The organism is Streptomyces lothianensis (assembly GCF_047779955.1).
In the GTDB taxonomy this organism is placed as follows: Bacteria; Actinomycetota; Actinomycetes; order Streptomycetales; family Streptomycetaceae; genus Streptomyces.
In genome coordinates this window covers 173,015-288,357 of sequence record NZ_JBLMKT010000037.1, presented here as the reverse complement: position 1 = coordinate 288,357, position 115,343 = coordinate 173,015, and the positions used below count along the sequence as shown (strand labels likewise).

Annotated in this window: 88 protein-coding genes, 1 tRNA gene and 2 pseudogenes (2 of these 91 running past the window's edge); 43 read left to right on the top strand and 48 right to left on the bottom strand. The window is 71.9% G+C overall.

The annotated features are described in order from the left end of the window. The 3 genes from ACLF6P_RS13675 to ACLF6P_RS13665 all read right to left on the bottom strand — a co-directional run. Positions 1–888, bottom strand: the start of a protein-coding gene (locus ACLF6P_RS13675) for a glycoside hydrolase family 3 protein (RefSeq protein ID WP_415950480.1). Its footprint begins 1,008 nt before the window's first position; 888 of the gene's 1,896 nt are visible here — the first part of the coding sequence; the start codon lies at positions 886–888; its stop codon lies beyond the left edge, outside the window. A 174-nt stretch (positions 889–1,062) separates the two neighbouring features. Further along, entirely contained in the window at positions 1,063–1,863 is an 801-nt protein-coding gene (locus ACLF6P_RS13670) for a sugar phosphate isomerase/epimerase family protein (RefSeq protein WP_415950479.1), read from the bottom strand. A 32-nt stretch (positions 1,864–1,895) separates the two neighbouring features. Further along, a complete protein-coding gene (locus tag ACLF6P_RS13665) occupies positions 1,896–2,936 on the bottom strand; it encodes a LacI family DNA-binding transcriptional regulator (RefSeq protein WP_415950509.1) in 1,041 nt (346 codons plus the stop codon). Between the two features lie 337 nt (positions 2,937–3,273). On the opposite strand from ACLF6P_RS13665, the gene ACLF6P_RS13660 reads away from it, so the two are divergent. The 3 genes from ACLF6P_RS13660 (at position 3,274) to ACLF6P_RS13650 (ending at position 6,636) form a co-directional block, all read left to right on the top strand. Then, positions 3,274–4,425 (top strand): Gfo/Idh/MocA family protein, encoded by a 1,152-nt coding sequence (locus tag ACLF6P_RS13660; RefSeq protein WP_415950478.1) that lies wholly within the window; start codon positions 3,274–3,276, stop codon positions 4,423–4,425. Positions 4,426–4,570: 145 nt separating this feature from the next. Beyond that, on the top strand, positions 4,571–5,746 hold the full coding sequence (locus tag ACLF6P_RS13655) for a dihydrodipicolinate synthase family protein (RefSeq protein ID WP_415950477.1): 1,176 nt from the start codon (positions 4,571–4,573) through the stop codon (positions 5,744–5,746). A gap of 77 nt (positions 5,747–5,823) precedes the next feature. Next, on the top strand, positions 5,824–6,636 hold the full coding sequence (locus tag ACLF6P_RS13650) for a sugar phosphate isomerase/epimerase family protein (protein ID WP_415950476.1): 813 nt from the start codon (positions 5,824–5,826) through the stop codon (positions 6,634–6,636). Between the two features lie 29 nt (positions 6,637–6,665). Here ACLF6P_RS13650 and ACLF6P_RS13645 read toward each other — a convergent pair whose 3' ends face one another. Then, positions 6,666–7,181 (bottom strand): DUF937 domain-containing protein, encoded by a 516-nt coding sequence (locus ACLF6P_RS13645; RefSeq protein WP_415950475.1) that lies wholly within the window; start codon positions 7,179–7,181, stop codon positions 6,666–6,668. Positions 7,182–7,468: 287 nt separating this feature from the next. Here ACLF6P_RS13645 and recD2 point away from each other — a divergent pair, with 287 nt between their 5' ends. Beyond that, positions 7,469–9,712 (top strand): SF1B family DNA helicase RecD2, encoded by a 2,244-nt coding sequence (recD2, locus tag ACLF6P_RS13640; protein ID WP_415950474.1) that lies wholly within the window; start codon positions 7,469–7,471, stop codon positions 9,710–9,712. A gap of 208 nt (positions 9,713–9,920) precedes the next feature. Then, entirely contained in the window at positions 9,921–11,231 is a 1,311-nt protein-coding gene (locus ACLF6P_RS13635) for a citrate synthase (RefSeq protein ID WP_415950473.1), read from the top strand. 643 nt (positions 11,232–11,874) lie between these two features. Here the strand turns inward: ACLF6P_RS13635 and ACLF6P_RS13630 are convergent. From ACLF6P_RS13630 to ACLF6P_RS13620, 3 genes are all read right to left on the bottom strand, one after another. Next, entirely contained in the window at positions 11,875–14,322 is a 2,448-nt protein-coding gene (locus ACLF6P_RS13630) for a heavy metal translocating P-type ATPase (protein ID WP_415950472.1), read from the bottom strand. Positions 14,323–14,517: 195 nt separating this feature from the next. Beyond that, entirely contained in the window at positions 14,518–14,826 is a 309-nt protein-coding gene (locus ACLF6P_RS13625; RefSeq protein WP_415950471.1) for a heavy-metal-associated domain-containing protein, read from the bottom strand. A gap of 120 nt (positions 14,827–14,946) precedes the next feature. After that, positions 14,947–15,837, bottom strand: coding sequence for a PrsW family intramembrane metalloprotease (locus tag ACLF6P_RS13620; protein ID WP_415950470.1), 891 nt, complete (start codon positions 15,835–15,837; stop codon positions 14,947–14,949). Between the two features lie 128 nt (positions 15,838–15,965). Between ACLF6P_RS13620 and ACLF6P_RS13615 the strand changes: the two genes are divergently transcribed. After that, entirely contained in the window at positions 15,966–17,180 is a 1,215-nt protein-coding gene (locus tag ACLF6P_RS13615; protein WP_415950469.1) for a cation:proton antiporter, read from the top strand. A gap of 102 nt (positions 17,181–17,282) precedes the next feature. On the opposite strand, the gene ACLF6P_RS13610 is transcribed toward ACLF6P_RS13615, so the two are convergent. Further along, entirely contained in the window at positions 17,283–17,936 is a 654-nt protein-coding gene (locus tag ACLF6P_RS13610; protein ID WP_415950468.1) for a TetR/AcrR family transcriptional regulator, read from the bottom strand. 217 nt (positions 17,937–18,153) lie between these two features. Between ACLF6P_RS13610 and ACLF6P_RS13605 the strand changes: the two genes are divergently transcribed. Further along, the gene (locus ACLF6P_RS13605) at positions 18,154–20,382 is read left to right on the top strand and encodes an MMPL family transporter (protein ID WP_415950467.1); all 2,229 of its coding nucleotides are present in this window, start codon (positions 18,154–18,156) and stop codon (positions 20,380–20,382) included. Positions 20,383–20,488: 106 nt separating this feature from the next. On the opposite strand, the gene ACLF6P_RS13600 is transcribed toward ACLF6P_RS13605, so the two are convergent. Beyond that, a complete protein-coding gene (locus ACLF6P_RS13600; protein ID WP_415950466.1) occupies positions 20,489–20,686 on the bottom strand; it encodes a helix-turn-helix transcriptional regulator in 198 nt (65 codons plus the stop codon). A 271-nt stretch (positions 20,687–20,957) separates the two neighbouring features. Further along, positions 20,958–21,866: a sugar phosphate isomerase/epimerase family protein gene (locus ACLF6P_RS13595; protein WP_415950465.1), complete on the bottom strand. Its 909-nt coding sequence runs from the start codon at positions 21,864–21,866 to the stop codon at positions 20,958–20,960. Positions 21,867–22,038: 172 nt separating this feature from the next. Between ACLF6P_RS13595 and iolC the strand changes: the two genes are divergently transcribed. From iolC to mmsA, 4 genes are all read left to right on the top strand, one after another. Continuing rightward, positions 22,039–22,995 (top strand): 5-dehydro-2-deoxygluconokinase, encoded by a 957-nt coding sequence (gene iolC, locus ACLF6P_RS13590; RefSeq protein WP_415950464.1) that lies wholly within the window; start codon positions 22,039–22,041, stop codon positions 22,993–22,995. 151 nt (positions 22,996–23,146) lie between these two features. After that, the gene (gene iolB / locus ACLF6P_RS13585; RefSeq protein ID WP_415950463.1) at positions 23,147–24,040 is read left to right on the top strand and encodes a 5-deoxy-glucuronate isomerase; all 894 of its coding nucleotides are present in this window, start codon (positions 23,147–23,149) and stop codon (positions 24,038–24,040) included. Then, the gene (iolD, locus tag ACLF6P_RS13580) at positions 24,037–25,914 is read left to right on the top strand and encodes a 3D-(3,5/4)-trihydroxycyclohexane-1,2-dione acylhydrolase (decyclizing) (RefSeq protein ID WP_415950462.1); all 1,878 of its coding nucleotides are present in this window, start codon (positions 24,037–24,039) and stop codon (positions 25,912–25,914) included. Before iolB ends, iolD begins: the two co-directional genes overlap by 4 nt. Before the next feature lie 65 nt (positions 25,915–25,979). Then, on the top strand, positions 25,980–27,482 hold the full coding sequence (mmsA, locus tag ACLF6P_RS13575) for a CoA-acylating methylmalonate-semialdehyde dehydrogenase (protein WP_415950508.1): 1,503 nt from the start codon (positions 25,980–25,982) through the stop codon (positions 27,480–27,482). An 11-nt stretch (positions 27,483–27,493) separates the two neighbouring features. Here the strand turns inward: mmsA and ACLF6P_RS13570 are convergent, their stop codons facing one another. Then, positions 27,494–28,426, bottom strand: a complete 933-nt coding sequence (locus ACLF6P_RS13570; protein ID WP_415950461.1) for a LysR family transcriptional regulator ArgP — start codon at positions 28,424–28,426, stop codon at positions 27,494–27,496. A 106-nt stretch (positions 28,427–28,532) separates the two neighbouring features. Between ACLF6P_RS13570 and ACLF6P_RS13565 the strand changes: the two genes are divergently transcribed. Next, complete coding sequence (locus ACLF6P_RS13565) at positions 28,533–29,180, top strand: LysE/ArgO family amino acid transporter (protein ID WP_415950460.1); 648 nt, start codon at positions 28,533–28,535, stop codon at positions 29,178–29,180. Positions 29,181–29,297: 117 nt separating this feature from the next. On the opposite strand, the gene ACLF6P_RS13560 is transcribed toward ACLF6P_RS13565, so the two are convergent. The 3 genes from ACLF6P_RS13560 to ACLF6P_RS13550 form a co-directional block, all read right to left on the bottom strand. Beyond that, positions 29,298–29,690 (bottom strand): GNAT family N-acetyltransferase, encoded by a 393-nt coding sequence (locus ACLF6P_RS13560; protein ID WP_415950459.1) that lies wholly within the window; start codon positions 29,688–29,690, stop codon positions 29,298–29,300. Beyond that, positions 29,687–30,802 carry a WxL protein peptidoglycan domain-containing protein gene (locus tag ACLF6P_RS13555; RefSeq protein ID WP_415950458.1) on the bottom strand — a complete coding sequence of 372 codons (1,116 nt, stop codon included), beginning with the start codon at positions 30,800–30,802 and terminating at the stop codon, positions 29,687–29,689. Before ACLF6P_RS13555 ends, ACLF6P_RS13560 begins: the two co-directional genes overlap by 4 nt. Positions 30,803–30,989: 187 nt before the next feature. Continuing rightward, positions 30,990–32,318 (bottom strand): hypothetical protein, encoded by a 1,329-nt coding sequence (locus tag ACLF6P_RS13550; RefSeq protein ID WP_415950456.1) that lies wholly within the window; start codon positions 32,316–32,318, stop codon positions 30,990–30,992. A gap of 497 nt (positions 32,319–32,815) precedes the next feature. Between ACLF6P_RS13550 and ACLF6P_RS13545 the strand changes: the two genes are divergently transcribed. The 4 genes from ACLF6P_RS13545 to ACLF6P_RS13530 all read left to right on the top strand — a co-directional run bounded on the left by ACLF6P_RS13545 (position 32,816) and on the right by ACLF6P_RS13530 (position 40,500). Beyond that, positions 32,816–35,512: an alpha/beta fold hydrolase gene (locus tag ACLF6P_RS13545; RefSeq protein ID WP_415950454.1), complete on the top strand. Its 2,697-nt coding sequence runs from the start codon at positions 32,816–32,818 to the stop codon at positions 35,510–35,512. Further along, positions 35,509–36,441: an ABC transporter permease gene (locus ACLF6P_RS13540; protein WP_415950453.1), complete on the top strand. Its 933-nt coding sequence runs from the start codon at positions 35,509–35,511 to the stop codon at positions 36,439–36,441. Before ACLF6P_RS13545 ends, ACLF6P_RS13540 begins: the two co-directional genes overlap by 4 nt. Before the next feature lie 248 nt (positions 36,442–36,689). After that, positions 36,690–38,348: a vWA domain-containing protein gene (locus ACLF6P_RS13535; protein WP_415950451.1), complete on the top strand. Its 1,659-nt coding sequence runs from the start codon at positions 36,690–36,692 to the stop codon at positions 38,346–38,348. A gap of 238 nt (positions 38,349–38,586) precedes the next feature. Continuing rightward, the gene (locus ACLF6P_RS13530) at positions 38,587–40,500 is read left to right on the top strand and encodes an AMP-dependent synthetase/ligase (RefSeq protein WP_415950449.1); all 1,914 of its coding nucleotides are present in this window, start codon (positions 38,587–38,589) and stop codon (positions 40,498–40,500) included. Here ACLF6P_RS13530 and ACLF6P_RS13525 read toward each other — a convergent pair. Together ACLF6P_RS13525 and ACLF6P_RS13520 are read right to left on the bottom strand one after the other, a co-directional pair. Next, a complete protein-coding gene (locus ACLF6P_RS13525) occupies positions 40,418–41,167 on the bottom strand; it encodes a class F sortase (protein WP_415950447.1) in 750 nt (249 codons plus the stop codon). The two genes, ACLF6P_RS13530 and ACLF6P_RS13525, sit on opposite strands and share 83 nt — an antisense overlap. A 246-nt stretch (positions 41,168–41,413) precedes the next feature. Further along, the gene (locus tag ACLF6P_RS13520) at positions 41,414–42,076 is read right to left on the bottom strand and encodes a hypothetical protein (RefSeq protein ID WP_415950446.1); all 663 of its coding nucleotides are present in this window, start codon (positions 42,074–42,076) and stop codon (positions 41,414–41,416) included. A 392-nt stretch (positions 42,077–42,468) separates the two neighbouring features. Here ACLF6P_RS13520 and ACLF6P_RS13515 point away from each other — a divergent pair, with 392 nt between their 5' ends. The 3 genes from ACLF6P_RS13515 to ACLF6P_RS13505 all read left to right on the top strand — a co-directional run bounded on the left by ACLF6P_RS13515 (position 42,469) and on the right by ACLF6P_RS13505 (position 45,769). After that, positions 42,469–43,830, top strand: coding sequence for a hypothetical protein (locus tag ACLF6P_RS13515; RefSeq protein ID WP_415950445.1), 1,362 nt, complete (start codon positions 42,469–42,471; stop codon positions 43,828–43,830). Continuing rightward, positions 43,827–44,237, top strand: coding sequence for an SHOCT domain-containing protein (locus ACLF6P_RS13510; protein ID WP_415950444.1), 411 nt, complete (start codon positions 43,827–43,829; stop codon positions 44,235–44,237). The genes ACLF6P_RS13515 and ACLF6P_RS13510 overlap by 4 nt, the downstream gene beginning before the upstream one ends. Before the next feature lie 233 nt (positions 44,238–44,470). Then, positions 44,471–45,769 carry a chloride channel protein gene (locus ACLF6P_RS13505; RefSeq protein WP_415950507.1) on the top strand — a complete coding sequence of 433 codons (1,299 nt, stop codon included), beginning with the start codon at positions 44,471–44,473 and terminating at the stop codon, positions 45,767–45,769. A gap of 72 nt (positions 45,770–45,841) precedes the next feature. On the opposite strand, the gene ACLF6P_RS13500 is transcribed toward ACLF6P_RS13505, so the two are convergent. The 3 genes from ACLF6P_RS13500 to ACLF6P_RS13490 form a co-directional block, all read right to left on the bottom strand. Beyond that, positions 45,842–47,920, bottom strand: a complete 2,079-nt coding sequence (locus tag ACLF6P_RS13500) for an ABC transporter permease (protein WP_415950506.1) — start codon at positions 47,918–47,920, stop codon at positions 45,842–45,844. Between the two features lie 73 nt (positions 47,921–47,993). Then, on the bottom strand, positions 47,994–48,785 hold the full coding sequence (gene modA / locus ACLF6P_RS13495; RefSeq protein WP_415950443.1) for a molybdate ABC transporter substrate-binding protein: 792 nt from the start codon (positions 48,783–48,785) through the stop codon (positions 47,994–47,996). Positions 48,786–48,808: 23 nt separating this feature from the next. After that, the gene (locus ACLF6P_RS13490; RefSeq protein ID WP_415950442.1) at positions 48,809–49,294 is read right to left on the bottom strand and encodes a TOBE domain-containing protein; all 486 of its coding nucleotides are present in this window, start codon (positions 49,292–49,294) and stop codon (positions 48,809–48,811) included. Positions 49,295–49,420: 126 nt separating this feature from the next. On the opposite strand from ACLF6P_RS13490, the gene crcB (ACLF6P_RS13485) reads away from it, so the two are divergent. From crcB (ACLF6P_RS13485) to crcB (ACLF6P_RS13475), 3 genes are read left to right on the top strand one after another with little or no spacing between them, the layout of a single operon-like run. Then, complete coding sequence (gene crcB, locus ACLF6P_RS13485; protein WP_415950441.1) at positions 49,421–49,828, top strand: fluoride efflux transporter CrcB; 408 nt, start codon at positions 49,421–49,423, stop codon at positions 49,826–49,828. 6 nt (positions 49,829–49,834) lie between these two features. Continuing rightward, positions 49,835–50,182, top strand: coding sequence for a DUF190 domain-containing protein (locus tag ACLF6P_RS13480; protein WP_415950439.1), 348 nt, complete (start codon positions 49,835–49,837; stop codon positions 50,180–50,182). After that, positions 50,179–50,553, top strand: a complete 375-nt coding sequence (gene crcB / locus ACLF6P_RS13475) for a fluoride efflux transporter CrcB (RefSeq protein WP_415950437.1) — start codon at positions 50,179–50,181, stop codon at positions 50,551–50,553. Before ACLF6P_RS13480 ends, crcB (ACLF6P_RS13475) begins: the two co-directional genes overlap by 4 nt. Positions 50,554–50,608: 55 nt before the next feature. Here the strand turns inward: crcB (ACLF6P_RS13475) and ACLF6P_RS13470 are convergent. The 3 genes and pseudogenes from ACLF6P_RS13470 to ACLF6P_RS13460 form a co-directional block, all read right to left on the bottom strand. After that, a pseudogene (locus ACLF6P_RS13470) lies at positions 50,609–50,962 on the bottom strand (Rossmann-fold NAD(P)-binding domain-containing protein); the annotation flags it as partial. A gap of 304 nt (positions 50,963–51,266) precedes the next feature. Then, a pseudogene (locus ACLF6P_RS13465) lies at positions 51,267–51,422 on the bottom strand (TerD family protein); the annotation flags it as partial. Between the two features lie 269 nt (positions 51,423–51,691). Beyond that, positions 51,692–51,764 (bottom strand) — tRNA-Arg (locus ACLF6P_RS13460). Between the two features lie 389 nt (positions 51,765–52,153). Between ACLF6P_RS13460 and ACLF6P_RS13455 the strand changes: the two genes are divergently transcribed. The 4 genes from ACLF6P_RS13455 (at position 52,154) to ACLF6P_RS13440 (ending at position 58,166) form a co-directional block, all read left to right on the top strand. Continuing rightward, positions 52,154–53,779, top strand: coding sequence for a dynamin family protein (locus tag ACLF6P_RS13455; protein WP_415950435.1), 1,626 nt, complete (start codon positions 52,154–52,156; stop codon positions 53,777–53,779). 176 nt (positions 53,780–53,955) lie between these two features. After that, entirely contained in the window at positions 53,956–55,821 is a 1,866-nt protein-coding gene (locus ACLF6P_RS13450) for a YfjP family GTPase (RefSeq protein WP_415950505.1), read from the top strand. A gap of 138 nt (positions 55,822–55,959) precedes the next feature. Further along, on the top strand, positions 55,960–56,433 hold the full coding sequence (gene ssb / locus ACLF6P_RS13445; protein WP_415950434.1) for a single-stranded DNA-binding protein: 474 nt from the start codon (positions 55,960–55,962) through the stop codon (positions 56,431–56,433). A gap of 353 nt (positions 56,434–56,786) precedes the next feature. Next, positions 56,787–58,166, top strand: a complete 1,380-nt coding sequence (locus ACLF6P_RS13440) for a Cys-Gln thioester bond-forming surface protein (protein WP_415950432.1) — start codon at positions 56,787–56,789, stop codon at positions 58,164–58,166. A 240-nt stretch (positions 58,167–58,406) separates the two neighbouring features. Here the strand turns inward: ACLF6P_RS13440 and ACLF6P_RS13435 are convergent, their stop codons facing one another. Beyond that, positions 58,407–58,655 (bottom strand): SCO4226 family nickel-binding protein, encoded by a 249-nt coding sequence (locus ACLF6P_RS13435; protein ID WP_415950431.1) that lies wholly within the window; start codon positions 58,653–58,655, stop codon positions 58,407–58,409. Positions 58,656–58,911: 256 nt separating this feature from the next. Between ACLF6P_RS13435 and ettA the strand changes: the two genes are divergently transcribed. Genes ettA through ACLF6P_RS13420 form a run of 3 tightly spaced genes read left to right on the top strand, consistent with a single transcriptional unit; the run spans position 58,912 to position 61,666 of the window. Next, positions 58,912–60,576 (top strand): energy-dependent translational throttle protein EttA, encoded by a 1,665-nt coding sequence (gene ettA, locus ACLF6P_RS13430; protein ID WP_415950429.1) that lies wholly within the window; start codon positions 58,912–58,914, stop codon positions 60,574–60,576. After that, positions 60,576–61,022, top strand: a complete 447-nt coding sequence (locus ACLF6P_RS13425) for an acyl-CoA thioesterase (protein WP_415950428.1) — start codon at positions 60,576–60,578, stop codon at positions 61,020–61,022. The genes ettA and ACLF6P_RS13425 overlap by 1 nt, the downstream gene beginning before the upstream one ends. Further along, positions 61,019–61,666 (top strand): hypothetical protein, encoded by a 648-nt coding sequence (locus ACLF6P_RS13420; RefSeq protein ID WP_415950426.1) that lies wholly within the window; start codon positions 61,019–61,021, stop codon positions 61,664–61,666. Before ACLF6P_RS13425 ends, ACLF6P_RS13420 begins: the two co-directional genes overlap by 4 nt. 143 nt (positions 61,667–61,809) lie before the next feature. Here the strand turns inward: ACLF6P_RS13420 and ACLF6P_RS13415 are convergent, their stop codons facing one another. The 4 genes from ACLF6P_RS13415 to ACLF6P_RS13400 all read right to left on the bottom strand — a co-directional run bounded on the left by ACLF6P_RS13415 (position 61,810) and on the right by ACLF6P_RS13400 (position 69,384). After that, a complete protein-coding gene (locus ACLF6P_RS13415; protein WP_415950504.1) occupies positions 61,810–62,841 on the bottom strand; it encodes an ABC transporter ATP-binding protein in 1,032 nt (343 codons plus the stop codon). Positions 62,842–62,867: 26 nt separating this feature from the next. Continuing rightward, complete coding sequence (locus ACLF6P_RS13410) at positions 62,868–65,573, bottom strand: ABC transporter permease (RefSeq protein WP_415950424.1); 2,706 nt, start codon at positions 65,571–65,573, stop codon at positions 62,868–62,870. Position 65,574: 1 nt separating this feature from the next. Beyond that, positions 65,575–68,787, bottom strand: a complete 3,213-nt coding sequence (locus tag ACLF6P_RS13405) for an ABC transporter permease (protein ID WP_415950422.1) — start codon at positions 68,785–68,787, stop codon at positions 65,575–65,577. Positions 68,788–68,979: 192 nt separating this feature from the next. Beyond that, positions 68,980–69,384: a globin gene (locus tag ACLF6P_RS13400; protein ID WP_415950421.1), complete on the bottom strand. Its 405-nt coding sequence runs from the start codon at positions 69,382–69,384 to the stop codon at positions 68,980–68,982. 114 nt (positions 69,385–69,498) lie between these two features. On the opposite strand from ACLF6P_RS13400, the gene ACLF6P_RS13395 reads away from it, so the two are divergent. Continuing rightward, positions 69,499–70,476: a methyltransferase domain-containing protein gene (locus ACLF6P_RS13395; RefSeq protein WP_415950420.1), complete on the top strand. Its 978-nt coding sequence runs from the start codon at positions 69,499–69,501 to the stop codon at positions 70,474–70,476. 52 nt (positions 70,477–70,528) lie between these two features. On the opposite strand, the gene ACLF6P_RS13390 is transcribed toward ACLF6P_RS13395, so the two are convergent. The 4 genes from ACLF6P_RS13390 to ACLF6P_RS13375 all read right to left on the bottom strand — a co-directional run bounded on the left by ACLF6P_RS13390 (position 70,529) and on the right by ACLF6P_RS13375 (position 77,169). Further along, positions 70,529–71,722, bottom strand: coding sequence for an FHA domain-containing protein (locus tag ACLF6P_RS13390; RefSeq protein WP_415950419.1), 1,194 nt, complete (start codon positions 71,720–71,722; stop codon positions 70,529–70,531). 123 nt (positions 71,723–71,845) lie between these two features. Then, positions 71,846–73,183, bottom strand: a complete 1,338-nt coding sequence (locus tag ACLF6P_RS13385; protein WP_415950418.1) for a vWA domain-containing protein — start codon at positions 73,181–73,183, stop codon at positions 71,846–71,848. A gap of 142 nt (positions 73,184–73,325) precedes the next feature. Then, positions 73,326–74,780, bottom strand: a complete 1,455-nt coding sequence (locus tag ACLF6P_RS13380) for a PP2C family serine/threonine-protein phosphatase (RefSeq protein WP_415950503.1) — start codon at positions 74,778–74,780, stop codon at positions 73,326–73,328. A gap of 13 nt (positions 74,781–74,793) precedes the next feature. After that, the gene (locus tag ACLF6P_RS13375; protein WP_463315317.1) at positions 74,794–77,169 is read right to left on the bottom strand and encodes a serine/threonine-protein kinase; all 2,376 of its coding nucleotides are present in this window, start codon (positions 77,167–77,169) and stop codon (positions 74,794–74,796) included. 31 nt (positions 77,170–77,200) lie between these two features. Between ACLF6P_RS13375 and ACLF6P_RS30210 the strand changes: the two genes are divergently transcribed. After that, positions 77,201–77,479, top strand: a complete 279-nt coding sequence (locus ACLF6P_RS30210; protein WP_463315316.1) for a hypothetical protein — start codon at positions 77,201–77,203, stop codon at positions 77,477–77,479. Between the two features lie 47 nt (positions 77,480–77,526). Here the strand turns inward: ACLF6P_RS30210 and ACLF6P_RS13370 are convergent, their stop codons facing one another. From ACLF6P_RS13370 to ACLF6P_RS13345, 6 genes are all read right to left on the bottom strand, one after another. After that, positions 77,527–78,846, bottom strand: a complete 1,320-nt coding sequence (locus tag ACLF6P_RS13370; RefSeq protein ID WP_415950416.1) for a coiled-coil domain-containing protein — start codon at positions 78,844–78,846, stop codon at positions 77,527–77,529. Between the two features lie 191 nt (positions 78,847–79,037). Further along, positions 79,038–80,069 carry a glutamate ABC transporter substrate-binding protein gene (locus tag ACLF6P_RS13365; protein WP_415950501.1) on the bottom strand — a complete coding sequence of 344 codons (1,032 nt, stop codon included), beginning with the start codon at positions 80,067–80,069 and terminating at the stop codon, positions 79,038–79,040. Positions 80,070–80,149: 80 nt separating this feature from the next. After that, positions 80,150–81,610: a hypothetical protein gene (locus tag ACLF6P_RS13360; RefSeq protein ID WP_415950414.1), complete on the bottom strand. Its 1,461-nt coding sequence runs from the start codon at positions 81,608–81,610 to the stop codon at positions 80,150–80,152. A gap of 310 nt (positions 81,611–81,920) precedes the next feature. Then, a complete protein-coding gene (locus tag ACLF6P_RS13355; RefSeq protein WP_415950413.1) occupies positions 81,921–82,901 on the bottom strand; it encodes an N-acetylglucosamine kinase in 981 nt (326 codons plus the stop codon). Continuing rightward, positions 82,892–84,157 carry a 6-phospho-beta-glucosidase gene (locus tag ACLF6P_RS13350; RefSeq protein ID WP_415950411.1) on the bottom strand — a complete coding sequence of 422 codons (1,266 nt, stop codon included), beginning with the start codon at positions 84,155–84,157 and terminating at the stop codon, positions 82,892–82,894. The genes ACLF6P_RS13355 and ACLF6P_RS13350 overlap by 10 nt, the downstream gene beginning before the upstream one ends. 227 nt (positions 84,158–84,384) lie before the next feature. Then, positions 84,385–85,611 carry an ROK family transcriptional regulator gene (locus ACLF6P_RS13345; protein WP_415950410.1) on the bottom strand — a complete coding sequence of 409 codons (1,227 nt, stop codon included), beginning with the start codon at positions 85,609–85,611 and terminating at the stop codon, positions 84,385–84,387. A gap of 270 nt (positions 85,612–85,881) precedes the next feature. On the opposite strand from ACLF6P_RS13345, the gene ACLF6P_RS13340 reads away from it, so the two are divergent. Genes ACLF6P_RS13340 through ACLF6P_RS13330 form a run of 3 tightly spaced genes read left to right on the top strand, consistent with a single transcriptional unit; the run spans position 85,882 to position 88,698 of the window. Next, the gene (locus ACLF6P_RS13340) at positions 85,882–86,430 is read left to right on the top strand and encodes a PadR family transcriptional regulator (RefSeq protein WP_415950409.1); all 549 of its coding nucleotides are present in this window, start codon (positions 85,882–85,884) and stop codon (positions 86,428–86,430) included. Beyond that, entirely contained in the window at positions 86,427–87,155 is a 729-nt protein-coding gene (locus tag ACLF6P_RS13335) for an ABC transporter ATP-binding protein (RefSeq protein WP_415950407.1), read from the top strand. The genes ACLF6P_RS13340 and ACLF6P_RS13335 overlap by 4 nt, the downstream gene beginning before the upstream one ends. Beyond that, positions 87,148–88,698: an ABC transporter permease gene (locus ACLF6P_RS13330; protein ID WP_415950406.1), complete on the top strand. Its 1,551-nt coding sequence runs from the start codon at positions 87,148–87,150 to the stop codon at positions 88,696–88,698. The genes ACLF6P_RS13335 and ACLF6P_RS13330 overlap by 8 nt, the downstream gene beginning before the upstream one ends. An 85-nt stretch (positions 88,699–88,783) precedes the next feature. Here the strand turns inward: ACLF6P_RS13330 and ACLF6P_RS13325 are convergent, their stop codons facing one another. Then, positions 88,784–89,320 carry an HNH endonuclease gene (locus ACLF6P_RS13325; RefSeq protein WP_415950404.1) on the bottom strand — a complete coding sequence of 179 codons (537 nt, stop codon included), beginning with the start codon at positions 89,318–89,320 and terminating at the stop codon, positions 88,784–88,786. Between the two features lie 269 nt (positions 89,321–89,589). Between ACLF6P_RS13325 and ACLF6P_RS13320 the strand changes: the two genes are divergently transcribed. Next, entirely contained in the window at positions 89,590–90,765 is a 1,176-nt protein-coding gene (locus tag ACLF6P_RS13320; RefSeq protein ID WP_415950403.1) for a mechanosensitive ion channel family protein, read from the top strand. A 90-nt stretch (positions 90,766–90,855) separates the two neighbouring features. Here the strand turns inward: ACLF6P_RS13320 and ACLF6P_RS13315 are convergent, their stop codons facing one another. Beyond that, positions 90,856–93,882 (bottom strand): beta-N-acetylglucosaminidase domain-containing protein, encoded by a 3,027-nt coding sequence (locus tag ACLF6P_RS13315; protein ID WP_415950401.1) that lies wholly within the window; start codon positions 93,880–93,882, stop codon positions 90,856–90,858. 399 nt (positions 93,883–94,281) lie between these two features. Between ACLF6P_RS13315 and ACLF6P_RS13310 the strand changes: the two genes are divergently transcribed. The 4 genes from ACLF6P_RS13310 to ACLF6P_RS13295 all read left to right on the top strand — a co-directional run bounded on the left by ACLF6P_RS13310 (position 94,282) and on the right by ACLF6P_RS13295 (position 97,024). Beyond that, positions 94,282–94,524 carry a hypothetical protein gene (locus ACLF6P_RS13310; RefSeq protein ID WP_415950399.1) on the top strand — a complete coding sequence of 81 codons (243 nt, stop codon included), beginning with the start codon at positions 94,282–94,284 and terminating at the stop codon, positions 94,522–94,524. 81 nt (positions 94,525–94,605) lie between these two features. Next, entirely contained in the window at positions 94,606–94,839 is a 234-nt protein-coding gene (locus tag ACLF6P_RS13305) for a hypothetical protein (RefSeq protein WP_415950398.1), read from the top strand. A 237-nt stretch (positions 94,840–95,076) separates the two neighbouring features. Further along, positions 95,077–96,072: a DMT family transporter gene (locus tag ACLF6P_RS13300; protein WP_415950397.1), complete on the top strand. Its 996-nt coding sequence runs from the start codon at positions 95,077–95,079 to the stop codon at positions 96,070–96,072. 52 nt (positions 96,073–96,124) lie between these two features. After that, positions 96,125–97,024, top strand: a complete 900-nt coding sequence (locus ACLF6P_RS13295; protein WP_415950396.1) for a LysR family transcriptional regulator — start codon at positions 96,125–96,127, stop codon at positions 97,022–97,024. A gap of 185 nt (positions 97,025–97,209) precedes the next feature. On the opposite strand, the gene pepN (ACLF6P_RS13290) is transcribed toward ACLF6P_RS13295, so the two are convergent. From pepN (ACLF6P_RS13290) to ACLF6P_RS13280, 3 genes are all read right to left on the bottom strand, one after another. Next, positions 97,210–99,783 (bottom strand): aminopeptidase N, encoded by a 2,574-nt coding sequence (pepN, locus tag ACLF6P_RS13290; protein ID WP_415950395.1) that lies wholly within the window; start codon positions 99,781–99,783, stop codon positions 97,210–97,212. A gap of 157 nt (positions 99,784–99,940) precedes the next feature. Then, positions 99,941–100,960 (bottom strand): aspartate-semialdehyde dehydrogenase, encoded by a 1,020-nt coding sequence (locus ACLF6P_RS13285; RefSeq protein ID WP_415950394.1) that lies wholly within the window; start codon positions 100,958–100,960, stop codon positions 99,941–99,943. Positions 100,961–101,094: 134 nt separating this feature from the next. Then, entirely contained in the window at positions 101,095–103,209 is a 2,115-nt protein-coding gene (locus ACLF6P_RS13280) for a TerD family protein (protein WP_415950393.1), read from the bottom strand. 171 nt (positions 103,210–103,380) lie between these two features. Here ACLF6P_RS13280 and ACLF6P_RS13275 point away from each other — a divergent pair, with 171 nt between their 5' ends. Both ACLF6P_RS13275 and ACLF6P_RS13270 read left to right on the top strand, forming a co-directional pair. Further along, the gene (locus ACLF6P_RS13275) at positions 103,381–103,965 is read left to right on the top strand and encodes an RNA polymerase sigma factor (RefSeq protein WP_415950500.1); all 585 of its coding nucleotides are present in this window, start codon (positions 103,381–103,383) and stop codon (positions 103,963–103,965) included. Position 103,966: 1 nt separating this feature from the next. After that, a complete protein-coding gene (locus ACLF6P_RS13270; RefSeq protein ID WP_415950392.1) occupies positions 103,967–104,848 on the top strand; it encodes a hypothetical protein in 882 nt (293 codons plus the stop codon). A 106-nt stretch (positions 104,849–104,954) separates the two neighbouring features. On the opposite strand, the gene ACLF6P_RS13265 is transcribed toward ACLF6P_RS13270, so the two are convergent. Then, on the bottom strand, positions 104,955–105,404 hold the full coding sequence (locus ACLF6P_RS13265) for an NUDIX hydrolase (protein WP_415950391.1): 450 nt from the start codon (positions 105,402–105,404) through the stop codon (positions 104,955–104,957). Between the two features lie 82 nt (positions 105,405–105,486). Next, a complete protein-coding gene (locus tag ACLF6P_RS13260; protein ID WP_415950390.1) occupies positions 105,487–106,821 on the bottom strand; it encodes a hypothetical protein in 1,335 nt (444 codons plus the stop codon). Positions 106,822–107,409: 588 nt separating this feature from the next. Between ACLF6P_RS13260 and ACLF6P_RS13255 the strand changes: the two genes are divergently transcribed. Next, positions 107,410–108,291 (top strand): hypothetical protein, encoded by an 882-nt coding sequence (locus ACLF6P_RS13255; RefSeq protein WP_415950388.1) that lies wholly within the window; start codon positions 107,410–107,412, stop codon positions 108,289–108,291. Between the two features lie 95 nt (positions 108,292–108,386). On the opposite strand, the gene pepN (ACLF6P_RS13250) is transcribed toward ACLF6P_RS13255, so the two are convergent. Then, a complete protein-coding gene (pepN, locus tag ACLF6P_RS13250) occupies positions 108,387–110,963 on the bottom strand; it encodes an aminopeptidase N (protein ID WP_415950387.1) in 2,577 nt (858 codons plus the stop codon). Between the two features lie 216 nt (positions 110,964–111,179). Between pepN (ACLF6P_RS13250) and ACLF6P_RS13245 the strand changes: the two genes are divergently transcribed. Beyond that, positions 111,180–111,851: a mycothiol-dependent nitroreductase Rv2466c family protein gene (locus tag ACLF6P_RS13245; RefSeq protein WP_415950385.1), complete on the top strand. Its 672-nt coding sequence runs from the start codon at positions 111,180–111,182 to the stop codon at positions 111,849–111,851. A gap of 116 nt (positions 111,852–111,967) precedes the next feature. Here ACLF6P_RS13245 and ACLF6P_RS13240 read toward each other — a convergent pair whose 3' ends face one another. The 3 genes from ACLF6P_RS13240 to ACLF6P_RS13230 all read right to left on the bottom strand — a co-directional run. Beyond that, positions 111,968–112,609, bottom strand: a complete 642-nt coding sequence (locus tag ACLF6P_RS13240) for a superoxide dismutase (RefSeq protein WP_415950384.1) — start codon at positions 112,607–112,609, stop codon at positions 111,968–111,970. A 154-nt stretch (positions 112,610–112,763) separates the two neighbouring features. Beyond that, positions 112,764–114,125: an amino acid permease gene (locus ACLF6P_RS13235; RefSeq protein WP_415950499.1), complete on the bottom strand. Its 1,362-nt coding sequence runs from the start codon at positions 114,123–114,125 to the stop codon at positions 112,764–112,766. Between the two features lie 268 nt (positions 114,126–114,393). Further along, positions 114,394–115,343, bottom strand: partial view of an amino acid permease gene (locus ACLF6P_RS13230; protein ID WP_415950382.1) — the 3' portion only. The gene runs 421 nt beyond the window's last position; 950 of the gene's 1,371 nt are visible here — the last part of the coding sequence; its start codon lies beyond the right edge, outside the window; the stop codon is at positions 114,394–114,396.

Genomic DNA, 115,343 nt, shown 5'->3' with positions numbered 1-115,343 from the left:
CAGGTCGAATCGCTCGAACTCCTCGACGGTGTGGTGGATGTACGGGAGTTCGTAGTGGCTGTCGGCCTCGGTGTCGCCGTGGCCGGGGAAGTGCTTGGCCGTGGCGGCGACATGCGCGCTTCGGTAGCCGTCGACCTGTGCGGCGACCATCCGGGCCACGGCCTGCGGATCGGCGCCGAAGGAGCGTACGCCGATGACGATGTTGCCCGGGTTGACGTTGACGTCGGCGACCGGGGCGTAGTTCTGGCGGATGCCGAGCGCGGCCAGTTCACGGCCGGCGATCCGGGCCGAGCGGCCGGCATCGGCTCGCGAACCGCTCGCGCCGAGCGCCATCGCGCCCGGCAGCAGGGTGGCGGGCTTGCCGACGCGGCAGACGATGCCGTGCTCCTGGTCGGTGGAGATCAGCAGGGGGAGAGGGGAGTCCTGCCGGAGGGCTGCCTCCTGGATCCCATTGGACAGGCCGGCGATCTGGTGCGGCGCGCGGACGTTGTGTGCCCAGCCGAAGTAGATGATTCCGCCGACGTGGTACCGCGCGATGAGCTCGGCGGCGTCGCGGACGCCCAACTGGGCTAGATTGGCGTCGATATCGGCCTGGGCGGGGTCGGTGGCGGTCTCGCCGTAGACCCGGGAGACGAAGACCTGGCCGACCTTCTCCTCGAGGGACATCCGGGCGATGAGGCGGCGCAGGGCGAGGTCGCGGCCGGTCTGTGCGGTGCTGTCCGGGCTGCTGCCGTCCGGTGTGCTGCCGTCCGGTGTGCTGCTGTCCGGGTGGGTGGTGTTCCCGGCGGCGTGGGCGGCGGAGGTGGTGCCGAGCGCGGCCGCTGCGGCGGCGGTCGCGCCGGCGGTCAGAAGCGTACGTCTGGAGGTGCGGAGCGGGCCTTGCTGCACGAGCACTCCCAACTGTCCGTGGGAGTCCGGGGCGGATGGGCCGCGAACTCCCTGGCATGTCCTGGGTGAAGGAAACTTCCAGGGATCACGGATAGTCGGAAAATTTCTGCCGGTCAAGTCTGCCGGGCGGCCACGGAACAGGCGCCGGGCAGGATGCGGCCACCCTCGTCGGGGCTACGCGGCCTCGTCCAGAAGCCGGCACAGATGCTCGCGACCGGCTCCCAGGAGACCGGACAGCTCGGCGGCCTGCGGGTACCAGCGCTTCTCGTACTCCCAGCACAGCCAGCCGTCCCACCCCCGCCGACTGAGCACCTCCACGCACTCGGTGAGCGGCAGCACCCCCGCGCCGAGCGCGAGCGGGGCGGTGTCCTCGGCGGTGGCGATGTCCTTCACCTGGACGTATCCGAGATACGGGGACAGCGCCCCGAACGAAACATCCGGCTGCTCCCCGCCCAGCCACGTGTGCATCACGTCCCAGAGCGCACCCGTGCCTTGATGGCCGACGGCTTCGAGCACGCGGCCCACGGCGGCACCCTCGCGGTGCGAGTCATGCGTCTCGAGCAGAATCCGCACACCGAGCTCCGCGGCCTGGGGCGCGGCGCACGCGAGCCGCCGCACGGCCGCGGCATCGGCCTCACCGGCGCTCTGACCGCTACCGCCCCCGGGGAAGACCCGGACGAACGGCGCCCCGAGATCGCGCGCGAGCCCGAGCAGCTCCCGGATCTCGTCGAGTACGGGACCGTCGGCGCCGGGCGCGGCCACGCGCGGGTAGCCGGCGATCCCCACCACCTCGACCCCGGCCTCCTCGAACTGCCCGGCCGCGCGGGCCCGTTCTGCGCCGCTGAGCCCGGGGTGAACTGGCTCCTCGGGATGCGCCCGGAGCTCGATGCCGTGATAGCCGTGGGTGCGGGCCAGGCGGAGGGCGTCGGGCAGCGGGAGGCCCGGGGTGCCGAGGGTGGAGAACGCGAGCTTCATGGGTGCTCCTCAGGGGTACGGCCCGGGCCGACTCAGATCCGCGGCGCGGCCGTCGAACCACGCACCACCAACTCGCCGGGGATCACCGACATCCGCTCCGGCGGCTCCGCCTCCCGCCGCATCGCGATGCGCCCCGCCCGCGCGCCCGCCTCGTGCAGCGGCAGCCGCACGGTGGTGAGCGCGGGCGCCACATCCACACAGAACGGCAGATCGTCGAAGCCCGCCACCGACACATCCTCGGGTATCCGCTTCCCCGCCTCGCGCAGCGCGGCACAGACTCCGAGCGCCACGGTGTCGTTCGCGGCCACGATCGCTGTCAGATCCGGCTCGCGCCGCAGGAGTTCCCGGGCCGCCTCGTATCCCGCCTGCCGGTCGTACGGCGCGTGCACGGTCTCGCCCTCCGCCACCCCCGCCGCCCTGAGTGCATCCCGGTGACCTTCGAGCCGGTGCCGTGTGGTGGTGCGCTCCTCGGGGCCCGCGATGTAGCCGATGCGACGGTGGCCCAGGCCGAGCAGATGCTCGGTGAGCCGCTGCCCGCCGCCCCGGTTCTCGAAGGGCAGGGCGATCGCGCCGGTGTCGGGCACGGGCGGGCGGCCGCACAGGACGATCCGGGTGCCCGCCTCGCCGAGCCGTCGCAGCTTCGCGGCCATCGCCGCGGCGTGCTCGGGATCCTCGACCGCGCCACCGGTGATCACCACGGCCGCGGCGCGCTGGCGCTGGAGCAGCGTGAGGTAGGTGAGCTCACGCTCGGGGGAGCCGCCGGTGTTGCAGACCACCGCGAGCCGCTCACCCCCGGCCCGCCCGCCGGGGCCGCAGATCTCCGCCTGCACGGCGCCGGCCATGATGCCGAAGAACGGGTCCGCGATGTCGTTGACCAGAATTCCCACCAGGTCCGAGGTGGAAGCGGCGAGCGCGCTCGCGGGGCCGTTGAGCACATAGTCCAGCTCGTCCACGGCACGGAGCACCCGCTCACGGGTGGCCGCGGCGACCGGGTAGTTCCCGTTCAGGACGCGGGAGACGGTCGCGGGGGAGACCTGGGCACGCGCTGCCACATCCGCCAAGGTCACGGTCATCTGGTCCTCCGGGGGCGCCGGGAGCTGGTTGGTCACGTCACCGCCCGCCAGGGGGTGTCCGGGCGCAGTCACCTGCGTGGACTGTGCCGTTGCAGTAAGTGATACCGGCTGTGCGCTCGTCGTGGTGCCGATTTCCGGCCACGAGATGGCAACGACCTGGGTGGCGGCCGTCACACCGGGGCGTCTCCCCGAACCTGCGCAGGGATTCGCGCTGCCCCCTTGTCCGGGTCTCGCCCACCAGGCTAGCTTTCCGGCAGACATTGATAGAAAGCGCTTGCTATCGAGGATGCCCGCTCCCCGGGCCGACCGGCGCGCGCCTGCCATACGGAGGGACCACGTGACACGCAAAACGGTGCGCATCGCCATGAACGGCGTGACCGGGCGCATGGGCTACCGCCAGCACCTGCTCCGCTCGATCCTCGCGCTCCGCGAACAGGGCGGCCTGGACCTCGGCGGAGGCACGGTCCTGTGGCCGGAACCCGTCCTGGTCGGCCGCCGCGAGCACGCCCTGCGCGACCTCGCCGAACGCCACGGCCTGGAGTCCTGGACCACCGACCTGGAAGCCGTCCTCGCCGACGACTCGGTCGACATCTACTTCGACGCCCAGGTCACCTCGGCGCGCGAGGAAGCAGTGAAGAAGGCAATCGAGGCCGGTAAGCACCTTTACATCGAGAAGCCCAGCGCCACCTCCCTCGAGGGCGCCCTCGAACTGGCCCGCCTCGCCCGGAACGCGGGCATCAAGCACGGCGTCGTCCAGGACAAGATCTTCCTGCCCGGCCTGCTCAAGCTGAAGCGCCTCATCGACGGCGGCTTCTTCGGCCGGATCCTGTCCGTGCGCGGCGAGTTCGGCTACTGGGTCTTCGAAGGCGACTGGCAGGAGGCGCAGCGCCCCAGCTGGAACTACCGCGCCGAGGACGGCGGCGGCATCGTCGTCGACATGTTCCCGCACTGGGAGTACGTGCTCCACGAGCTGTTCGGCCGGGTGAGGTCCGTGACCGCACTCGCCTCCACCCATGTCCCGCAGCGCTGGGACGAGCGGTCCAAGCCCTACGCCGCCACCGCGGACGACTCCGCGTACGGCATCTTCGAGCTGGAGAGCGGCGCGATCGCCCAGATCAACTCCTCCTGGGCGGTCCGCGTCAACCGCGACGAACTCGTCGAGTTCCAGATCGACGGCACCGAGGGCTCGGCCGTCGCCGGACTGCGCAACTGCCGCGCCCAGCACCGCTCGGCCACGCCGAAGCCCGTCTGGAACCCGGACGTCCCGGCCACCGAGTCCTTCCGCGATCAGTGGCAGGAAGTGCCCGACAACGGCTCCTTCGACAACGGGTTCAAGGTGCAGTGGGAGCTCTTCCTGCGCCATGTCGCACTGGACGAGCCCTACCACTGGGACCTCCTCGCCGCCGCCCGCGGCGTCCAGCTCGCGGAGCTCGGCCTCAGGTCCTCCGCGGAGGGCCGACGCCACGACGTCCCCGAGCTGTCCCTGTGATGGGCCACCGCACCGGGCCCAGGGAGCCGGCCCTGATGGCCCGCGGCCCGTCCGCCCCGGTGCCGACCGCCGAGCCCCCTACCCCCATCTCCCCGGAGCCGACCGTCGAGGTCCCCCACCGCCCCATCTCCCCGGAGCCGAAGCCGTGACCCTTCACCTGCCACGTGCCGGAGGCGGCACGTTCGCCTACGAGCCGCGCGCCGAAGCCCGAGCCGAACCCCGCACCGCGTCCGGCGCCGCACCGCTGGTCTCGCGCGCGGTGTTCTCCGCCGCCCATGTCGTCGCCGATCCCTACGCCGATGCGTCTCCCGACACCCCGGCCGCCGTCGACTGGGACGCGACCCTCGCCTTCCGCCGCCACCTCTGGTCGCACGGCCTCGGGGTCGCCGAGGCCATGGACACCGCGCAGCGGGGCATGGGCCTGGACTGGGCGCGCGCGGCCGAGCTGATCCGCCGCTCCGCCGCCGAGGCCAAGGCAGTGGGGGGACGGATCGCGTGCGGAGTCGGCACCGACCAGCTCACCGCAGCGGTCGGCCCGCCGAGCCTCGCCGAGGTGACGGCCGCCTACGAGGAACAGCTCGCGCTCGTGGAGGGGACGGGCGCGCAGGCGATCCTCATGGCGTCCCGTGCCCTCGCGGCACGCGCGCGCGGCCCCGAGGACTACCTTGCCGTCTACTGTGGCCTGCTCCGTCAGGCCGCCGAGCCCGTGATCCTGCACTGGCTCGGCCCCATGTTCGACCCAGCCCTCGAGGGCTACTGGGGCTCCGACGATCTGGACGCCGCGACCGAGACCTTCCTCGAGGTGATCTCCGCCCACGCGGACAAGGTGGACGGCATCAAGGTCTCGCTGCTCGACGCGGAGCGCGAGATCGCGCTGCGCCGCCGCCTGCCGGACGGCGTGCGGTGCTACACCGGCGACGACTTCAACTATCCCGAACTCATCGCAGGCGACGACCACGGCTTCAGTCACGCCCTGCTCGGCATCTTCGACCCGCTCGGCCCGCTGGCGGCCGAGGCGGTCCGCACCCTGGACACGGGCGATACCAAGGGCTTCCGTGAACTCCTGGATCCCACTGTTGAATTGTCGAGGCACTTGTTCCAGACACCCACCCGCTTCTACAAAACCGGAGTCGTCTTCCTCGCCTGGCTCGCCGGCCACCAGTCCCACTTCTCCATGGTGGGCGGATTGCAGTCGGCGCGCTCGCTTCCGCATCTGGCGCGCGCGTACCAACTGGCCGACGGCCTGGCCCTGTTCCCGGATCCGGCGCTCGCCGCATCCCGTATGAGATCCCTGCTCGACGTGCACGGAGTCGCCCAGTGAACAGCCCGCTGCGAACTTCCGCGGACCCCGCGCCCAGCACCCCCCTTTCCGGCCTCTCGCGCTTCAGCATCAATCAGATGACGGTCAGACAGCTCTCGCTGTCTGACCTTGCCAACGCTTGTGGGCATTGGGGAGTTCCCGCTGTCGGACTCTGGCGCGAACCGGTTCGCGAACACGGCATCGAGGCGGCCGCGAAACTGGTCAGGGACGCGAGGCTGACCGTCACGACCCTGTGCCGCGGCGGCTTCCTCACCGCCGTCGACCCGGCCGAACGCCGCCGCGCCCTCGACGACAACCGTGCCGCCGTCGACGAGGCCGCGATCCTCGGCACCGACACCCTCGTCCTCGTCTCCGGCGGACTGCCCGCAGGCGGCAAGGACTTGACCGGCGCCCGGGAACGTATCGCCGATGCCCTCGCCGAACTCGGCCCGTACGCAGCCGAACACGGCGTGCGCCTGGCGATCGAACCGCTGCACCCCATGTACGCCGCCGACCGCTGTGTCGTATCGACCCTGGAGCAGGCCCTCGACCTCGCCGAACGCTTCCCCGCGCGGCAGGTCGGCGTCTGCGCCGACACGTATCACCTCTGGTGGGACGATCGCGCGCCCGCACAGATGGCCCGCGCGGGCGCGGCGGGCCGGCTGCACGCCTTCCAGCTCGCCGACTGGACCACGCCCTTGCCCGAGGGGGTCCTGACCGGCCGCGGCCAGCTCGGCGAGGGTGCGATCGACCTCGCCCGCTGGTGCGGATACGCGGACGAGGCCGGGTACACGGGCCCGATCGAGGTCGAGCTCTTCAACTCCGCACTGTGGGCGAGACCGGATGGCGCGGAGATCCTCCGCGAGACGGCCGAAGCCTTCGTGCGAGTGCTGGGCACGCCGCAGTCGTAAGGAACCGGGGGTGGGGACGGATCGTCCCGCTATTCTCGGGGGCCGCCGCCCAGCGGGTTGTCCGTGGGCTTCGAGGCGGCCGCGCGTTTCGTGAGGACCGTGAGCAGGACCGGGATCAGCAGTTCGACGGCGCGGGTGACGGTAGGGGCCGGGATGCCGGTCTTCCTGGAGACCGCCTGCGCGACCGGTCTGCTCATCTTGGCGAGCAGCGCGGTCATCAAGCCGCCGCCGAGCAGGCCACCGAGCCCGCCGCCCGAGCCACCGCCGAGTCCGCCGAGGGTGGCGATGCCCTGCAGGGGTGCGGCGCCCGCCACCTCGTCGACCTCGGCGAAGGCCTGGCGCACCTCGTCCACGTCCTCGGGGGCGCCCTGCGCCTTCTCCCGCATGCCGCCGGAGAGCGCGGAGACCGTCTCGGTGACGAGGCTCCGTGCGCCGGCGGTGTCGGAGTCGAGCAGGCCCGCGATCTCCTGGAGCTTCTCGTCACCGAGCTCGTCGATCACGGCCTTCTCGAGCGGCTCGTCCGCGGCTTCCGCATCTTTGACCATGGTGGAAACGCTACGACCGCCCTGCTTTGTCGGCACCCGGAAGCGGAGCCTCGATACTCACGAAAATTACTGCCCGCAGCCGTACAACCCTTTCCGGGTGACGTGGGTCGTACTGGGTGTCAGGCTTCCTGGAGGGGGATCTGGGGGGATCGGGGAAGCCTGCGGGGAGGGGACGGGAGGGGGTCCGGCGGGGAGGCCGGACCCCCTCGATCATGTTTTCCACAGGCCGGGTTCGAGGTTTTCCACAGGCTTCCCGCGCTGTCGGTGCCGAGCGCTAGATTCGCCTCATGACCAGCCGAACCGGCACCAGCGCAGGGTCGCCCCAGCCCCGGCTCGCGGTACTCGAAGGAGTCCTCGAGCGGATCACGTACGCCAATGAGGAGAACGGGTACACGGTCGCCCGCGTCGACACCGGACGCGGCGGCGGCGATCTGCTCACCGTCGTCGGCTCGCTGCTCGGTGCCCAGGTGGGGGAGTCGCTGCGGATGGAGGGTCGCTGGGGCTCGCATCCGCAGTACGGCAAGCAGTTCACGGTGGAGAACTACACGACGCTGCTGCCCGCCACGATCCAGGGCATCCGCCGCTATCTGGGATCAGGACTGGTCAAGGGCATCGGCCCGGTGTTCGCGGACCGCATCACGCAGCACTTCGGCATCGACACGCTCACCATCATCGAGGAGGAGCCCAAGCGCCTGATCGAAGTGCCCGGCCTGGGGCCCAAGCGGACCAAGAAGATCGCGGACGCCTGGGAGGAGCAGAAGGCCATCAAGGAGGTCATGGTCTTCCTGCAGGGCGTCGGCGTCTCGACGTCGATCGCCGTCCGTATCTACAAGAAGTACGCGGACGCCTCGATCTCCATAGTGAAGAACGAGCCGTACCGGCTCGCCGCGGACGTCTGGGGCATCGGATTCCTCACCGCCGACCGCATCGCCCAGTCCGTCGGCATACCCCACGACAGCCCGGAGCGGGTCAAGGCCGGCCTGCAGTACGCGCTCTCGCAGTCGACGGACCAGGGGCACTGCTTTCTGCCCGAGGACCGGCTGATCGCGGACGCGGTGAAGCTGCTCCAAGTGGACACCGGCCTGGTCATCGAGTGCCTGGGCGAACTGGCCCAGGACCCGGAGGGAGTCGTACGGGAGGAAGTGCCCGGTCCGGAGGGGGAGCCGGTCACCGGGATCTTCCTTGTGCCCTTCCACCGGGCCGAGCTGTCCCTCGCGGGGCGGCTCAGACGGCTCCTGGGCACCGGGGAGGAGCGGATGCCCGGCTTCCTGGACGTCGACTGGGCCAAGGCGCTCGGCTGGCTTAAGGGGCACACCGGGGCCTCGCTCGCGCCCGAGCAGGAGGAGGCCGTGCGGCTCGCCCTGACCCGCAAGGTCGCAGTGCTCACCGGAGGGCCCGGCTGCGGGAAGTCCTTCACGGTGCGTTCGATCGTGGAGCTGGCGCGCGCCAAGAAGGCCAAGGTGGTGCTCGCCGCCCCCACGGGGCGAGCCGCCAAGCGGCTCGCCGAGCTCACCGGGGCGGAGGCCTCGACCGTGCACCGGCTCCTGGAGCTGAAGCCGGGCGGGGACGCGGCCTACGACCAGGACCGGCCGCTGGATGCCGATCTGGTCGTGGTCGACGAGGCCTCGATGCTGGATCTGCTGCTCGCGAACAAGCTGGTCAAGGCCGTGCCCCAGGGGGCCCACCTGCTGTTCGTCGGCGATGTCGACCAGCTGCCCAGCGTCGGTGCGGGCGAGGTGCTGAGGGATCTGCTCGCGGAGAAGTCCCCGGTGCCGGCCGTCCGGCTCACCCGGATCTTCCGCCAGGCACAGCAGTCGGGTGTCGTCACCAACGCCCACCGGATCAACTCCGGAGTGCCGCCGATCACCCGGGGGCTCAGCGACTTCTTCCTCTTCGTCGAGGACGAGACCGAGGACGCCGGGCGGGTCACGGTGGATGTCGCGGCCCGGCGGATCCCGGCGAAATTCGGCCTGGACCCGCGCCGTGACGTCCAGGTCCTCGCCCCCATGCATCGGGGACCGGCCGGGGCCGGGACGCTCAACGGCCTGCTGCAACAGGCCATCACACCGGCCCGCCCGGAGCTTGCGGAGAAGCGGTTCGGCGGACGGACGTTCCGTGTGGGCGACAAGGTCACCCAGATTCGTAACAATTACGAAAAGGGTGCCAACGGGGTCTTCAACGGGACCGTAGGAGTGGTCACGGCACTCGATGTCGTCGACCAGAAGCTGAAGATCCTGACAGATGAGGACGAAGAGGTCGATTATGACTTCGACGAACTCGACGAACTGGCCCATGCGTACGCGATCACGATCCACCGTTCGCAGGGCAGCGAGTACCCCGCGGTGGTGATCCCCGTCACCACCGGTGCCTGGATGATGCTCCAACGGAATTTGCTCTACACGGCGGTCACCCGGGCGAAGGGACTGGTGGTGCTTGTGGGCTCGCGCAAGGCGCTTGGCCAGGCAGTACGCACGGTTTCCGCGGGCAGGAGGTGCACCGCACTGAGCCACCGGCTCGGCGGGAACGGATGAATGGTGGATGATGATCGTTGATCGATCATCCCGGTGGCAAACATCACGGAGGGGTTCCGGAACCAGGGTCAAAGGGGCAGGATGAGCAGGCTGACGGCACTGAGTGCCGTCGATAGACCTAATGGTCGACCCCGAGTGCACGGCCCAGGGCCAAATGGGGGATGGTGGACAGCAGTCAGGGCTACCTCGAAGAAGAGGCACTACGTCGGTGAGGGATGACGTGAGCGACAACGCGAACAACGCTGTAGTAGTTCAGTACGGCGACGGCGAGTACACCTACCCGGTGATCGACAGCACCGTCGGTGACAAGGGCTTCGATATCGGGAAGCTGCGCGCCCAGACCGGTCTGGTGACCCTGGACAGCGGTTACGGCAACACCGCCGCATACAAATCGGCGATCACCTATCTCGACGGTGAGAAAGGCATCCTGCGCTACCGGGGCTACCCGATCGAGCAGCTTGCCGAGCGCTCCACCTTCATCGAGGTCGCGTACCTGCTGATCAACGGTGAGCTGCCGACCGTGGACGAGCTGGCGACCTTCCGTGACGAGATCACCCGGCACACGCTGCTGCACGAGGACGTCAAGCGGTTCTACGACGGCTTCCCGCGGGACGCCCACCCGATGGCGATGCTGTCCTCGGTGGTCTCCGCGCTGTCCACCTTCTACCAGGACAGCCACAACCCGCACGACGAGAAGCAGCGTCACCTCTCGACGATCCGCCTTCTCGCGAAGCTGCCGACGATCGCCGCGTACGCGTACAAGAAGTCGGTCGGCCACCCGGTGGTCTACCCGAGCAACGACCTCGGCTACGTCGAGAACTTCCTGCGCATGACGTTCTCGGTGCCGGCCGCGGACTACGAGCTGGACCCGGTCGTCGTCTCCGCGCTCGACAAGCTGCTCATTCTGCACGCGGACCACGAGCAGAACTGCTCCACCTCGACCGTGCGTCTGGTCGGCTCCTCGCAGGCGAATATGTTCGCCTCGATCTCCGCCGGTATCAACGCGCTGTGGGGCCCGCTGCACGGCGGCGCCAACCAGTCCGTCCTGGAGATGCTCGAGGGCATCCGCGACTCGGGCAACGACGTGGACACCTTCATCCGGAAGGTGAAGAACAAGGAGGACGGCGTCCGCCTGATGGGCTTCGGCCACCGGGTGTACAAGTCCTTCGACCCGCGCGCGCAGATCATCAAGGCCGCGGCGCACGATGTGCTGTCCGCACTCGGCAAGTCCGACGAGCTGCTCGACATCGCGCTCAAGCTGGAGGAGCACGCGCTGTCCGACGACTACTTCGTCGAGCGCAAGCTGTACCCGAACGTGGACTTCTACACCGGGCTCATCTACCGCGCGATGGGCTTCCCGACGGAGATGTTCACCGTGCTGTTCGCGCTCGGGCGCCTGCCCGGGTGGATCGCGCAGTGGCACGAGATGATCAAGGAGCCGGGGTCGCGGATCGGGCGTCCGCGCCAGATCTACACCGGAGTGGTGGAGCGGGACTTCGTGCCCGTCGAGGCGCGCTGAGGCTTTCTGGGCGCGCACCTGGGCGTTGACTGGGCCGTGTGGCTCCCGTTTTTCAACGGGGGCCGTTGCGGCCCAGTCGTGTTTGTGCGGGGCACCCACAGGTGGGTGGACCCCCATTGGGGGCTTCGCCCCTTGCCCCCGGATCGCGCTGAACGCGCTCGTCCCGGAACCCCACTTGGGCCGTCAGGGCAGGGCGACCCGGCGACGGAGCCGAAAAAGAAAAGCCCCCCACCCGCCGGTCCCCCCACGGGCCGGCTGGTGGGGTGCTTTCCTTAGCCCCGGTGCGGATTCCCCCCACGGGATCCGGCCGGGCGTCTGTGGTGCGCTCACGCCTTGGTGCTGCGGTCCGCCGGGACGCGCAACTACGGGAGGGCCGCTCAAAGCTCTCCGTGCACGTGCCCCGGCCAACGCGGACGGGAAATGTCCCCCAAGACATCCCCTGATGACCGAAACGCCCCCCAAGACGTTCCTGCCACCGCCCTTTAGACCTCCGAACCCCCCGAATGGTTACGTCGGGAGGAGTGTGATCTACGTCTCCTGGCCATGTCCGGATTCGACGCCTCGTATCCGATGTGCCGAATCGACCCATAGCGTAAGGGTGTTGTGGGGACGATGTGAAGTCCCAGCTCGAACGGCTTCAGGATCAGGAGAAGCGGCGCAGGCGCAGGCTGTTGGTCACGACGAACACCGAGGAGAAGGCCATCGCGGCCCCGGCGATCATCGGGTTCAGCAGGCCGGAGGCGGCCAGCGGAATCGCCGCCACGTTGTAACCGAAGGCCCAGAACAGGTTTCCCTTGATCGTGGCGAGCGTGCGCCGCGCCAGACGGATCGCATCCGCGGCCACGCGCAGATCGCCTCGTACGAGCGTGAGATCGCCGGCCTGGATGGCGGCGTCCGTGCCCGTGCCCATCGCCAGGCCGAGGTCGGCGGTGGCCAGGGCGGCCGCGTCGTTCACCCCGTCGCCGACCATGGCCACGCTGCGGCCTTCGCCCTGCAGCCGCCGTACGACGTCCACCTTGTCCTCGGGCAGCACCTCGGCGATCACGTCCGCGTCCGCGATCCCGACCTCCTTGGCCACGGTGCGCGCGACGGCCGCGTTGTCCCCGGTGAGCAGGACCGGCCGCAGGCCGAGCGCCCGTAGCCGCGTCACCGCCTCGACGCTCGTCGGCTTCACGGCGTCCGCCACCGCGAGCACGGCCCGCGCGGCGCCGTCCCATGCCACGAGCACTGCGGTGTGCCCGAGCGATTCCGCCGTGGCCTGCGCATCGGCCAGAGAGGACGGCACGGAGACGCCCTCCGCCGTCAGGAGCGCGGCCCGGCCCACGAGGACCGGATGCCCCTCGACCGTGCCGCGGACGCCGCGCCCGGCCGAGTTCGCGAAGTCCGTGACCTCGGGCAGGGCGCCGGACCGTACGGCGGCCTCCGCGGTGATCGCGCGCGCGACCGGATGCTCCGAGGCGTGCTCGACGGCACCCGCGTACCGCAGCGCCTCCTCCTCGTCGGCGTCCGGTCCGGCGGTCACCGCCACGACCTCCATCCGCCCCGAGGTCACGGTCCCCGTCTTGTCGAGGACCACGGTGTCCACGCGCCGCGTCGACTCCAGGACCTCGGGCCCCTTGATGAGGATGCCGAGCTGGGCGCCGCGCCCCGTACCGACCATCAGCGCGGTCGGCGTCGCGAGCCCGAGTGCGCATGGGCAGGCGATGATCAGCACCGCGACCGCCGCCGTGAACGCCGCGCCCGCGTCCCCGGTCACCGCGAGCCAGACCCCGAGCGTGCCGAGCGCGATGAGCAGCACCACCGGCACGAACACGGCCGAGACCCGGTCGGCGAGCCGCTGCACCTCGGCCTTGCCGGCCTGGGCGTCCGCCACGAGCCGCGCCATGTGCGCGAGCTGTGTGTCGGCGCCCACCCGGGTGGCCTCGACGACGAGCCGCCCGCCCGCGTTCACGGTGGCGCCCGTCACCGAGGAGCCCACCGTGACGTCCACCGGCACCGACTCGCCGGTCAGGAGCGAGGCGTCGATCGCCGAGGAGCCCTCGACGACGGTGCCGTCCGTGGCGAGCTTCTCCCCGGGCCGTACGACGAAACGGTCGCCCACGCGCAGCGCCTCGACCAGCACCCTCACCTCCACGCCGTCGCGCAGCACGGAGGCATCGCGCGCGCCCAGCTCCATCAGCGCCCGCAGCGCCGCCCCGGCCTTGCGCTTCGCGCGCGCCTCCAGCCAGCGGCCCAGCAGGATGAAGGCGATGACTCCGGCGGCGACCTCCAGGTAGATCGTGGAAGCCCCGTCCGCGCGGGCGACGCCGAAGTCGAAGCCGTGCCGCATTCCCGGCCTGCCCGCGTCGCCGAGGAAGAGCGCCCACAGCGACCAGCCGAAGGCGGCGAGCGTCCCCACGGAGACCAGCGTGTCCATGGTGGCTGCGCCGTGCCGCGCGTTGGTCCACGCGGCCCGGTGGAAGGGCAGCCCGCCCCAGACCACGACCGGCGCGGCGAGCGTCAAAGAGAGCCACTGCCAGTTCTCGAACTGCAGCGCAGGGATCATCGCCATCAGGATCACGGGCAGCGCGAGTACGGCGCTGACGGTGAACCGCTGCCGCAGCGCATCGGCCTCCCGGCCCCCGGAAGCGGACGGCCCGGCCGCGGCTTCCTCGGCTCCCGGTGCGTCCGAAGCTGCGGAAGCACCGGAAAGAGTTGCCGCGCGCCCGCCCGCAGCCCCCGAAGAAGCCGCCGCACCCGAGGGAGCCCCCGCGCCCGCACCCACCGAGTCCACGGGAGCCGCCGCCCCCGGAGCCGAGGCATCCGAAGGCGCTTCCGCCCCCGCCCCGGAGGCACCTGCGGTCTTCGGTGCGATCTCCCGCGCCGAGTACCCCAGCTTCTCCACGGTCGCGATCAGATCCCCGACCCCGACCTCACCCCCGTACGCCACTCGCGCTTTCTCGGTGGCGAGATTGACCGAGGCGGTGACGCCCTCCATCCGGTTGAGCTTTCGCTCGATCCGCGAGGAGCACGAGGCGCAGGTCATTCCTCCGATGGCGAGCTCCACCTCCTCGCTCGGCCGAGGTATGGCTTCGGGTGCTGCTTGAGGCATGTCGGTTCTCTCAGGTGTACGAGGAGCAGGTGCCGTAGCCGTGCCGCCGCAGTAGCCGCAACCGCAACCACGATCGCAACCGCAGCTGCGAACGGCGCCGGCCCGCGAACGCGAACGCGAACGCCAAACGGAATGGGGAACGCGAACGGGGGCGCACGGCCTGCGGCCGTACACCCCCATGGTCGCTCCCCAGGTTCAGGCGCGGCCGGTCAGCTCGTAGCCGGCCTCGTCCACCGCGGCCCGTACCGCCTCGTCGTCCAGCGGCACGGCGGAGACCACGGTGACCTGGCCGGTGGAGGCCACGGCCTTGACCGAGGTGACGCCGGGCAGCTCGGAGATCTCGGCGGAGACCGCGCCCTCGCAGTGACCGCAGGTCATGCCGGTGACCTGGTAGACGGTGGCCACTCCGTCCTGCGTGTCGGTGGCCGGCGCGCTGCCGCAGCCACCGCCGCCGCAGCAGGAGCCGGTGGTCTCGGCCTGGGGGAGCTCGGTCTGGGCGGTCATGTCGTTCTCCTGTCGAGGGAGTGCGTGGGTCGGGGCACCAGGACGGAAGGGCGCCAGGGTGCCGCATGGGGGGGGGGGGGGCGGTTCTGCCGGTGCCCCCTCACGCTCCACGGTATACCCCTAGGGGGTACTTTTCCAAGTCTCGTCGCGTGCGGCGAGCGAGCGGACCCACCTGATGCCGATCAGCGAGATCAGCACAAGGCCGCCGACGGAGAACAGTGTGAAGAGATGCTTCTGCTGGTCGGTCGGATCGGGGACGTAACCCTGCGCGAAGAGTGCGCGGTCGAGCCCGGTGTCGGTGATCCGGGCGACCAGCCAGATCGCGATGCCGTGCATCGAGTCCCAGAGCGCGTGCAGCAGCGCCACGCCGAGATACGCGCCGACCACGGGCCCCGCGAAACGGAACCGGCCGTCGGGGCGGCGGAACGCGAAGAGGACCGCGCCCGCGATCGCCGTCCACAGGCCGTGCCCGAACGGGGCGAGCACCCCGCGCAGGAACTCCGTCTCCAGGAGTGCCCGCAGGTCGATGCCCTTGGTGGTGACGGCGGCGTTGAACGCGTACCCCGCGCTCTCGAAGGCGGCGAACCCGAAGCCGACCGCCGCGCCGAGCACCAGGCCGGTGCGCAGGCCATGCAGATGGGGGCGGCGGCGTACGACCCACATCAGGGCGGCGAGCTTGACCGCCTCCTCGATCAGGCCGACCCCGAGGAACATCCAGAGGGAGGGGTGCAGCAGGTAGTACTCCATCACCGAGGCGCCGAGCACCCCCAGGATGCCGCCGGTCACGAAGCAGCCGAGGATCACACCCGCGCCGATGTCCTGCCCGTGCCGCTCGTAGGCCCACAGGGCGAAGACGCCCGGAACCAGGAAGCTGCCGAGCAGGATCAGGGTCGGCAGCAGCGTGGTGTTCTTCGTGGTGTACGTGATGACCGCGGTCAGCAGCCACAGGGCCAGGCCGCCCCACAGGCAGCGTTTCCACAGGCCCGGGGTGATCTCGGGGGCATTCCTCACGGGGGCGGGGTGCACGCAAATACCTCCGGACTCAGCGGATTTGACCGGCGGCGAGAGTCGGGGGAGGCCGGTCGGGGGCTGGTGGGCTGCTGGAGCATTTTGTCCGGAGTTTATGGTAAACAGCCGTTATGTCGCAGCCCGGGACGCTGATCCTGATCATGTTCATCGCGGTCCTGGCCCCTCCGCTCGCCTACGGGGTGGGCCGCTGGCTGCCGGTCCCGCTGGTCATCTTCGAGATCCTGCTCGGCATCGTCGTCGGCCCCGACGTGCTCGGCTGGGCGACCGAAGGCGAACTGGTGGAGGTCCTGTCCCATCTCGGCCTCGCCATGCTGATCTTCCTCGCGGGGTACGAGATCGAGTTCGACCGGATCCGCGGCGACACCCTGACCCGGGCCGCCTGGTCCTGGGTGTGTGCCCTCGTCCTCGGTCTCGGTGTCGGGCTGCTGCTCTCGGCGGGCGGCTTCCACAAGGGCGTCGTCATCGGCACGGCGCTGACCTCCACGGCGCTCGGCACGATCATCCCGCTGCTCAGGGACGCGGGCGATCTGCGCAGCCGCTTCGGCTCGGTGGTGCAGGCGACCGGGGCGTGCGGCGAGTTCGGTCCGATCATCGCCATGGCCGTGCTGCTCAGCGGCCGCAGCGCCTGGCAGTCCACCGTCGTGCTCATGCTCTTCGCGCTGCTGACCGCCTGCGCGGTGTGGTGGGCGATGCGGCCGCACCGGCCGTGGTTCTCGAGCATCATCGCCAAGACCCTGCACAGTAGCGGACAGTTCGCCGTCCGCCTCGTGGTGCTGCTGCTCACGCTGATGCTGGGCCTCGCGACCTGGCTCGGCCTCGACACGCTGCTCGGCGCGTTCGCGGCCGGGATGATCGTCCGCATCGTGCTGCACCGTGCGGCGCCCGAGAGTGCGCACGAGGTCGTCTCGAAGATCGAGGCGATGGGATTCGGCTTCCTGGTGCCCGTCTTCTACGTGGTCACCGGCATCGGATTCGACCTGGACTCGCTGCTCGACGGCGGCCGCGCCCTGTTGTTGCTGCCCCTGTTCCTGCTGCTCTTCCTCCTCGTGCGGGGCATGCCGGTCCGACTGCTCGCGCCCCGCGACCTGGGCCGCCGCGACCGCACGGCGCTGGGTCTGTACGCCTCCACCGCACTGCCTCTGGTCGTCGCGATCACGGCGATCGGCCTGGAGGACGATCTGCTCGAGGGCGGTGAGGCTGCGGCGCTGGTCGGGGCCGCGATGGTCTCGGTGCTGGTGTTCCCGCTGCTCGCGATGCGGCTGCGGTCGGGGGCGGGCGGCAGGGAGCCGGTGGACGGGGCGCGGCAGGCGGACGAGGCCTGGTGAACGGCGGCCGGGCGCGAGGGCTCGCAAGCTGGTGCCGAACCCCGCTCCAGGGGTGCCGAACCCCGCTCCAAGGGTGCCGAACCCCGCTCCAGGGCCGAGAGGTCAGGCCCGGCCCGGCATCTCCGGGCAGATCATCGGGTCGAGATAGCGGAACAGCACCCGTTTCAGCTCCACCTGATACGCCTTCCGCTCGTCCGGATGTGCGGCGATCAGATCGAGCCCGGCCTTGAACAGTGCGAGCGTCGTGGTCGTGACGCGGGTGACCTCGGCGGGCGGGGCGGTCTCGGGCAGATAGCCCGTCAGGATCTCCTCGATCCGCTGGAGCACCACCCCGTGGAAGTTCTCGAAGGCATCGGTCACCTGGCCGGGGGTGTCCGGGCCGTGCATCAGGACATGGAACGCCGGGTTCTGCGCGTTGAACTCCAGCAGCGGGTCGACCACCGCGTCCAGCAGTTCGGCGAGCGGCAGCTCCAGGTTCGCGGCGGCGAGGGCCTGCCCGTACGACTCCCGCCACTGTTCGAGCAGCCGGTTGCCCAGGTCGACCGCGATGGCCTCCTTGTTCGGGAAGAACTGGTACAGCGTGCCGGGCGACACCCCGGCCTCGCGGGCGATCGCGTTCGTGCTCGCGGCCGTGTACCCGACGCGGCTGAACACCACCGCCGCCGCGTCCAGAAGCTGCGCGGCCCGGCGCTCCCCGCGCGCCTGGCGGCGGCGCGGCCTCGCCGCGGCCGGCTGCTGCTCCTGCTGGTCGGGCATCGGTGCCTCCCACTCCCTCGTACCTCTGGCCGCCGCGGACCGGACTGTCCCGCTCCTGCCCTCCCGAGCCTATGCGAGACGGGTGGGCGGCCCGGGATCACCGCCGGGCGAATGCGAGCGATGACTCGGGTTTCGATTGACAAATGCGAGCGGTTGCTCGCATTCTAGGGAAACGCGAGCGATGGCTCGTGTTTAGCACGGTGAAGGGGACACCGCTATGCCCACAGCACCCGCAAGCCCGCCCGAGCAGGGCGGTTTCGCCCGGCTCGTGACAGCCCGCCCCCGCCTCTCCCTCCTGATCGCCCTTGTCGTCACCGCGCTCGCGGTGTTCGCCGGCAGCGGGGTCGCGGACCGGATGGGCAGCGGCGGCTGGGAGGATCCGGCCGCCGAATCCACGTACGCGACCGAGGTGCTCGAGCGGGAGTTCCCCGACTCCGAGCCGAATGTGCTGCTGCTCGTCGACAGCGGAGAGGCGGGCGTCGACGATCCCGCCGTGGCCGCCGAGGGCCGCCGCCTCGCCGCCGCACTCGCCGCCGAGGACGGGGTGACCGGCGTCGGCTCGTACTGGCAGGCACCAGCCGAGGCCCGGGCCGCACTGCGGGCCGAGGACGGTCGGCAGGCGCTGATCTCCGCCCGTATCGAGGGGGACGAGAAGACCGCCGCGGCGACCCTGGAGCGGATCGCCCCCGAACTGCGCGGCGAACACGGCCCGGTCGAGGTGTCCGTCGGCGGACCCGTCGCGGTCCAGCACGAGATGACCGAGACCATCCAGGAGGACCTGCTCAGGGCCGAGATGATCGCGCTGCCGATCACTCTCGTCCTGCTCGTGATGGTCTTCGGCAGTGCCGTGGCCGCGCTGCTGCCGCTGCTCGTCGGCATCGTGGCGATCCTCGGCACCAACGCGGTGCTGCGCGGGATCACCGAGTTCACCGACGTCTCGGTCTTCGCGATGAACCTCACGACCGCGCTCGGCCTCGGCCTCGCCATCGACTACGCCCTGTTCATCGTCCGCCGCTTCCGCGAGGAACTGGCCGCGGGCGTCGAAGTGCGGGCCGCGGTCGGCACGACGCTGCGGACGGCCGGGCGGACCGTGCTGTTCTCGGCGCTCACCGTCGCGGTGTCCCTGGCCGCGATGCTGCTCTTCCCGCAGTACTTCCTGCGCTCGTTCGCCTATGCCGGGATCGCCGTGGTGCTGCTCGCCGCAGCGGCCGCACTGGTCCTGCTGCCCGCCGCCCTGATGCTGCTCGGCCACCGGGTGAACGCGCTCGACCTGCGCAGGCTGTGGCGCCGCGAGCGTGCCACCCCGCGTGAGCCGGGCGCGGGCTGGGGCAGAGCCACCGCGCTCGTGATGCGCCGCGCGCCCGTCTTCGCCATCGCGACGACCGCCGGTCTGCTGCTGCTCGGAATGCCCTTCCTGGGTGCCGAATTCGGTACCCCGGACGACCGTCAGCTGCCGGCGAGCGCCGAGTCGCATGTCGTGCAGCAGCACATCCGCGAGGGCTTCCCCGGCAGTCCGGACGGTGCGCTCAAGGTGCTCGCCGGGCCGGGCGGGGCCGAGGAGTACGCGGCGTATCGGACGCGGGTGGCCGAACTGCCCGGCGTCCTGCGCGTCGAGGGCCCTGTGCCCTCGGCCTCGGGCGGCTCCGCGTACTTCACCGTGCTGCCGAAGGGCGAGGCGGTCGGCGGGCAGGCGCAGCAACTGGTCCATGAACTGCGCGAGCAGAAGGCCCCGTTCGACACCTCGGTGACCGGACGCGCCGCCCAGCTCGAGGACTCCAAGGCGGCGATCGGCGAGCGGCTGCCCTGGGCGCTCGCGATCATCGCGGTGGTCACCCTGCTGCTCGTCTTCCTGCTCACCGGCAGCGTCCTGATCCCGCTGCAGGCGGTGCTGCTCAACGGCCTCAGCCTCACCGCGATGTTCGGCGCGATGGTGTGGGTCTTCCAGGAGGGACACCTGTCCGGACTGCTCGGCTTCACCCCGACCGGGGACATCGAGACCACACTGCCGGTGCTGATGTTCTGCGTCGCGTTCGGACTCTCCATGGACTACGGGGTGTTCCTGCTGTCGCGGATCAAGGAGGAGTACGACCGCACCGGGAAGCACGAGCACTCCGTGAAGTTCGGCCTGCAGCGCACCGGAGGGCTGATCACGGCCGCCGCGGTGATCCTCGCGGTGGTGATGGTGGCGATCGGCACGTCACGCGTCACCAACACCAAGATGCTCGGGCTCGGTATCGCCCTCGCGGTCCTGATGGACGCGATGATCGTACGAAGCCTCCTGGTCCCCGCCGTCCTCAAGCTCACCGGTCGCTGGACCTGGTGGGCGCCGGGGCCGCTGCGGCGGCTGCACGAGCGGTTCGGGCTGCGGGAGGGGGAGCGTGAGCCGGAACCGGCCGCCGCGGACGCCGGGGCCAAGGCCCCTGAGCGCGAGGTTGCCGGGGTCTGAACCACCGGCGGACCGCACCCGGCAAGGCCCCGCTTCCCGCACGACAAGGCCTCCGCTCCCTGTCCGAAGGGAACGGAGGCCTTGTCGCGTACGCAGGGCCGTACGGCTACTCCTTGCGGCCCCTGTTGCCCGGCCGGCTCGCCACCCAGCGGCGGATGGTGTCGGCGTACCAGTACGGCTTGCCCGCTTCCACATGGTCGGGCGGCGGCAGCAGCCCGTGCTTGCGGTAGGAGCGCACGGTATCCGGCTGGACCCGGATGTGTGCCGCGATGTCCTTGTACGACCAGAGCCTGCGGTCGGTCATATGTGGTGCCTCCCAGTGCGCACCGCGGCGGCGGCCCGGGGGAGCCGTCGGGGGAGCCGGGTGCGCTGTGCCGTGATCACTCAGCGTGTGCTGTCGATCACTCAGCCTCTGCCCCGTGAACGACGGGGAGTGACGAGAGGGCTGGGGCTGTTGAGGGGGTGTGACAGGAAACCCGCGTGAGTGAGACGTCTGTGACGGAAGGGGGACTTTTGCAACAGATCTGTCGGACTGCGACCCGATGCACCCGGAAGCGGATCCGGGTGACCGCTCCTCAGGCCCCGCAGGAGCGCAGATAGGTGCGGGTGCGGCGCGCGACGGGCAGCGGGCGCTCCGGGTCGCACGGGTACATGTCCTGTTCGACGATCGCGAAGAGCTCGACCCCGATTGCCTGAGCGGCCGTCAGGACCGGCTGCAGATCCGGCAGTCCGGTCGGCGGCTCGCACATCACACCGCGGCCGACCGCGGGCCCGAAGGGCAGGTCCTCCGCGCGGACGGCAGCCAGGACCTCCGGGTCGACCTGCTTGAGGTGCAGATAGCCGATCCGTGAGCCGTAGGTCTCGATCAGCTTCAGGTTGTCGCCGCCGCAGTACGCGTAGTGCCCGGTGTCGAGGCAGAGCGAGACCAGAGCGGAATCGGTCGCGTCGAGGAAGCGGGTGACGTCCTCCTCGGTGGCGATGTGCGTGTCCGCGTGCGGATGGACCACCGTTCGCAGGCCGTACGTCCCGGACACCTCGCGCGCGAGCCGCTCGTGGCCACGGGCCAGTTCGCGCCATTGCTCCGCGGTCAGCTCGCGCTCCTCCAGGACCGCGCCCGACTTGTCGTCCCGCCAGAAGGCGGGGATCACGACGAGATGCCCCGCGCCCTGCGAACGCGCGAGCGCGGCCACCCGCGAGACCTGCTCCCAGGTGGACTCCCACACCGCGGGCCCGTGGTGCAGCCCGGTGAAGACCGTGCCCGCCGAGACCTTGAGGCCGCGCCGTTCCGTCTCCGCGCGCAGCACCGCGGGGTCGGTGGGCAGGTAACCGTACGGGCCGAGCTCGATCCACTCGTAGCCCGCAGCGCCGACCTCGTCGAGGAAGCGACGCCATGGCACCTGCCGCGGATCGTCCGGGAACCACACCCCCCACGAGTCGGGCGCGGAGCCGATACGGATACGGGAGAGCGCAGGCGCCGGCGTCATGGGCGTCAGCTTTCCGGCGGCCGGAGAAGGGTGTCAAGGCGGTCCGCGTGGTTGGTCCGGATGTCAGGACAATGCGTTGACAGGGCGGGGCGCGCGGCATTAGAGGTGGAGTCGGCGGTACGACGGGGACACCCCCTGGGGGACCGGGGCGAGACCGAAAGGGCGTGGCCGGGTGTCCGAAGCGCAGGACCCGTTCGACGTGATCACCATGGGCCGGATCGGTGTCGACCTCTACCCGCTGCAGACCGGCGTTCCGCTCGCCGAGGTCGAGAGCTTCGGGAAGTTCCTCGGCGGCAGCCCCTCGAATGTCGCGGTCGCCGCCGCCCGCCTCGGCCGGCGCACCGCGGTGATCACTCGTACGGGTGAGGATGCGTTCGGCGCGTATCTGCACCGGGCCCTGCGGGAGTTCGGCGTCGACGACCGCTGGGTGACACCGGTCGCGGGCCTGCCGACGCCCCTCACCTTCTGCGAGATCTTCCCGCCCGACGACTTCCCGCTCCACTTCTACCGGCAGCCCAAGGCCCCCGACCTGGAGATCCACCCGGGCGAGCTGGACATGGGGGCGCTGCGGGCGGCTCGCGTGTTCTGGATGACGGGCACGGGCCTGAGCGAACAGCCCAGCCGCGAGGCCACCCTCACCGCGCTGACGGAGCGCGCCCGCACCGGGGTCACCGTCTTCGACCTCGACTGGCGGCCCATGTTCTGGGGCGAGGAGCCGCGCCCGTACTACGAGCGGGCCCTGCGCCTTGCCACGGTCGCGGTCGGAAATCTGACGGAGTGCGAGATAGCCACCGGCCGGCGGGAACCTTTGGACGCTGCCCGGGAGTTGCTGGAGTACGGAGTGGAGCTTGCCGTCGTGAAGCAGGGACCGGAGGGGGTCCTCGCGCTCGACCGCAAGGGGGAGAGAGCCGAGGTCCCGCCGGTACCGGTCGAGGTCGTCAACGGCCTGGGCGCGGGTGACGCCTTCGGCGGGGCGCTGTGCCACGGACTGCTGGCCGGCTGGGATCTGGAACGCATCATGCGGTACGCAAATGCGGCGGGCGCGCTCGTCGCATCGCGGCTCGCCTGCTCCTCGGCGATGCCGTATCCGGGGGAGGTCGAGGCGGTCCTGGAGCACGGGCGGGCGTGACAGCGGCCGCGAGGAGGGGCGGACCGCGGCCGACGGGTGTGAGGGCGGCCGCGGAGGGCTTGTCGTGGGCCGGTCGCTGCCGTATCCGCCCCATGATGAAGGGAGGACGGCGGCCGCAGGGGCCGTCGTGGGTCTGCGGTAGGGAGTGGTGATGCACGTACCCGCGGGCGAGACGGCGCACGGGCCGTACGCCCTGGACATCGGTCCCGAGCGGGCCGGCTGGAGCTTCGCCGCGCTGCGGGTGGTCGAGCTGCCGCCCGGCGGCTCGCACACGCTGGCCGCGGGCGACAGCGAGTGGATCGTGCTGCCGCTGGCCGGCGGCTGCACGGTCGGCGTGGACCGTGCTGACGGCGTGGACGGCGTGGACCGCGTGGACCGCGTGGACGGCGTGGACGGTGTGGACCGCGTGGACGGTGTGGACCGCGTGGACGGTGAGCTCTTCGAGCTCGCCGGGCGCAAGGACGTCTACGCGGGGGCCACCGACTTCGCGTACGTGCCGCGTGACGCGCACGCCCAGATCTCCTCCGTCGCGGGAGGCCGGTTCGCTTTGGCAGGAGCGAGATGCGAGCGGAGACTCCCGGCTCGCCACGGCCCCGCGGCGGAGGTCCCGCTCGAAGCGCGCGGCAGCGGGAACTGCGCCCGCGAGGTGCGCAATTTCGCCGCCGCCGACGTCTTCGGCTGCGAGCGCCTGATCGCCGTGGAGGTCATCACGCCCGGCGGCAACTGGTCCTCGTATCCGCCGCACAAGCACGACGAACACGTGCCGGGCGAGGAGAGCGAGCTGGAGGAGATCTACTACTTCGAGCTCGACGGCGGGCCGGAGGCCCTCGGCTACCAGCGGGTCAGCCCCTCGCGCGAAGGCGGTACGGACGTGCTCGCCGAAGTCCGCACCGGGGACGCGGTCCTGGTGCCGGACGGCTGGCACGGGCCGTCCGTCGCCCAGCCGGGACACACCATGTACTACCTGAACGTGATGGCCGGCCCGGGGACGGGCCGGGAGTGGAGGATCAGGTTCCACCCCGACTTCGCGGAGGGATACCGATGACGGTCCGCCTGACGGTCGCCCAGGCCCTCGTCCGCTTCCTGGCGCGGCAGTACACCGAGCGGGACGGAGTCCGGCAGCGGCTGATCACCGCCACCTGGGGGATCTTCGGCCACGGCAATGTGGCAGGGCTCGGCCAGGCGCTCGTCGAGCACGGCGAGGACATGCCCTTCCACCAGGGGCGCAACGAGCAGGCGATGGTGCACGCGGCGGTCGGCTACGCCCGCCACTCGCGCCGCCTGTCCACGCACGCCGTGACCACCTCGATCGGCCCCGGCGCGACCAACCTCGTCACCGGTGCCGCGCTCGCCACCATCAACCACATCCCCGTACTGCTGCTGCCCGGCGACGTGTTCGCGGCCCGGCCCGCCGATCCCGTGCTGCAGCAGCTCGAAGTGCCGTATGCGGGCGATGTGTCGGTGAACGACTGCCTGCGGCCGGTCTCGAAGCACTTCGACCGCGTGACGCGGCCGGAGGCGCTGATCCCGGCGGCGCTCGCGGCGATGCGGGTCCTGGTGGACCCCGTCGACACCGGGGCCGTGACGCTCGCGCTGCCGCAGGATGTGCAGGCCGAGGCCTGGGAGTGGCCGGAGGAGTTCTTCCGGGAGCGGGTGTGGCGGGTGCGGCGACCGGCTCCCGACGAGGCGGAGGTCTCCGCCGCCGCGGAGGTGATCGCGCGGGCCCGGCGGCCGCTGGTCATCGCGGGCGGCGGGGTACGGCACAGCGCGGCCGAGGCGGCGCTGCGGGGGTTCGCCGGGCGCACGGGGGTGCCCGTGGCCTGTACCCAGTCCGGCAAGGGAGCGCTGCCCGCCGGTCATCCGCAGGAGGTCGGGGCGATCGGGCACACCGGCACCGCGGCCGCCGACCGGCTGGCCCGCGAAGCCGATGTGGTGATCGGCGTCGGCACGCGGTACACCGACTTCACCACGGCCTCGGCGAGCCTGTTCCGGCACCCCGGGGTCCGGTTCGTGAACCTCAACATCGCCGCCTTCGACGCACACAAGCTCGCCGGTACGGCACTCGTGGCCGATGCCCGGGAGGGCCTGGAGCGGCTGAGCGCCGCCGAGGCCCTGGCCGGATTCCGCGTCGACCCGGAGTACGGCGAGGAGTGCGCCGCGCTCCGGGCCGCCTGGGACGAGGTGGTCACCCGCGCCTGCAGCGCCCCCGACCCCGGGGCGCGCCCCACCCAGGGCCAGCTCCTCGGCGCCCTCGACGCACTGGCCGACGAGCGCGACGTCCTGGTCAACGCCGCCGGATCCCTCCCCGGCGACCTGCACAAACTGTGGCGCGCCCGGACATCCGACCAGTACCACGTCGAATACGGCTACTCCTGCATGGGCTACGAGATCCCCGCCGCGATCGGCGTGAAGCTCGCCGAGCCCGGGCGGGAGGTCTGGGCGCTCGTCGGGGACGGTACGTATCTGATGATGCCCACCGAGCTGGTCACCGCCGTACAGGAAGGGATCGCGATCAAACTCGTGATCCTGCAGAACCACGGGTACGCCTCCATCGGCTCGCTCTCCGAGGCCGTCGGCGCGGAGGGCTTCGCGACCGGCTACCGCTACCGGGCCGCGGACGGCACCTACACCGGAGACCCGCTGCCGGTGGATCTCGCGGCCAACGCCGAGAGCCTCGGGATGCGGGTGCTGCGCGCCGGGACCGTACGTGAGCTGCGGGAAGCCCTCCGCGAGGCCCGCGCGGCCGAGGTGCCCACATGTGTCTATACCGAGACCGAATCGGCAGACACAGTGTCGGGCGCGGGGGCCGCGCAGGCGTGGTGGGATGTTCCCGTGGCCGAGACCGCGACGCGCAAGGCGGCGGTCGAGGCGCGCCGGACCTACGAGCTGCGGGCACGGGACCGCCGGCGCCATCTGTGACATATCAGCAGTAGTTCGAGGAGTAGGCCATGACGAACGCCGTGACGGACACCGCGACGAACGCGGTGACCAAGGCCGTGCACCACTGGATCGGTGGCAAGAGCGTCGAGGGCGCCTCGGGCCGCACCGGACCGGTCACCGACCCGGCGACCGGGGCCGTGACCACCCGGGTCGACTTCGCCTCCGTCGAGGAGGTGGACGCGGCGGTCGCCGCCGCCAAGGAGGCCTGGGCGAGCTGGGGGCAGTCCTCGCTCGCGCAGCGCACCACGGTCCTCTTCAAGTTCCGCGCGCTGCTCGACGCGCACCGCGACGAGATCGCCGAGCTGATCACCGCCGAGCACGGCAAGGTGCACTCGGACGCGCTCGGCGAGGTCGCGCGCGGCCTGGAGATCGTGGACCTGGCCTGCGGGATCACCGTGCAGCTCAAGGGTGAGCTGTCCACGTCCGTGTCGAACCGCGTGGACGTGGCCTCGATCCGCCAGCCGCTGGGTGTCGTCGCGGGCATCACGCCCTTCAACTTCCCGGCGATGGTGCCGATGTGGATGTTCCCGCTGGCCATCGCCTGCGGCAACACCTTCGTGCTCAAGCCCAGCGAGAAGGACCCCTCGGCCTCCCTGAAGATCGCCGAACTGCTCGCCGAGGCGGGTCTGCCGGACGGCGTCTTCAACGTGGTGCACGGCGACAAGGTGGCCGTCGACCGCCTCTTGGAGCACCCGGACGTGGCCGCCGTCTCCTTCGTCGGCTCCACCCCGATCGCCCGCTACATCCACACCACCGCCTCCGCCAACGGCAAGCGCGTCCAGGCGCTCGGCGGCGCGAAGAACCACATGCTGGTGCTGCCCGACGCCGACCTCGACGCGGCCGCCGACGCCGCGGTCTCCGCCGCCTACGGCTCGGCGGGCGAGCGCTGCATGGCGATCTCCGCGGTGGTGGCGGTCGGCTCCAGCGGTGACGAGCTGGTCGACAAGATCCGCGAGCGCGCCGAGAAGATCAAGATCGGTCCGGGCAACGACCCGTCCTCCGAGATGGGCCCGCTGATCACGGCGGCACACCGCGACAAGGTCGCCTCGTATGTGCACGGCGCCGAGGCGCAGGGCTGTGAGGTCGTCCTCGACGGCACGGGCTACACGGTCGAGGGCCACGAGGACGGCCACTGGATCGGCCTCTCGCTCCTCGACCGCGTACCGGTCACCTCCGACGCGTACAAGGACGAGATCTTCGGCCCGGTCCTGTGCGTGCTGCGGGCCGAGACCTACGAGGAGGGGCTGGCCCTCATCAACGCCTCGCCCTTCGGCAACGGCACCGCGATCTTCACCCGCGACGGCGGCGCGGCCCGTCGCTTCCAGCTGGAGGTCGAGGCCGGCATGGTCGGCGTCAACGTCCCGATCCCGGTCCCCGTCGGCTACCACAGCTTCGGCGGCTGGAAGGACTCCCTCTTCGGCGACCACCACATCTACGGCAACGACGGCACGCACTTCTACACCCGCGGCAAGGTCGTCACCACCCGCTGGCCGGACCCGGCGGACGCTCCCTCCGGCGTCGACCTCGGGTTCCCGCGCAACCACTGAGCCACTGCCCGTCAGGCAGGCGGGTGCAGGAGTTCCGTCGCCGCTGTGACGACCGCGGTCGTCACAGCGGCGAGGGGTGGAGTGTCGAGCTTCCACTGCTGCCAGTACAGCGGTACGTCCAGGTGCCGGCCCGGCGCCAGCTCGACGAGGGTGCCCGTATCGAGCAGCGGGACCGCCTGGATGTCCGGGACCAGGCCCCAGCCGAGGCCCGCGGCGACCGCGTCGCGGTAGCCCTCGGAGGCGGGGACATAGTGCCGGAGCGGTCCGGCCTGCGCGCGGCCGCGGGTCAGGCGGCGCACGAAACGGTCCTGCAGTTCGTCGCGCCGGTCGTAGACCACCACCGGTGCCCGGGGCAGCCGGCGCGAGAGCGGTCCCGGCAGCAGATGCCGGTCCCTGAACTCCGGTGTCGCCACCGGCAGATACCGGGCCCGCCCCAGCGGTCGCACCGTGCAGCCCGCCACCGGCTCCGCAGAGGAGGTCACCGCCGCCATCACCCGGCCCTCGCGCAGCAGCGCCGCCGAGTGCCCCTCGTCCTCGCGCAGCAGCTCGAAGCAGACCGGCGGGTGCTGCGGCATCCGGGTCAGGGCGGGCAGGAACCAGGTGGCCAGGGAGTCCGCGTTCACGACGACGGGAAGCCGCGCCGCCGTCCGGGAGGCGTCGTCGCCTCCGCCGCCGCCGTCGTCGTCCGCGAGCCCGAGGTCCAGCCGGGCCGCCTGTTCGAGTGCCGCGAGCTGCCGCGCGAAACGCACCACCACCTCGCCCGATTCGGTCGGCCGGATCGGCTTGGTGCGGGTCAGCAGCACCCGGCCGGTGCGCTGTTCCAGCGCCTTGATGCGCTGGCTGACCGCGGACGGGGTCAGGTGCAGGGAGGCGGCGGCCGCGTCGAAGGTGCCCTCGTCGACGGCGGCGAGGAGGGTGCGGACCAGATCGTGGGGCAGTTCCATGGCCGTCCTCCACCATCCCTTCGATCCCGTCGGTCATTAGCTGTGCTGAAGCAGCCTAAGAAACTTTAGCTGTACTGATGCCTCGAAGGTCCCTAGCTTCGAAGCCATGAACAGCGGACTCCTCCCGGCCGTCGGCGCCGGCTTCGGCACCGGCCTCTCCCTGATCGTCGCCATCGGCGCCCAGAACGCCTTCGTGCTGCGCCAGGGAGTGCGCGGGCAGGCCGTGCTCCCCGTCGTCGCCATCTGCGCCGCTTCCGATGTCGTCCTGATCGCCCTCGGCGTGGCGGGGCTCGGCGCGGTGGTCACTGCATGGCCCGCGGCGCTGACGCTGGTCGGCCTGGCGGGCGGCGCGTTCCTGCTCGCGTACGGAGCCCTCGCCGCCCGGCGAGCCCTGCGCCCGGCCGAGGCGGGGCAGGGGCAGGGGCAGGGACAGGGGTTGACGACGGAGGGGGCGGGTACCCGGTCCATCAAGGCCGCGGTCCTCACCTGCCTGGCGCTGACCTGGCTGAACCCGCATGTCTACCTGGACACCGTGCTGCTCCTCGGCTCGGTCGCCGCGGAACGCGGGGACCTGCGCTGGGTGTTCGGGATCGGCGCGATGCTGGGCAGCCTGGTGTGGTTCGTGGCCCTCGGCTACGGCGCGCGGCTGCTCAGCGGGGTCCTCGCCCGGCCCACGGCCTGGCGGATCCTCGACGGACTCGTGGCGGCGATGATGCTCACGCTTGGCGGGATGCTGCTCCTGCGCGCGCTGTGAGATCTCCCGGGCGCGCTGTGAGACCTCCTGCGCGCGCCATGACGCCTCTTGCGCGCGCCATGAAGCCTCTTGCGCGCGCCGGGCGTCGCGACGGGGCAAAGGTTCCCTGATGCGGCACTAGCCGCCGAACTCCCAGGTCAGCACCGCACACACCCCGTCGTCCTTCGCCCCGGTCGCGCGGTAGGTCGCAAGCGCCCCCTCGTTGTCCGTGTCGACGGGAACCCACATGTCGTAGCAGCCCCGCTCGCGGGCGAGCGAGGCGAGTTCGGTGATCAGGGCGGTGGCGATACCTCTGCGGCGGTACGCGGACTCGACGCCCAGTTCGTACAGGCACATCTCCACGCCCTTGTCCGGGTGGTGGATCTCGATGCCGGTGATGAAGCCGACCGGGCGTCGCCCGCCGGGCTCGTCCTCGTAGGCGAAGAACATGTGGTGGCCGCCCGCGGCGAGGAAGCCGTGGGTGGCGTCCTCAAGGGGCGGGCCGTCGAAGAGGTGGGCGGCGGCTGTCACCTGGTCAGGCTCGGTGGCGCGGCGGATGTCCATTCCTCATCCGTATCACGGGAGTTGGGCGCGCGGGGTGTTCTGCGCAGTCGTGCGCGCAGACGTGTGCGCAGGCGCCGCCACGCGGCGCGCGGCCCGCCGGCGCGGCGGACCCGGCGGGTGGCCCAGACGAGCAGCAGCAGGCCGAGCAGGGCGAGCAGCGCCGGCCAGGGGAGGGCGAGGAAGGAGGTCCGGGCGGTGGCCTTCGGGACCTCGGGCCGGTCGAAGGCCCCGGCCGTCACCTTGAGCGTGACCCGGTCGAACTGCGGTGTGCTGGCCCAGGGTTCGGTGAGTTCGACGCGCTGGCCCGGCAGCAGTTCCGTCTTCAGGGCGCGCGGGCGCTGCGTGAGGACATCGCGGCCGAAGAGGCCTTCCGCGGTGAGCTGGACCGTCGGCCGGATGCGTACGTTGCCGTGGTTGACGAGGACGTAGCGGACCGTGGCCTTCGCATCGGAGGTCCAGGGCAGCAGCGGTGCGCTGCGCTCGACCGAGACGGACTCCACCAGGAGCGCCGGCGCCTCGGGCCCGTTCACCCGCAGATACATCCGCGCGCCCACCGAACGCTGCACGCCCACCCGTACGTTGTCCTCCTCGCGGACGCTCTCCACCTCGGTGTTGAGCGCCACGATCCCGCCGATGTGGTCGCCCGGCGAGGCGTCGTCGGGGACCTTCAGACGGAACGGGATGTCGACGCGCTGGTGCGGCCGCACGGTGATCGTGGTGTCCCGGGCGGCGTCCTCCGCGCCCAGTTCGATCCAGGTGCCCACGTCCTTCGGTTCCTGCTGTACGGGGAGCAGCGCGAATGCGCCGCCCCTCGGGGTGTTCATCGCGTCGGTCGCGAACACCCGGAACGTCAGCTCCTTGTCCGAGGTGTTCGCCACCGTCACGCTGTCCTCGATCTCCGCGCCCGGATCGGCCGCGTGCGCGAAGTACTCGCGCCCGCGCGTGTCCGAGCCCGCGGGCGGGGTGGGGAACACCGCCCACGTACCGTTCTCCGCGGCGCGGGCGTCCTGCGGCGGTCCGGTCAGCGCCAGGAGCAGGCCGGCCACTGCGGCCACGATCCACGCGTACGGTCTGGGCATGCCTGCTCCAAGCGGGAGTTGCGGTGTCGGGCGGGGAAGTGTGGTGTCGGGCGGACCGGTTGCGGTGTCGCCGGCGTCGCCGGCGTCGCCGGTGTCGGGTGAGAGCGGGTGGTGCGGGGTGCGCCCGGAGGGCATCCGGCCGGGCAGCACCCCGCACCGTGGTGCGGTCGGTACCTCGGTGGGCCGGTTACGCCATGGAGAACGTGACGACCGACTGGTAGCTGTCCGCGAACATGAACGGCGGCAGCGTCAGCGAGGCTCCGCCGCCGACCTCGAACTCGCCGCCGGTCAGCTCCTCACCGCCGGGCGCCTGCGAGGCGACCTGCATCGGGGTGTCCGTGACCGCTCCGGCCGCGCCCACCGTGCAGGTGCTCGGGCTGTCCGGGTTGGTCACGGTGCAGGTCGGCGCCATGGAGAGCGTCGCCGTGGGCATGGCGTGGCCGGTGTCCGTGTTGAGGAACGGCGTCCGTGTCGCGGTCACGTCCCAGCCGAGGCTGCCACCGCGGAAGTCCTGCACGGCGGCGGCGTTGAACGTGCCGTTCACCGTCTGGGCCTTGCCGTTGATGGTGACCGAGCCCAGGTCGAGCGCGGGGAGGCCCTCGGCGGGACCGAGTGCCAGGGCGCCGGGCAGCACCTCGATGTCGACGGGGTGCGGCACGCCCTCGATGGGAGTCACCCATACGAAGGCCTTGCCCGCCGTGTCATTGATGCGGACGTTGTCCGCCTTGGTGGTCACGGTCAGCGTGCAGCTCGCGTTGCCCGCCGCGTCCGCCGTGCCCGTACCGGTGTCCGTGTCGACACCCGCGAGCGAGGCGGTGCAGGTGACCGGGCCCGGATCGAAGTTGACGCCCGTGGCCGTGACATCCGTGCCGGGGCCGCCGTTGTTCGGGGTCAGCTTGGTCGTGGTGGGCACGGTCGGGACCGGGATCTGGTTGGTGACCGCCGAGACCATCGGGGCGTTGGCCGTGCAGACCGTCTCCTGCTTGCCCAGCGCCGGGTTGATGATGTCGGTGATCGTCAGCGAGGAGTGGATCAGCCAGTCGATGCTGCCCGGGGAGGCGCTCGCCGGGATGGTGACGGGCGCGTTGTTGGTCCACGGCAGGATCGTCGGCTCCTCGTTCGCCGCGACGGTCTGCTGAGGCTGGACGTCACCCGTGACCGTCACCGTCGTACCCGCCGGGATGCCCGTGTTGGCGAGCTCGAACGTGACGGACGGGGTCATCGTCAGATCGACCTGGAGCGGCACCGCGACGCCGGTCGGCGAGGGTGTCACCGTGATCGAGCCGGCCGGCAGGACATCACCGGGCTGCACCTCGTCCGGCACCTCGACGGTGTACGTGGAGTCCATGTCCCGCGGGTTGGGTGACGGGGAGCCCGGCGGCAGGGTGCAGTGCATGGAGGCGGTGGCGGTGCCCTCGACGGCGGCCGCCGGGCCCGCGAGCCCCACGACCCCCGCTCCCACGGCGAGGGCCAGCGCTCCCACGCAGGCCGGAATGCGTTTACGGATGGTTCTCACTTGTTGGTGCCCCCTTGGACAGAGATATCCGGTTGCGCGTACGCAGTTGCGGCCGTACGCGATCACAGGAGCTGTCGGTCCCGGGGGTGGAGTCGCTTACATTGGGGACCGGCACTCCTGTGCCGACGGACCGGCCGCCCTTGACCTGTTGGCGCGGGAAAGGGTGGCCGGTTTCTGGTGTTCTGTTGTGGTGTGCAGGTATTTCCGCGGTGCGGCTCGGTGCGGTCGTCGCATTAGCGCGCCCGGTGCCCGAGATGTCAATGACATGTGAAGGCTGCCCGACACAGCTTTTGACGGCCCATCAGAACTGCTGGCGCTCCCCTTCCGGAATGCCGGTAATGCGTCGAGTAAGGTGCGCCTTATCCGGCCTGTTTCCGATGGACCGCCGCGTACTGCGTCTGCGGTATGCCGGGCACGCCGCGTACGTCCACGGGAGGCCGGTGGATTCGGTCCGGCGGCGGCCGCGGTTGTCACAGGCGCCGCTTAGGCTCGTACGCATGGATCTTCGACTGCCCCGGCTCAGGCCCCGGCCCGGGCCCCGGCTCCGGCTCCGGCGCGAGGGCGCCGTGCCGGGCCCGCGCGCCCGGTCGCGCACCCGCCGGTTCGCCGCCGTGGGCGCCGTCCTCGCGCTGCTCGCCGGCGCCGGGGTGTGGACGGCGGTGGCCGCCGACGACAAGCCCGCCGTGCACCGCAGCGAGCGGGTGCTCGCCATGCACGGGGCACGGATCGACACCTCGTACTTCACCGCGGGCGATGCCTCGGTGAAGCGGCCCGCCGTGCTCATCGGACACGGCTTCGGCGGCAGCAAGAAGGACGTACGGGCGCAGGCCGAGGAGCTCGCGCGCGCGGGCTATGCGGTCCTGACCTGGTCGGCGCGCGGCTTCGGCGAATCCACCGGGAAGATCGGGCTGAATGATCCGCAGGCCGAGGTCGCCGATGTCTCCGCGCTGATCGACTGGCTCGCCGAGCGCCCCGAGGTGCGGCTCGACAAGAAGGGCGACCCGCGCGTCGGCGTCACCGGAGCCTCGTACGGCGGCGCGGTCTCGCTGCTCGCCGCGGGACACGACCCCCGCGTGGACGCCATCGCCCCGATGATCACGTACTGGAACCTGGCGGACGCGCTGCTGCCCGAGGGCGTCTTCAAGAAGCTGTGGGCGGGGATCTTCGTCTCCACCGGCGGCGGCTGCGCGAACTTCGAGCAGGCCCTGTGCGAGATGTACCAGCGCGTCGCGGTCGCCGGGAAACCGGACGCGGCGGCCCGCGAACTCCTCGCCGAGCGCAGCCCCTCCGCCGTCGGCGAGCGGATCAAGGTGCCCGCACTGATCCTGCAGGGCCAGACCGACTCGCTCTTCCCGCTCGGCCAGGCCGATGCGATGGCGAAGACGATCGGGGACAACGGCGCCCCGGTCGCCGTCGACTGGATCGCCGGCGGCCATGACGGCGGCGACCTGGAGACCGCGCGGGCGCAGGCACGCGTGCACAACTGGTTCGACCGCTATCTGAAACAGGACGAGAGCGCCGACACCGGCCCCGCCTTCCGAGTGACCCGCACCGGGGGAGTGGACTCCACCGACGGGCGGGCCCGGCTGCGAGGCGCCACCGACGGCCAGTACCCGGGCCTTGCCTCGGGGCTGCGCAGGATCGAGCTGGCCAAGGGCACCAGGTCCCTGCAGAACCCGGCGGGTGCCGGCCCGCCCGCGATCTCCACCGTGCCCGGCCTCGGCGGCGGGCTCGGACAGCTCTCCTCGCTCGGCCTCGGCGGGCTCTCCCTCGACTTCCCCGGCCAGTTCGCGGCCTTCGACTCCGAACCGCTGAAGCAGGACCTCCGGATCACCGGTGCGCCCACGGCACGCGTGCGCGTGCAGTCCGACAGCGGCGAGGCGGTGCTCTTCGCGAAGGTCTACGACGTGGCGCCGGACGGAGACCGGCAGGTGCTGCCCGCCCAGCTCGTCGCACCACTCCGCGTCACCGGCGCCGAGGACGGCAAGGAGGTGCGGCTCACCCTCCCGGCGATCGACCACGAGGTGCAGGCGGGGCACAGGCTGCGCCTCGCCGTCTCCTCCACCGACCTCGGCTATGCCTCACCCGCCGAGCCCGCCACCTACGAGGTGACGCTGCTCGACGACCTGAGCGTGCCCACCGCGCCCGGCCTGCGCACCGAAGCGGCTGCCCTGCCCGCCTGGGTGTGGTTGCTGCCGCTCGCGGGCGTGGTGCTCGCGGCCGGACTGTTCCTGAGCGCCCGACGCCGCGCGGCCGCCCCGCCCGCCGATCCCGCACTTGCCGAAGTGCCGCTGCAGATCACCGCACTGAGCAAGAAATACGGCAAGTCCGAGCGGTATTCGGTACGGGAGCTGAGCTTCCGCGTCGAGCAGGGCCAGGTGCTCGGCCTGCTCGGGCCCAACGGCGCGGGCAAGACCACCACGCTGCGCATGCTCATGGGCCTGATCACCCCCGACGGCGGCGAGATCCGCGTCTTCGGGCACGCCATCCGGCCGGGCGCCCCGGTGCTCTCCCGCGTCGGCGCCTTCGTCGAGGGCGCCGGATTCCTGCCGCATCTCGGCGGCCGCGAGAACCTGGAGCTGTACTGGGCCGCGACCGGCCGCCCCGCAGGGGACGCCCACATCGAGGAGGCCCTGGAGATCGCCGGGCTCGGCGACGCCCTCGCGCGCGCCGTGCGCACCTACTCGCAGGGCATGCGCCAGCGCCTCGCCATCGCCCAGGCCATGCTCGGCCTCCCTGACCTCCTGATCCTCGACGAGCCGACCAACGGGCTCGACCCGCCGCAGATCCGCGAGATGCGTGAGGTGATGATCCGTTACGCGGCCGGCGGACGCACCGTCATCGTCTCCAGCCATCTCCTCTCCGAGGTCGAACAGTCCTGCACCCACCTGGTCGTCATGGACCGGGGGCAGCTCGTGCAGGCCGGGCCGGTCGCCGAGATCACCGGCTCCGGCGAGACGCTGCTCGTGTCCACCGATGAGCCGGTCGGCGAGGCGCTCGCCGAGAAGATCGACGCCCTGCCCGGCATCGGCTCGGCGGTCCGCACCGAGGGCGGACTGCTCGTACGGCTCGACGGCGCGAGCGTGCCGGAGCTGCTCGCCGAACTCCTGCGCCTCGACATACCGGTGACCGGAGTCGGACCGCACCGGCGGCTCGAGGACGCCTTCCTGAACCTGATCGGAGGCTCGGCATGAGCACAACGACGGACCCGGCGCCGGGCGAGGCGAGCGGGCCCGCGCAGCGCACCACCGCCGTCGCCGTGCCGCCGGCCGGGACGGGCGAGTCCGCCCCCGGCTACCGGCCCGGACGCACCCTGCCCTTCCGGGTGGAGGCGCTGCGCCAGCTCAAGCGGCGCCGCACGCTCGTGATGGGCGCGGTGCTCTCCGCGCTGCCGTTCATCCTGGTCGCGGCCTTCGCGATCGGCGGCACCCCCGACGGGAACGCCGAGCGCGGCCCGACCCTGATGCAGACCGCCACCGAGTCCGGCGCGAACTTCGCGGCGACCTGCCTCTTCGTCTCGGCCGGGTTCCTGCTCGTGGTGCCCGTCGCACTGTTCTGCGGCGACACCGTGGCCTCCGAGGCAAGCTGGTCGTCGCTGCGCTATCTGCTCGCCGCGCCCGTGCCGCGGGCCCGGCTGCTGTGGAGCAAGCTCGCCGTGGCGCTCGCGTTCAGCGCGGCCGCCATGGTGCTGCTGCCGCTCGTGGCACTCGCGGTCGGCACGGCCGCCTACGGCTGGGGGCCGCTGCAGCTGCCGACCGGCGGCGGGATCGGCGCGGGGGACGCGGCCGGACGGCTGCTCATCGCCACCGGGTATGTCTTCGTCTCCCAACTCGTCACCGCGGGGCTCGCGTTCTGGCTCTCCGTCAAGACCGACGCACCGCTCGGCGCGGTCGGCGGCGCGGTGGGTCTGACCATCGTCGGCAATGTGCTCGACGCCGTCACCGCGCTCGGCGACTGGCGCGATGTGCTGCCCGCGCACTGGCAGTTCGCGTGGATCGACGCGCTGCAGCCGGAGCTGGACTGGGGCGGGATGGCGCAGGGCGCGGCCGTGTCGGTGACGTATGCCGTCGTCCTGACGGCGCTCGCCTTCCGGGCGTTCTCCCGGAAGGACATCGTGTCCTGAGACCGCTGCCGGGCGGCCGGTCGCCGTAGATCGCCACCGGGGCACGGTCGCCGTGCACCACCGGGGCGCATTCGCCGTGGGGCGCCACCGGCCCGCGGTCGCCGTAGACCGTTACCGCGCCGCGATCGTCGTTACCGGCCCGCGATCGATGTTGCCGCTTCGCAACTGTTCCGCAACCGGCCGGACCGCACGTTCCGCCCACCCCCTACGTCACAGTCAGCAGGAAAGCTCGACAAGGGGGTAGTTGAATGGGACGGCTGCGGATCAGGACGGGCGCGCTCGCCCTGGTGATGGCCGGGGCGATGCTCGCCACCGGCTGCGGAAGTGGAGCGGACGGCAGCAACCGGGGCGTCAAGGAGGGGGGCGGCAGGCAGGACAGCGCGCCCATGCCCGCGCCCGATCAGCCGCGCGGTGCCGAAGGGGCGCGGGGGGACGAGGCGAGCGACGACGTCCTGCCGCCCAAGAAGGCGGACTACCTCTCCACGTTCGCACTCGACGTGGACACGGCCTCGTACGGCTACGCCCGTCGCTCCCTCAAGGAAGGGCGGCTGCCGCGGCCCGCGAACGTACGGCCCGAGGAGTTCGTCAACAGCTTCCGGCAGGACTACGAACGGCCCGACGGCGACGGGTTCTCGGTGACCGTGGACGGCGCCCGCACCCACGAGAAGGACTGGTCCCTGCTACGGGTCGGCCTCGCCACGCGCGGGAGCGACGGCGAGCGGCGCCCGCCCGCGGCGCTCACCTTCGTCGTGGACATCTCCGGCTCCATGTCCGAACCCGGCCGGCTCGACCTCGTGCGCGACTCCCTCGGCCTGATGACCGACCGGCTGCGGCCCGACGACCGGGTGGCCATCGTGACGTTCAGCACCAGGGCCGAGACGGTGCTGGGGATGACCCGGATCGGCGGCAACAAGGGCCGGATCCACGATGTGATCGACGGCCTCGAACCCGCCAACTCGACGAATGTCGCCGCCGGGGTGCAGGCGGGCTACGACACCGCCGTCGAAGGCAAGGTGCGCGGCTCCACCAACCGTGTCGTGCTGCTCTCCGACGCGCTCGCCAACACCGGTGAGACCGATGCGGACGCGATCCTGGAACGCATCCAGGACGAGCGCGAGGAGCACGGGATCACCCTGTTCGGGGTGGGCGTCGGCAGCGACTACGGCGACGAGCTGATGGAACAGCTCACCAACAAGGGCGACGGCCACACCACGTACGTCTCCGACATCACCGAGGCCGAGCAGGTCTTCTGCAACGACCTGCCCGCCAACATCGAGCTGGTGGCACGCGACGCCAAGGCGCAGGTCGCCTTCGACCCGCAGACCGTCCGGCAGTTCAAGCTGATCGGCTACGAGAACCGGATGGTCGCCGACGAGGACTTCCGCGACGACCGCGTCGACGGCGGCGAGGTCGGCCCCGGGCACACGGTCACGGCGCTGTACGCGGTACGGCTGCGTCCCGGGGCCGACAGCGGCCATGTGGCGACGGCGAGCGTGCGCTGGCTCGACCCCGAGAGCCGCACCCCGCACGAGGAATCGCAGCAGATCGAGGCGGGCGCGCTCGGCCGGTCCCTGTGGGGCGGCGGCACGGATGACGGGCTGCAGGTCGCCGCGGTCGCCGGGTACTTCGCGGACGGGCTGCGCGCGGAGTCCGGCTACCGGCCGTGCCAGTCGGACAGCGCGTGTGAGCAGGGCGGCGAGGCCGGCGCGCCCCCGCGGGACGGGGCCCTTCCGGGCGCCCCCTCCCTGACGGAACTCGCCGCGAAGGCCGCCCGGCTTGCCGCGTCGACCGATGACCCGGCGGTGCGCGACCTCGCCACCGCCATCGACCAGGCCTGCGGCCTCCTGGGCCTGCCCACCCTGCCCGGCCCGGCATCGGGGACCGGCGAACCCGAAGGGGAGCTGTAGGAGTCGGCCCGGGGTCCGGGGCACCGGCCCCGGACCCCGGGCCGCCGCGCAACGTGCCGTGGGCCCCACCGGTGGCCGGGGGTGGGGGCGTCGGCGCACAAGACCCAGCCGCCGCGGAGCGGTGGAGCCCGGCGCCTCCGAACCGTACGCCGGAGGCGTTGAAAATCCGCTACGCGCGGGTAAGTTGACCCGTGCGTAAGGAACTCGGCAGCAGCGGCACACCACCACGGAGCCGACCATGGGCGTACGCAAGGACCTCCGGCGGGCGAAGCAGCGCAGTGATCTGGCGGCGAGGGCCCGCACCGAACTCATCCGCGAGGGCGTAACGGTGCGCGAGGCGCGCACGCCCGCCCTCGCGGCCGCCGAGCAGAGCGGCAGTTGCGTCGCGGACATCCCCTTCACCAACGCGCGCGAGGACCCCGAAGCCGTCGTGCTCCGCCGCAAGGAGGGCGGCCGGTGGCGGCCGGTGACCGCCCGCACCTTCGCGGACGAAGTCACCGCGGCCGCCAAGGGGCTGATCGCCACGGGCCTCGAACCCGGCGGCCGCGTCGCCCTGATGTCCCGTACCCGCTACGAGTGGGCTGTCCTCGACTTCGCGATCTGGGCGGCGGGCGGCCAGAGCGTCCCCGTCTACGCCACCTCCTCCGCCGAGCAGATCGCCTGGATCGCCGAGGACTCCGGCGCCCGTTTCGTGATCGCCGAGACCGCGGAGAACGCCGCGACCGTCCGCAGCGCCGTCGGCGAGCAGGCCCGCGTCCGGGTGCTCGACGAGGGCGCCGTTGCCGAACTCGCCGCCGAGGGCCGCGAGATATCCGACGAGGAGGTCGAAGCCCGCCGCGCCGCCCTCACCCCCGGCACCATCGCCACCCTCTGCTACACCTCGGGAACCACCGGCCGCCCCAAGGGCTGTGTCCTCACCCACGGCAACCTGCACGCGGAGGCCGCCAATACGGTCGAGCTCCTGCACCCGGTCTTCAAGGAGGTCACCGGCCAGACCGCCTCCACCCTGCTCTTCCTGCCGCTCGCCCACATCCTGGGCCGCTCCCTCCAGATCGCCTGCCTGCTCGCCCGGATCGAGATCGCGCACTGCCCGAGCATCAAACCCGAGGAGCTGCGCCCCGAACTCCGCTCCTTCCGCCCCACGTTCATCGTCGGCGTCCCCTACCTCTTCGAGAAGATCCACGACACAGGACGCGCCACCGCCGAGAAACTCGGCCGCGGCGCGTCCTTCGAGCGCGCGGACCGGATCGCGGTGCGCTTCGGCGAGGCGTATCTGCGCAAGTTCCTCGGCACCGGCAAGGGGCCCTCGCTCGGCACGTACCTCGCCTGGGGCCTCTACGACCTTCTCGTCTACCGCCGTATCCGCAAGGAGCTCGGCGGCCGGCTGCGCTACGCGATCAGCGGCGGCTCCCCGCTCGACGACCGCCTCAGCCTCTTCTTCTACGCGGCCGGCATCATCATCTACGAGGGGTACGGCCTCACCGAGACCACCGCGGCCGCCACCATCACCCCGCCGCTCAGCCCGCGCCCCGGCACCGTCGGACTGCCCGTACCGGGCACGGCCGTGCGGATCGCCGACGACGGCGAGGTGCTGATCCGCGGCGGCATCGTCTTCGGCTCGTACTGGAACAACGCAGAGGCTACGGACGAGGTCCTGGACGACGGCTGGTTCGCGACCGGCGATCTCGGCGCCCTCGACGAGGACGGCTATCTGCGGATCACCGGCCGCAAGAAGGACATCCTCGTCACCACCGGCGGCAAGAACGTGGCCCCCGCCGTTCTGGAGGACCGGCTGCGCAGCCGCCCGCCGGTCGGCCAGTGCCTGGTCGTCGGCGACAACCGCCCGTTCGTCGGCGCGCTGATCACCCTGGAGCCGGACGCGGTCGCCCACTGGCTCTCCGTACGGAAGATGCCGGCCGATACCCCGCTCGCCGAGGTCATCCGTGACAAGCGCATGCTCGCGGATGTCCGGAAGGCCGTGGACTACGCCAACGAGGCGGTCTCGCGCGCCGAGTCGATTCGGGCGTTCCGCCTGGTCGAGGGCGAGTTCAGCGAGGAGAACGGGATGCTCACGCCGTCGATGAAGGTGAAGCGGAGTGCGGTGACGGCGACGTACGAGAAGGAGATCGAGGAGCTGTACCAGGGGCGCTGACCGCACCGGGAGCCGGTGTCGAACTCCGCTCCGGGCCCGGCAACGGCTTCTTGCGGACGCCGGTGAGGTGGGCGTACACGACGGTGTTCGCCTCGTAGCCGCCCGGGCTGCCCGGACCGTTCGCGCCGGGCGGCCGGTAGGCGCCGGCGCAGGTGATGAGGCGCAGTTCCGGGCGGCCGGTGGTGCCGTACACCTCGGTGTCAGGGAAGGCGTCGCCGTCGTGCGTCCGTACGTCGTACACCGTGAAGACCGCGGTGCGGCCGTCCATGCGGTCGACCTCGACGGTGTGGCCGGGGCCGAGCTGCGAGAGGTGGTAGAAGACCGCGGGGCCGTTCGCCGAGTCGTAGTGCCCGACGGCCAGCGCCGTGCCGGCCGCACCCGGCGTCGTGCCTCGCTGGTACCAGCCGGCCAGCTGCGGGGTCAGCGGCGAGGGGGCGCCGAGCGAACCGTCCGGCAGCACGTCCAGGCCGACCAGCGAGGACTCCACGCCGAGCACCGGGATCCGGATGCCCAGTGGCGTCGAGGACTCCAGCGCAGGGATCCCTTTCGTCTGCTGCTTCCCGGCGGGCGCCCGCACGGCGAGCCGCGGCTGCGTCTCGACGGCATCGGCATGCCGCACCCCCTCGGCCGCGAACCACGACCCGACCAGGACGGCGAGCGCGGTCATACCGGCGAGCGGGGCCTTGATACCGGGGAGACCCGGGATCCGGTGACGGCCGGAAGCCTGGTGACGGCCGGAGGGCCGGTGGCGGCCGGAAGCCTGGTGACGGCCGGAAGTCCGGTGACGGCCGGAGGGCCGGTGGCGGCCGGGTGCGGGCATGGGTCACCTTCGCAGGGCGTACGGGGATGCTGGTCCGGGTCGTACGGGCGCGCCCTCGCCCACGGGCAGGGCGCGCGGCCGAGGAGTACGCCGCTACGCGCCCCCGCGAGCCGCCGTGGCGCGGCGGTTGCGGCGGCGGATCAGGAGCGCGCCGCCCACCCCGGCCGTGACGGCGGCGGTCGCGCCGCCCGCGATCTGCGCCGAGGTGTCGACCCGCTCGGGCGCACCGCCGCCGAGCCCGGCCGCGACCTGGCCCTGCGGAACGACATCGGGACGCGCGGTGGGCGTGGTCACGGGCGCGGGGACGGTCGGGCGAACCGTCGGGCTCGTACGGGGTGTGGTGCTGGGCGAGGCGGTGGCGCCGCCCGAGATGGTGACGCGCTGCGAACCGGCCGCGTCACCGCCGCTGCACACCACGGCCACCGTGTAGCTGCCGGGCCGCACCCCGGTCCACGTGGCCGAGCCTTCCGTGAGCCTGGCCTGCTGACCGCTGGCGAAGCTGCTGCTGCCCCCGCCGATCAGGGAGGCACGGCCGCCCTTCGTGCAGGCCTTGGTGGTGGCCTTCACGGTGGAGCCGTCGACGGTCACCTTGATCCCGGCGGAGTTGCCGCCCGCCACCGGTTTCGTCGCCCGCTCGCCTTCCTCGGGCGCCTCCTTCGGCAGCAGCGTCAGCGCGGCGCCGCCCGCGAGCACCGCGAGCGCTACGACCGGGGCTGCTGTGAGGACGGTCCGTCGCAAGTTCCGCTGCTTCCGCATGCGTATGCCTCCCGGGAACCCGGGCCGACGGCACCCTGCCCTGCCGCCGTGACTGCCTGATGCCCGCGCTCCATCCCCTGGAGCCAAGTGGCTGCGGGGCCGGACCGCATGCGGGAAGGCCCCCGGGCCGGGCGAGCGGGTGACGGGCTGCTCCGTACGGCTGACACGCGGCCGACGCACGGCCGACGCACGGCCGACGCACGGCCGACGCACGACCGACGTGCGCAGGGCGCGGGCTGGAGCCGTGCGGAGAGCGGGCCGGAGGCAGGGCGCCCGGCACCCCGAGGAAGCAGCCGACGTGAACCGCCGAGTTCACCTGAACGGCGCGCACCGATCGCCGTCGTCCCACGTCCGGGTTCTGCTGAGCAGCACGAGACCTGGAGGTGGGCGCCGTGCCGGACGAACCGGAACAGCAGGGCGCGGGCGATGAGGCGCAGGAGCTCGAACGGCTTCGTGCGAGGGTCGCCGCCCTCGAAGCCGGACAGGCGGCCGGAAGTGAATCCGGGCAGGAATCCGGGCAGGAGGCCGGGAGCGGCCGCCCCCGGCACCGCGGTCGGTCCCTGCTCGCGACCGTCCTCATCGTCCTCGGCTGTCTGCTCGCCCCGCTCGGCGTCGTCTCGGCCTGGACCGCCGATGTCATCGGCGACACCGACCGCTACGTGGACACGGTGCAGCCGCTGGCCTCCGACCCTGATGTGCAGGACGCCGTCGCGGCCCGCGTCACCGATGCCGCGATGGACCACATCGATCTGGACGATCTCCTCGCCTCGCTCACCGACGAGGAACGCCCGCTCGCGGACAAGGCCCTGGGCAAGCTCGGCGACTCGCTCGAAGGCGCCGTACGCAGCTTCGTGAACGACAAGGCACACGACGTCGTCGCCTCCGACGCCTTCGAAACGCTGTGGACCGGCCTGAACCGCAGGGCGCACGCCGCCGTGAACAAGGCCCTCACCGGCGAGGGCGGCGGCGCGGTGGAACTCGGCGACGACGGCGCCGTCACCGTCGACCTCGCGCCCGTCGTCGAGCAGGTCAAGCAGCGGCTCGTCGACTCCGGCCTGAGCATCGCCGAGCAGATCCCCGAGGTGCACACCGAATTCGAGGTCGCCCGGTCCGAGGACATCACCAAGGCCCGTACCGGCTTCCGGCTGCTCCAGCTGGCCGGCAACTGGCTGCCGGTCATCGCCCTGCTCCTCGTGGCCGCCGGGGTCCTGCTGGCCCGCAGCCGCCGCCGCGCCGTGGTCACGGCCGCGCTGTGCGTCGCCGTCGCGGTGGGCCTGCTCGGGATCGCGCTCACCGTCTTCCGGCCGGTGTATCTGGACGCGCTGCCCGCGGGTGTCTCACAGCCCGCGGCCGGTTCCGTCTACGACGCGCTGACCCGGTTCCTGCGGACGACCGTGCGGATGGTCGTCGCCCTCGGCATCGTCGTGGCTCTCGCTGCCTGGCTGACCGGCAAGGGGCGGCGGGCCCTCCTCGTACGGAACCTGTGGTCCTCGGGCATCGGCGCAGCACGCGGCACCGCGGACCGCGCGGGCTTGAACCTCGGCGCGTTCGGCACCTGGGTCGCCGCCCACCGCAGGTGGATCGTCCGGGCGCTCGTCGCGGCCGCCGTCCTGACGTATCTGCTCTGGAGCCACCCCACGGGCTGGGTGGTCCTCGGTCTCGCGCTCGCCCTGCTCTTCGCGCTGGCCGTCGTGGACTTCCTGGCCGGACCGAAACCCCCCATTCCCGACCCCTCACGAAGGAGCACGTCATGACCACCCTCGCCGTCGACTACCCCATCCTCAACCTGTTCTGGACCATGCTCCTGCTGTTCCTGTGGGTGCTCTGGTTCTTCCTGCTCTTCAAGATCATTGTCGACATCCTGCGCGATGACGACCTCAGCGGCTGGGGCAAGGCGGGCTGGCTGACCTTCACGATCCTGCTGCCGTTCCTCGGCGTCCTCGTCTACGTCATCGTCCGCGGCAAGTCGATGGGCGAGCGGGACGTCGCGCAGGCCAAGAAGTCGGAGGCGGCGTTCAAGGAGTACGTGCGCGAAGCAGCAGGCCCCCAGGGCGCCGGACCCTCCAGGGCCGACGAACTCGCCAAGCTGGCGCAGCTCAAGGAGAGCGGCGCGCTGAGCGAGGCGGAGTTCGCCAAGGCCAAGGAGAAGTTCCTCTCCTGAGCTCGCTTCAGAGGCTGTTGTCAAACCCCTCTCCGGGCCCGAGTGGCCTGATCCGAAGCGGGGTTTGACAACAGCCCCTCAGGACCCGACGAACAGGCGGGAGCGACGCCTTGGACTCCGACGCGCAGCAGCCCACCGCTCCGGGCCAGGGCCCGACCGGTCGGGGCTCCACGGGCCGGGGCTCCACGGGCCGGGGCTCCACCGACCAGGGATCCACCGACCAGGGCCCCGCCCTGCTGCGCAGCACGCTGCTCAGCCCGGGCTACCTGAGGCTGCTGCTGCTCTGCGCGCTGATCGGCATCCCCGTCGCCCTCGCCTGCTTCGCCTTCCTCACCGCGAACCACGAGATCCAGCACGCCGTCTGGGAGGAACTCCCGGACGCGCTCGGCTACGAGCAGGCCCCCTGGTGGTGGCCGCTGCCCGCCCTGCTCATCGCCGGGCTGATCCTCGCACCCGTCATCACGAGGATGCGCGGCCACGGCGGCCATGTCCCCGTGCACGGCCTGGGCGGCGCGCCGATCGGTCCGGCCGATCTGCCCGGCGTGGTGCTCGCCGCGCTCGCCGCCCTGCCGCTCGGTGTCGTCCTAGGCCCGGAGGCGCCGCTGATGGCGATCGGCGGCGGGCTCGCGGTCTTCGGCGTACGCGCCTTGAAACAGCAGGGCCCAGGGGCCGCCAAGGCACCGATGCTGCTCGCCACCGCCGGATCGACCGCCGCGATCTCCAGCATTTTCGGCGGTCCCGTCATCGCCGCCGTCCTCGTCGTCGAGGGCGCCGGGCTCGGCGGTGCGGCGCTCGTGGTCCTGCTGCTGCCCTGTCTGATCGCCAGCGCCACCGGCGCGCTGGTCTTCACCGGCTTCGGCGACTGGACGGGCCTGTCCATCGGCGCTCTGTCGCTGCCGAAGGTGCCGCCGGACATGACCCCGGACGCCGGCGACTTCCTGTGGGGCATCCCGCTGGCCGCCCTGATCGGCCTCGGCATCGGACACCTGCGCAGCCTCGGCTACGTCGTCGAACGCTGGGTGAACCGGCGCGCGGCGAGCCGTATCGTCCTGTGCGCCCTCGCGGTCGGCGTCCTGCTCGCGGCGTACGGCCTGCTCACCGACCGTTCCCCCGAAGAGGCCGCGCTCTCCGGCCAGTCCATGCTCGGCGCGCTTGCCGCGGACCCGCACCACTGGTCCGTCGGCACGCTGCTGCTGCTCTTCCTCCTCAAAGGCATCGCCTGGACGATCTGCCTCGGAAGCTTCCGCGGCGGCCCGATCTTCCCGGCCGTCCTGCTCGGCGCCGCGCTCGGCATCGCCTGCTCGGGCCTGCCCGGCCTCGGCACCACACCGGCGCTCGCCCTCGGCATGGCGGCGGGCGCCGCGGTCGTCACGGGCCTGCCGCTGAGCAGCGCGGTCCTGACGGTGCTTCTGATCGGCGACGACGCGTACGATCAGATGCCGCTGATCGTCACCGCGGTCGTGGTCGCCCTGCTCGCCGCGCAACTGGTGCCCCGACGCGACGACGTGGTGCGTGCACCGGACGCCAACTGACCCGCCTGTTCCCCGCCTCCCCGCTCACTCCTTCGCAGTCCCCTTCTCCGGCCCTGTTCGGCGTCGAGGATCTCAGGTGTGCACCAGCGTGACCTCGGTCGCCTTGATGCTGGTGTACACGGAGGTGCCCTCGGCGAGCCCGAGTTCGGCCGCGGCCTGCGGGGTGATCTCCGCGACGAGGTCGGGTGAGGGGCCGCAGGCCTCCCCGGTTTCCCCAGCCTCCCCGGTGCCGCCGCCGACCAGGACGCGCAGGCGGCTGCCCAGCGCCGTGATCTCCCGGACCCTCCCCGGCCAGACGTTGCGGGGACTGCCCTCGGGCCGCTGCCGGTGCAGCGAGACCGCCTCGGGCGCGATGATCGCGAGCACCGGCGCACCGGCCGCCGGCGGATCGGCCACCACCAGCCGCCCGCCCCCCGCCAGCCGCAGCGTGCCGTCCGTACTCCCGGTCCCGGCAAGGGCGTTACGGCCCAGCATCCGCGCCACCCACGGCGAACGCGGATGCCGGCTGACCTCGGCGGGCGAGGCGTCCTGCAGCGTACGGCCGTCCTCAAGGACGAGCACCCGGTCGGCCAGCGACACCGCCTCGACCGGATCATGCGTGACGATCAGACAGACCCCGGGGAAGTCGGCCAGGTGCGTGCGCAGGGTGTGGCGGACCTGCGCGCGGGTGGTCTGGTCGAGGGCCGCGAGCGGCTCGTCGAGCAGGAGCAGGCGCGGGTCAGGTGCCAGCGCCCGCGCCAGGGCGACCCGCTGGGCCTGCCCGCCGGAGAGCTCGTGCGGCCTGCGGTGGGCGAGGTGTCCGACGCCGAGCCGGTCGAGCCACTCCTGCGCCCGCCGACGGGCCTGCGCCCGCCCGGTCCCCTGGGCGCGCAGCCCGTAGGCCGTGTTGGCGAGCGCGCTCAGATGCGGGAACAACGCTCCCTCCTGCGGCACCCAGGCCACGCCCCGCCGGTGCGGGGGCAGAGCGCTCACGTCCAGGTCATTGAGCCGCAGCTCGGCGTGGGCGCGGGGAGTGAGCCCGAGCAGGGCACGCAGCAGGGTGGTCTTCCCGGCGCCGTTCTCGCCGACGACGGCGATGGTGGTGCCGGGGTCCGCGTCCAGGGCGAGCTGGTTGAAACCGGTGACTTCGGCGTGCAGCGGCCAGCGCTCGCGCACTGCCGCGGGGGCGGAGGCAGAGACTCCGGCCGCGGCGGCGCCCGCGGCGTCGGCGTCCACGGCGTCCGCGGCGTCGGCGTCCGCCGCTCCCGTACGGAAGCCAGGGCCCGTACGGAAGTCAGGGCCCGTACGGAAAGGTCTACGGGAGCGCCGCCGCACCCCGCCCGCCGCCGTACGGTCCGCCGTTCCGCCACCCGTCCACCGTCCGCGCAGCGCGATCAGTACGCCCATCGCGATGGCGAGCAGCAGCAGCGAGACGGAGGTCGCGGCCTGAGGCCGGTCCTGGAGCAGGAGATAGACCTGCAGTGGCAGCGTCTGTGTGGTGCCAGGCAGGTTGCCCGCGAAGGTGATCGTCGCACCGAACTCGCCGAGCGCCCGCGCCCAGGTGAGTGCGGCCCCCGCGGCGAGACCGGGCGCGACCATCGGCAGTGTCACGGTGAGGAACACCCGCAGCGGCGAGGCCCCGAGCGATCCCGCGGTCTCCTCGTACGCAGGCCGCAGCCCCGCGAGCGCGCCCTCCAGGCTGATCACCAGGAACGGCATCGACACGAACGTCGCAGCGATCACCGCACCGGCCGTGCTGAACGGCAGCACGATGCCGAAGCTGTCCTCCAGCCACGGCCCGAGCAGCCCGCGCCGCCCGAACCCGAGCAGCAGCGCCACCCCGCCGACCGTCGGCGGCAGAACCATCGGCAGCAGCACCAGCGAGCGCACCAGCGCCTTCCCGCGGAACTCGACCCGCGCGAGCAGCCACGCCAGCGGTACCCCGAGGAGCAGTGACAGACCCAGCGCCCAGAAGGAGACGTACAGCGAGAGCCGGAGCGCCTCGGTGACACCCGGGCTGGTCAAGTGACCGGCGAGCTCGCCCCATTGCGTACGCGAGAGGATGCCCGCGAGCGGCAGCAGCAGAAAGGCGATGGCGAGCAGTGCGGGAGCCGCCAGGGTCACGGGGGCCCGGCGACCGGACCGCGCGTGGGCGCGCTTCGAGGCGCTCATCGCGCTTCGCTTCGCGGTTCTTTTAGCCGTTCCCTTGGCGGTTCTCTTGGCGGTGCTCTTCATCGCGTGGTTCCTAGGCCTTCTGGAAACCGGCGTCCGTGAGGATCTTCTGCGCCTCGTCGGAGCCCAGCCACTTCACGAACTCCGCGGCGGCCTCGGCGTTCCGGGAGGTCCTGAGCGCGGCGGCCGGGTAGTCGGTGATGGCGTTCTGCGCGTCCGGGACGGCCACGCCCTGGGCCTTCCCCCCGGCGGCGGCGAGATCCGTCTCGTACACGATCCCCGCATCGGCCTCGCCGAGCGCGACCTTGGAGAGCACGGCCCGCACGTTCGGCTCGTGCGAGACCGGTTTCACCGCGAGGTCCTGCCGGTCGAGCACCTGCCGACTGTAGCGGCCGACGGGCACTTCGGGCGCGGCGAGCACGACCCTCAGGTCGTTCCTCGTGAGGTCCCCGATCCCTTCGACGCCCTTCGGATTGCCCTTGCCGACCGCGATGACCAGTCGGTTCCTGGCGATGACCGCCGGGTCCCCGGTGTCGGCCCGTACGTCGTCCATCACGTCGTCCATCGTCTTCCGGTTGGCGGTGACCAGCACATCGGCCGGCGCACCCTGCTTCACCTGGGCGGCAAGCTCCTGCGAACCGGCGAAGGAGAACGTCACCGTCGTCCCCGGGTGCGCCTTCTCGTATACGGCGCCCGCGGTTTCGAAGACATCGGTGAGCGAGGAGGCGGCGAGCACGGTCAGCCCGGTCCCCGAGGCATCCCCGTCACCGCTCCCGCCCGCCCCGCCGCATCCGGCGAGCGGCACGAGAACGGCGGCGGTCGCCAGCGCGGCGGCGAACCGGCGGCGGGTCTGCAGGTGGGACATGGGGTGCTCCTTGCTCAGGCCGCTCAGACGCGGTCGATATGTACGTTCGTCGACTTGACCCGAGCGGTGGCCCGCATCCCGACCTCGAGCCCCAGCTCCTCGACCGCTTCCCTGGTCAGCAGCGACACGAGCCGGTGCGGGCCCGCCTGGATCTCCACCTGCGCCGCCACATCGCCGAGCTTCACGGCGGTGACGATGCCCGGGAAGGCGTTCCGGGCAGAGGTGTACAAGCCCTCGTCCTCGCCGCGACCGCCCTGGCCACCGGGCCCACCTGGTCCGCTCTGGCCTCCTTGGCCTCCTTGGCCTCCCTGACCTCCCTGCCCCCCTGGACCTCCCTGGCCGCCCTGCCCGACCTCGATCGCGAGGGCCGCCAGATCACGCCCGTCGATGAGGCGGCGCCCCGCCTCGTCGCGATGGGTGGTGACCCGTCCGGCGTCCGCCCACCGCCGGGCGGTGTCGGGGCTGACGCCGAGCAGCCGCGCTGCCTGGCCGATGGTGTAAGACTGCATATGCGCAAAGGTAAGGCTGATTTCCTGGCATCTGCAAGCAACTGTAGGGATATCCATGGCACATGCGGATCACATGGAGGAACCTCCGATGATCTACCCCGCCGGGCCGCGTCGTAGGCTGAGAGGGTGCGGAACTGGTGGCGGAGGCAGGGGTCGGTCGTGGCCGCCGTCGCGCTGGGAGGTGCCTGCGGTGCGACAGCCCGCCACGGAGCCTCCGTGCTGTGGCCGACCGCGCCCGGCGCCTTTCCGTGGACGACCCTGACGGTGAACGTGGCCGGGTGCGCGCTGATCGGTGTGCTGATGGTCGTCATCACCGATGTGTGGACGGCCCACCCGCTCGTGCGGCCGTTCCTCGGCACCGGGGTGCTCGGCGGCTTCACCACGTTCTCCACGTACGCGGTGGACATCCAGCACCTTCTCGACGCGGGCCAGGTCCGTACCGGCCTCGCGTATCTGGCACTGACACTGCTCGCGGCCCTCGCGGCGGTGTGGACGGCGGTCGCCGGGACGCGGCGCGTACTGGCGTGGAGGTGAACGGCGATGACGAGGCTGACCGGTTCCGCGCTGCGCGTGACCATCTTCATCGGTGAGCAGGACACCTGGCACCACCGCCCGCTCAGCACCGAGATCGTGCACCGGGCCCGAGAGGCGGGGCTCGCCGGGGCGAGCGTCTTCCGCGGCGTCGAGGGCTTCGGCGCCTCCTCGCTCATCCACACCGCACGGCTGCTCTCGCTCTCCGAGGACCTGCCGCTCGCCATCGTGATCGTGGACGCCGAGGAACGGATCCGGGCCTTCCTGCCGCAGCTCGACGAGCTGGTCACCGAGGGTCTGGTGATCCTCGACGACTGCGAGGTCATCCGCTACGTGGGCCGGGAGAAGGGCAGGTGACCTGGCTGCTCGTGATGGCCGGGGCGATGATCGGCGCCCCGCTGCGCTACCTCACCGACCGCGCGGTGCAGTCCCGCCACGACTCGCTCTTCCCCTGGGGAACCTTCACCGTCAATCTGGCAGGCTCCTTCCTCCTCGGCCTGCTCACCGGCGCGGTGACGGCGGGCGCGGCCTCCTCCCACACCCAACTCCTCCTGGGCACGGGCCTGTGCGGCGCGCTGACCACGTACTCGACCTTCTCCTACGAGACCCTCCGCCTCGCCGAATCCGGCGCCCGCCGCTACGCGGCCGTCAACGTCCTCGCCACGGTGGTGGCGGGACTCGGCGCGGTCTGGCTCGGGGTCAGTGTGGCCGGTGCGCTGTGGGAGTGAGCCCGCCGTCCTCGACGACTGCTCGCGTGCCCGCCGGGCGCTGCCCGCGAGCCGCCAGCAGTGCCTCGGTCAATGCCATCAGACGCCTGCGGGCCTCGCGGTCATAGGCCTGTTCGTGGGCCCGTTCCTCGGTGAACTGGTTGAAGTGGCGTCTGGTGACGGACTCCAGATCCGGATCGAGCAGCAGCCGTACCGTCGGCCGCACCCCCTCATCGACCGTCGTCGCCGGAGCCAGTCCGTAGGCACGGACCCCGCTGGTGTCCATCAGGTGGGCGGGATGGAGCGTGTTGACTGTGACGCCGGTGCCGTCGAGTTCCGCGGCCAGCTCGAACGTTGCCATGATCAGGGCGAGTTTGCTGCGGCAGCAGGCGCGCAGCCCTTCGTACCCCCGCTCCAGCATGACGTCGTCGATCCCCGACCTCGTCACGATTCCCGGCGCCCGCCCCGGAGCTGCCGGTCACCCTCGACATGCCGGGCAAGGCCTCCCCGCAGTCGCGGCTCAGCGCAAGGCCCGGCGCGAGTACGAGAACCGCGTCAGCACCCTCACACCCTGAACAAGATCGTTCTCACCGGCAAGCGCTGTACCGATGTTCCCCTGGACGACAGCCCGGAACCCCGACCTCGCGGAGACGCTCGGTACGGGCAGCGCAACCACGAGCCCTCCCTCTTGGACCCGATGGACCGGGGCCCCGCCATCTGGCAGGCGACGAGGGCTACTCCACGTCGACGCCGTATCCACGTACGAGGGTCTCCAGGCCATGGTCGTAGCCCTGGCCGAGGGCGCGGAAGCGCCACGTCGGGCCCCGGCGGTAGATCTCGGCGAGGAGCAGGGTGCGTTCGCTGGTGGCGGCGTCCAGAGTGGCCTGGGCCGTGGCCGGGGCATCGACGCCCGGTGAGAAGGATGATCCGGGCATGATCGCGCCTTCAACCCGAATGGCGATTTGCCCCTTGGTCCTGCCGGGAGATCGCCCCGAAACTTCGGGCGGTTTTCGGGCCGAACGGCCGCCGAAGGTCGCCTCTGGCCGGTTCCAGCCGGACAGGACGGGCCATCCGAGGCCGCCTCCCTGACGCCCTCGCTACCGACCGAGAACCACCCCTACCAGCAAAAAGGCCCCACCGAAGTGGGGCCGATGAGCGGCGCCCCCGGCAGGACTCGAACCTGCGGCCAAGTGCTTAGAAGGCACCTGCTCTATCCGCTGAGCTACGGGGGCCGGTGTGCGGCCGGTGGCCGGGTCGGTGGACTGGGGGAGGTCCGTGACCTTGCCGGGGACAAGGATAGGGGTCGCCGTACCGTGTCCCGTGCGCTTCAGCTCCGTGGCACGTTGTGGAGTTCGGGTGAAGCGGGTTCCGATCCTCGCAGGCAGGTGCGAATCTCGCACCACTTTCAACATTCCGCGCCCCGGGTGTTGTGCACTCGTTATGCCTGTGCCCCAGTCGTCCCCCTTGTTCCGGCGGAGGCGCCGCCGGCCGCCCCGGGTGGGGCGGCTTCCTCTCGTACGCGAGTCCTCTCCGTACGCGATTCGTGTCGATCAGACGACCATCGGCGCGCAGAGAGGTTCATATCCTTCAGAAAAGCAACAAAATTGGGCATTCTTCACATGTGGTGACCTTGGACGTACGGCCTCAGCTGCTCGACGCACTCTCCGCCCTGCGCGACCGTGTCGCCGCCGCGCGCTTCCCGCTTCCGTTGCCAGGTGCGGCCAGGGCGCGGGTGAACCGTCAGGAGCTGCTGGCCCAGCTCGACGATTATCTTGTGCCCCGCCTCACCCGGCCCCAGGCGCCCCTGCTCGCGGTGATCGGCGGTTCGACCGGCGCGGGCAAGTCCACGCTGCTGAACTCGCTGGTGGGACGGCAGGTCAGCGAGGCGGGGGTGTTGCGGCCCACGACGCGGACCCCGGTGCTCGTCTGCCACCCGGACGATCACCACTGGTTCGCCGACCTCAGGGTGCTGCCCGAGCTCACCCGCGTATGGGCGCCGCAAGGCCCCGAACACGGCGTACGGGAGGGGGAGGCCAGGAAAGGGGAGCGGGCCCTCAGGATCGAGACCGCGCTCACGCTCCCGCGCGGGCTCGCGCTCCTGGACGCCCCCGACATCGACTCGCTCGTGGCCGGGAACCGGGAACTCGCCGCCGAGTTGATCTGCGCGGCCGACGTCTGGGTGATGGTCACGACCGCCGCGCGCTACGCCGACGCCGTCCCGTGGTACCTGCTGCGCACCGCCAAGGAGTACGACGCCACGCTGGTGAGCGTCCTCGACCGGGTACCGCATCAGGTGGTGGCCGAGGTCTCGCGGCAGTACGGGGCGCTGCTCGCGAAGGCGGGTCTGGGGGAGGTTCCCCGGTTCACCGTGCCCGAGCTGCCCGAGTCGACCGGCGGCGGCGGCCTGCTGCCCGCCACGGCCGTGGCTCCCTTGCGGGCCTGGCTGACGCATCGCGTACAGGACGACCAGGCCAGAGCCTTCGCGCTGAGCCGTACGGCTACGGGGCTGCTCGACTCGCTGAACGCGCGGATGCCCGAGCTGGCCGGCGCGATCGCCGCACAGCACGCGGCCACGGTGCGGCTGACTGCCGTCGCCGACGAGGCGTACGCGGACGAGCGGACACGGGTGCGCGGGCGGCTGCAGGCCGGGGCGGTCCTTGCGGGCGGGGCGCTCGCGCGGTGGCGGGCGTATCCGCTGGACTGCACGGCCGCCGAGCTGCTCGACGCCGTGGTCGAGAGCCTCGGCACCGTACTCCTCTGCGCGGCCTCCGCCGCCGACCGGCGGATCGACGAGTCCTGGCGGCGGGAGGCCGCCGCGCGGGATCTCGCGGTGCGCGAGAGCGACGGCGAAGGCGCCGAGCACCGGATCGGACTGTGCGTACGGCGCTGGCGGCGCGAGCTCGAGGAGTACGTGGAGGACGAACTGCGCGGGCTCGATGAGCCGGCCAACTCCCGCTCGGGCAGGGGAGACCTCCCGGACACGGAGGCCGTGACCGCGCTCCTCGCCACGGCGCTGCTCGGCGGGCGCAGGGCGCGTTCGGCGGGCGAGTCGCTCGCCGAGCGGATCGGGGCGCAGGCCGCGCTCGCGTTGCGCGATCGCGGCGGGCGGCTGCTCAGCGCCTACGTGGAGAAGGCGCTGCAGACCGAACGGGACCGCAGACTCGCACCCCTCGACGCCCTCGACGTCCAGCCGGAACCCCAGGCCGAGCTGATCGCCGCCCTGTCCGTACTGCAGAAGGAGAGGTGAACGTGGTGACTGCCGTCACTGACCACACCGGCGGGCAGGAGCCCGCGCCCGAGACCGTGACGGACGCGGGGGGCGACTCCGCGCCGACGAAGGGGCCGACCGAGGGGCCTGCCGGCAGCGGTGTCTCCGCTTCGGAGGGAAGGGCCCGCGCCGGAACCCGTGCCGGGGCCTCGTCGGTGGATCCCCCGTCCCAAGCCGGGGCCTCGGCCCCGGACGGGGGATCCACCGACCCCTCCACCGGCTGGGACGACGGCCTGATCGCCCGGCGCGCCATGGACGAGGAGGAGCAGCCCGCACGCGAGCGCTCCGCGCAGGCAGGCCCGCGCGGACTCGACTACGACGCACCGTTGCGGGCCCGTCTGGACGCCCTGAGCGAACTGGTCGGCCTCTCGCGCGCCCGGCTCGACAGCGCCACGCTGGCCGAGGCGGGCCGGGTGCTCGACCAGGCGGCCGCGCGGCGCTCGCTCTCTGCCCGGCACACCGTCGTCGCGGTGGCCGGGGCGACCGGCAGCGGGAAGTCGACCCTGTTCAACGCGCTGGCGGGCGTGGCGATCTCGGACACCGGGGTACGCCGCCCGACCACCGCGGCACCGCTCGCCTGCAGCTGGTCCGACGGTGCGGCGCCCCTCCTGGACCGCCTCGACATCCCCGGCCGCCTGCGCCGCCGCCCCCTGCAGGGCCCCGCTCCCGACCCCCGCCTGTCCGGCCTCGTACTGATCGACCTGCCGGACCATGATTCGGCCGCGCCGGAACACCGCGAGCACGTGGACCGGATGCTGAAGCTCGTCGACGCCGTGATCTGGGTCGTGGACCCGGAGAAATACGCGGACGCCGTGCTGCACGAGCGCTATCTGCGGCCGCTCGCGGGCCATGCGGAGGTCAGCTTCGTGGTCCTCAACCAGACCGACCGGCTGCCCGGTGACAGCGCCGACCTGGTCCTCGACGATCTGCGGCGGCTGCTCGACGAGGACGGGATCGCGCTCGGCGAACACGGCGAACCAGGCGCCACCGTCCTCGCGCTCTCCGCGCTGACCGGCGACGGAGTGGAGGAACTGCGCGACGCACTCGGCCAGTTCGTCGCCGAACGCGGCGCCGCCACGCGACGCATCTCCGCCGATCTGGACGCGGTCGCGCGCAGCCTCAAGCCCGTGTACGCCGCCGGGCGGCGGGTCGGGCTGAGCGAGCGGGCGCGCGAGGAGTTCGCGGACCGGCTGGCCGAGGCGGTGGGCGCGGGGGCCGCGGGCGAGGCGGCCGAACGGGCCTGGCGCCGCGGGGCGGGCAAGGCCTGCGGTACGCCGTGGCTCAGGCTCTGGCGCTGGTACGACGCGCTCCGCACCGGTGCCGTCACGGTGCAAGGCGAGTCGGCGCCCGTGGAGGAGGAGGCGACCGCGCGCCAGCGCGTGGAGCAGGCGGTGCACACCGTCGCGGACGAAGCGGTGGCCGGGCTTCCTGCGCCCTGGGCGCAGGCCGTACGGGATGCCGCGGCGCGTGGCGGCGAAGGGCTGCCCGAGGCACTCGACGAGCTCGCGGTGAAGGCGGCACTGCCCGCGCGCAAGCCGCCGAGGCCGGGGTGGTGGCCGGTCGCGGTGCTGGTGCAGGCGCTGATGACGCTGCTCCAGGTGGTCGGCGGGCTCTGGCTGTTCGGGCAGATCATCGGGGTCACCGAGCCGAATCTGACGGTTCCGGTGCTGCTGATGAGCACGGGCATCGTGGGCGGACCGGGTGTGGAGTGGGCCTGCCGGATGGCCGCGCGCGGGCCCGCGCGGCGCTACGGGCAGGACACCGAGCGGGAGTTGCGCGAGGCGGCCGCGGCCTGCGGGCGGCAGCGGGTGCTCGATCCGGTGGCGGCGGAGCTGCTGCGCTATCGCGAGGTCAGGGAGCAGTACGTGCGGGTGCTCGGGGTGGTGCCGCAGGTGGGTGGCTCGGGCCTCCTCGGGCCTGCCACCGGGGGTTTTGCGGTGGGCGGCAGCGCTCTCGGCGGAGTGGGGCGGGGCAGTGGGTCCCTCGGAAGGGTGACGGAGTTGTCCACAGCCGGTCGGTAGTCCACAGGGGCGAGCGGGCTCGTGCCGATGGGGCGCAGTCTGGGGTCGCGGCGGAGCGCCACGGTCTCGGCCGCAGCCGTACGGGACGGGCCCGTACGCATGTCGCGCGCCATGCGGCGCGCAGGGGAGGCTGATCGGATGAACGAGACCTTGGTGACGGTCGTGGGGAATGTGGCGACGGAACCTGTGGCACGGGCCGCGTCGAACGGGACGCCGATGCTCAGGTTTCGGCTGGCCTCTTCCTCGCGGTACTACGACCGCACCGCACAGGGCTGGAAGGACGGGCACACGAACTTCCTCACGGTCTTCGCCTGGCGCGCGCTCGCGGAGAACGCGGCCTCCTCGCTGAACATCGGCGATCCGGTGGTGGTCCAGGGGCGGTTGAAGGTGCGTCAGGAGAGTCCGGGATCGGGTCAGCAGGGGGTGGTCGGCGTCGATATCGAGGCGGTGGCGCTGGGGCACGACCTGTCGCGGGGGACGGCCGCCTTCCGACGGGCCTCGCGGGCGAATCCGGGGCTCACGGGTGGGGGTGGGGAAGGGAGCGGGAGCGGCGACGATCCGGGGGTGCGGTCGGGCCTGCTGCCGGAGCGCGCCCCGGAACCGGTCTTCTGAGGTACTGAGGCGCTTGATCTACCTGAGGTGCCTGAGGTGCCTGAGGTGTGCGCGAGCGCTGGGGCCGGCCGCGACAAACCGCCCAAACCGCCCAATCCTTCCTTGCCCGGGCTGGCGATTTGTCGATATCGGCAGGTCGGATGCGTTACCCGCCATAACAATTCCGCGTCGGAAGGCTTGCCGTACGGCTTGACCGGGATGTGGGCTGCCGCGTGTCCCTAGGATTCCGGGCGTAGCTCACGGGGCGTGTGAGGTTGGTGTGCTGGCGGGACCGTCCCCATGGCCATGGGTCCTGCCCGGAGGGGAAGTTCGTGTTGTCTTCGTGCTCGTCGTTCGTCGTACACCGAAGGGGTGTGGCCCGCCTCGCGGCGCGGTTGTTCGTCCCCGGACTCCTGGTGGTCGGTGCGCTCGCCGGAGCGGGCGTGGCCGCCGCGGACGAGGAGCCGCAGGTGTCGGGCGGCGCCACCGCCACCCTTGGCGGTCTCGCCACCCACGGGCAGGCCGTGATCCGCAAGAACGGCGAGGCGCGGCAGATACCGGCCGGGCTCTTCGAGATGTCCGTCGAAGGCGGCGGCACGCTCAGGACGTACTGCATCGACATCGACAACCCGACACAGGTGGACGCCAAGTACCGGGAGACCTCCTGGAGCGCGACCTCGCTGCAGGCCAACCTGCAGGCGGGAAAGATCCACTGGATCCTGCAGAACTCCTATCCGCAGGTCAACGACCTCGCGGAGCTGGCCCGCAAGGCCGGTGCCAAGGGACTGACCGAAGCCGACGCGGCGGCCGGTACACAGGTGGCGATCTGGCGCTACTCGGACGGCGCGGACGTGACCGCGACCGACCCGCAGGCGGAGCGGCTCGCGGACTATCTGGAGAGGAGCGCACGGAGTCTGGCGGAGCCGAAGGCCTCGCTGACCCTCGACCCGCCCGCCGTCTCCGGGCGCTCCGGTGAGCGGGTGGGGCCGATCACGGTGCACACCGATGCGCGGAGCGTGACCGTGAGCCCGCCGCAGGACGCCGCGGCGAGCGGTGTGAAGGTCGTCGGTGAGCACGGGCGGCCCGTGACCTCGGCGGTCGACGGCAGTCGGCTGTACTTCGATGTGCCGAAGAGCGCGGCCGGAACGGCCTCACTCACCGTGCAGGCCTCCACGAGCGTGCCGGTCGGCCGTGCCTTCGTCGCGCAGAGCCGCTCGCAGACCCAGATCCTCGCGGGCTCCAGCGAATCGACCGTCTCGGCGACGGCGAAGGTCAACTGGGCCGAGGAGGGTCCGGTCCCGGCGCTCTCCGCGGAGCGGAACTGCGCCGCGGGCGGCGTGGACATCACGGCCCGCAACCAGGGCGATGAGGACTTCACCTTCGAGCTGATGGGCTTCGAGCACACGATCGCGGCGGGCACGTCGCGCACGGTGACCATCCCGCTGCAGGAGGACCAGGCCTACGACTTCACGATCACGGGTCCGCACGGCTTCGAGGAGCGCTTCGCGGGCGTCCTCGACTGCGCCACGAAGACCACGGCCTCGGCAGCCCAGGGCAACGACATAGTCCCCCAGTCCGCCCCCAGCCCCGCCACGGTTGGCGGGACGGCGGGCTCGGGCCACGACCTGGCGGAGACCGGAAGCTCGAACGCGACCCCGGTGATCGCCGGAGTTGCGGTGGGCTTCGTCCTCCTCGGCGGCGCGGTCGTCTTCCTGCTGCGCAGGAAGGGCGGGTCGGGCGAGGGCGACGAGTGACTTGACCTCCGCGTCGACGAACCGTCGACGCGGAGGTGTGGCGGCGACGCGGGGTCGGGTCAACGGCCCCCGTCCCACGCCCGAGAACCGGGCGCGGGACCGGACGCAAGCACACCGCCACGGCCAGCGGCGCCCGCTGCGCAAGCCCCCTGCTTCAGCGAGGGGTGGTTGGCAGCTGGACACCTCGCCACCGACCGTGCGGCGCTGACCCTGGTCGCCCGCACTGACAGTCGAACCTCGTCACACGGTGAGGGGCACGGCGTGGATCTCGTCGGCCGGGTGGCCCGTGCGTTCGTGGATGCGTTGGACCGCGTCGGCCGAGGGAGCCTCGGAGAGGCAGTAGACCGTGCCGGATTCCGGGTCCGCCCAGGCCTTCTCGAAGTGGACGCCCTCTTCCCCTTCGATGGCGAGGTCGCTCTGGTGGGCCTCCCTGAGCTGGTCGGCCGTGATGTTCTTCATCCCGTGGTGGACGTCCATGAACTGGGGCATGGCGTCTCACCTTCTTTCGACTCCGGAGCCTTGGATGGCCGGCCCGCTTGCCGGCCACCATCTCCATCCTGCGCCCGCGCGAATCCGGCGGCGACCGGACGGGCCGCGCCGCCGTCCTGCCGACTGCCGGTATGCGGCGGACGTCGTGTCGAACGGCCAGGTCGCAGGGGTCCAGCCGTACCGGTTTCCCCCCGGAGGTGGGCGTCAGGCAAGATGGGGTGTATCTGCCCACTTCCAGTTTGCCGGACGGTTTCTCTTGGCTGAGTTCATCTACACCATGCGCAAGACGCGCAAGGCGCACGGCGACAAGGTGATTCTTGATGACGTCACCTTGAACTTCCTGCCCGGCGCGAAGATCGGTGTGGTCGGTCCCAACGGTGCGGGTAAGTCGACCGTGCTGAAGATCATGGCCGGCATCGAGCAGCCGTCCAACGGCGACGCCTTCCTGTCGCCGGGCTACAGCGTCGGCATCCTCATGCAGGAGCCCGAGCTCGACGAGAGCAAGACCGTCCTGGAGAACGTGCAGGACGGCGCCGCCGAGATCATGGGCAAGCTCAAGCGCTTCAACGAGGTGGCCGAGCTGATGGCCACCGACTACAGCGATGAGCTGATGGAGGAGATGGGGAAGCTCCAGGAGGATCTGGATCATGCGAATGCATGGGATCTGGATGCTCAGCTGGAGCAGGCGATGGACGCGCTCGGGTGTCCCCCGGGTGACTGGCCCGTCACCAACCTCTCCGGTGGCGAGAAGCGCCGTGTCGCGCTCTGCCGCCTGCTGATCGAGGCCCCTGACCTGCTGCTCCTCGACGAGCCCACCAACCACCTCGACGCCGAGTCCGTGAACTGGCTGGAGCAGCACCTGGCCCAGTACAAGGGCACCGTGGTCGCGATCACCCACGACCGCTACTTCCTCGACAACGTCGCCGAGTGGATCCTCGAGCTGGACCGCGGCCGCGCGATCCCCTACGAGGGCAACTACTCCACGTATCTGCAGCGCAAGTCCGAGCGCCTCAAGGTCGAGGGCAAGAAGGACGAGAAGCGGCAGAAGCGGCTGAAGGACGAGCTGGAGTGGGTCCGCTCCAACGCCAAGGGGCGGCAGGCGAAGTCCAAGGCGCGTCTCGCGCGGTACGAGGAGATGGCCGCCGAGGCCGACAAGATGCGGAAGCTGGACTTCGAGGAGATCCAGATCCCGCCGGGCCCGCGGCTCGGCAACATCGTGGTCGAGGTCAACAACCTGTCCAAGGCCTTCGGTGACAAGGTCCTGATCGACGACCTGTCCTTCACGCTGCCGCGCAACGGCATCGTCGGCGTCATCGGTCCGAACGGTGCGGGCAAGACCACGCTGTTCAAGATGATCCAGGGCCTGGAGACGCCGGACTCCGGTGAGATCAAGGTCGGCGACACGGTCAAGATCAGTTACGTCGACCAGACGCGCGGCAACATCGACCCCAAGAAGACGCTCTGGGCGGTCGTGTCCGACGAGCTCGACTACATCAATGTCGGGCAGGTCGAGATGCCGAGCCGCGCGTATGTCAGCGCCTTCGGCTTCAAGGGACCGGACCAGCAGAAGCCCGCCGGGGTGCTCTCCGGCGGTGAGCGCAACCGCCTCAACCTGGCGCTGACCCTCAAGCAGGGCGGCAACCTGCTGCTCCTCGACGAGCCGACCAACGACCTCGACGTCGAGACCCTCTCCAGCCTGGAGAACGCGCTGCTCGACTTCCCGGGCGCCGCGGTGGTCGTCTCCCACGACCGCTGGTTCCTGGACCGGGTCGCCACGCACATCCTCGCGTACGAGGGTGACTCCCGGTGGTTCTGGTTCGAGGGCAACTTCGAGTCGTATGAGAAGAACAAGATCGAGCGGCTGGGTCCGGACGCGGCCCGTCCGCACCGCGCCACCTACAAGAAGCTGACCCGCGGCTGATGGCTCGCCACGTATACGACTGCCCCCTGCGCTGGGCGGACATGGACGCGTACGGCCACGTCAACAATGTGGTCTTTCTTCGGTATCTCGAAGAGGCGCGCATCGATTTCCTGTTCCGCCCGGACAAGGACTTCCAGCAGGGGTCGGTCGTGGCGCGCCACGAGATCGACTACAAGCGGCAGCTCGTGCACCGGCACAAGCCGGTGAAGATCGAGCTGTGGGTCACGCAGGTCAGGGCGGCGTCGTTCACGATCGCCTACGAGGTGAAGGACGAGGACGCGGTGTACGTGCGCGCCTCGACCGTCATCGTGCCGTTCGACTTCGAGACGCAGCGGCCGCGGCGGATCACCGACGAGGAGCGGGAGTTCCTCGCGGAGTACGCGGACGACGACGCCGACGCCGTGGCCGAGACCGATGTGAAGGAAGCGGAGGCCGTCGCGGCATGACCGTGCTGCCGCTGGCCGGCGAAGGGGAGGCGGCGGGGCTCGTCGCCTTCCTGCAGCGGCTCCTGAAGTACGACCGGGCCGCGGCCGTCCGGCTGCAGGCGGCGGGCCGCGCGCTCGCCGTCTTCGGCCGGGCGCCCGCGCTCGACGTGGTGGTCGTACGCGCCGTCGAGCTGGCCGAAGCGGCCGAGCTGGACCGTACGGTCTCGGCGGGTGAGCTGCTCGAGGCCGTTTCGGCGGCCTCGGTCACCGTCCCGGCGGCCGTGACCGGGCCCTCCTGGGCCGGGCTGCTGCCTCCGCGGGGCGGCTGGCAGCAGCAGGAAGGGCTGCCTGACGGCGGGGAGCTGGGCCTTGCCGTGCGGGCCGCCGTGCGGGAGTTCAAGGCGCGGGTCGAGGAGCTGCCCGAGGAGAAGCGGACGCGGGCGGAGCTCGACCGGGTCGGGGCGGAGATCTGGGGGCGGAGCCTGGGGTCCACGTCGCTGCCGTTGCGTGCGGCACACGCGGCGTTTGTCTTCGGGCTGTTGCGGCCCGAGGCGCCGGTCGCGCTGCTGGCCGCCGGGCCCTGGCTGCGGCTGCGCACCCCGTACGGGTCGGTGGCCCTGCGCAGGGCGGGCGGGCTGCCGGGGCTCGGGGTCACGCCCGTATAGCGTTCCCCCACCCCACCCCACCCCGCCCCTTCCCGAAACCGGGGGCTTCCCCCCTGGACCCCCATGGGGGGCTGCGCCCCTTGCCCCTGATCGCGCCGAACGCGCTCGTCCTCGAACGCCGGACGGGCTGACAGTCAGCTGGGCTACTTCCCCGAGTCGTCCGGCCACACCCCGATGTGGTCCTGCTCCAGCTCCAGCGCCACCCGGTCGCGCATCTCCAGCGCCTCCGTGTAGTCCGCCGGGAGTTGGAGGCGGCCCGCGCGGTCGAGCATGGCGTATTCGCGGGCCACCAGATGTTCCTCGCCGGTGGTCGCGTCGATGCGGGAGTGGCGCAGGACCTCCGTGGAGGTGCGGCCGTCGCGGATGGCGACCGTGCGGCGGACCTCGGTGGCGACGGTCTGGTCGTGGGTGACGATGACGATCGTCGTGCCGAGTTCCTCGTTGGCGGCGCGGAAGGATTCGAAGATCTGCCGGCCGGTCGCCGAGTCGAGCTCACCGGTGGGTTCGTCGGCGAGCAGCACGGAGGGGTCGTTGGCGAGGGCCACGGCGATCGCGACGCGCTGCTGCTGCCCGCCGGACAGCTGGGCGGGCCGCCGGTCGCGCAGCTCGCCGACGCCGAGGAGTTCGAGCAGTTCCTCGGCGCGGGCCGCCTTCTTCGCCCGGCTGCGCAGCTTGCGGCCCCCGCGCAGCTGCATGGGCAGGGCCACGTTCTGGGCCGCGGTCAGATACGGCAGCAGGTTGCGGGCCGTCTGCTGCCAGACGAAGCCGACGATCTCGCGCCGGTAGTGCAGCCGCTCCTTGGCGCCCATCGCGAGCAGATCGCAGTCCGCGACCCGGGCCTGCCCGGCCGTCGGTTCGTCGAGGCCGGCGAGGATGTTCATCAGCGTCGACTTGCCGCTGCCGGACGCGCCGACCAGGGCCATCAACTCGCCCTTGGCGACGAGCAGGTCGAGTCCCTGGAGCGCCTGCACCTCGACCCCGTCGGCCGTGAAGATGCGCACGAGACGGTCGCAGGTGATGAGCGCGTCATGGCCGAAGGCGGGCCGGTCGCGCCGTGTCGCGGCCCGCGCCTCCAGCTCGGCGAGACTTGCGGTGGCATCCGCGGCGCTCCCGGCGGCCTCGGCGCTCCCGGCACCCGCGGCACGCTCGGCGGCCTCGGTAGCGCCGCCCGTCATGGGTTCGGTCGTCGTCATGGGTTCGGTCATCGCCCGTCTCCAGCCCTGAGTTCGGTGAGGGAGGTCTGCCGTGCCGTCCACCAGGCCTGCACGAGCGCGACCCCGGTGGCGAGCAGCACCACCGAGGCGGCCGGCACCAGCAGCGACAGGGAATCCATCCGCAGTCGGACGCCGCGGAGGACGCCGGCGTCCGAGGTGAGCGCGATCCGTCCCAGGTCGAGTCCGGGCGCGACGAGTTCCATGGCGGCGAGCGCCACGAGGATGCCGCCGCCCGCCGCGAGCAGCGCCTGCGGCAGCGCTTCGAGTACGAGCAGCCTGCGCGCCTGCCCCCTGCCCAGTCCCATCGTGCGCAGCCGGGCCACGAGCGCGGTGCGTTCCGGGGCCGACTGCAGGAGCGAGAGCAGCACGGCCAGCACGGCATAGCCCGCACCGGCCGCCACGGCGGAGCCGTATACGGTCTCGGCGCCGTTCTGCAGCGGGGCGTCGGCGAGCGCAGCCCGCCGGTCGGTGCGCAGTTCGTGGACGAGCGTCGGGTCCACCTCGTCGATGACCTCGGCCACCTGTTCGCGGTCGAGGCCGTCGCCCGTGACGAACAGCGCGGTCGCCGCGGGGTCCGTGAACCGGCCCGCGTCGACGAGCAGGAACTCCGCCCCGAAACTCGCGGGGGTGCGCTCCCGGGTCCCCACCACCTCGGCGGTGAACCGGCCGGCAGGGGTCCGCAGGGTGTGCTCGGTCCTGCCCAGGACTTCCGCGACCTTCGGCGAGGCGAGTGCGGGCGCCGCCTTCGAGTCCGGGTCCGTCAACTCGTCCGCGGAGAAGGCGCCGGTTCCGGTACGGGCGGATAGGCGCGCATAGGACTCGGGGTCCACCGCGATCAGCGTGACGTTCTTGCCGAAGCCGGGGATGCGCAGTCCCGCGTCCACGTAGACGGCGCTGACCTCCTGGACGCCGTCGAGGCCGCGAACGCGTCCGGCGAGCTCTTCGGGTAGCGGCTGGTGGGGTTTTCCGCTGATCCGCAGGTCCGCACCCACCTTCTGGACCGCCGCTTGGTCACGGGCGTCCGAGACCCCGGCGAGCACACTGCCGCCGAAGGCCGCCGTGGTGAGTGCGACGAGGAGGGCGAGCAGCGGGAGTGCCTGCGCGGACGAGGTGCGTGAGGCGCGCGCCAGCGAAAGGAACCCGATCGCCCCGCGCCGGCCCAGCAACGGCCGTCCGGCGATCCGCAGCGGCAGCGGATAGACCCGTACGAGAAGCAGCGCGGCGATCAGGGCCACCATGACCGGAGCGGCGCTGACGAGAGCGTCGGCCTCGCCGCTGCCTCGCCGTCGCAGGGCCACCACGGCGCCCACGGCGAGGACGAGGGCGGTCAGTTCGGCGACTGTGCGGCGGCGCGAGGGTTTCGCCTCGGCCAGGTCATCGCGTCCACCGTGGGCCCGCAGGCGCAGATGACGCACCACCGCCCGTACCGGAATCGCACCGCAGGCGAGCACGGCGGCCAGGCCCGCGCCGAGCAGCGACGGAAGCAGCCGGCCTTCCGGCCGCAGGAGCGCCGCGAGCAGCCAGCCGAGCGCGGCGGCCGGCAGGGCGACCACCGCCGTCTCGGCGCAGATCCGGCCGGTGATGCCGCGCACGGAGCCGCCGCGGGCGCGCAGCAGGGCGACCTCGCGGCTGCGCCGGGCCGCGGCGAGTGCGCCGGTCATCAGGAGGACGATGAGGGCGACCGCGCCGATGCCGTAGACGGCGACCGCCACCACGGGGGCGATGGCCTCACGTGTGTCCTGGAACTGCCCGGTGATCTGGCCCAGATCGGTGAACACCACGGCGCGGGGACCGAAGAGCTTTCGCATCTCGGTCTGTGCGGGGCCGGCCTCGAGGGAGGCCACGGCATTCTGCAGTGCCGCGAGGTCGGTGATGTGGAGGCTGTCGATGTCGGTCGGCAGTCGCACGTACGTCTCGGCGCCCTGGCCGAGGCGGAGGATGATCGGCGCTGCTTCGGGCGCGAGCAGGATCCCGCCACGCCAGTACGCGTGGGGGTGCATCGCCGGTGTGAAGGCGAGCGCGGGGGCGCGCAGGGTCGGTTCGAAGGACCAGTAGCTGCCCTGGGGATTGAGGGGTTCGACCACCCCGGTGATCTTCACCGCCACCCGCACCGCCGGATCCACGGTGGCGAAGTGGAGGACCGAACCGGGCTTGATCTTCAGCGTCCTCGCGGTCTCGACGGTCACCACCGCTTCGGCCTCGGTGCTGTCGAGGGTGAAGTCCTCGCCCTGCGCCATCCGGCCCTCGACCAGACGCGCGTGCCGCGCCACGTCGCTCTGTGCGGCGACCGCCATGGCCGCCGGTTCACCCTCCGGCTTCGGCAGCCAGTCGTCGAGCACGGTGGCGTCCCGGCGGCTCTGGATGCCGGAGGACGCCTCGGAGGGGATGGTGGCCAGCGGGGGTGGCAGGGCCTTCACGAACTCCGGCAGGCTCCGGCGGGACCACTCGGGGTCATAGCTGGTCAGGGCCTCGACCGGGATGTTGACGGGGTGAGTGATCTCGATGCCGCTGTGCGCCGGACCGGCGTCCTTGAGTTCCTGGCGCAGCCCCTGCGTCTCGTACGTATCGACGGCGCGCGGAAAGACGGCTGCCAGGAACGAGGTCACCAGCACGAGGAGGCCCAGTGCGACCGCCTGCGCCGGGGCGGCCATCAGCCGGGTCCGCACCCAGGGAACGGTTGCCTTGGTCCGCATCTCAGTTGCCCCCTTCGTGGCGCAGCGACACCACCGGATCCACGCGTCGCAGCGCGATCGCCGCGACCACGAGCATGGGCACGGCCGCGACGGTCACGAGCAGCAGGGCCATCCGGCCCACGGGAAGTTCCACGAGGACCGGCGGCACGGGCTTGCCCGCATCCGCGGTGAGCACGATCAGCGGCAGCACGGCGCGGGTCAGCACAGCGCCCAGGGCGAGACCGGCCATGAGCGAGACGCCGATCAGCACTCCCTGCTCGGCGGTGACAAGCCGCGCGAGTTCACGCTGTGGAGTGCCGAGCGCACGCAGCACCGAGAACTCGGCCGCCCGCTCCCGGAGGGAACCGGCCGCGCTCACCGCGAAGCCGACGGCCGCGAGCGCGGCGGCCACCGCGGCCACCGCGAGGAGCGCCGACTGCGGTCCCGCGCCCAGCGGATCGTCCCGCAGCTGCTCCGCGGCCTCCGGCCTGACGAGCACCTGCTCCGGGTCGAGATCGGGCCGGGCCCGCAGCGCGGCGGCCACCTGGCCCGCCTGCGCCGGATCCGTGGTCAGCCACCATTCGTTGGGCGGGAGTTCGGCCAGGTGCTCCTGCGCCAAGCTGCTGTTGACCGCCCGCAGATCGACCAGGACCGCACCGCCCGAACCGAAGCTCGTGGGCAGTTCGGGCACCACCTTCGCGATCCGTACCCGCAGGGGTTCACGCGCGAGCGGCAGATCGATCTCGTCACCGCGATGTGCGCCGCTCGCGTCGAGAAAGCGCTCGGTCACGACGGCCGACGGCATCGGCGCCTTCGGCTGTGCCGCGGTGATCAGCAACTGCCGGGTGAAGACGTCGTCGCTATCCGGCCACTTGCGGGCGGTCTGGTACGTGCTCGTCAGCAGAGCGTCCGTCGCGGTGGAGATCGCGAGCTCGACCGGCTTCTCGTCCTGCGCGGGCGCCGAGGGCCGGGTGACCGTGCGCAGACTGCCTTCCCAGCGCAAAGTCCGGGGCACCGTCACGGTGTTCCCGTCCGCGCGGACCTCGACCACGGACAACTCATGGGCCTCGGCCTTCTGAGCGGACGGCGGTGCCAGCACCTCGAAGCCGGTCAGCGTGTACGGGCCGGCCGCCCCGAGCTCGGCGGTGAGGGTGTGCGGCTCGCCGTCGGCCGGGAGCGTACCGAGCGTGACGGAGTGTGCGCCGTCATGGCGGTCCCGCAGCAGGGCGCTCACCGTCGCGGGGGCCGCCGTGGTGGTTTCCTCGGTAGAGACGCGCAGGACGAACTCCAGCTTCCGCGCCTTCTCGGGGATCTTCATCCCGTACGAAGTCGTGCTGTCCGCCTTGAGCGCGCCCCGCAGTTCACCGCCGTTGCCCAGGTCTTCGCGCAGCAGCATGCCGTCCGCGGCGTCGCGGATGTCCAGGGCGAGCAGATCGGCCGTCTGACGGCCGGGCAGTTCCATCGTGGTACGTACCGCGGGCGCCGCCGCCCGCACGCCCGGCACCGACGCGTACACCGAGCTCTGCTCGGGCCCCGATATCCGGCCGCCCTGGACGCGCACCTGGGTTCCGGTGCGGAAGTCGGCCTGATCCTCCTGTGAGCGGTCCCATGACGAGCTGTGCCCGATCGCGAGCATGCCCATGGCCACGGCGAGTACCAGGAGCAGTACGGGCCCGGCGCCGCGCAGCGGGCGTCGGCTGAGCTGCCAGCCGGCCAGCGCGCCCGGCAGCCCACGGCCCTTGGCGGCCCGGCGTTCGCCGAGCTTCGCGGCCGGCGGCAGCAGCCGGAGCGTCAGGACGGTGCCGGCGAGCAGTGCGAGCGCGGGGGCGCCGACCAGGAGCGGGTCGATGCCCAGCTCGCCCGAGGAGTCGCCGGTGAGCGCGCCGCCGGACGTCTGCCGGTCGAGCTGCCAGTACGCGACGCCCGCGATCACCAGGAGACCGATGTCGGCGCCCGCCCGTACGGGAGCGGGCAGTGCCTTCATCCGCACCGAGCGGCGCAGTCCGGTGAACGACAGTGCGGGCGCGACCACCGCGGCCGCACAGCCGAGTGAGACCAGCAGGGCCACCAGCCACACCTGGAAGGTGGGCGAGGTGTCGAGGTCGAGTCCGATGCGGGCCAGCGCGCCCTGGCCCGCCAGGAGTTCGGTGAGCGGGCCGACGAGCAGCGGTGCGAACACAGCCGCGGGGACGGCGAGCAGGAGCGACTCGGCGGCCGCGAACTTGGCGACCTGGCCGCGTGAACCGCCGCGAGCCATCAGCAGGTCGGTCTCGCCGGCCCGCTCGGAGGACAGCAGCCGCGCCACGAGCAGCAGCGCGTAGCCGGCGAGCATCAGCAGCTGCAGTGCCACGATCAGGAGCGTGGAACGGGAGACGAGCAGGGCGCGCTCGGAGCGTTCGAGCAGCTCGGGCAGTTGGGTGCTCGCGCTGAAGCCTGCCTTGCGCAGCTGCTCGGTGCCGTGCTCGGCGGCCGCCCGCAGCGCGGCGATGCGGTCCGTCCCGACGCCGCTGAAGTCACCGGTCACCAGCCAGGAGATGTCACCGGCGCTCACCTTGCCTTCGGTGAAGACGGCCGGGTCGGTGAGCATCGGCCCGTACGTGGTGAAGTCGACCTTGTGGAGACCACGGCCGTTCAACGTGTCGGTGAGCCAGTAGGGGTCCGTGGTGTCGAGGGGCCGGTAGATCCCCGTGACCTCGACCGTGACCGGTGGACCGCTCAGCCGGTCGGTGAGTTCCAGGGGCGGGCCGCCGGGGCTCAGCTTCAGCTCCTTGGCGGCGGCCTCGGGCAGCGCCACCTGGATGTTTCCGCTGCCCGGGGCCACGGGCCAGGAGCCCTCCGCCAGTTCGAGCCGGGAGCGGTCGAGGGCGGCCAGGTGGGTCAGGTACGGGTCGCCCGAACGGGCCCCGGGTGCCTGGAGCGAGCGCGGCAGTGCGTACGTCCCCGAACGCTCGGCCGTGCGCCAGAACACCGGCAGCCCGTCGAAGACCTCTCGTGCGCCCGCCGCGACCTTCTCCTCGGCCTCCGCCCGCTCTGCGTGGGCGGTCGAGGACTTGACGACCAGCGAGGCGGGGGCTGCGGACCGATGGGTCAGCGAGTGGCGCAGCGCCGCGTCGCCGATCGCGCCGGAGAAGCCCGTGAGCGTCGCCAGGACGGAGGTGGTGAGGAGTACCGCGAGCAGAGCCGCGACGAGCAGCAGGCGGTGTGCGCGCACGCGCAGAAAGACAAACCCCGACACCCGATCACCCGTCCCCTGGGCGGAGCCCCCGCTCCGTAGCCCTGGGGCGCGACTCTGCCAGCTCGTCCGTGGCGGGGAAAGCGCTCGCTGGACGAACTTGACCAGATCGTGACCGCATTGCGGTACGGGAGTACCGCATTCCGATCGGGCCGGGTGTGTCGGGATGGTGAGCGGCAGCCGGCTGCTGTCGGGTCAGCCGTCGGTGTTGACCATCGAAGCGGCCGCGTACGTCAGGTAGTTCCAGAGCGTGCGGTCGTGTTCCTCGGAGAGACCCAGCTCGTCCACGGCCGCCCGCATGTGCTTCAGCCAGGCGTCGTGCGCCGCTCGGTCGACCTTGAACGGGCCGTGCCGCATCCGCAGCCGCGGATGACCGCGGTGATCGCTGTACGTGCGGGGACCGCCCCAGTACTGCATCAGGAACAGCGCGAGCCGCTCCTCGGCCGGACCGAGGTCGTCCTCCGGGTACATCGGCCGCAGCAGCGGATCCTCGGCGACACCCTGGTAGAAGTGGTGCACCAGGCGCCGGAAGGTCTCCTCGCCGCCGACCTGCTCGTAAAAGGTCTGCTCCTGAAGTGTGCCGCGCGGGATCTCTTTCACCCCTCCATCGTCGCAGACACCCCGGCCGAGGACTGTGGGACTAGGACTCCTGTCCGCACCCTTGTGCGGGCGCGGGACCTCGCATCGGGGAGCAAATCGCTCCACAGTGGGTATATGGGTGCGGCCTCGGAGCCTGTGGACGATCCCGCGACGGTGGCGCGGGCCGCTCTGGTGTGGGAGATCGCGGCGAACGGGGGCTTCGAGGGCGATCCGCGCTGGCGCGAGACCTTCATGGCCGTGCCACGGCACCTGTTCGTGCCGTACTACTACGCCTCCGTGCTCGGCGGGTACGAGCGGCTGTGGGGCGAGGATCCGAGCGAGGCCCGGCGCGCCCGCTGGCTGGAGGGGGTCTACAGCGATGCCCCGCTGGCCACGCGCGTACGGGACGGGGAACTCGTCTCCTCGTCGAGCCAGCCGTCCCTCATGGCGAAGATGCTGGCCGAGCTGGACGTACGCGACGGGCAGTCCGTCCTGGAGATCGGTGCAGGCACCGGCTACAACGCGGCGCTGCTCAGCCACCGTCTCGGCGACGGCCTCGTCACCACCGTCGACCTCGACCCCGAGATCACCGAGGCGGCCCGGGCCCATCTCGACCGCGCCGGTTACCACCCGGCGGTCGTCACGGGCGACGGGGCGCGCGGCTGCCCGGCCCGTGCCCCCTACGACCGGATCATCGCGACCTGTACGCTCGCCACCGTTCCGCGCCCCTGGCTGGAGCAGTGCCGGGCCGGGGCGCGGATCCTGGCGCCGATGGCGACCGGGCTGATCCTGCTCACGGTGCGCGATGCCGGGCATGCGCAGGGACGCTTCCTGCACACCCCCGCGTACTTCGTGCCGCTGCGGGGCGGTGCGAACCCCGACCCCGAGCGGCCGCGGCACGTCTCCGCCCTGCCGCGCCGCATCACCCAGAACGAACTCTTCCGCTTCATGCTCGAACTCACCGCCGGCTCCCTCGATCCCGAGGAGGCCTTCACCCTGTGGCGCCGCGAGGACCGCCCCGTACGGGAGCGGTTCGGGGTGACGGTGTCGGGGGACGCGGTGTGGGCCTGGCTGGACGACCCGGAGGGACCGTACGTGTGGGGGCTGGCGTGACCGGCCCCCACACGAACCGCCGACGGCCTGCCTGATCCGTCGGAAACAGGCTCTAACCGCGGCGCAGCGTGATCGTCGTCCAGGCGCCCACGTGGACCCGGTCCCCGTCCTGCAGGGGGACGGGCACGAACGGCTGGATCGGCTCCTCGCCGCCGTTGATCGTCGTGCCGTTGGTCGAGTTCTGGTCGACCACCGCCCAGCCTCCGTCCGGCTGCTGCACGAGCACCGCGTGCTGGTGCGAGACGCCCGGGTCCTCCGGCGGGACCGAGAGGTCGATGTCCGGCACCTCGCCCGTGGAGTGGCGCTTGCGGCCGATGGTGAGCTGGTTCCCGGTGAGCCTGCGCTCCTGCTCCGGCGAGTACGCGGGCAGGTTGAGGCTGGAGGCCTCCGGGCCGCTGCGCTGCATCATCGCCATGAAGTACTCACGGTCCGGACCGATCACCGCGGTCCACCCGGCCGGAGCCTGCTGCGCCGGGTAGCCGCCGGCCATCGGGTGCTGGACCGGGGGCGCGGACTGCGCGGACGGCGGCTGCAGCATCCAGTCGTCATCGCCGCCCTGGGGGCCGTGCGCGCCGGGACCGGGCGCCGGGGGAGCCGGCGGCCCGGGCTGCTGGTAGCCCTGCGTGGGGGGCGGAGGCGGCGGGCCGCCTGTGGGGCCGTTGAGGCCGTTGGGCCCGGGAGGGCCGGGAGGTCCGGGAGGTCCAGGAGGTCCGCCCACCGGCCCGCCTGGCTGGTTCGGACCGGAGCCGGGCCCGCCGACCGGTCCCGAACCCGCACCGTTGAACCCTGCGCCCGCACCGGCCCCGTCCGGCCGCAGCGGCTCGGCGGGACGGTTCATCTGCGAGGGCCGCGAGCTGGTGTACTCGCCGCCCGGCTGCTGCGACTGGAAGCCCGGCGGCAGATTGACCCCGGGGGCCTGCTGGCGCGGGGCGGCCGGGGTGTAGGACGTCGCCGTGTTCGTGATGAAGTTCCAGCGGCACTCCTCGCAGAACGGCTCGTTCGCCTCGCGCGGGGTCTGGCACTGGGGGCACAGCTGCGGCGGTCCGGCCGACTGCTGCGGCTGCGGATAGCCGTAACCGCCCTGCTGGGGTCCGGACGGCGGGTAGCCGTAACCGGCGCCGCCCGGGGGCGGCGGCGGGGGCGGGGGGACGGCGCCGGAGGGCGCGCTCGCACCGGTCATGCGGTGGCCGCAGACCTCGCACCAGTCGTCGGAACCCGACTGGTGTCCGTTCGGGCAGGTCGGCATGTCGGCGCTTCCCCCTCTCCTTCTACGGCCGCGGGGGCCGCTTCGTCGGGTACCTCGCGGTACGTCGTCGTCGCTACGTCTCCGTAGGACATCACGGCAGGTCGCCGCGGTGCCGTACGGTACTCACCTCTTCACGCGAACCGTCTTGGTCGACCGGGTCTCGAGAGTCATCTCGTCGGCGTCCTCGACCTTCGCTTTCAGTCGCACAGTACCTGTCGCGGCGTCCTCGACGTCGACCACCTTGGCCAGCAGCTTCGCGGTGCCCTCGTTGCCGGAGGCCGCCGCGAGCTGCACCGCACGTCCGAGTTTGGCCGTCGCCCCGTCGAAGTCGCCCGCCTTGCGGGCCTCAAGGCCCTGCTGGATCGCCTGCGCCAGTTCCGCCTGGCCCGTGTAGTGCGCGACCTGCGGGTTGATCGAGGTGGAGGCCGCCATGTCGTCGGTCCACACGGCCCGTACGAGCCCCTGCGAGAGCGTCTCGACACTGCCGTCGCTCTGCGGCACCACCAGGGAGACGCGGGCGGCCAGCATCTCCTGGCCGATCTCGGCCTGTGGTACCCGCACGCACACGTGGTAGTCGCGGGACTCGTCGCCCCAGGAACCGGTCGGGTAGTCGCCCGCCCGCGGGCCCGCCTCGGTACGCCGGTCCGTCAGCTCCTCGACGGTCGGCGCCACCTGCTTCACGAACGTGATCTCCGAGCCCATCGGCGTCCACAGCCTGAGGCTCACATCGGCGACCTCCTTGCCCATCGCCGACTCCATCATCTGTGTGAAGTCCGCGGAGAGCCCCGAGGGATCGGCGACGATGTCGGCGGTGCCGAGCAGCGCCGAGGCGATCCCCGTGACCTCCTTGACCTCCCAGTCCGTCCCCACCCCGCGGGCATCGCAGGTGTAACGGCCCGCACAGGCGTCGAGGGCGGCCTTCAGGTCCTCGGGCTTCTCGTGCTCGTTGCGCCCGTCGGTCAGCAGGATGCCGTGGCGGATGGAGACATCGGCGGAGGCCAGGAGCCGGTCCGCCAGCTTCAGCCAGGTGCCGATCGCCGTGCCGCCGCCCGCGCTCAGCTTCCGCAGGGCCTGCTTGGCCTGTTCGCGGGTGCGGTCATCGGCCACCGCGAGCTGCCCGCCGCCCGGGTAGACCTCCTTGGCCACATGCGTGCCGCCGATGATCGCGAAGTGCACCCCGTCGCGCAGGGTGTCGACCGCCGCGGCCGTGGCATCGCGCGCATTGCGCATCTTGGTCGGCGGATAGTCCATCGAACCCGAGCAGTCGACCATGAGCGCCACCGCCGCGTCCGGTGCGCTGCCCGCCGCGTACGCGCGCACCGCCGTACCGCCCACGGTGCCGCCGCCGGTCGACGTGACGGTGACGATCGCGTTCACCTCGCGGCCGCCCTCGGGCAGGTACTCGTTCTGGTAGACGTCGACCGAGAACTGCGGAACATTCGACTTCGAGAAATTCGCCATGCTGTGCTCCCCCTCAGCTGAGCCGGCCAGACCGGGCTCCCGGAGTGCGGGCAGCCCGGTCGGCGCTACGTGCTGACATGAACCGAGTTGTCTGGATCCCGCACCCGCGAAGCCGCTCCGGCCCCCCGGGCACAGCCCCCTGCTAGGCCGATCCTGCCCCTTGCGGTGCAAGGGAGAACGGCAGTACCGCCACTGTTACGTTGTCGTGGCCTCCGCCGTCGAGCGCGTGACCGACGAGGACCTGGGCGCAGTGCAGCGGGCGTTCGCCCGCGTCGGCCGGGACCGCCGTGGCCATCTCGGCCGCGCCTTCCGCGTAGTTCCACAGTCCGTCGGTGCACACCACGACGACACCTGCGCGGTCGGGTTTGAAGGAAGCCGTGTGCGGCTCCAGTTCGTAGGCATCGGCGCCCAGCCAGCCGGTGATGGCGTGCGCGCGTTCGTCGGCGTACGCGTCCTGCTCGCTCATCAGGCCCGCCGCCACCATCTGCGCCGCCCACGAGTCGTCCTCGGTGAGCCGGGCGGGCGCCGACGTACGGTCGTCGGGCACCCAGTACACGCGGGAGTCGCCGACCCAGCCGACGACGAGCAGCCCGCCCGCGATCACCGAGCCGACCAGAGTGCAGGCCGGTGCGTTCTGGTGGCGGTGCCGGTCGTGCTGGAGGGCGGCCGCGGGGTCCTGGGCGAGGGAGTTGACCGCGTCCGAGGCCGCGATGATCGCCTCGTGCATGGCCTGCTGCGGGTGCGTGCCGCGCGGCAGCGAGGCAAGGAGCGACTCGTTGGCGGCCTGCGCGGCCGCCGCCGAGGCCTCGTCGGGGCGGGTCGCGGAGGAGACGCCGTCGCAGACGATCGCGACGACCGCGGGCGAACCGTCGGGCAGCGCGGTCGAGGAGACCGCGAACGCGTCCTCGTTGCGGTGATGGCGCAGCCCGCGGTCGCTGACCGCGGCCACCGCGTCCAACTCCCGCTCCATGTGGTCGCGTTCCCGCGGCTGGGCGTGGCCGCAGTGCTCGCAGTAGCCGTCGGTGTCGACCGTGCCGGTGCGGCAGGCGACGCACAGCTTCGTCCCGGCGGCCGGGGCGGCCGCCGCGGTCCGCGGATCGGGCGCCTGCAGCGCGTACTCCTCGGCCTGCGGGAGGCCGTCGTACCGTACGGCGCTGGTGAGCTCGGAGCCGGAGGAGTCCGTGCCGCGCAGCTCGCCGGGGTGGTGTGTGTCGGTGCTGTCCTCGTCCGGGGCCTGTGGCCACTGGACGGGGGCGGCGGCGGGGGCCGGGGGAGCGGCGGGAGCGGGCGGCGTCGCCGGTACAGGGGGCGTGCCCGGTACGGGAGGTGTGCCCGGCACAGGAGGCGTGCCCGGTACGGGAGGTGTGCCCGGCACCTCCGGCGCGGCGGCCGTTCCCGGCGTGGCGGCAGTGGCCGGTGTGTGCGGTGCCTCGGCCGCCCCGTTGATCGCGATCGTGGGGTGGTCGTCCGTGGCGACCGGCTCGGGCGCGGCCGACAGGTCGTGCCCGCACGCGCCGCAGAAGCGGTCGCCGCTCTCCAGCGGCTCCTCGCAGCTCGGGCACGACGACATCTCTGCCCCCTCGGTCAGCTGGCGCATCTGCGACATCAATTCACACCCACGTCCGGGGGCGGAAGCGGTTGGCCCGCTCCACCAGTTCGATCCTCTCGTCACCGCGCTGCGCGAGGCGGGCCAGCATCCGGTACGAACGCTCGAGCCCGAACCTCAGGCCCCGCTCGTCCAGTGTGCTGCCCAGCAGCAGGGAACCGGCGGACCCCTGCGGCGGTGCGGCACCGCGGCTACCGGAGAGTACCCAGTCGAGGGCGGTGCCCAGGACTTCGGCCGACAGCTGCTCGCGCCGGACCGCGTCGAGCCCGAACTGCCGCAGCGCCTCGACCTGCCCCGCAGCCGCGGTCAGATCGTCGAGCAGCGGCTCGTGCACCGCCTGGTCCCGCAGCCGGGCCCGTACGGACGCGACGCGCGCCGCCGTGTAGTGGATGGACGCCTCCGGCACGGACTCCAGGGTACGCACCGCGCTGCGCCGCTCCCCGGCGGCCAGCTGCACCCGGGCGAGCCCGAAGGCCGCGCTCACATAGCTGGGGTCGGTGGTCCAGACGAGGCGGTAGTACTCCGCCGCGTTGTCGAGCTGGCCGAGCACCTCCGCGCAGACGCCGAGCGCCAGCTTGGGGGCCGGTTCGCCCGGGAACGCGTCGTAGACCGCGTCGAAGGCGGGCGCGGCGCCCTCGAAATCGCCGGTGGTCAGTGCGGACAGGCCGCGGTACCAGACCACCCGCCAGTCGTCCGGGTGCGCGCGCTCCAGATTCTCCAGGAGCTCGCCGGCGGCGGCCTGGTCGTCCATCTCCAGGAGCGCGCGCAGTTCGCGCAGCCGCAGTTCGAGCGAAGGCGCGGGCGCCGCGCGCAGGGCCGTGATCAGCTCGGCGGGCGCGGCGGCCATCAGACCCGCGAGGAAGCCCGCGTTGGCATCGCCCGGATCGACCCGCGGCACCGGAAGGGCGAGCGCGGTCGCGGCGTGCGCGAGGGACCTGACCAGCGAACCGGCGGGGGCGGCGGGCACGGGCGGCAGCCCGCCGGGCGGCGTACTGGCGGGCGCACCGACCTGGCCCGCCGTGGTCGCCGGCTGGGCGCCCGCGGGGTGGGGGGCGCCCGCGGGAAGCGGGGCGGACTGCGCGGGGATCGCGGGCGTGTTCGGCACCGGCGGCAGGGCGGATCCGGCCGCGCCCGAGCCCTGACCGAGGCCCGCGACCGGGCTGCCCGCAACCGAGCCGGCCGGGCCCGAACCGTTGCGTGCCGCTCCGTTGCGCCTCGCCCTGCGCCCCGCAGGCTCTGCCCGCAGGCCCAGCTTGGAGACCTCGCCGTCCCGGTCGCGGAACAACTCGGTGTCCGTGACCCGCACTTCGGAACCGAACAGCGTCGACAGGGAGGGCCTGGGCCGTCCCGTCTGCAGCGCCACGACCTCGCGCAGCACACCCGTCAGCTGCTCGGCCATCTCCTGTGCGGAGGAGAACCGCCGCGCCGGGTCCGGGTCGGTGGCCCGTACGAGCAGCCGGTAGAAGGACTCGTAGGTGCGGAAGACCTCGATGTTCTCCGGGTCGGGCAGCGAGTCCACGAAGACGTTCGTATAGCCCTGGAAGTCGAAGGTCAGGACCGCGAGCGTACGCGCCACCGTGTACAGGTCGGAGGCGACCGAAGGGCCCACCTCGGCGACCTCGGGGGCCTGGTAGCCGACCGTGCCGTAGATCGCGGACTCGTCGTCGTCCATCCTGCGGACCGCGCCCATGTCGATCAGCTTGAGCTGGTCCTCGGTCTGTATCGCGTTGTCGACCTTGAAGTCGCAGTAGAGCAGATTACGGCTGTGCAGATGCCCGAGCGCTTCGAGTGCCTCGATACCGAAGGCGCAGGCCTGCTCCACGGGCAGCGGATCGCGCTTGCCCGCCTCGGTGCGCCGCTCGTTGGCGATCTCCTTCAGCGATTTGCCGCCCACGTACTCCATGACGATGTACCCGTCGAGGGAGCCGGTGCGCTGGTCGAGGTGTTCGACGAAGTTGTAGATGCGGACGATGTTGGAGTGCTCGATCTCGGCGAGGAAGCGCCGCTCCGAGATCGCGGCCTCCATCGCGTCCTGGTCGCCGGTGTCGAGCAGGCCCTTGAGGACCACCCAGCGGTCGGAGACCGCGCGGTCCACGGCGAGGTACACCCAGCCGAGGCCGCCGTGCGCGAGACAGCCCACGACCTCGTACTGGCCGTGCACGATGTCCCCGTTGCCGAGTTTCGGCACGAAGGAATACGGGTGGCCGCACTTCGTGCAGAAGCCCTCGGTGCGGCCCGGCCGCTCGCCGCGCGCGCGGCCCACCGGCGCGCCGCAGTCGGAGCGCGAGCAGAATCGCTTGCGCTCGGGGACCTCCGGGTTCTGCTGCACCATCGAACGCGGATCCGGCCGCGGCACCTGCGGCACGGTCACCAGACCCACGCCGAGTTTCCCGCGCGTCGAGGACGCCCCGGTGGTCCCGGTCGACCGCACGGAGACACTGCGGCTCGACGTACTGCTGCCGGTCAGGCTGCGCGAGAGCCGGCCGGAGACCGAACGCCGCGAGGAAGCGGAGCGCGAGGAACGCGAGGAACGCGAGGAACGGGACGCGCGCGAGGACGAGGACGAACTGCTGCCCTTCCCGCCCCCGGTGATCCCGGTCGGCGGCGAGGACACCATCCCGGTGGGGGAAACGACAGGTGCGAGCCCGCACGTGTCGCAGTACAGCTCGCCGCCGCCCATGTCCTCGTAGCTGCCGTCGCAGTTCGGCCGCTGGCACTTGTTGTCCGTGCTCACTGTTCACTTCCCCCTACGGTCCGACGGCTGTTCCTGATGCGGCACGCGCGGCGTCAGCACCTCGGCCGCCGCCTGCTGGTAGCGCAGCACCGCCTGCTCGGCCACGCGCAGATCGCAGGGCGCACTCCACAGCATTCTGCGCGCCGCGTCATAGCGCTCGATGAGCAGGGGATCCTCGGCCGCGCCGTGCCGGGCCACCTTCGCCCGGTACGCGTCTAGCCGGCCGCGCAGCTCCGCGCGCACCGCGAGCGGTGCGGTCACCTTCTCCAACGAGTCGCGGGCGCGCAGCAGTTCGTCCTCGGCCCGCTGCTCCAGGGATTCGAGCAGCGGCGAGAGCCGGTGCCACTGGGCGCTTCTGCGGTACTCGGCCGCCGTCGCCAGCTGCTCCTGCAGCACGGTCGGCGGGCCGCTGACCGCGGGCACCTCCGTGGCGGCGATCTTCGCGAGCACCTCGCCGCGCGCGGCCCGCGCCTCCGCCAGCGTACGGTCCGCGCGCGAGAGCAGATCGCGCAGCTTGCCCAGCCGCAGCTCGGCGTCCTGGCGCACTCCGAGCACCGCGTCGATCTCCCGGCGAACCTCCTCGAGGGCCCGCGCCTGGCGGTCGTAGCGCTCGGTGTCGGGCCGACCGCCACCGGGCGCGGACGAGCCGGGCGTGCGCTGCCAGAACGCCAGCGGATCGGAGACGACCTGGGCGCGCAGCGCCGTCAGATCGGCGGTGATCCCTTCGAGGTCGTCGCCTGCCGGATGCTCACCCGGCCGTACGCCGACGGACTGGGCGAGCTGGCGGGTGCGGGCGAGTTCGGCCGAGAGCAGGTCGATCCGGGCGGGCAGCGCGGACCACACGGCATCGGCGGCGACCACCATGTCGAGCGAGGACGCGTACAGATCGTTCATCCGCTCGACCAGCGCGCCGATGGTGAAGTGTTCCGAGAGCCTGCCCGGCCCCGTCAGCGAGGCCGGGGCCCCCGCGGCCGGGGCGCCGCCCGCGACGATGACGGAATCGCCGCGCAGCAGGTCGGTGAGCTCCACCAGGTCCTCACGGTTCGGCCAGCGCCTGCGGGCGCGCAGCTCACGGGCGGTGGTGAGCGCCTCGGTGTATGCCTCGTAGTACGTCCACAGGCGGGAGATCTCCTGCTCCGCGGCCGCCCAGCGGTCCTTGGTGACGCCGGTGAGCTCGGCGCTTTCGAGGAGTCTGCGGCCCGCGTGGTCCTGCAGCGCGAGCAGTGAGGTCTCGATCGCCTCGTGCTCGGCGCCGAGGCGTGCGAGCGCACGGTCCACCTCGTCCCGGTCCATGACGGGACCGGGGGCTCCCGTGCCGCCCATACGCGTGGCTCCTTCCTGCCGTGCCGCTGGGGCCGGCCGCGTCCTGTTCTGCCCGAACCTCGTCAACTGCCTGTGCGCCGACCCGCCGGAACCCCGTCGACTGCCGGTGCGCCGCCCTGCCCGGGACCGGTCGACCGCCTGTGCCAGGCGAACCGCCTGCCTCGCCCGGCCCCGAACGGTCAGTCGCCCGCTCAGTCGATGTACCTGGCCGGGGGCGGCGTCGCCGGGCCCATCCGGGGCTTGAGCCACGTGTCGTACGAGGCCTGCCAGCCCGAGTCGGTGTCCTTGCGCCACTGCTCCAGCTCGTAGTTGACCCGGCGCACCAGGTCCTGGGCATCCGCCTCCTTGCTCATCGCTATGCCGTAGTACTCGTTGGTGAAGGGAGCATCGCCCTTCAGCTCAACCGTCGGGTCCTGCGCGGCCTGCCCGGCGGCGAGCGCGCTGTCGGTGATCACGCCGTCCACCTCGCCGAGCTGGAGCCGCACCAGGCAGTCGAGCTGGTTGGGCACCTCAAGAGGCTTATCGGCATTGAACTCGCTTGCCTCAAGGGCGTCCTGGGCGGTGGAACCCGATGCGACGCAGAGCCTCTTCCCGTCCAGCGAGTCGTCGAACCCGGTGATCGAGGAGGTCTCCGCGGCGAGCACCTGCTGGCCCGTCCGGAAGTACGCGGTGGAGAACTCCACATCGGCCTTGCGCTTGCAGCTGATCGTCATCGTCCGCACGATCATGTCGACCGCGCCCGACTTGATCATCGGTATGCGCTGGTTGGTCGGCACGGCACGGAAGACGATGTTGATCCGTCCCTTGGCGTCCCGGCCGAAGATGCGTTCGGCGATCCGGTTGGCCAGATCGATGTCGAAGCCCGCGAGCTTGCCGTCGTTGGGATTGCGGAAGCCCCACAGGTAGCTGTTCTGGTCGATGCCGACGATCAGCTTCCGCGGCTTGTCCGTACGGGTCCTGATCTCCTCGATCTTCGTGCCCTCGTCCTTCGAGGGGGGCAGACTCCGGTCCGGCTGGTCGTCGACGCAGTTCTCGGCCCCGGGCGCCACCGCGGGCAGCGCGTCCGCGATTCCCTGCCCGCCCCTGCCGGGCGCCGGGCCATCGCCCGCGTGGTGCAGCGGCAGCAGTGTGAAGGCAGCGGTCAGTGCACAGGCGAGCGCCATCGTGGCCACCCCGCCCCAGCCGCGCAGCCGGGCGAACGGCCTTGCCGCCCTCGCCCGCATCCGTGCCGCGCGGCCGCGGTATCCGCGCCCCTCGTCCGCGCCCATGGTCTCCTCGCCCCTGTTCACCGGCACGCCCCCTCTCACCGGTACTCCGACAGCCTGCGGCCGATGCCGAGCACCGCACCCGCCGCACCGAGCACCGCGAGCACCACGGCGCCGACGGACAGCCCGGTCATGGCCCCGCGGCCGTCCTTCGCGGCGGTCTCGAAGTCCGCCTGCTCATGGGCGATGGCCTTGGCCAGCTCGGCGTCCGCCTGGTCGAAGCACTCCCCGGTGGAGCCCTCCATCTCGCCGTCCTCGCCGATCACACCGTCGAGCGCCGCTTCGTAATCGCCCTGGTCGTCCGCCGCACGGGCCGCCTTGTGGCGCTTCTTCCACTCGGTCACCGACTCGATCGCCTTGAGGACCGGAGCCTCACCGGCGTCCCCCTCGCGCTTCGCGAGCGCGAGCGAGGTGCCCAGCGAGCCCTGCTCCGCATCGCCGAGGGCGGCCATCTGCTCGTTGAACTTCTCGTCGTACGCGTCCTTGTTGTCATCGGTGGTCACCGCGCCACGCGAGACGAGCGTCAGATTCTCGTTGCTGCGGGCGCGCAGGATGCTGATCCGCGCGTCGTTGAGCGAGTGCAGCGAGCGCACCCCGTCGTCGTACGAGCCCGAAAGGCCACTGAACGCCACGCTGTGACCCACGGTCAGCCAGAGCAGCACCACCACACCGGCTGCGGTGGAGACGACGAGGCCGTGGTTGAACACCCGGTTCGTCCGGCGGTAGCTGCGCCGCTGCGCCCAGACCAGGGCGCCGATCGCGACGACCCCGAGGGCTATCGCCGCCCAGGGATACGACTTGGCGTCCTCGTAGTCGGCGCTGAGCTGCTTCTTCTCCGCCTCGTAGAGCTTCCGTGCCTCCGGAAGCATCTTGTCCTGCATCAGGTCGTTGGCATTGCGCAGATAGGCACCGCCCAGCGGCAGGCCCTGGCGGTTGTACGTACGCGCCGACTCGATGCGCTCCGCGTACTCCGGGAGGAGCTTGTTCAACGTGGCGATATGCGTGGCCGACCGGCCCGCGCCGCGGCTCGCCCCCGCCGCCGCGCTCAGCTTCTCGGCGGCCTGGTCCATGTCCCTCTGGTACCGCCGGCGCAGCTCGGGCGACTCCTCGTCCGCGGCCAGGAAACCGCTGGCCGCGGCCGTGTTGGCATCCGCGAGGGAGCGGTAGATCAGTGCGGCGTCCGCGGCGAGCGGCGCGCTGCGGTGCAGCACGTCATCGGCGGCGGCCGAACGCTCCGACATCTGCCCGGCCGTCACCGCGCCGAACGCGACGACGAGCGCCGCGATCACGGCGCCGATGATGCGCAGCCGACCGGGCTCCGTGGTCGAGGCCGCGCGCAGGCGGTCGGTCAACTCGGCGCGCGCACTGCGGCGTTCCGGCAGGGTCGCGGGTGAGGGCGGCGCGCCGTGCGGCGGTCTGCCCTGCGGCGGCACGGCAGGCAGCGTGGGCGCGGCCGGTCCTCCCGGCGGCGCCGGACTGCCGTTCGGCAGGTGTGTCACGCGTGACCTCCCCCTTGGTCATCCGTCGAATGCGTCTCCCCGGCCGCAAGTATGGTCGCTGGCTCTGACATCGCGCCATCATTGAGATGGATCTTGTTCGGATTGTTCCCCGGGAGCATCCGCGGGCGGCGCACGAGACGCACGCAGCCCTGCCATTAATACGTCCCGGCGGCCGGATCGGTTCCACGCCCCCGCGTGGGTGGGCCACCCGGGGGCTTCGCCCCCAGGACCCCCTTTTTGGGCTTCGCCCCTTGCCCCCGTTTCGCGCCTTGAGGGCGCTCGTCCTCAAACGCCGGACGGGCTGGGGTGCCTACACAGCCGCCCCCTCGAAGAACCCCCGCACCCGTTGAGCGACCGGGCCCCCCGCCCCCACGTCGTCCAGCCCCAGCAACGCCGCGCCCAGGACCGGCCGGGCGGTGACCACCCGGGGCGTGGCCGACGGGGCCACGGCCGAGAGCCGGGTGGCGATGCCGGTCATCAGCCGGTCGTGGCGGGCGGCCAGGACGCTGCCGCCGAGGACCACCGGGGCCGGGGAGGACAGCAGGTCGAGGCGGGTCAGGGCCACGCGGGCCATCGCGGCCACCTCGTCCGCGAGGCGGTCCACGATCGCCCCCGCCACCGCGTCCCCGGCCGCCGCGGTGGCAAACAGTACGGGTGTCAGCTCATGGCGGCGCGCCACCGGGATGCGTTCCAGGTGCAGCGCCTCGATGAGTGCGTACATCGTCGGCAGTCCGAAGTGGCCGGGCAGCGTGTGCGCGAGCTCGGTCGGGCCGCCCCGGCCGTCCTCCGCACGGGCCGCGTGCCACAGTGCCTCCTCGGCGAGGCCCCAACCGCCGCCCCAGTCACCGGAGATCCGTCCGATCGCGGGGAAGCGGGCGGTGCGGCCGTCGGGCGCCATGCCGACGCAGTTCATGCCCGCCCCGCACACCACCGCCACGCCGAGCGGCGCGTCCACCCCGGCCCGCAGGATCGCGAAGGTGTCGTTGCGCACGGTCGCCGTGGACCCCCATCCCCGGGCGGCCACCGCGGCCGTCAGTTCCGCCTCCTCGACGGGCAGGTCCGCATTGGCGAGGCAGGCCGAGACATGGGACACCGAGCGCACCCCCGCCGCCTCGAAGGCCTCGGTGACCGTCACCGCCAGCGCGTCCACCGCCGCCCGCACGCCCACCCGCGGCGGCTGGAAGCCGCCGCCCCGCGCGGTCGCCAGGACCGTGCCGTCCTCGCCGATCACCGCGACATCGGTCTTGCTGTTGCCCGCGTCCACCGCGAGCACACTTGCGTTCAGGCCCACGTGAGGTGCTCCCGGTTGTGTGCGATCAGCCGGTCGGTGAGGCCTTCGGCAGCCTCGTACTGCCCGATGAGCGGGTGCGCGAGGAGCGCCTTGAAGACGCGGTCGCGGCCGCCGCGCAGGGCCGCGTCCAGGGCCAGGTCCTCGTAGGCCGTGACATGGGAGATCAGACCGGAGAAGAGGGGGTCGAGGGGAGGTGCGGCGAGTGGCGCCGCGCCCTCGCGTCCCACCGCGGCCTGTACCTCGATCACCGCGTCGTCCGGCAGGAACGGCAGCGTGCCGTTGTTGTACGTGTTCACCACCTGGTGCGGTGAGCCCTTGCCGCCGAGCAGCGCGGCCGCGAGGTCCACGGCCGCCTCCGAGTAGAAGGCGCCGCCGCGCTTCGCGAGCAGTTCCGGCTTCTCGTCGAGGGCCGGATCCCCGTACATGGCGAGCAGTTGCCGCTCCATCTCGGCGACTTCGGCGGCTCGGGACGGCTTGGTGCCCAGTTCCCGTACGACCTCGTCATGCGCGTAGTAGTAGCGCAGATAGTAGGAGGGGACGACGCCGAGGCGGTCGAGGACGGCGCGCGGCAGCCGCAGGGTCGAGGCGAGTTCCCCGCCGTTCTCCGCGAGGATCTTCGGCAGCACGTCCTCGCCTTCGGGGCCTCCGATCCGTACGCCGAACTCCCAGGTCAGATGGTTCAGTCCGACGTGGTCCAGGTGGATCTCGGCGGGCGCGAGGCCGAGGGACGCGGCCCAGCGGCGCTGGAAGCCGATCGCCACGTTGCACAGGCCGACGGCCTTGTGGCCGGCCTGCAGCAGGGCGCGGGTCACGATCCCCACCGGGTTGGTGAAGTCGATGATCCACGCGTCCGGACTGGTGCGGCGGACCCGTTCGGCGATGTCGAGGACGACCGGGACCGTGCGCAGGGCCTTCGCGAGCCCGCCCGCGCCCGTCGTCTCCTGGCCGACGCAGCCGCACTCCAGGGGCCAGGTCTCGTCCTGGTTGCGGGCCGCCTGGCCGCCGACGCGCAACTGCAGGAGCACCGCGTCCGCGCCCTCGATGCCCGCGTCCAGGTCGGAGGTGGTGACGATCCGGCCCGGATGGCCCAGGCGCGCGAAGATCCGGCGCGCGAGACCGCCGACCAGCTCAAGACGCTCGGCCGCCGGGTCGACGAGCACCAGCTCCTCGATCGGCAGCACGTCCCGCAACCGGGCGAACCCGTCGATGAGTTCGGGGGTGTACGTGGAGCCGCCCCCCACTACTGCGAGCTTCACGAAGTCAGCCTTTCATTTGAGTTTGGAGAGGGTGCCCGGGCGTTCACGCCCGGAACGGTCTGGCATCGCAGGGGTGAGCTGGGTGATGGGATGGAGCGGGTGAGCGGGTGAGCGGGTGAGCGGGTGAGCGGGTGAGCGAGGTCGGGTCGAGAGCTGGGGGTGGCGTCGAGCCGGGTGGAGCGGTGAAGCGGGTTGCCGGGTGGAGCGGGGTGTCCGGGCGGAGTGGGTCAGTGGGCGGAGGTGTCGAAGACCTCGTCGCGGGTGTCGGCGAGGGCGCTCTCCAGCGCCCCGCGCAGTACGGGATGCCGCCGCACCTCGCCGAGCACGAGCTGCGGCCGTGACGCGGCGAGTTCGGCGAGTTCGGCCTGGATCAGCGCACGCAGCGCCTCACCGCCGGCGCTCATCAGACCGCCGGACAGGACCACGAGTGAGGGATCGAGCACGGCGATCACCGAGGAGAGGCCGGTGGCGATGCGCTGGGCGGTCTGCTGGAGCAGCTCGGTGTGTGCGGGGTCCGCGGACTCCCCGGCCGCGGTGCGCAGCAGTTCGGCCGCGACCTCGGCGTGCGGACGGCGCTCGGAGGCCGTACGGATGCCGAGCGATGCGGCGATACGGGGGACGGCCTGCGCACCCGCAAGCTCCTGGTAGCCGCCGCTGCCGGTCCGGGCGACCTGGCGCACCAGCGGCGTGCCGGGCACGGGCAGGAAGCCCAGCTCGCCCGCGCCGCCGGTCCAGCCGCGGTGCAGCCTGCCGTTGATCACGAGGGCGGCGCCGATGCCTTCCTCGTTCCACAGGAGCACGAAGTCCTCGTGCTCCCGCGCCGCGCCGAGCCGCTGTTCGGCGAGCGCCGCGAGGTTGACGTCGTTCTCGTAGCCGACGGGCATCGGCAGCGCGGCCGCGAGCGCGTCGAGCAGGTCGGGGGAGTGCCAGCCGGGCAGATGGCTGGCGTAGCGGAGGCGGCCGGTGTTGGGGTCGAAGGCGCCCGGGGTGCCGATGACGACGCGGTGCAGCGCCGCACGGGTGAGCCCGGCGTCCTTCACCGCCCCGTCGAGGGCGTCGAGCACGTGCCGTACGGTGCCGCCCTCGTTCTTCGCGCGCCCGGGAGTCGCCAGCTCGCACTGCCCGACCGTCTCCCCACTGATGTCGGCGACCGCGGCGAGGATCCGCCCCGGGGTGACATCGAGTCCGGCGACGTGGGCGGCCTGCGCGTTGACGGCGTACAGCTGGGCGCTGGGCCCGGGCCGTCCCGCGCTGGTCCCGGTCTGCGTCACCAGGCCGGCGGCTTCGAGGCGGGCGAGCAGCTGGGACGCGGTCGGCTTGGACAGCCCGGTCAGCTTTCCGATCCGGGTGCGCGACAGCGGCCCGTGCGCGAGCAGCAGATCGAGCGCGGCCCGGTCGTTCATGGCCCGCAACACCTTGGGAGTTCCAGGCGCCCCTGGACCGCTTCCCACCATTGCCGCCCCTCCCGAACCGACTTCCGAACCGACTCCCGAACGACCCTCCTGCCAGGCCCGAGGCTATCGCCTCCGCCATCTATTAGGAAGGTTTCCTATCGCTTACGGGGAAGTTAGCAGCGGGGGGCCGGGGTGCGTCAAGGGTTCGTCGCGCACGAATCGGGCCCGGGGCGGCTCGGGTCCGGCGTTGAAGCGGAATCCTTCCTCTCACTTCAACGTCTTCGCCGTCAGCTATTCACTGAGTACATATACTCGGTGCATAGTGGCGTCATGAGCACCCGACACGTCCTGCTCGGCCTGCTGGCCGCGGGCCCGAGTCACGGCTACGACCTCAAGCGGCGCCATGACGCACGCTTCCCGCAGGCCCGCCCGCTGGCATACGGGCAGGTCTATACGACCCTGCAGCGCCTGGTACGCGATGGGCTCGCCGAGGTCGAGGGCACCGACGCGGACGGCGGACCGGAGCGCACCCACTACCGCGCGACCGGCAAGGGGTCCGTGGAACTCGCCCACTGGCTGGCCGAGATCGCCCCGCCGGCCCCCTTCATCACCAGCGACATCTTCGCCAAGGTCGTCGTCGCGATCCTCGCCGAGGCCGCGGGCGAAACCGCCGACCCCGCCGCGTATCTGCGCGCCCAGCGCACCGCCCACATGGCGCGGATGCGGGAGCTCACGGCGCTGAAGACCGCGCCGGGCGCGGACCTCGCCACCGTGCTCTCCGCCGACTACGCACTCAGCCACCTCGACGCCGATCTGCGGTGGATGACCACGACCGCAGGCCGGCTCGCCGCCCTCACCGAGGAGATCAGGAACGTATGACCACCCAGCCACCCCCCTTGATCACCGCACGCGGCATCGAGAAGGCCTACGGGCGGACGCAGGCGCTGCGGGGCGCCTCCGTCTCCCTGGCGGCCGGCGAGATCCTCGCCGTCACGGGAGCGAGCGGCAGCGGCAAGTCCACGCTGCTGCACTGCCTCGCGGGCATCGTCACGCCCGACGCGGGCAGCGTGCAGTACGCCGGGACCGAACTGGGACAGCTGTCCGAGGCGCGGCGCACGGAGCTCAGACGCACCGGCTTCGGCATCCTGTTCCAGTTCGGCCAGCTGATCCCCGAACTGTCGGCCCTCGACAACGTCGCACTCCCGCTGCTCCTCGCGGGCACGCGCCGGGCCGACGCGCAGGAACAGGCCGCCGACTGGCTCGGCCGCTTCGGCGTGTACGGGCAGGCAGGGCTGCGGCCCGGTGCGATGAGCGGCGGGCAGGCCCAGCGCGTGTCACTGGCCCGGGCGCTGGTCACCGGGCCCGAGGTGATCTTCGCCGACGAGCCGACCGGCGCGCTCGACACGCTGACCGGGGAACAGGTGATGACCACCCTGGTCCAGTCGGCCCGCGCGAGCGGCTGTGCGGTGCTGCTCATCACGCATGACTCCCAGGTCGCCGCGTATGCGGACCGGGAGGTGATGCTGAGCGACGGGCTGGTGAAGACCGACGGGCCATGGGCCGCCCAGCAGTACGGCACGGCGGAGGTCGGCAGCGATGGCTGAACTCGACCGGACCGGCCCCGCTCGGACCGACCGCACCCGGACCGGACGCACTCCCGCGCGCCCCACCCGGACCGGACGCACTCCCGCCGGCCCCACCCGGACCGGCCGCACGCGTCCGTACGCCGATCCGCCGCGGTCCGAGGCCGCGGGGCTGGGCGACACCATCGGGCTCGCCGCGGCCCTGCTGCGCGGCTCCGACCGGCACGAGTGGTGGCGGATCGCCCTCACCGGTTTCGCCGCGCTGCTCGCCACGGTGTTCGGGCTCGGGGCGGTGCTCGTGGCATCCATCTCGTACGACCGCCAGAGCGGGGGCATCACGGAGCGCATGGGGGCGGGCCTGGGTGAGCCGTACAGCCTGGCGGTCCTCAACGACGCGGGGGTGCGCCCCGGCTTCGCCTTCGCCATCGCCATGCTGCTCGTGCCCGTGCTCGGCTTCCTCGCCCAGACCACCCGGGTCGGCGCCGTGCACCGCGAACGGCGGTTCGCGAATCTGCGGCTCGCGGGCGCCACACCGCGGCAGGTGCGCCTGCTCGCGGCGGTCGAGGCCGGGCTGACCTGTCTGGCCGGTGCGGTGGCCGGGCTGCTGCTCTTCCTCGGTGTGCACGCACTGTTCGGGTGGCTCCAGGCCGGTGACACCACGCTCGCCTGGCCCAGCGATGTGGCCGTCGACTGGCCCGCGTTCCTCGGCGTCACCCTCGGCGTGCCCCTGGCCGTCACGCTCCTCAGCGTCCTGGTGCTGCACCGGGTCGTGGCCTCGCCGCTCGGCGTGGTGCGCCGGGCCCGCAAGCAGCGCAGCCGGGGCTTCTACCTGCTGTTCGTGGGCTGCACGGCCGGTACGTACCTTGTTGTCCAGATCGGCACTCGGGCGGACCTCGTGAGGACCCTCTTCCCGGTGCTCGCGCTGACGGCGGTCGTCCTCGTGGGGGTGGGCGCGGTGGCCTCCGCCGCGGCCTTCGCCCGGTCGATGGGCGGTGCCCTGCTGAAGCGTGCCCAGAGTCCCTCGGTGCTGATCGCGGCGGGCCGGCTCAAGGCCGACCCCTGGGCATCCGCCCGGATCCACGGCACGCTGCTCCTCGTCACCGTGGCGGGCGTGATCCTCGTCGGCGTCCGCGCGCTGATGCTCGGGCAGGTCGGAGCGCAGGACGAGGACGGCTATTACTCCGGAGGCATCAACCTGATCGCCGCGGCCCTGGCGACCGCCGCCTTCATCGCCCTGCTCGCCCTGGTCACGGGCACCGCGGAATCCCTGATCACCCGGCGCCGCGCGCTCGCCGCCCAGTCCGCCGCCGGGGTACCGCGGTCCGTGCTGCGCCGGGCGGTGCTCCTGGAGACCGCGCTGCCGCTCGCCCCGGCCATGCTCATCGCCGGCATCGGCGGTACGGGGCTCTACGTGGCGTACGGCGGCCTGATGGGGCAGCCGCTGCCGGTGGCCGAGCCGCTGCTCGTACCACTCGCGGTATACGCCGCCTGCCTGCTCGCCACCGCCTGCACGCTGCCGCTGCTCCGCAGGGCCCTGCACCCCGCGGAGCTGCGGTACGAGTGACCGCAAGGCCGGGTTCCCAGGGGAGCGGGGCCCGGGAGCACAGCAAAGCCCGGGCCCGAGGACGCAACAAGGCCCGGATCGGAGATCAGGCAGGGATGCCGTCGATCCGGGCCATCGCGTCCTCCGCGCCGTACGGCTGCAGATACGGCAGCCAGCGCGGGTCCCTGTGCCCGGTGCCGATGATGCGCCAGGCCAGGCCGGAGGGTGGTGCGGGTTTGTGGCGCAGTCGCCAGCCGATCTCCACCAGGTGGCGGTCCGCCTTGACGTGGTTGCAGCGGCGGCAGGACGCCACCACGTTGTCCCAGGCGTGGCGGCCTCCCCGGCTCTTGGGGATCACGTGGTCGACGCTGGTTGCGACGCCACCGCAGTAGACACAGCGTCCGCCGTCGCGGGCGAACAGGGCGCGCCTGGTGAGCGGAACGGGCCCCCGGTAGGGGACCCGGACGAAGCGCTTCAGCCGGACGACGCTTGGAGCCGGGATGGTGCGGGTCGCGCTGTGCAGGAACGCGCCGGATTCCTCGAGGCACATGGCCTTGTTCTCGAGGACGAGGACGAGCGCGCGGCGGAGCGGTACGACGCCGAGTGGCTCGTACGACGCGTTGAGGACCAGGACATGCGGCACCGATGCCTCCTAATACGCCGGCGGCGCGTGGCTCGCGCCGGGACGATCTGTAGTCAGTCTCCCCTCATGGCCTCGCGAAGCGCCACCATCTGCCGGTAACGGGCTGGGAGTGTTTTCGACCACACTCTGTACATCCCCAGGTGAGGAGCGTCTCTCCCCTGCGCAGGGCAACGATCCGCGCACAATGCCCCGTTAGGGTGGTAGTTCTGCCCGCATCCCCGCCGAGTCGCTTCCGGCGGGCAGGCCGCTACACCGTGGAGGTCCCCGCCGTGCTGTTGTCCGCTCTCACGGCCGCCGATCCCAGCGTGCCGCCGACGCTCGAGGACGCACAGGAGAAGGCCGGGAAGGCCGCCGGCTGGGTCGAGGAGAACTGGTCGACGTGGCTCGCCGTCGGGCTGCGGATCCTGCTGATCGTGGTGATCGCGGTGGTGCTGCGGCATCTCGTCCGCAAGGCGATCACCAAGTTCATCGAACGGATGAACCGCACGGCCCCGACCGTGGACGGCACGCCGCTCGGTGGCATGATCGCCAATGCCGAGCGGCGGAGGCAGCGCTCGGAGGCGATCGGCTCCGTCCTGCGGTCGACGGCGTCCCTGCTGATCATGGGCACGGCCGCACTGATGGTCCTCGGCGCGTTCTCGATCGATCTCGCGCCGCTGCTCGCCTCGGCGGGCGTGGCGGGTGTCGCCCTCGGTTTCGGTGCGCGCAACCTGGTCATGGACTTCCTGACCGGCGTGTTCATGATCATCGAGGACCAGTACGGGGTCGGCGACACCATCGACGCCGATGTGGCCTCGGGCGAGGTCGTCGAGGTCGGACTGCGGGTGACCAAGCTGCGCGGCGAGAACGGTGCGATCTGGTACCTGCGCAACGGCGAGGTCAAGCGGATCGGGAACCTGTCCCAGGGCTGGGCCACCGCCCACATCGATGTGACGGTGCGGCCGGACGAGGACCTGGACAAGGTGCAGGCGACGATCCTCGACATCGGTGAACAGCTGGCCGCGGAAGAGCCCTGGAACGAGCGGCTGTGGGGTCCGGTCGAGGTGCTCGGGCTCGATGCCGTCTACCTGGACTCGATGGTGATCCGGGTCTCCGCGAAGACCATGCCGGGCAAGGCGGTCGGGGTGGAGCGGGAACTGCGCTGGCGTATCAAGCGCACGTTCGACGCGGCCGGTATCCGCATCGTGGGCGGACTGCCGCAGGTGGTGGAGGCGGCGGGCGCCGAGCCCGTGACCGGCGTGGCGGCCCCGTCCGCGCACACCGCCCCGGCTGCGCACACCGCCCCGTCCGCGCACACCGCCCCGATACCGGCACAGGCCACCGAGGCCCCTGCGAACCCGCCGCGGACCACCGCGGCTCCCGGGAGCCCGTCACGGACCACCGCGAACCCGCTGCACTCCGGCGCCACGCCTCCTCCGGTTCCGCCGCCAGGCCTCTCGAAGTAGCGGCCCGCCCCGCGGCTCCCGCCCCTCTGCCTGCTCCCGCGCCCGTACGCAGCGACCGCACCCCCGCAACGGGGACCGCGCCCCCGCCGGTCACTCACCGGCGGCGGCCCGTACCTCCACCGACCACAGCGACACCCCGTACTCGGTGGCCCGCTCGTCCACCTGGATGCGTACGAACCGCACGTCCCGGGCGTCGAAGCCCACGGTCTCGCGGCCGCCCCGCCCGTCGCGGACGGTGGCCGCCGTGTGCCAGGTGTGGCCGTCCTCGGAGACCTGGACGCGGTAGCGGGAGGCGTAGGCGTCCTGCCAGGTGAGGGTGAGGCGGCCCAGACGGGCCGGGGCGGGGAGCTCCAGCTGCCACCACTGGTCGTCCTCCGCGGGCGAGGACCAGCGCGTGCGGGGGTCGCCGTCGTTGGCGGCGGAGGCCGGGAAGTCGGGGGTCTCGTCGGCCGAGGAGGAGGGCTTCGCGCCGCGGGCCAGGTCCTCACCGCTCACGCGGGGGTGCGCCCGTACGGTCAGGGTCCGGGTCTGGGAGCCGAAGCGGACCGGGATCTCGTATGTGCCCGAGGGGGTGTCCGCGGGCACCGTGATCTCCACGGGTACGCCCATGTCCGTGCCGCGCCGCAGCGTGGACTTCTCCGGGGTGCGCACCTCGATGCCGGCCGGTGCCTTCGCCGTGACCCGGCCGTTCACGTCCTCGGGCCGCTGGGCGGTGAGGCGGGCGGTGAGCCGCTGGGGGGCGCCGCCGATCTCCGCGTCGACTTCCGTGTGGGACAGCTCCAGGGTGGCGGCGGGGGCGTCCGCGTACCAGGGGATCAGGTGTTCCACCCGGCCGTCCGTGCCGTCCGTGCCGTCCGTGCTGTCCGTTCCCTCCTGCCGTACGACGCGCAGGGCGTCGACCTGTTCGCCGGTGGGGCCGCGGGTCTCCGTCCAGCCGCTGGACGACACCTCGCCCAGCTTGCGCCAGCCCTTCCCGGGGACGTGCGCCTCCAGGGTGCCGCGGGTGCCAGGGTCCGTCATGACGGAGACCCGGTCGAGGGGGCGCGGGCGCGGGAGCCGTACGGTGTCCGGCTCCGCGGGACGGTCGGCCGGGGGCTTCGCATCGCCGGGGTCGGTGTGCGTACGGTTCGTGCCCGTCCAGGCGGAGGCCTCCTGCTGTGCCCGGTCGAGGAAGGCGTCGAGGACGCCTTCGCCGACGGTCGCCCGCGCGGACCTCAGCTCCGTGCGCCGCGTCTTCAGGCGCCGCGCCGCGCTCCAGGCCTCCTCGCCCTGGCCGCGCGCCTGCGCGAGCAGCAGCTCGACGGCCAGTTCGCCCGCCTCGCCGTAGCGCCCCAACTGCGCCGTCCACGGCCGTACTTCGCGGCCGAGAGCGGTGGCTTCGAGGCGGACCGGTGTCTCGCGCAGCAGCGTGAAGGCGGCCTTCAGCTCCTTCGCCGCGCGGTCGAGGCGCTTCGTGTCCGTCGTCGTGCGCGCGTCGAAGAACTCCTTTATCGGCGGCCGCAGATACGCCGACTCCTGCGCCCCGAGCACGGAGGAGGCGTCGTGCCCGGCCAGTACGCCGACCGCCTCGCGCCGCTCGGGATCACCGCCGCCGAGCGCGGTGATCGCCGCCCGCCAGGACTCGCCGGGCCGGTATCCCCGCGGGTTCCACGCGAAGTCCGCGGCCGTGAACAGCGGGATGCGGGAGGCCGTCGGCTGCTGCATGGCATTGGCGAGCAGCGCCGCCGAGCGGGTGGCGACGGCCGGTTCGCGGCCGGTGTACGGGCCGAGGAAGATCCGGTCCTCGGCGTAGTCGTTCACCGGGTAGTTGTCCATCGTCACCAGGTCGTGCCCGCCGAACGCCCGCTGCGTGTCGGCGAGTTCCCGTCCGGTGATCTGCTTCGGGACGACGCCGACGCCCGTCCAGGCGACCTGCACCCGGTCCGTCAGCTCCTCGGCGAGCCGCGTGCGGTACTCGGTCGCGCCCTTCTGGTAGTACTCGGTCGGCATCAGCGTCAGCGGCTCCGCGTCCGGATACCGCTCGGCCAGATGCTCCGCCACCGCGTTCGCGACCCGCGCCTGCGCCTCGGCCGCCGCCTCGGGTCCGGAGCCGAATTCCTCGGCGTCCCCGTCGCAGTGCCATTCGCTGTACGAGACGTCCTGGAAGTGCAGTTGGAAGGCGCGTGTCCCCAGCGCCCACATCGCGTCGAACTTCTTCGTGAGCGCATTGACATCGCCGTCCGAGGACAGGCACATGGCCTGGCCGGGCGCGACCGCCCAGGCGAGCGTCACATGGTTGGCGCGGGCACGCTCGGCGAGTCTGCGGAAGTCCGCGCGCTGCTCGTCGGGATAGGGCTCGCGCCATTTCGCCTGGCGGTACGGGTCGTCGCCGGGCGCGTACACATAGCGGTTCTGCTTGGTGCGGCCCAGGAAGTCGAGCTGTTCGAGACGCTCCCCGGTGGTCCACGGGGTGCCGTAGAAGCCCTCGGTGGTGCCCCGTACTGCGGCCGCGGGCCAGTCCCGTACGCGTACGCCCGGGAACCGCCGGTCGGCGGCCAGCTGCCGCAGGGTCTGTACGGCGTGGAAGAGGCCGTCCTCCCCGACGCCCGCGAGCGCCACCGTGTCCCGGCCGTCGACCCGGCCGATGCCGATGCGGTAGCCGCCGGAGGGCAGATCGGCGCGCTCGGCCACCTTCAGGGCGCGCAGCGCCGCCTGAGCGCCCGCGTCATCACGCCGGGGCCGCAGCGCGGCAGGGCTCGTACGCCCCTGGCTGTGCCCCGCGCGTACCAGCAGTCCCGCGCCGGGCAGCCGCTCCGCGTCCGTGACCACGGCGATCCGCCGCGCCCCGGCCGAGCGCAGCACCTCGCGCAGCGCTTCGAGGGCATACGGATCGGCGCCCTTGTCGGCGAGCAGGAAGACACGCTCGGTGACCGCCACGCCGGGCCCGGCGGCCTGCAGGGACTGCGGACGCGGCCATACGGAAGGGGGCGCCGGGGCCTCGGCGGTGCCGTTCGCGGGGGCGGGTGCGCTCACGCCGGGGGCGGGCGGGGCGGCGAGCGCCCCGGGTGCACCGGAGAGCAGGCTGCCGATCACCGCGGCGGCCAGCGCCACCGCACTCTTCGAGCGCCGGACCAGCACGGCCTCTCCTGCCCTTCTTCTCAGTTCCCGCACGCGATGTCCCGCATGTCCCGCACGCGACGCCCCGTACGGCGGGAGCCGGTTTCCGCGGCTGTCGTCGGCGGGGGTTCCGGATGGTGCCGAGCCCACCACCGCGATGGTCACAGTGTCAATGCACGTGGCCGTTGTGCTCGTTTTGCCCGCCGGTGATTCCCGTTCCTTGCCTGCCGGTGATCCCCGTAACGCCGCTACCGGCGCGCACCCCCCGTCGGCGCCACGGGTGTCTCAGGTCAACGTGCCGAGGAGGAGCGGACTGTGACCATCGCCACGTTTCACGCATGGCCTGGGAAGCGCTGGGTAGGTCTGACCGTCTGCCGACACCACCGAATGGGACCGACCCACAAACCAAGGAGGCCCTGGGTGAGCGCTCAGTTGTTGTTCGACGCCCTGTCCAAACGTAACGAGCTCCCGGATCTGCCTGACCTCTCCCGGGTGTCCGACCCGGATTCCGTGCTGCACGGATCCTTCTCCGTAGAGGCGCCGCTGACCAGCGAGCAGCCCCTGGCCGATGAGACGCCGTTGACCAGCGAGCCACCGCTCGCCGATGAGGCGCCACTGACCAGCGAACCCACCGCGTTCGGTACGGCCTCCCACCTCATCTGACCGGGCCCACGGCGTGCGGTGCGCGCACCCGACCGGCACCCCGGACGCGCGCCCGGCGAAGGCATTCGCTAGGTTGGCTCCGTGGACAAGAAGAACGCCCTGCGCGCCGGCGCCGTAGCAGCCGGTACAACGCTGATGATGCTGCTGATGTCGTCCCCCGCGCTCGCGCTCACCCGCGACGACGGTGACGACCCGGGCCCCGGCCTCTCCGTGATGGAGACCCTCGGCCTGTACGTCGTGGCCCCGATCGCGCTGTTCCTCGTGATCGCCGGTCTGGTCATGGTCGGGGACAAGTCCCGCAAGCAGCAGGGCTGACCCCGGACCCGGACTTCCCGAAGCGCCCACCGGTTCCCGCATCCGTGCGGGGGCGGGTGGGCGCTTTCGTGTGTCCGGGCGCGGGCGCCCCACGGACCGTAGACCGTTCAGTTCTCCTTAAAGCAGTCATCGATTCTTTTCGATGGACCTACGTGACCGCGTCCTGCCAGCCTTGATCCCGTCAGCACACACCGCACGAGCGCCCCGCACCAGGGGCAGTTGGGCAAGGGATACGGGATGGCAGTCCTCGACCGCGTACGCACCCCGGAGGCGACCCCCACGCCGAGCCGGCCGACCGGGCGTCCGTACCGCGGCACCCGCCGCACCGCCGGTGCGGGCCGTGGCGCCACCGTCGGTCTGCTGCTCGCGCTCGTCGCCACGGTCGTCTGGTCGGGAAGCTTCATCGGAGCCCGCGCCCTCGCCGACACGGTGCCGCCCGTCCAGCACGCGTACTGGCGCTGGATCATCGCCCTCGCCGCGGTCGCGCCCTTCGCGGCCCGGCACGCCTGGCGCGAGCGGCACGTCGTCCTGTGCCACTGGCGCTTCGTCGCCCTGGCCTCGCTGCTCGGCATCGCCACCTACAACACCCTCGTCTACCAGGCCGGTATCTCCACCTCCGCCGGGAACATGGGCATGATCATGGCCGCCTCGCCGGTCGCGATGACGGTCTACGAGAAGCTCGGCGGCGCGCGGCTCGGGGCGCGGAGGGGCGTCGGCATGCTGATCGCCTGCGCCGGGGTGCTGCTCCTGGTCAGCAGGGGCAGCCTCACGCCCGACTTCGCGGCCGGTGACCTGTGGATGCTGGGCGCGGCGCTCAGCTTCGCCTCGTACAGCGCGCTGCTGCGCCGCCGCCCCGCCGAACTGGGGACCTTTGCCTTCCTGTGCACGAGCTTTGCGGCCGGGGCGGTGCTGCTCACGCCCCTCTACGTCACGAGTCTGGCCGTGCAGGGCGGCTTCGCGCCGACGCCCGGCACGCTGACGCCGCTCCTGTATGCCGGGGTGTTCTCCTCCGCGCTCGCCTTCTTCGCCTGGAACAAGGCGATCTCGCTGATCGGCGCGGGCCGGGCCGGGCTCGTCTACTACCTCCAGCCGGTCTGCGTCGCGCTCCTCTCCTACGTGATCCTCGCGGAGCCGACCGGACCGATGCAGGTCCTGTGCATGGCACTGATCCTGGGTGGCGTGCTCCTGGGATCGGTGAGCAGGGCCGGGATCCGCGCGGGCCGCAGGGGATAGGTCGCCGGACGCAGGGGACAGGCCGCCGGACGCAGGGGATAAGTTGCCGGACATGACCGAGTGGGACTTCCGGAAGCTGCAGATCCTGCGCACCCTCAGCGAGCACGGCACCGTCACCGCGACCGCGCAGGTGCTGCTCATGACCCCCTCGGCCGTATCCCAGCAGCTGACCAACCTGGCCAAGCAGGTCGGCGTGCCACTCCTGGAGGCCCAGGGCCGCCGCGTCCGCCTCACGGACGCGGCACACCTGCTCCTGCGGCACGCGGACGCCGTCTTCGCCCGACTCGAGCGGGCCGAGGCCGATCTCGCCCGCTATACGAGCGGCGAGGCGGGCGAGGTGCGCATCGGCGCCTTCTCGACCGCCGTGCCCGCCCTCGTCGTACCGGCCGTACGGCGCCTGCGCGAGGCGGCGCCCGGCCTCGACGTACGGGTGCGTGAGGCGGAGGCCGCCGAGGCCTACGAGCTGCTCGCCGCCGGGGAGGTGGACCTCGCGCTGTCGCTCGCCGCCCACGCGCCCACCGCCCGCGACCCCAGGTACACCCGGATCCCGCTGCTCACCGACCCGCTCGACGTGGCCCTGCCCCGGGACCACCGGCTCGCGGAACGCAAGAGCGTGCGGCTGGCCGAACTCTCCGGCGAACCCTGGATCTTCGGCGGCAGCGGACCGTGGTCGGAGATCACCACGACGGCCTGCGAGGCGGCCGGTTTCGTGCCCGAGCAGGCGCACAGCGCGGCGGGCTGGACCGCGATCCTCGCGATGGTCTCGGCCGGGATGGGGGTCGCGCTCGTGCCGCGGATGGCGGTCGCGCCCGCGCAGGGCGTGGTCCGCGTCGGTATCGGCGGCGACCGGCCGCGGCGTCATGTCGTCGCGGCGGTCCGCAACGGGGCCGAGTCCCGCCCCGCCCTGGCACGCGTCCTCGACGCCCTGCGGGAGGCGGCGGCCCGCGACTGAGGCGGCCCGTGTGAGGGAGACCGCTCGGGCCTGAGGCGGCCCACGAGCGGCGCCGGGACGGGAGAGCGCCGGGACGGGAGAGAGCGCCGAGACAGGAGAGGGCGCCGGGACGGGAGAGGGTGCCGATACGGGAGAGGGGGCCGACCGGTAAGCCCCGGCCGGCCCCCTCCCGCACGTACCTGCCCCTACGCCGCAGCCGCGTCCGCCGCCTGCGCCTTCAGGGCCCGCTCGACCCCGGACCGCGACTCCGAGACGAGCCGCGCGAGCGCCGCGTTCGGCTCCGCCTGCGCGACCCACGCGTCCGTGGCGTCGAGCGTGGCCTGCTCGACCTGGATCGCCGGGTACAGGCCGACCGCGATCTGCTGCGCCATCTCGTGCGAACGCGAGGCCCAGACGTCCTTGACCGCCGCGAAGTACTTCGCCGTGTACGGCGCGAGCAGCTCCCGCTGGTCCGTCTGCACGAAGCCCGCGATGACCGCCTCCTGCACGGCGTTCGGCAGCTGATCCGAGTCGACGACCGACGCCCACGCCTCGGCCTTCGCCTCGGCAGTCGGCCGCGCGGCCCGCGCGGTGGCCGCGTGCCGCTCACCGGCGGCCGTCCGGTCCCGCTCGTACTCGGCGGCGATCTCCGCCTCCTCGTACTGCCCGGTGGCCGCGAGCCGCTGCACGAACGCCCAGCGCAGCTCGGTGTCGACGGCGAGACCCTCGATCGACTCCGTGCCTTCGAGGAGGCCCTTCAGCAGGTCGAGCTGCTCCGGCGTACGGGCCGTCGCCGCGAACGCCCGCGCCCAGGCAAGCTGGTGGTCGCTGCCGGGCTCGGCCGCACGCAGATGCGTGAGGCAGGCCTCGGTCCAGCGCGCCAGGCCCGCCGCACGGAAGTCCGGCGCCGCGTACAGGTCGAGGGCCAGCTTGACCTGCCGGTGCAGCGACTGCACCACACCGATGTCGGACTCCTTGCCGATCCCGGACAGGACCAGCGACAGGTACTCGCGCGTCGGCAGCTCGCCGTCGCGGGTCATGTCCCAGGCGGAGGCCCAGCACAGGGCGCGCGGCAGCGAGGCCTCGAAGTCGCCCAGGTGCTGGGTGACATGGCGCAGGGAGTCGGCGTCGAGCCGGACCTTGGCGTACGAGAGATCGTCGTCGTTGAGCAGGATGACCGCCGGGCGGTGGCGGCCCACGAGCTCGGCCACCTCGGTGAGCTCGCCCTCGACGTCCAGCTCGATCCGCTCGGAGCGCATCAGCTTGCCGGAGGCGTCGTCGAGCTCGTACAGGCCGATGGCGATCCGGTGCGGACGCAGTGTCGGCTCGCCCTTGGCGCCGGCGGGCAGCGCGGGCGCCTCCTGGCGTACGGCGAAGGAGGTGATGGTGCCGTTGGCATCGGTCTGGATCTGCGGGCGCAGCACATTGATGCCCGCGGTCTCCAGCCACGCCGTCGACCAGGCCTTCAGATCACGTCCGCTGGTCACCTCCAGGGCGCCGAGCAGGTCGGAGAGCCGGGTGTTCCCGAAGGCGTGGGCCTTGAAATAGGACTGCACACCGCTGAAGAACGCGTCCATCCCGACATACGCCACCAGCTGCTTCAGGACGCTGGCGCCCTTGGCGTAGGTGATGCCGTCGAAGTTGACGAGGACGTCGTCCAGGTCACGGATGTCCGCCATGATCGGATGCGTCGACGGCAGCTGGTCCTGCCGGTACGCCCAGGTCTTCATGGAGTTGGCGAACGTGGTCCACGCGTGCGGCCACTTCGAGTCCTCCGCGTACGCCTGGCAGGCGATCGAGGTGTAGGTGGCGAAGGACTCGTTGAGCCACAGGTCGTTCCACCATTCCATGGTCACGAGATCGCCGAACCACATGTGGGCGAGCTCGTGCAGGATCGTCTCGGCCCGCACCTCGTACGCGGCGTCCGTCACCTTCGAGCGGAAGACGTACTGGTCGCGGATGGTCACCGCGCCCGCGTTCTCCATCGCGCCCGCGTTGAACTCCGGCACGAAGAGCTGGTCGTACTTCTCGAAGGGGTACGCGTAGTCGAACTTCTCCTGGAACCAGTCGAAGCCCTGCCGCGTGACATCGAAGATCGCGTCCGCGTCGAGGAACTCGGCGAGCGAGGGGCGGCAGTAGATGCCCAGCGGGACCGTCTGCCCGCCCTTCTCGTACGTGCTGTGCACCGCGTGGTACGGGCCGACGATCAGGGCCGTGATGTACGTGGAGATCCGCGGCGTCGGCGCGAAGACCCAGCGGTCGTCCTTCGGCTCGGGGGTCGCCGAGTTGGAGATCACGGTCCAGCCGCTCGGCGCCTTCACCGTGAACTGGAAGGTGGCCTTCAGGTCCGGCTGCTCGAAGGAGGCGAAGACGCGGCGTGCGTCCGGCACCTCGAACTGCGTGTACAGATAGGCCTGCCCGTCGACCGGGTCGACGAAGCGGTGCAGCCCCTCACCGGTGTTGGTGTACGCGCAGTCGGCGACGACCCGCAGCTCGTTCGCCCCCTGGCGCAGATGCGGCAGGGCGATCCGCGACTCACGGAAGACGGCCGCCACATCGAGCGACTTGCCGTTGAGGACCACCTCGTGGACGGCATCGGCGACGAGGTCGATGAACGACTCGGCGTTCGCCTCGGCGCAGTCGAAACGCACCGTCGTCACCGACGGGTAGGTCCCGCCGTCCTGCGCGCCGGAGAGGTCGAGATCGATCTCGTACGAGTCGACGGTCAGCAGGCGCGCACGCTCCTGCGCCTCTTCACGGGTCAGATTGGTGCCGGGCACACGTTCTCCTCGGTTTCGAACTGTTTCGGGCATCTTTCCACGGCGCCGTCACCGCGGGCACGGTGATATCCCCGTAGTCGGCAGCCCGCGCGCGAACAAGCGGAAGGGCGGCCACCACAACCGGTGACCGCCCTTCCGAGCACGCGAGGAGCGCCGCCTACTTGCCGCTCAGCTCCTGGGCGACGAGCTCCGCGATCTGCACGGCGTTCAGCGCCGCGCCCTTGCGGAGGTTGTCGTTGGAGATGAACAGCGCGAGACCGTTCTCCACCGTCTCGTCGCCGCGGATCCGGCCCACGTACGAGACGTCCTGGCCGGCGGCCTGCAGCGGCGTCGGGATCTCCGAGAGCTCGACGCCCGGGGCGTCCGCGAGCAGCTCGGTGGCGCGCTCCGGGGACAGCGGACGCTCGAAGCGCACGTTGACCTGCAGGGAGTGGCCGGAGAAGACCGGGACGCGCACGCAGGTGCCGGAGACCTTCAGCTCCGGGATCTCCAGGATCTTGCGCGACTCGTTGCGGAGCTTCTGCTCCTCGTCCGTCTCGTTCAGACCGTCCTCGACGATCGAGCCGGCCAGCGGCAGCACGTTGAAGGCGATGGGGCGCTTGTAGACCTCGGGCTCCGGGAAGTCCACGGCCGCGCCGTCGTGCGTGAGCTTGTCGGCCTCCGCGATGACCTTCTGTGCCTGGCCGTGCAGCTCGGCGACACCGGCCAGACCCGAGCCGGAGACGGCCTGGTAGGTGGTGGCGACCATCGCGGTCAGGCCGGCCTCGGCGTGCAGCGGCCGGAGGACCGGCATCGCGGCCATCGTCGTGCAGTTCGGATTGGCGATGATGCCCTTGGGGCGGTCCGCGATCGCGTGCGGGTTGACCTCCGAGACGACCAGCGGCACCTCGGGGTCGCGGCGCCAGGCGCTGGAGTTGTCGATCACCACGGCGCCCTGCGAGGCGACCTTCTCGGCCAGCGCCTTCGAGGTGGCGCCGCCCGCCGAGAACAGCACGATGTCGAGGCCGCTGTAGTCGGCCGTGGTGGCGTCCTCGACCGTGATGCCGTCGAGGGTCTTGCCGGCGCTGCGGGCGGAGGCGAACAGGCGCAGCTCGTCGAGCGGGAACTTCCGCTCGACGAGGATCCTGCGCATGACTGTGCCGACCTGACCGGTGGCTCCGACGATTCCGACCCTCACGGTGACTCCTTCTTGCTGCTGAGCATCTGGCTCCATGCGCATGCCCGGGTACGTCACCATCATGCGGTGACGTGGGGCACTCGTGTCCAGTCGGTTGCCCGGGGTGTGAGACGGGCCCGGTCGGGCCGCCGCCCTCAGCGCTCCACCGACAGCTCCCACCGGCCCGAGGCGCGGATCTGCAGGAAGCCCGGCGCGGCCGGGAACTTCCCCGAGCCCACCGAAAGGCGCTTCACGGGCTCGAACGAGGCATCCAGCGCCCAGACCACACCGATGCCGCCGCCCTCCTGCAGGAAGACGAGATCCGCCTCGGGGCCCGCGAAACGCACCAGGCAGTAGCCCCGGCCGGTGATCTTGTCGTCGAAGGACTCGGCGGACTCGGCCGGGGCGGGCGTGAGACGCCAGGAAGTCTCCTCCGTGGCGCGCACACTCACGAAGCACTCCCCGGACGGCGACCAGACCGGCCCGCTCACGGGCCTCCGCCCGTTGCCGGCCTGGGCGGCGATCGTCTTGCGCCCGCCGGGCTGCACCGCGTCCACGACCAGCGGGAAGTCGTCCCTGGACAGGCGTTCGAGGTTCACCATCAGGGATGCCCCGGAGTGGCGGAGGACCGTGCGGCCGGTGCCCTCGACCGGTCCCTGCAGCGGCTGCGCCTCCTCCAGGGGAGCCAGCCGCAGACTCCAGTCGTCCTGGTGGTCGATCTTCAGGCGCTGCTGCTCCTGGCCGTCGCGGAAGAAGACCAGCCGTCCGCTCTCGCCGTCCTGATCGCTGTCGAGGAAGGCCTCGGATTCGTCGTACTCGTCGAGCAGCTCGACCCGGTAGCCCCAGTCGGCCCCCGCCTCGAAGCGGTAGTCGAGCAGGCATGGCCGCCCGGGGTGCGGGTTGACCAGCGTCACCGTCTGCGGAGCCCGTCCCGCGTACACGCCCGTCTGCCGCGATGTCTCCGGATCGGGCACCGGCACGGGCCGTACGTCGAGGGACCAGCGGCCGTCCGACTCGATGAGCAGGATCAGCGGGCCTTCCGTGATCGGCACGGTCTGCTGGACGCTGCCGATCTCGTTGACGAGGAGATCGCGCTTGTCCTCGTGGACGGTGCCGGCGGGCAGCGCCCAGATCACGAAGTTGCCGCCGTCGTAGTCCTCCTCGTCACCGTCGCAGCGCACGTCCAGATCGGCGAGCGGCCCGTTGTACGTGACGACCTCCGGGCCGCGGCCCTGGACGGCCCGGCCCACGTCGCGCGCCGCCGACAGGGGCCGTACCTGCAGAGTCCAGTCGTTCTCCGCGTCGACCCGCAGCCGCAGCGCGCGGTCGCCCTTGTGCTGGACGGCGGCGCTGCCGCGGAAGTCGGTCATGGTGGTGTTGAAGAGCAGCTCGTCGTCCTTGTTGCGCCGGTTGAGGGTGTAGACGCAGGTGTAGCCCTCGCCCTGGTGCCACAGCTCCACGAGCACCGGTCCCGCGGGCAGGTCGTCGACGGAGACGACTCCCCGGCCCCGGCCGCGCTGGTTGTGCACCGGGAACTCGGGGCCGTACGGGACGGGGCGGGCGTCCCGGGGCGCGGCCTCCCGCGGCTGCGGGGCGCTGTACGCAGGCTGCGGGATTCCGGGCCCGGCGTCCTGGGGTGCGTACGCGGGGGCGGCGGCCGGGAACGGAGGGGGAGCGGCGGCCGTGGCCGGATCCGGAGCGGGCGGAGCCGCCGGGGCCGGGGCGGGTGCGGCCGCGGGTGCCCCCTCCACCACGATCCCGAAGTCCGTCGCCAGACCGGCAAGACCCGTCGCCCAGCCCTGCCCGACGGCGCGGAACTTCCAGTCCCCGTCGCGCCGGTAGAACTCGCCGAGCACGAAGGCCGTCTCGGAGGCCGCGTCCCGCACCGGATAGGAGGCCACCGGTGCCCCTGACACGGCGCGCACGGCCTGTACGCCGAGCCCCGGCACCGCACCGAAGGTGCCGCCCTCGCAGGAGGCCGCGATCACCACGCGCTGGACCGCGGGCTCGATCAGCGCGAGATCGAGTTCGAGCCACTGGGTGGCCTGTCCGCCGTCCTCCGTGGACCCCAGGTGGCGCACCGCTCCGGAGGGGTGCCGGGGCTGGTTGTAGAAGACGAGATCCTCGTCGCCGCGCACCTTGCCGGCCGCGTCGAGGAGCAGGGCGGAGGCGTCCACGGAGGGGGAACCATGCTGTGCGAGACGGCTGACGGACACCCGCAGCAGTTCGGTGGGCACCAGCACGTTGGCACCCTTGATCATGTGCGACATGTGCCCATAGTTGCAGCTCAACTCCCTTGAGTCGACGCGTAGTTCGATCTTTATGCACGCAAACGAACAAGCCGCCCGACGCCGCTGCCGGAGATTTTCCGGGGAGGCCGAACGTTTCACCCCGCCCCCGCGTCGTAAGGTTCGGCACGGGTGAGGAAGGGGTGGGCATTGCTGCGCAGAGGGACGCTTCGGCGCGGGCGGAAAGCGGATCCGGGCGAGGCACAGGATCCGCGCAACCCCCAGGACCTGGCGCGCGATCCCCAGGACCTGGCGCGCGATCCCCTGGATCCGGCGCAGGTCAGCCGGGTCCGCGCGGTCCTCGCGCTCGGCGGCGTGCCCGCTTCCGAGCTGCCGGACGGGGTGCAGCAGGTACGGCTCAAGCTGCTCGAACGGGCCGCCGGCGGACGCGAGGCGCCGAGGGACGTATCGGCGTGGGCCGCCGTCGTCGCCTCGAACTGGGCCATGGACTACCACCGGGCCCGCCGCCGCCAGGAACGCCTGGGCGAGCGCCTCGCCTCGCTCCGTACGGAGAGCCATGCCGTGGAGGAGGCCAAGGTGCTCTCGATGACCGTCGCGAAGGGGCTCGACGAGCTGACCGACACCCAGCGGCAGGTCGTCGTCCTGCGCTTCTACTCGGATCTGTCGGTCCGCGCCATCGCGGAGCGCCTCGGTGTCCCCGAGGGCACGGTCAAGAGCAGGCTGCACGGGGCGGTGCGGGCGCTGCGCGCACGACTGCACGAGGACGAGGTGGTGTGACGTGGCCGGGGGAGAGTACGGGGGCAAGGAGTACGGGAGCGGGGCGTACGACGGTGATCGCCTGCTGATGGCGGCGATCACCGGCGAGGACGTCCCCGAGGAGGCGGCCCGCTCGGCCGGGTACCGCGAGGCAGCGGCCGACCTCGACCTGCTGCGGCTCGCACTGCGCGACCTCGGCGAGGAGCTGGGCGAGGCGCGGGGCGAGGGGCGTGGCGAGGCACCGGAGGGCGAGCCTGCCGCACCACCGGTCCCCGCGCAGCCGCCCGCCCGGCCCACCGTGACGGTCGTGCCCGTGCGCGTACGGCGCCGGCGGATGTTCACCCTCGCCTTGCGGGCGGTCGCCGCAACGGGCGCGGCCGCCCTGGTCGGCGGGGTGCTGTGGCTGGGGATGCAGGACGGGCTCGGGGGCGGCGATGCGAGCCGCGCCGAGTCCGTTCCCGCGGTGGGGGACCAGGGCGGCACCAAGGACAAGGGGGCACCCCCGACGGACGAAGACGCCGAGGCGCCTTCGGGCGAGGACGCGAAGCGGCGTCCGCCGTCCCGCGCCCGGCAGATCGCCTGCGCGCGGATCCTCGTCGAAGGCACGGCGGTCGACGTGGCCGCGCGCCCCGACGGCAGGAGGGACGTCACCGTCGACATCGACCGCTGGTACCGACCCGAGCGCTCCACGACGACCGCACCCTCGACGACGATCACGCTGCCCGCCGCCCTCGCGGAGGGCATCGAGCGCGGCGAACCGGTCCTGGTCACGGTCTACGCCCACTCGGAGGACGGCTACGACGTGAAGCAGGGCGAGGCGGCCGTACGAGCCGACGTCCCCTACCTCCTCGCCGCCCTCGCCCACGCCCGCACGCTCACCTGCCCCACCCCTTGGAGCCGCTGAGCACTCCGGTCGGAGCCGCTGAGTACTCCGGGTCGCAGGAGTCGGCTGCCCCTGTGTCGCAGGAGTCGGTCGCCCCGGTGTCGCGGGAGCCGGTCGCTCCTGTGGCTCAGGACTCGACGCGCCCCGCCGCGGGACGCTCGCGCCACAGGTCGATGCCGACGTCCACCAGGCCGACCCGCGGCAGCCGGGGCACCGCGTCCAGCGGGTGCCAGGCGGCCATGTCGGTCGAGCCGTCCGTCTCGTTGCGCAGGCTGCCGCCGGTGATCTCCCCCTCGTAGACGAGCCGCAGCCCGTGGAAGTCGGCGAAGGTGCCGAGCTTGCGCGGATAGCGGCGGCGGATCGAGTCCACCCCGAGCAGGTTCGCGGGCCGCACCGCGTACCCCGTCTCCTCCTCCGCCTCGCGGATCACCGTGTCGTACGGATCCTCGCCGTGCTCCATGCCGCCGCCCGGCAGCGTCCACCGCTTGCTGCCGTCCCCGGCCACCCAGCGGGCGAGCAGCAGCCTTCCGTCGCGTACGCAGACGGCGTAGGCCGCCACTCTCAGCTCCTTGTGCACCCTGCACAGGTTACGGGCAGGTCACCTTGATGCGGTCCTGTGTTCGGCAAACGGTTGCCATGAGATCCGCCCCGGCATCCGCTCATCTCGGCAGCACCACGACATACGCAGCGGGCTCACGGTCCGTGGCGGCCATCAGGGCGGTGCGTACGACGGTGGCCTGCTGTTCCAGGCCGTCGCGCAGTTTGCGCGGCGTGATGTGCACGACCGTGATCCCGAGCCGCTCCAGGTGCTCGCGCTTGCGCGCGTACGCGGACCATTCCTCAAGCTCTCGGCTTCGTCCCCAAGCTCTCGGCTTTGCTCGAGCAGGGGAGACCCCACTGAGCAGGGGAGACCCCACTGCGTCGTCCTGCCGGCGCGGGGCCCGGGTGTCGAGTTCGACCGCCACGGCCTGGTCGGGCCAGTACGCGTCCACCCCGCCCAGGTGCGCGCCGCCCGGCAGTCGCAGGTCCACGTTCCACAGCGGGTCCGGAAGCCCGTACTCGGCGACCAGCCGGTACAGCCGGTCCTCGGCGATCGCCCGCCCCTCCGCGAGCAGCGAGTCGACGGCGTCCATGACATGCGGCCGGGTGAGCAGCCGCGCGTGGTTCAACTCGCGTACGACGGCGGAGGGTTCGCAGTGCCCGCCGCGTACCGCTTCCATCAGGAGCCGCCGTACCGCACCCGCGTCGCCGAGCTGGGCGACGGCGTCGGCGAGTGCGCGCGGCACCGGGGCGACGGGCAGTCCCGTCACCTCCTGCGGCACCGGCATCGCATGCGTGCGCACGAGCCGGGCGAAGTGCACGGAGCGCAGCCGCCTGGTGCGCGGCACCAGCACGTCGATGCGGTCGAGCGAGGGCAGCGGGGGCGCGGCGGAGAAGCCGTGCAGGGTGAGCGCGGCGAGGCCGGTCACCATGACGTCCACGTAGCCGGAGCAGCCGGGCGACTCCTGTCCGGCCGGCGGCCGGCCCCTCCGCCTCCCGCGCGAGGACGGGTGGGCGGCCATGGACCGCCGTTCCTCGGCCGAACGCTCGACCGGCGCGGGGGCCGCGGGCGGCGGCGAGTCGGTCTGCTGCTCCGGGATGGCGGGGACGGCGGGGATGGCGGGGATGGCGGGGATGGCGCGGGCGGCGGAGGTGGAGCTCAGGCCGGGCGCCGTGCCGGTGCCGCCCGCGGTGATGCCGGGTGCCGGACTGCCGGGGGTCCGCCCGGCGTAGAGAAGTACGGCGTGCAGCCGCTCCTCGCTCGTCGGCGGCCCGGGGTGCAGCAGGAACACACCCGGCAGCAACTGCTGCCACGGACCGCCGGGGCGGCACTGTGCGTTGGTCTCGGCGGCGGACACCCCGTGGCCGCGCAGCTGCGCGGCACAGAGCACGCGGCGCGAGACATCGGCGAGGTGGTGCAGAGGGCGGGGGGAGAGTGGGGTGTTGTGGTTCATGGCCTGGGGTTTCCCGCTGTGTGACGGCCCGATAGCCGCTGTTACCACCCTGTCGCATGAACCGGACAATTCTGCACTAAAGGACGGGCGTTCGACTGCCGAGAAGGGCTGGTCCGGATGAGGGTTACGGGTACGGCCGGACGGCTCTGTCACGGCTGTGTTGCACGCCTGCGGCACTTGGGCGGCCCGGTTCGCTGCCGGGCCGGCACATCACGCGGCCGGCGCGGGCCCTCTAGCTTCGGCCGTGGACGCGTACCGAGCCGCGGAAGCGTCCTGACGGGGGTGAGTGCCATGCGGCTGTTCTGGGGCGGGATCGTGCCGGCCGGGCTCGGCGGGTGGCTGCTGTGGGTCACCGTCGGCGCCGGGGCGGGGGAGCCGCTGCTGCTGTGGGCGGCCATGCTGACGCTGGTGGCCGGAGCGGCGGGGGTGAGCTGCGGCTGGCATGCCTGGCGGCGGCGCGCGGTCTGTTCGCGCGCGTTAGGGCGCGTTTCGCAACACGCCTCAGGGCGAAGGGGTCCCGAACGGCAAGGGGGTCCCGAAGGGCAAGGGGGTCCCGAAGGGCATAGGGGGCCCGAACGCCCGCGCAGGGTGGGGCTGTTCCGCTGGATGCTGCTCACGGCGGTGGTGTTCGTGGGGCTCGGCCTGATGGGGGAGGCGGCCTACGAGAAGGACCCGATGGTGCGGTTGACGGTCGTCGAGGTGAACGGCGACGGCGGCTGCTGGGTCAGCTGGACCGACCCGTGGTCGAAGCAGCGGCGCAGCGGCGCCTTCGCGTGCGATCCGGCGCGATCCGGCCTCCCGCACGAGAAGGAGTGGGGGCGGGTCGTCTCGTACGGGCCGTGGAAAGGGCAGTTGTACGGATCGGTCCTCGACACCCCGGCCGGGAAGCTCGGCAACGTGGTGGGCGTGGCCGGCGTCTTCCTCTTCGAGCTGGGCCTGATCGGCGGCGGGCTGCGCACGGTGGTACGCGTGCGGTATCCGGGGCAGTACCGCCGGGGCGCGCATGAGGGGGACGTGCGGGAACGGGCCACGTACGAAGGGGCCGTGCACCAAGAGGACGCGTACGAAGGGCACGCGCAGCCCCGACCGCGGGCGTCGAAGCGGTGGGCTCCGGGGACGAGGGTGCCGGGGCGACTGCCGGTGCCTGTGTCTGTGCCTGTGTCTGTGCCTGTGTCTGTGCAGGAGAAGCTGCCCGTGCTTGAACGGCTGCCGAGGGGCGGCCCGTTGCAGGTGGCCCGGCTCCGGGCGTCCACGGCCGTCGCCGCGCCCTCCGCGTCGTTCCTCGCGCTGTGGTGGTGGGCGGGCCTGACCCGCGCCCTGCAGGTGCTCGGCCTCGCGATGCTCGCCGGGCGTGCGGCCGCGTACGCGGCCCGCCGCGGAGTCCCCGGCGCGAGGGCCGTGGCCCGGACGGCCGCCCTGTACCCGGGCGCCGCGGGCAGGCGCCGCCCTGCTCCGACTCCGAAGGAATAGCCCCGAACCGAACAGACTGACCCGTACGGCCCGCCACGACCAGCCACCCGGCCCCGCCGCGGGGCCGCCCCACCGGCGGCCCCGCGGCGCGTGCCTCAGCCCTCGGCCCCCGCGTCGCACGCCTGCCCGCGCAGCACCCGGGCCAGGTCGTCCCGCGCCTCGATCACGAGTCGGCGCAGTGCCGGGGCCGCGTCCTCGTGTGCGGACAGCCAGGCGTCCGTGGCGGCCAGGGTCTGCGGGGAGTCCTGGAGCGCCGGGAACAGGCCCCGCACGACATCCATGCCGATCTGGATGGAGCGCTGCGCCCAGACCTTCTCGATCGCCTCGAAGTACTTCGGCGCGTACGGCGCGATCAGCTCACGCTGCGAGGACTGGGTGAAGCCCGCGATCGTGGCCTCCGCCAGCGCGTTGGACAGCGCGTCCGATTCGACGACCTCCGCCCAGGCCTGCGCCTTGACCGCCGCCGAGGGCCGTGCGGCCAGGCAGCGGACCTGGTGCCGCTTGCCGGAGGCGGTGTCGTCGCGGGCGAGTTCCGCGTCGAGCCGCGCCTCGTCGGCGCGTCCCGCGGAGGCCAGCGGCTCCAGGAACGCCCAGCGCAGCTCCTGGTCCACGTCGAGCCCGTCGATCTGCGCGGAGCCGTCGAGCAGTCCCTCCAGGAGCTGGTGGTCGGCTTCCGCGGACGCCACCGCGGCGAAGAACCGCGCCCAGGTCAGCTGGTGCTGGCTGCCCGGCTCCGCGAGCCGCAGCTCGCGCAGCGCGCCCTCGGCGAGCAGCCGCCCGCCCTGCGGACGCCAGTCGGGGGCCGCGTAGTTGACCTGCGCCGAACGCGCCCACGCGTGCAGCATCTGCAGCACGCCGATGTCGGATTCGCGGCCCGCGAAGTCCAGGACGAGGGAGATGAAGTCCCGGGCCGGCATCAGCGCGTCCCGCGTCAGGTTCCACAGCGCCGACCAGCACAGGGCGCGGGCGAGCGGGTCGGTGATGTCGCCGAGGTGGGATCGGAGCGTCTCCAGGGAGCCCTCGTCGAAGCGGATCTTGCAGTACGTGAGGTCGTCGTCGTTGACCAGGATCAGGTCCGGCTTCTCGGCGCCCGCCAGCTCGGCGACGACGGTCCGCGGCCCGTCCACGTCGGCCTCGGCCCGCGCGTACCGCTCGACCGTGCCCTCGGGCGTACGGCGGTAAAGGCCGACCGCGATCCGGTGCGGACGCAGCGTCGGATGTGATTCCGCGGCCTCCTGGAGCACGGCCAGCTCCGTCACGCGGCCCGCCGCGTCGTAGATCACCGCCGGTGTGAGCGAGTTGACGCCCGCGGTCTGCAGCCAGGAGCGCGACCAGGCGGCCATGTCGCGGCCGGAGGTCTCCTCCAGGACGGACAGCAGATCGCCGAGCTGCGTGTTCCCGTAGGCGTGCCGCTTGAAGTAGCGGCGCGCGCCCTCCAGGAACGCCTCCTGCCCCGCGTACGCCACCAGCTGCTTGAGCACCGAGGCGCCCTTCGCGTAGGTGATGCCGTCGAAGTTGAGCTTCGCGTCCTCCAGGTCACGGATGTCGGCCGTGATCGGGTGCGTGGAGGGCAGCTGGTCCGCGCGGTAGGCCCAGGCCTTGCGGTTGTTGGCGAAGGTGATCCAGCCGTTGGTGAAGCGGGTGCACTCCACCATCGAGAAGGAGCCCATGAAGTCCGCGAAGGACTCCTTCAGCCACAGGTCGTCCCACCACTCCATGGTGACGAGGTCGCCGAACCACATGTGCGCCATCTCGTGCAGGATGACGTTCGCCCGGCGCTCGTAGGAGGCCGAGGTGACCTTGCCGCGGAAGATGAACTCCTCGCGGAAGGTGACGAGTCCCGGGTTCTCCATGGCGCCCAGGTTGTACTCCGGCACGAAGGCCTGGTCGTACTTCCCGAACGGGTACGGGTAGTCGAAGTGGTCGTGGAAGAAGTCGAGGCCCTGCTTGGTGACCAGGAAGACGTCGTCCGCGTCGAAGTGCTTGGCGAGCCCCTTGCGGCACATCGCGCCCAGCGGGATCTCCAGGCTGGTGCCGTCCGTGAACTTCCGCGTGTAGGTGTCGGTCACGTAGTGGTACGGGCCCGCCACGAAGGCCGTGATGTACGAGGAGATCGGCTTCGTCTCCGCGAACCGCCAGACGCCGTCGGTCAGCTCGCCGACCCCGTTCGACCAGGCCGTCCAGCCCTCGGGAGCGCGCACCTCCATCCGGAAGGGCGCCTTCAGGTCGGGCTGCTCGAAGCAGGTCATCACGCGGCGCGAGTCGGCCGGCTCGTACTGGGTGTAGAGGTAGACCTCGCCGTCCTCCGGGTCGACGAAGCGGTGCATGCCCTCGCCGGTGCGGCTGTAGGCGCACTGGGCGTCCACGACCAGCTCGTTCTCGGCGCGCAGGTCCTCCAGGGTCACCCGCGAGCCGTCGAAGACCTCGGCGGGATCGAGGTCCACGCCGTTCAGCGAGACCGCGGTGACGCTCGGTGCGATCAGGTCGGCGAAGGTGGCGGCGCCCGGCTCGGCGCAGCGGAAGCGGATGGTGGTGACCGAACGGAACGTGCGCGGCTCGTCCGCCGTCTCGCCGGTCGCGGACCTGAGGTCGAGTGAGACCTCGTAGCCGTCGACGGACAGCAGCGCGGCCCGCTCCTGGGCCTCGTCGCGGGACAGGTTCTCTCCGGGCACGGGTACTCCCTCGTATCGCGCATGGCTGGGTGACCGGACGCTTGTGGGTCGCAGTCGGTGGTGTCGCAATCCATAGGATCCTCCCATGGGGGTGTCCGGCCCGATCCGCCGGACACCCCCGCGGCCTTGGGCCGGACATCCGGGGAATGTGCCCTTGCGCTGCGGTGTTCGCCCGGGCAGATGTGTCATGCCGAAGCGATGGAGAATGGAACCGTCATGAGCGAGCAGGCTGCGCGGAAAACGGGACGGACCGAGGGTGAAGCGGTCATCGCGGACTTCTGGTTCGACCCCCTGTGCCCCTGGGCCTGGATGACCTCGCGCTGGATGCTGGAGGTCGAGAAGGTACGGCCGGTCAAGGTGCGCTGGCATGTGATGAGCCTGTCCGTCCTCAACGAGGACGCCGATGACCTGCCCCAGAAGTACCGGGACCTGATGGACGACGGCTGGGGCCCGGTGCGGGTGGTCACCGCGGCCGGGGAACTGCACGGCGAGGACGTGCTCGGCCCGCTGTACACCGCGATCGGTACCCGCTTCCACAACCGGGGCGAGGGGCTGTCGATGGAGGCCGTCGCGGCCGCCCTCGACGAGGTCGGCCTGCCGGCCTCGCTGCTCGAATACGCGGACAAGGACACCTACGACAAGCAGCTGCGCGCCTCCCACCAGGAAGGCATCGACAAGGTGGGCCAGGACGTCGGCACCCCGGTCATCGCGGTGCCCGGCGCGGACGGCGAGCAGGTCGCCTTCTTCGGCCCGGTCGTCACCCCGGCCCCGCAGGGCGAGGCCGCGGCCCGCCTGTGGGACGGCACCCTCCTGGTCGCCTCGACGCCCGGCTTCTACGAGATCAAGCGCACCCGCACCGAGGAGCCGGACTTCTCGAACCTCGGCTGAGCGCATACGGAATGCCCCCGCGAGTCACGTCCTCGCGGGGGCTTCCTTCTGCCGCCTGCCCGGTGATGCGGTGAGAAGACGATCACGAGGGCAGGTGCTCAAGGGCTGCGGTGCGCTCAGGGCGCGAGCAGCAGGTTGTACGAGCGCTCCTTGGCCGCCGCGTAGCGACGGGCCACGTCCTGCCAGTTGACGACCGCCCACATGGCCTCGATGAAGTCGACCTTCTGGTTCCTGTACTGCAGGTAGAAGGCGTGCTCCCAGGCGTCGAAGACCAGGATCGGGGTCGATCCCTGGCCGACATTGCCCTGGTGGTCGTAGATCTGCTCGACGATGAGCCGGCCGCTGACGGGCTCGTGGGCGAGCACGCCCCAGCCTGAACCCTGGGTGGTGGCCGCGGCCTTGGTGAGCTGGGCCTTGAAGCCGGCGAAGGAGCCGAAGGACTCGGCGATGGCGTCCGCGAGCTCGCCCACACCATCGGCCGCGAGCGGCTCGCCGCCGCCTTCGCCGCTCATGTTCTGCCAGTAGACCGAGTGCAGGATGTGCCCGGAGAGATGGAACGCGAGGTTCTTCTCCAGGCCGTTGATCGCGCCCCAGGCCTCCTTGTCCCGCGCCTCGGCGAGCTGCTCCAGGGTGTCGTTCGCTCCCTTCACATACGCCGCGTGGTGCTTGTCGTGGTGCAGCTCGATGATCTCCGGGCTGATCACGGGAGCGAGTGCGGAGTAGTCGTAGGGGAGTTCCGGGAGTGTGTAGACGGCCATGGTGGTCGAGCCCCTCCTGCTGACTGCAGCTTATTGCAAATAGCTTGCAAGTGCAGGCTAGCACCAACAACTCCGTGCGTGATCACGGATACGCGAAAGCCCCGCCCGGAACGGTCCGGGCGGGGCTTTCGGGCAGGTTCGCGCGGAGCGCGCCTCAGGGTTCGAGCCGCGTCGCCAGCCGCTCGACCCTGGCCTCCAGGTCCTTCAGGCGGTTCGACTGCTGCAGCGCATAGCCGACCACGGCCAGGAACACCGTCAGGCCACCCGTGTAGTAGAGCTGGACGCGGGTGCCCTCCTCGCGGGCCATCAGGACGAAGACCGTGGCCATACCGGCAAGCGCCACCCAGGTCAGCCACGGGAACAGCCACATCTTCACGACCAGCTTCTCCGGCGCCTCGCGCTGCAGCCTGCGCCGCATCCGCAGCTGCGCGGCGGCGATGAAGAACCAGACGACCAGGATGATCGCGCCGATCATGTTGAGCAGCCAGGAGAAGATCGTCTTCGGGTACCAGTAGCTGAGCAGCACGCAGAAGAACCCGAAGACGCTGGACGTGATGACCGCGATCCGCGGCACCCCGCCCGAGATCCGGCCGAGCGCCTGCGGGCCGAGCCGGCGCGAGACCAGCGAACCGGCCATGCGCGAGGCGCCGTAGATGTTGGCGTTCATCGCGGACAGGAGCGCGATGAGGACGACCACGTTCATGATCTGGCCGGCCGCGGGCAGGCCGAGGTACTCCAGGGTGACGACGTAGGAACCCTTGCCGTCGGCGAGCGCCGGGTCGTTCCACGGGACCAGCGTGACGATGACGGCCATCGAGCCCACGTAGAAGAGCGCGATCCGCCACATCGCGGTGCGCACGGCCTTCGCGACGCCCTTGACCGGGTGCTCCGACTCGGCGGCCGCGATCGTGACGGTCTCCAGACCGCCGTATGCGAAGACGGAGGCGAGCAGGCCGACGATCAGCCCCTCGGTGCCGGTCGGGAAGAAGCCGCCGTCGCCGGTGAGATGGCTCAGGCCGGGCGCCTCGGTGTCGGAGCCGGGCAGCATGCCCAGGATCGCGAGGACGCCGATGACGAGGAAGGCCGCGATCGCGAGGACCTTGAGGGTGGCGAACCAGAACTCGAACTCGCCGAAGTTCCGTACGGAGACGAGGTTCGTCACGCAGAAGAGCAGCATGAACAGCGCGACGAACGCCCACTCGGGGACGCCCGGGAGCCAGCCGTGGGCGATCTGCGCGGCACCGATGCCCTCCAGGCCCACGGCCACACAGAGCAGGAACCAGAACGACCAGCCGGCCGTGAAGCCCGCCCACGGTCCGATCGCCTTCTCGGCGTGCACCGAGAAGGAGCCGGAGGCCGGGTTCGCGGCGGCCATCTCGCCGAGCATCCGCATCACGAGCATGACGAGGGCGCCGGAGATCGCATAGGCGATGATGATCGACGGGCCCGCGGCGGCGATCGCCGAGGCCGAGCCGACGAACAACCCGGCGCCGATCACGCCGCCGAGCGCGATCATCGACAGATGGCGCTGCTTGAGGCCCTTGCCGAGGGTGGCGGCGTCGGAGTCGGTGGGGGCGGGTGCGGGCGCTTCGGCGTCCGCTGCACCGGTCGCCGGGGCGTCCTTCACGGACGCGGGTGCGGGGGGCGGGGTCATCGCAGGGGGATCCGTTACGTGCGTGGTGTCAGATGTACATAAGCAACGGCTCAGTCTGTGCGGTCGCTCCGCTGACGTGAACGGCCTGCCCGGATACCGGACGCCTCACTCACTCCCCGTACTGGAATGACTACTTCCGATTTGCTTCCCGTACGAGTGCGACGGCGATGACCACGAGCGTCGCGCCGCCCGACCACAGCAGCTGCGGGCGGGCCGCGTCATCGGTGAGCATCAGGCCCACGACCGCCGCCATGCCCGCGAGCGCCACCCAGGTCAGATACGGGAACGCCCACATCCTGAGCACCAGCTTCCCGGGCGCCTCGCGCTCGATACGGCGGCGCAGCCGCAGCTGGGCGACCGCGATCAGCGCCCAGACGAAGATCAGCACCGAGCCGACCGCGTTGAGCATGTACTGGAAGACCGAATCCGGCCACTTCAGGTTCAGCAGCACGGAGGCGAAACCGAAGGCCACCGAGGCGAGCACCGCCGCCCGCGGCACCCCGCTCGCGCCCACCTCCAGCAGGCGGCGCGGGGCGTCGCCGCGTTCGGCGAGCGAGAAGAGCATCCGCGAGGAGCCGTACGCGTTGGCGTTGAGCGCCGAGAGCAGCGCCACGAAGACCACGATGTTCATGATCGTGCCGGCCGAGGGGATCCCGATCGAGTCGAGCACCAACACATACGGGCTGACCTTGCCGCTCTGCTCGGTCCACGGCAGCACCGTGACGATGACCAGCATCGAACCCACGTAGAAGAAGAGGATCCGCCACACCGCGCTGCGCACCGCACGCGAGACCGAGCGGGCCGGGTCGTCGGACTCGGCGGCCGCGATGGTGACGACCTCCAGACCGCCGAAGGCGAAGATCACCGCGAGCGCACCGGAGATCACACCCTCCCAGCCGTTCGGCAGGAAGCCGTCCCGGCCGGTGAGGTTGGTGAGGCCGACCGGGTCCGTGTCCGGCAGGATCCCGAAGACCGCGAGCGTGCCCAGGAAGAGGAAGGCCACGATCGCGAAGACCTTCAGCGCGGCGAACCAGAACTCGAACTCACCGAAGTTCTTCACCGCGACGAGGTTCGCCGCCG

Coding starts and splice junctions, on each gene's coding strand:
- ACLF6P_RS13435 (WP_415950431.1), bottom strand. CDS start 58,655: ATGCCCCAGTTCATGGACGTCCACCACGGGATGAAGAACATCACGGCC.
- ACLF6P_RS13565 (WP_415950460.1), top strand. CDS start 28,533: ATGAACAGCGGACTCCTCCCGGCCGTCGGCGCCGGCTTCGGCACCGGC.
- ACLF6P_RS13520 (WP_415950446.1), bottom strand. CDS start 42,076: ATGCGGAAGCAGCGGAACTTGCGACGGACCGTCCTCACAGCAGCCCCG.
- ACLF6P_RS13605 (WP_415950467.1), top strand. CDS start 18,154: ATGCCCACAGCACCCGCAAGCCCGCCCGAGCAGGGCGGTTTCGCCCGG.
- ACLF6P_RS13245 (WP_415950385.1), top strand. CDS start 111,180: ATGAGCGAGCAGGCTGCGCGGAAAACGGGACGGACCGAGGGTGAAGCG.
- ACLF6P_RS13555 (WP_415950458.1), bottom strand. CDS start 30,802: ATGCCCAGACCGTACGCGTGGATCGTGGCCGCAGTGGCCGGCCTGCTC.
- ACLF6P_RS13615 (WP_415950469.1), top strand. CDS start 15,966: ATGTCGCAGCCCGGGACGCTGATCCTGATCATGTTCATCGCGGTCCTG.
- ACLF6P_RS13240 (WP_415950384.1), bottom strand. CDS start 112,609: ATGGCCGTCTACACACTCCCGGAACTCCCCTACGACTACTCCGCACTC.
- ACLF6P_RS13415 (WP_415950504.1), bottom strand. CDS start 62,841: ATGACGGGCGGCGCTACCGAGGCCGCCGAGCGTGCCGCGGGTGCCGGG.
- ACLF6P_RS13625 (WP_415950471.1), bottom strand. CDS start 14,826: ATGACCGCCCAGACCGAGCTCCCCCAGGCCGAGACCACCGGCTCCTGC.
- ACLF6P_RS13330 (WP_415950406.1), top strand. CDS start 87,148: ATGGCTGAACTCGACCGGACCGGCCCCGCTCGGACCGACCGCACCCGG.
- ACLF6P_RS13420 (WP_415950426.1), top strand. CDS start 61,019: ATGACCGTGCTGCCGCTGGCCGGCGAAGGGGAGGCGGCGGGGCTCGTC.
- ACLF6P_RS13595 (WP_415950465.1), bottom strand. CDS start 21,866: ATGACGCCGGCGCCTGCGCTCTCCCGTATCCGTATCGGCTCCGCGCCC.
- ACLF6P_RS13545 (WP_415950454.1), top strand. CDS start 32,816: ATGGATCTTCGACTGCCCCGGCTCAGGCCCCGGCCCGGGCCCCGGCTC.
- ACLF6P_RS13335 (WP_415950407.1), top strand. CDS start 86,427: ATGACCACCCAGCCACCCCCCTTGATCACCGCACGCGGCATCGAGAAG.
- iolB (WP_415950463.1), top strand. CDS start 23,147: ATGCACGTACCCGCGGGCGAGACGGCGCACGGGCCGTACGCCCTGGAC.
- ACLF6P_RS13380 (WP_415950503.1), bottom strand. CDS start 74,780: ATGCGCCAGCTGACCGAGGGGGCAGAGATGTCGTCGTGCCCGAGCTGC.
- ACLF6P_RS13490 (WP_415950442.1), bottom strand. CDS start 49,294: ATGCAGTCTTACACCATCGGCCAGGCAGCGCGGCTGCTCGGCGTCAGC.
- ACLF6P_RS13665 (WP_415950509.1), bottom strand. CDS start 2,936: ATGACCGTGACCTTGGCGGATGTGGCAGCGCGTGCCCAGGTCTCCCCC.
- ACLF6P_RS13345 (WP_415950410.1), bottom strand. CDS start 85,611: ATGGTGGGAAGCGGTCCAGGGGCGCCTGGAACTCCCAAGGTGTTGCGG.
- modA (WP_415950443.1), bottom strand. CDS start 48,785: ATGTCCCACCTGCAGACCCGCCGCCGGTTCGCCGCCGCGCTGGCGACC.
- ACLF6P_RS13480 (WP_415950439.1), top strand. CDS start 49,835: ATGACGAGGCTGACCGGTTCCGCGCTGCGCGTGACCATCTTCATCGGT.
- ACLF6P_RS13530 (WP_415950449.1), top strand. CDS start 38,587: ATGGGCGTACGCAAGGACCTCCGGCGGGCGAAGCAGCGCAGTGATCTG.
- ACLF6P_RS13670 (WP_415950479.1), bottom strand. CDS start 1,863: ATGAAGCTCGCGTTCTCCACCCTCGGCACCCCGGGCCTCCCGCTGCCC.
- ssb (WP_415950434.1), top strand. CDS start 55,960: ATGAACGAGACCTTGGTGACGGTCGTGGGGAATGTGGCGACGGAACCT.
- ACLF6P_RS13280 (WP_415950393.1), bottom strand. CDS start 103,209: ATGTCGCACATGATCAAGGGTGCCAACGTGCTGGTGCCCACCGAACTG.
- ACLF6P_RS13235 (WP_415950499.1), bottom strand. CDS start 114,125: ATGATCGCGCTCGGCGGCGTGATCGGCGCCGGGTTGTTCGTCGGCTCG.
- ACLF6P_RS13535 (WP_415950451.1), top strand. CDS start 36,690: ATGGGACGGCTGCGGATCAGGACGGGCGCGCTCGCCCTGGTGATGGCC.
- ACLF6P_RS13525 (WP_415950447.1), bottom strand. CDS start 41,167: ATGACCGCGCTCGCCGTCCTGGTCGGGTCGTGGTTCGCGGCCGAGGGG.
- ACLF6P_RS13295 (WP_415950396.1), top strand. CDS start 96,125: ATGACCGAGTGGGACTTCCGGAAGCTGCAGATCCTGCGCACCCTCAGC.
- ACLF6P_RS13570 (WP_415950461.1), bottom strand. CDS start 28,426: ATGGAACTGCCCCACGATCTGGTCCGCACCCTCCTCGCCGCCGTCGAC.
- ACLF6P_RS13645 (WP_415950475.1), bottom strand. CDS start 7,181: ATGGTCAAAGATGCGGAAGCCGCGGACGAGCCGCTCGAGAAGGCCGTG.
- ACLF6P_RS13385 (WP_415950418.1), bottom strand. CDS start 73,183: ATGGCGAATTTCTCGAAGTCGAATGTTCCGCAGTTCTCGGTCGACGTC.
- ACLF6P_RS13300 (WP_415950397.1), top strand. CDS start 95,077: ATGGCAGTCCTCGACCGCGTACGCACCCCGGAGGCGACCCCCACGCCG.
- ACLF6P_RS13365 (WP_415950501.1), bottom strand. CDS start 80,069: ATGCGGGCGAGGGCGGCAAGGCCGTTCGCCCGGCTGCGCGGCTGGGGC.
- recD2 (WP_415950474.1), top strand. CDS start 7,469: ATGACCAGCCGAACCGGCACCAGCGCAGGGTCGCCCCAGCCCCGGCTC.
- ACLF6P_RS13600 (WP_415950466.1), bottom strand. CDS start 20,686: ATGACCGACCGCAGGCTCTGGTCGTACAAGGACATCGCGGCACACATC.
- ACLF6P_RS13410 (WP_415950424.1), bottom strand. CDS start 65,573: ATGCGGACCAAGGCAACCGTTCCCTGGGTGCGGACCCGGCTGATGGCC.
- ACLF6P_RS13610 (WP_415950468.1), bottom strand. CDS start 17,936: ATGCCCGACCAGCAGGAGCAGCAGCCGGCCGCGGCGAGGCCGCGCCGC.
- ACLF6P_RS13340 (WP_415950409.1), top strand. CDS start 85,882: ATGAGCACCCGACACGTCCTGCTCGGCCTGCTGGCCGCGGGCCCGAGT.
- ACLF6P_RS13500 (WP_415950506.1), bottom strand. CDS start 47,920: ATGAGCGCCTCGAAGCGCGCCCACGCGCGGTCCGGTCGCCGGGCCCCC.
- ACLF6P_RS13395 (WP_415950420.1), top strand. CDS start 69,499: ATGGGTGCGGCCTCGGAGCCTGTGGACGATCCCGCGACGGTGGCGCGG.
- ACLF6P_RS13510 (WP_415950444.1), top strand. CDS start 43,827: ATGACCACCCTCGCCGTCGACTACCCCATCCTCAACCTGTTCTGGACC.
- ACLF6P_RS13540 (WP_415950453.1), top strand. CDS start 35,509: ATGAGCACAACGACGGACCCGGCGCCGGGCGAGGCGAGCGGGCCCGCG.
- ACLF6P_RS13650 (WP_415950476.1), top strand. CDS start 5,824: ATGACGGTCAGACAGCTCTCGCTGTCTGACCTTGCCAACGCTTGTGGG.
- ACLF6P_RS13370 (WP_415950416.1), bottom strand. CDS start 78,846: ATGGGCGGCACGGGAGCCCCCGGTCCCGTCATGGACCGGGACGAGGTG.
- ACLF6P_RS13425 (WP_415950428.1), top strand. CDS start 60,576: ATGGCTCGCCACGTATACGACTGCCCCCTGCGCTGGGCGGACATGGAC.
- ACLF6P_RS13390 (WP_415950419.1), bottom strand. CDS start 71,722: ATGCCGACCTGCCCGAACGGACACCAGTCGGGTTCCGACGACTGGTGC.
- ACLF6P_RS13260 (WP_415950390.1), bottom strand. CDS start 106,821: ATGAACCACAACACCCCACTCTCCCCCCGCCCTCTGCACCACCTCGCC.
- ACLF6P_RS13630 (WP_415950472.1), bottom strand. CDS start 14,322: ATGCCTCAAGCAGCACCCGAAGCCATACCTCGGCCGAGCGAGGAGGTG.
- iolD (WP_415950462.1), top strand. CDS start 24,037: ATGACGGTCCGCCTGACGGTCGCCCAGGCCCTCGTCCGCTTCCTGGCG.